The following is a 111280-nucleotide window of genomic DNA, read 5'->3' as shown; positions in this document are numbered from 1 at the left end:
AGGAAGGACATGCCGGTGATCGACAGCCCGCACAGGGCGATGATCACCGTGGCGCCGGCGAAGACCACGGCGCTCCCGGCGGTGCCGACCGCGAGGCCCGCGGCGTGCGCCCGGTCCGAGGTCGTCGTGAGTTCCTGGCGGTAGCGCGAGATCACGAACAGCGAGTAGTCGATGCCCACCGCGAGCCCGATCATCATCGACAGGCCGGTGGTGGACGTGCCGAGCGTGAGGAACGAGGTGCCGATCGCGATGATCGACGTCGAGAGGCCGATCCCGATCAGGGCCGCGCCGAGGGGCATCAGCGCGGCGAGCAGTGCCGCGAAGGTGATGATCATGACGATGACCGCGACCACGATGCCGATCATCTCCGCCGGCGGCTCGGCCTCGGTCTCGTTGGCGGAGCCGGCGCTCTCGACCTTCAGGCCCGCGTCGGCGCCGGCCTTCTTGGCGGCGGCGACGGCGTCGATCGACTCGTCGGAGACGTCCTTGACGTCGCCGAAGGAGAAGTGGATCTGCGCGGTCCGGCCGTCGCTGCTGAGGTTCTCGGCCGCGGCCGCCCCCACGGTGGGGTTCGGGATCGCGGCCTTCTCCGCGGCCGTCAGCTGCGGCACCTCGCGCAGCTTCGTCACGACGGTGTTCACCGCTGCCGCGTTGCCGCCCTGGTCCAGCCGCTGCCCGTTCGTGGACTGCAGCACGACGGTGGCGGTGGGCGCCTGCGTCTTCGCGGTCTCCGGGAACTTCTCCTGCAGCACGTTCTGCGCCTCGACGGCGCGGCTGCCGGGCAGGTTGAAGTCGTCCTTGAAGGGCTTGGACAGCGACGACCCCGCGGCCCCGATCGCGAGGAAAGCGACGATCCAGAGCACGAGGACGAGCCACCATTTCCGGTAGCTGAACCGTCCGAGCTTGTAGAGGAGTGATGCCATGCTCCCAGTGTGGCCGCCGGACACGGAGCACGGTAGGCCGCGAAAGCCCTTGTGGACGACCGATGCCCGCTTCGTAGACGATGGTCGGATCGAGGCGTGGACGACCCCCTACGAAAGTCGTACGTGCGGCCCCGTCGGGCTAGCGGTGGGTGAGCCCGGCGTCGTGCGCGAGGATCGCCAGTTGCACGCGGTTGGCGACGTCGAGCTTGTCCAGCAGGCGGGAGACGTGGGTCTTCACGGTGGCCTCGCTCATGAACAGGTCGCGGCCGATCTGCGCGTTCGATCCGCCCCCGGCGATGCCGAGGAAGACCTCGTGCTCCCGCTCCGTGAGCACGGCGACGCGCTCCAGAGCGGTGCGGCGGCGGTCCTCCCGCGGATCGGCGGCGAACCGCTCGATGAGCTTGCGGGTCACGCTGGGCGACAGCATGGCCTCGCCCGACGCGACCACCCGGACGCCGTCGAGCAACTGCCGCGGCGGCGTGTCCTTGAGCATGAAGCCGGCCGCGCCGGCCTGGAGAGCCCTCATCACGTAGTCGTCGAGGTCGAACGTGGTGAGCACGATGACCTGCGGCGGTTCCGGTTCCGCGCGGACCAGCGCGGTGGCGGCCAGGCCGTCGACCGCGGGCATGCGAATGTCCATGAGCACCACGTCGGGCCGGAACTCCCGGACCAGGCCCACGGCCTCGGCGCCGTCGCCGCCCTCACCGACGATGGTGAGGTCGTCGGCGGATTCGATGATCATGCGCAGCCCGGACCGCACCAGCGGGTCGTCGTCGATGATGACGATGCGGGTCACGGGGCCTCCCTGGGGTCGTGACCATCCTGCCACGGCCCCGGGCGCGTCAGGTCCGCTCGGCGGGGACGGGCAGGTCGGCGTGCACCCGCCAGCCGCCCGCGGCGGTGGGGCCGGACGTGAGCTCGCCGCCCGCGAGCTGCACCCGTTCGGCGAGGCCGATCAGCCCGGCTCCGGAACCGGGGAGCGGCGGCGCGGGCGAGCGGGGCCGGTCGTTGATCACCTCGATCGCGAGGCGGTGCTCGCGCAGGGTCACCGCGACCCGGACGGCCGCCGGTCCGGCGTGCTTGCGCACGTTCGTCAGACTCTCCTGCACGATGCGGTACGCGGTGCGGCCCAGCGCCTCCGGCACGGCGTGCGGCGCGGCGGCGGCCTCGTCGATCCGCAGGTCGACGGTGGCGCCACCCACGCGCGACTGCTCGACGAGGCGCGAGAGGTCGGCCAGGTCCGGCTGCGGCGCGAGCGGCTCGGCGTCGGCCCCGCGCAGTACGCCGAGCACGCCCCGCAGGTCCTCGAGGGTCTCGTGCGCGGTGGAGCGGATCTCGGCCGCCGCCCGTTCGACGGTCCCCGACGCCGCGCCCGCGTTCACCTCGAGCGCCCCCGCCTGCAGTGCGATGAGCGAGACCCGGTGCGCGAGCACGTCGTGCATCTCGCGGGCGATGCGCGAGCGCTCCGCGGTGCGCGCCTGGACGGCGCGCAGCTCGCGTTCGGCCTCGGCCCGCACGGCGCGCTCGCGGAGCGACTCGATGAGGTCTCGGCGCGCCCCGACGTAGGAGCCCCACAGCGCGAAGGCCGCGGCGAGGGCGACGCTGGTGAGGGTGTCGCCGAGCCGCCACGGGACGCTCGACCACGGGTGCGGTACGGCGAGGCAGGCGGCGACGAACGCGGTCGCGATCACCAGGACCCGATCGCGCCGCCGCACCGCGAGGGTGAACAGTCCGAGGAGTGCCACGCCGGGGAATCCGACGGCCGCGGTGAGGATCCCGCCGATCACCGTGACTTCGAGCGGCCATCGACGGCGCCACCACAGGAGCACGGAACCCGCCAGGCCCACGATGAGCGCGAGGTTGCCGTAGGCGGTGGACCCGCCCTGCCACTCCACCGCCGCGGCGGCGATGGCGAGGAGCATGGACAGCAGGACGCACAAGCCGTCCCGCAGGCGCGGTGCGACCCACCACCGCTGCCACCGCGGCCCGGCCGCGCTCGAATCCATGGGTTCACGGTACTGGCGCACGGCGTCGGCGGGGAGTCGTCGAACGTCGCGACCGGAGCGCCCACGCCTACGACTTTCGTCGGAGGCCCGTCGCGGAACGCGGGGACGGACACGAGGACGGGGCGCCGCCGCGGCCGAAGCCGCGCCGACGCCCCGTCGACCGTTCTCCCGGAACTACTTCAGCTGCGCGCTGGTGAGGTCCAGGTGGCGGCGCGCGATGATCAGCTGCTGGATCTGCTGCGTGCCCTCGAAGATGTCGAGGATCTTCGAATCGCGGGCCCACTTCTCGAGCAGCGTGCGCTCCGAGTAGCCCACGGCGCCGGCCAGCTCCACGGCCTTGAGCGTGACGTCCGAGCCCACCCGGCCGGCCTTGGCCTTCGCCATGGACGCGTTCATCGAGTTGGGGAGCTTGTTGTCGGCCATCCAGCCCGACTTCAGCGTCAGCTGGTACGCGGCCTCCCAGTCGGACTCGAGGCGGATGAACTCCGCCGCGGCGTGCGGCAGGGTGTTCACGGGGGCGTCGTAGTCGATGACGATGCCCGCGTCCTCGAGCACGGTGCGCAGCTCCTCGAGCGACGCCCGCGCCACGCCGATCGCCATGGCGGCCACCAGCGGACGGGTGTTGTCGAAGGTCTGCATGACCCCGGCGAAGCCCTTCTCGACGTTCACCTCGGCGCTGCCGAGGATGTTCTCGAAGGGGATGCGGCAGTCCTCGAAGCGGATCTCCGCGGTGTCGGATGCGCGGATGCCGAGCTTGTGCTCGAGCCGGGCCACGGTGACGCCCGGGTGCTCGCGGGGAACGACGAAGGACTTGATCGCGGCGCGGCCGGCGCTCTTGTCCACGGTCGCCCACACGACGATGTGGTCGGCGCGCGAGCCCGACGTCACGAAGATCTTGGTGCCGTTGAGGACCCACTCGTCGCCGTCGCGCGTCGCGGTGGCGGTGACCGCCGCCGAGTCCGAGCCGAAGGACGGCTCGGTGATCGCCATCGACGCCCACACCTTGCCGAAGCGCTCGAGCTGCTCGTCGGTCGCGACCGCGGCGATGGCCGCGTTACCGAGTCCCTGGTACGGGAAGGCGAGCATGAGGCCCGCATCGCCCCAGCACATCTCGATCGCGTTGATGATCGACTCCATGGTGCCGCCGTTGCGGCTGCCCGCGGTCACATCGGCCGGCTTGGGCTTGGGCTTCTCCTCGCCCTCGCCGGACTTGCGGTCGCCCGACGCGGCCGACGGTGCCTGGCCCGCATCGGCCAGCCCGTCGTAGAGGGCCGCGATGGTGTCGAGCTCCTTGGGGTACTCGTGCTCGGCGAGGTCGTACTTGCGCGAGATGGGGCGGAAGATCTCGGCCGCACCCTGGTGCGACATCTCGGCCGACGCCTTGAGCTTCTTGGGAAGTTCCAGATTGATTGCCATGATGGTTCTTTCAGGTCAGAAGAGTCGGTCGACTAGAGGACGACGACGCCCTCGGCGATGCCCACGGCGCGCAGGTCGCGGTACCAGCGCTCCACCGGGTGCTCCTTGGTGAAGCCGTGGCCGCCGAGCAGCTGGACGCCGTCCAGGCCGATCCGCATGCCCTTGTCGGTGGCGAACTTCCGCGCCAGCGCGGCCTCGCGGCCGAAGGACAGCCCCTGCTCGGCGCGCGAGGCGCCGCGCCACACGAGCAGCTCCAGGCCGTCGATCTCGGTCGCCATGTCGGCCACCGCGAAGGCCACGGCCTGACGGTGCGCGATCGGCTCGCCGAAGGCCTCGCGCTCCTTGACGTAGGGGGTGACGTAGTCGAGCACGGCGCGCGAGGTGCCGAGCGCGAGCGCCGACCAGCCGAGGCGGGCGAGTCGCACCACGTCGGTGTAGTTCTGGGTGGCGGTGTCGAGGTCGACCTCGCCGAGCAGCGCGGTCGCGGGGACCTTGACGTTGTTGAGGTTCAGGCGGCCGAGCGAGGCGGCGCGCAGGCCCATGCTCGGGTCGCCCTCGACGATGACGCCCTCGGTGCCGGACTCCACGATGAACAGGGCGGGCTTGCCGTCCAGCTCGGCGCCGACCACGAACAGCTCGGCCGAACCGGCCTGCGGGACCATCGACTTCACGCCGCTGAGCACGTAGCCGCCCGCGGTGCGGGTGGCCTTGGTGGCGAGGGCGAACGGGTTGAACAGGGCGCCGGGCTCGGCGATCACCACGGAGGACTGCGGCACGGACTCGCCCGCATACTCCTTGAGGTAGGTCTGCTGCTGGCCGTCGGAGCCGAACTGCGAGAGCGTCACGGCGACGCCGCTCGGGGCGAGGATCGGGAGCGCGAGGCCCATGTCGCCGTGGGCGAGCGACGCGGCCACGAGGGCGTTGGTCACCGCACCGCGGTCGCTGCCCGCGCCGTCGAGCTCCTCGGGCACGTTGATCATGGTGATGCCGAGCTCGGTGGCGCGCTCGAGCAGCGAGGCGGGGGCCTCGGTTGCGGCGTCCGCCTCGGCGGCCGCCGGGCGGACGATCTCCGCGGCGAAGTCCTTCACCGTGTCGACGATCATCTGCTGCTCGTCGTCCGGGGTGAGGTCGTAGTTCGACTTCGTGCTCGCGTTCAGCCGCTTCGGCTTACCCGTGCCGGCGACCACCTTGAAGGTGCGGTTCGCGGCGCCGAGCGCCTTGAAGCCGGTGCGGGTGCCCTCGTAGGCGACGCGGTTCACGAGGCCCTGCAGGCCGCGGTTCTGCACGAAGGGCGTCTGCACCACGGCCATCAGCGCGCGGATCAGCTGGCCCGTGGGGTTCCGCCGGATCGGGTTCTTCCCGATGGCGCTGGTGTCCCGGGGATCGGTTGACGTGCTCATCTCCACCATCTCGTCGTCGTGGCGGCGCAGGTCGCGGGCTGTTCCCGGGCGTCCGCACCACCAACTTACTCATCAGTCAGATGAGACCTTACTCCTCGGTAAGATCGGTGCCAAGAGATGGGACGAAAGACGCGTCGGCGTGTCACGGAGTGAGACGTCGCAGCACCTGCGGATGCAGCGCCGGGTTCGCCGCGACCGCCGAGCCGGCGTGCGGGCCGGGCGTCCCGTCGGTGCCGGTGAACAGGCCGCCCGCCTCCCGCACCACGATCTCGACGGCGGCGAGGTCCCACAGCGAGACCTCCGGCTCCACCGCGATGTCCACCGCGCCCTCGGCGACCAGGCAGTAGCTCCAGAAGTCGCCGTAGCCGCGCAGGCGCCAGGCGTCGGCGGCCAGTGCCAGGAACCGCTCGCGCGATCCGGCGTCGGGGAAGTAGGACAGGTCGGAGAAGGAGATGGACGAGTCGGCGATCTCCTGCACGCCCGACACCGCGATCCGGCGGGGCTCGGCACCGTCGAACTGGGTGAACGCGCCGGCCCCGGCGGAGGCGAACCACCGGCGCCGCAGCGCCGGCGCGGAGACCACGCCGACCACTGGCACGCCGTCCTCGAGCAGCGCGATCAGCGTGGACCAGACGGGGACCGCGCGCACGTAGTTCTTGGTGCCGTCGATCGGGTCGAGCACCCACTGCCGGCCCGCGAAGACGGCCTCGCCCCCGAACTCCTCGCCGAGCACCGCGTCGCCGGGGCGCTCGGCCGCGAGCCGCTCGCGGATGAGGGTCTCGGTGGCGAGGTCAGCGTCGGAGACGGGCGTGAGGTCGGGCTTCGCGTCGACCTTGAGGTCCAGGGCGCCGAACCGCGCCATGGTCAGCTCGTCGGCGGCGTCCGCGAGGGCGAGGGCCAGGGCGAGATCGGGATTCACGGGGTTCGACGGTGCGCTCGACATGCGAGAACGGTAGCGGAGGCCGAGTACGGGCGCCGCGCGCTCCCCGTCGGTAATCTGGACATATGGAATGGATCTGGGTGCTCATGCTCGCCGCGATGCTGGGTGCGCTCGTCGTCATGTGGCAGCGCTCCAAGCGGGGCACGCTCGGCACCGCGCCCGCGGGCCCCGGCATGGAGGACGGGATGCTCACGCTCAGCGGCGTGAGCCCGCGTCCCGTCGAGCCCGACCAGAAGGGGCATGCGTTCGTCACCGTCTCGGGCACCGTCGAGGGCCCGACCACTCCGCCGACGCACGTCTACCGGCGGCTCGTGATCGACTTCGCGGAGCGCTGGCCGGAGGTCGGTGACCGGCTGCCGGTGTACTACAAGGTCGGCAAGGTGGACAGCTCCTGGCAGCTCGGATCGCTGCAGCCGCCCGCGATCTGATCGCCCGGGCCTAGGTCGTCAGGAGGCGCCACAGCCCGATGGTGCCGACCACGACGATGATGGTGCGCAGCGCGGTGGGCGAGAGGCCCCGGCCGAAGCGCGCGCCCAGCGCGCCGCCGACCAGCGATCCGACCGCGATGACGCCCGCCACCGGCCAGTCGATCCGGTCGAACGCCACGGCCAGGTAGAACGCGGCGGCGACCACGTTCACCAGCAGCGAGAGCAGGTTCTTCGCCGCGTTGAGGCGCTGCAGGTCGTCGTGCACCAGGACGCCCATCGCAGCGACCAGCAGGATGCCCTGCGCGGCGGTGAAGTAGCCGCCGTACACCCCGATCGCGAACGTCGCGGCGACGAGCGCGGCCATCCGGCCGGTCGATGCGGGCGCGGCGTCGTCCGCCGGGGCGGTCCACCGCTGGATGCGCGGCTGCAGGACCACCAACGCGAGCGCCAGGACCAGCAGCACCGGGACGATGGTCTCGAAGACGGTCTCCGGGAGGTGCAGCAGGAGGAACGCGCCCACCAGCGCCCCGGCCACGGAGGCCGGCATCTGCCAGCGCAGCCGGTCGAACTGCCCGGAGAGCTCGCGGCGATACCCCCACGTGCCGGAGATCCCGCCCGCGACGAGGCCGATGGCGTTGCTGATCGTCGCGGTCACCGGTGGGACGCCGAACGCGACCAGCGTGGGGAAGGTGATGAGCGTGCCGCTACCGACGAGGGAGTTGATGAATCCCGCTCCGACGCCGGCCGCGAGGACGATCAGCAGCTCCCATCCGGCCATGACGCGACCATAGTGCGCCGCCGGCCTCGCCCGCCGCGACGGGCCAGTATCCTGGGTGACTGTGCATCCTGACGTAGCCGCAGACATCGAGAGCCTCGAGACCACCCTGCAGACGGTGGAGAAGGTGATCGACCTCGACGAGCTGCGCCGGCGCGTCGACGAGCTGGAACACAAGGCGTCCGACCCCGAGCTGTGGAACGACCAGGCCAACGCCCAGCAGGTGACCAGCGAGCTGTCCCACGCCCAGGCGGAGCTCCGCCGCGTGACCGACCTGCGCCAGCGGCTCGACGACCTGCCCGTGCTCTACGAGCTGGCCGACGCCGAAGAGGGCGACGACAAGGCGGCCGCGCTCGAGGACGCCGACGGCGACCGCGCCCAGCTGCGCACCGAGATCGAGGCCATGGAGGTCAAGACCATGCTCTCGGGCGAGTACGACGCCCGCGACGCGCTGGTCAACATCCGCGCCGGCGCCGGCGGCGTCGACGCCGCGGACTGGGCCGAGATGCTCATGCGCATGTACGTCCGCTGGGCCGAGAAGCACGGCTACGGCGTGGAGGTCTACGACACCAGCTACGCCGAGGAGGCGGGCCTGAAGTCGGCCACCTTCGCGGTGAAGACCGACTACGCCTACGGCACCCTCTCCGTCGAGATGGGCACCCATCGCCTCGTGCGGATCAGCCCGTTCGACAACCAGGGCCGCCGCCAGACCTCCTTCGCCGAGGTCGAGGTGCTGCCCGTGGTGGAGACGACCGACCACATCGACGTCGACGAGAACGAGGTGCGCGTGGACGTGTACCGGTCGTCGGGCCCGGGCGGCCAGTCGGTGAACACGACGGACTCGGCGGTGCGGCTCACGCACATCCCGACGGGCATCGTCGTCACCTGCCAGAACGAGAAGAGCCAGCTGCAGAACAAGGTCTCGGCCATGAAGGTCCTGCAGGCCAAGCTGCTCGAGCGCAAGCGGCAGGAGGAGCGTGCGCAGATGGACGCCCTCAAGACCAACGAGGGCGCGTCGTGGGGCAACCAGATGCGCTCCTACGTGCTGCACCCGTATCAGATGGTCAAGGACCTGCGGACCGAGTACGAGGTGAACAACCCGTCGGCGGTGCTGGACGGCGACCTGGACGGCTTCATCGAGGCCGGCATCCGCTGGCGGATGCGTGGCGATGACGACTAGCACGCTGCTCGCGAACTCGATCCTCCCCGACGTCACGGGGTGGCGGCTCCTCATGTACGAGCGCGTGCTGCCGATCGCGCTGTGGATCATCGCCGCGGTCCTGGCGAACCGGTTCGTCAACTGGGCATCGGCGCGCGTCACCATGCGCATCGACGCCCAGTTCAAGAACAGCGACTCCCTGGTCCGCTCGGAATCCGCGAAGCACCAGCACGCGCTGATCCAGGTGATCAGCTGGGTCGCCATCGCGGCGATCTACCTGTTCGCGGCCTACCAGATCGTCAAGGCGCTCGGCGTGCCGATCAACGCCCTCGTCGCGCCGGCCACGGTCATCGGCGCGGCGCTCGGCTTCGGCGCCCAGCGCGTGGTGCAGGACCTGCTGGCGGGCTTCTTCCTCATCACCGAACGGCAGTACGGCTTCGGCGACGTCGTGAACCTCTCGCTGACCGGCGGCTCGACCGCCGAGGGCACCGTCTCCGACGTCACGCTGCGGGTGACCAAGCTCCGCAACACCGACGGCGAGGTCATCACCGTGCCGAACGGGCAGATCGTCAAGGCCACGAACCTGTCCAAGGACTGGGCGCGCGCCGTCGTCGACATCCCGCTGCCCAAGACCGTCGACATGGGCAAGGTCAACACGCTGCTGCACCGCGTCGGCGAGCGGGCCTACCACGATCCGAAGATGTCGACCCTGCTGCTCGACGAGCCGACCCTCATGGGCATCGAGTCCATCGACCTGGACCAGGTGAACCTGCGCATGGTCGCCCGCACGCTGCCCGGCAAGCAGTTCGAGGTCGGCCGCAACCTGCGCGAGCGGATCGTCCGCAGCCTCGCGACCGCGGGCATCGACGTCGCTCCGGTCACCGACACCGTCGAGGACGAGGAGGAGGTGAAGCCGCAGTGACGGACGACCCGAAGCGGCCGCAGGGCGAGCCCGACGCCGAGGCCACCACCGAGCTCCCCGCCCAGCCGGCGCCCGCGCCCGCTCCCGCAGCGTCCGAGCCCACCCAGCGAATCCCGACCGCCTGGGAGCGCATCCCGAAGACGATCCCGCACACCCGGGCGCGGACCAGCACCGTGGTGCTGCTGCTCCTGTTCCTGGGCCTGATGTGGTGGTACCTCGACCTCTACGCGCAGTTCGTGCCCGAGGAGCAGCGCCGCACGGGGCAGACCCCCGTCGCGACCACGACCGTGCCCGTCCAGGAGCAGCCCACCTACGACGCGCCGATCACGACCACGCCGAGCCGGGCACCGTCGAGCGCGGTCCCGTCCAGCGGTGCCGCGGGGGTGTCGGGCGCACCGTCGTCGACGGTGCCGGGCCGCACCGGCGAGCCCGGGGCCTCGACCACGGGCGCGACGTCGCCGGCCACCACCTCGCCGGGCGGGATCGTGCTGCCGGGAGGGGTGACGCTGCCGGGGATTCCCGGCGCGACGACGGAGCCTCCCGTCACGGGCGGCGCACCGACGACGGCGGGTCCGCCGAGCTAGTCCGCGGCGTCAGTAGACTGGGCGCTCGTGATCACGCTCCAGAACGTCACGATGATGTACAAGGCGTCGGCCCGGCCGGCGCTCCACGACCTGTCGCTCGAGATCGGCAAGGGCGAGTTCGCCTTCCTGATCGGGCCCTCGGGTTCCGGGAAGTCGACGTTCTTCCGGCTCCTGCTCAAGGAGGACAAGCCGACGAGCGGCGACGTCTACGTGGGCGACTACCACGTCAACAAGCTGTCGGGGCGGCGCGTGCCGCAGTTGCGGCAGTCGCTGGGCTGCGTCTTCCAGGACTTCCGCCTGCTCCAGCAGAAGACGGTGGCCGAGAACGTGGCCTTCGCGCTCGAGGTCATCGGCAAGCCGCGCAACGTCATCGACCGGACGGTCCCGCAGGTGCTCGACTACGTCGGGCTCGGCGGCAAGGCGAACCGCATGCCGAGCGAACTGTCCGGCGGTGAGAAGCAACGCGTCGCCATCGCCCGCGCCATCGCCAACCGGCCCCTGCTGCTGCTCGCGGACGAGCCCACCGGCAACCTCGACCCCGACACCTCCGCCGAGATCGTGGACGTGCTCGACCGGATCAACCGGGCCGGGACCACCGTGGTCATGGCCACGCACGACCGCCACATCGTCGACTCGATGCGCCGCCGCGTCATCGAGTTCCGCATGGGCGAGATGGTGCGCGACGACGCCACCGGCGTGTACGGGTTGGGCCGCTGACGGCGCCCGCCGCACCCGCCGACGACGACGAACCGAAGGACTGAATTCCCAGTGCGAGCCAGTTTCATCACCAGCGAGGTCCTCACCGGCCTGCGCCGGAACGTGAGCATGACGATCGCCATGATCCTGACCACCGCGATCTCGCTCGGCCTGTTCGGCGGCGGCCTGCTCGTGGTGCGCATGGCCGACAAGAGCCAGGACATCTTCCTGCAGCGCGTCGAGATCCAGGTGTTCGTCGACGACAAGGTCGCGGCCGACGATCCGGACTGCCAGAAGGCCGTGTGCCAGGCGATCGAGTCGAAGATCAAGGCGCAGCCGGGCGTCGACTCGATCGACTACATCTCGCAGGACAAGGCCCTCGAGACCGCCAAGACCAAGACCTTCGCCGGCCAGCCCGAGCTGGCCGAGCTGGTGCGGCCCGGTGTGCTGCCCGCCTCCTTCAAGGTGCGCGTGGGCGACGAGAACAAGTTCGCCGCCGTCATCGATGCAGTGAAGGGCCAGCCCGGCGTGGCAGGGGTGCAGGACCAGCGCGAGCTGGTCGAGCGGGTGTTCTCCGTGCTCAACGGCGCGCGGAACGCGGCCTTCTTCGTCGCGCTGATCCAGGCCGTCGCCGCGGTGCTGCTGATCGCGAACATGGTGCAGGTGGCCGCGTACACGCGGCGCACCGAGGTCTCGATCATGCGCCTGGTGGGCGCCTCCCGCTGGTACACCCAGCTGCCCTTCCTGCTGGAGGCGGTGATCGGCGCCGTCATCGGTGCGGTCCTCGCGATCGCCGGCCTGTTCGCGGGTAAGGCCCTGTTCTTCGATCGGGCCCTGCGCGAGATGTACGGCGTGAACATCCTGGCGCGGATCACCAACACGGATGTGCTGCTGGTCTCCCCGTGGCTGATCCTCGTGGGCGCGGGCTTCGCCGCGGTCACCGCCTACGTGACCCTGCGCTTCTACGTGCGGGAGTAGCGCCGCCGATAAGTCGCTTTCCGCGCACCGTCGCATCCCCGTACGATGGAGTGGTTGTCCAGCGTGACCGGCACTCGGTCACGGCGTACGGAAGGGATGGGGACGATGGCGAAGGAGAAGGGGCGCTCGGTGATCGCGACCAACCGCAAGGCGCGCCACAACTACGCCATCCTCGACACCTTCGAGGCGGGCGTGGTGCTGGTGGGTACCGAGGTGAAGGCGCTCCGCGAGGGCAAGGCCTCCCTCGTCGACGCCTACGCGACGATCGACGACGGCGAGGTCTGGCTGCGTGGCCTGCACATCCCCGAGTACGGCAACGGCTCGTGGACCAATCACACGCCGCGCCGCACCCGCAAGCTGCTCATGCACCGCCGCGAGATCGACTCGCTGACCGGCAAGATCCGCGAGGGCAATCAGACGCTGGTGCCGCTGTCGATGTACTTCAGCGAGGGCCGCGTGAAGGTCGAGCTGGCGCTCGCCAAGGGCAAGCAGGACTACGACAAGCGGCAGGACATCGCCCGCCGCACCGCCGAGCGCGAGCTGGTCCGGGAGCTGGGCCGGCGCGTCAAGGGCATGCGCGGCTGACTTCTTTCCGACGGTGCCCGGCGTGGCGCGTTGAGTTCCGGTCTTGGCGGGCGTTCACTTGAGATACAAGTTACTGATGTGACTCGTGGGACTCAAGTGAGGAGCGGATCCATGAGTGTCGAGAACCGGGCCAAGGTCGTTTCGCTGGCGCATCGCGTCGGAGCGGTGCTGCTCACCGTGCTGATGAACATGAACGCCTCCGCCGCCGGCGTGCGTCCGCACACCGTCGGATAATCGCTGGACAGCCGCCGATGCCGGTGCGGTAGTATGGAACTTCCACTCCGTGAGGGGTGGGCTTCCGCAGAGCGGACGATGAGGGGCCGATCGGTTTCGACTTCGTTTGTTGACGCGGGGGAAGCGTGCCGGTGCAGGCTGGAGACCACCGTAAGCGTCGCAGCAACCCTATAAGCGCCGATTCCAATCAGCGCGACTTCGCTCTCGCTGCCTAAGCAGCCAGGCGAGTCTGTCAGTCCGGGTTCGCCCTCGGCCCGGGTACTGGCATCAGCTAGAGGGATTCACCCCGCGGTGCGGTCGCGGTATCGCGGGGGACATCAAACAGCGACTGGGATCGTCATCCCGGCTCGTCCGTGAGACCGGGAGATCCGAGTAGAGGCACAGCGGACTGCGCACGGAGAAGCCCCGTAGAAATGACGGAGGACCCGGGTTCAATTCCCGGCGGCTCCACAGCGAAGCGCCCCCGGCCATCGGCCGGGGGCGCTTTCGTGTCCGGTGCTACTTCTTCTTCACCTCGCACGCGATGCCGTCGCCGTCGCGATCGAGGTGGCTGCCGTAGCCGGGATCGCCCTTGAGGATCGGGGCCTTGCCGGCCTGGCGCACCTCGGTGCAGTTCTTGTAGTACGGATCGGCGTGCGATGCGGCGGCCGGGGCGGCGAGCGCCGCGATCGAGAACGCGGCGACGGCGATGCGGGTGACGGTCGGGGACATGGGGGGCTCCTGCAGACCGGGGGAAGCGACGACCGCAGGACGGTCCCTCTCCTGCGGTTCTTACGGTGTACGCCTTTGCGGCGGCAAGCAGATTGCCGGATATGGGTAATTAGCCGGGAAAGTGACCGCATCGCACGATTCTCGAGTGGCCGATCCGAGTGAGTGTCGGTGAAACAAGTTCTAGAAACGTCTCTCAGTACGACGAGGGTTGGGCTATCGTCCGTGGGCATGAACCTGCGTTCCGTATGGCGACGGGCGGTCGTCGCGGCGGCCGGCGCCGCGCTCCTGGTGGCGGCACCGTCGACCGCGGCTCCGCTGCCCGAGAACTTCAACTTCTTCGGCGGCATACCGTCGGAACTGACGAACGCGAACGGCTCGCTGCCGGGGACGAACGACTACTCCTGCAGGCCCACGGCTCGCCACCCCAACCCAGTCGTGCTGGTGCACGGCACCGGCGGCGGCTCGCAGACGAACTGGGGTGCCTACGCGCCGCTGCTCAAGAACAACGGCTACTGCGTCTTCTCGTTCACCTACGGCGCGCTGCCCGGCGCGCCGTGGCCGGTGAATCAGATCGGCGGGACCCGGCCGCTCGCGACCAGCGCGCAGCAACTCAAGTCGATGGTGGAACGCGTTCTCGCAGCGACCGGCGCGAAGAAGGTCGATCTCATCGGCCACTCGCAGGGCACGCTCATGCCGTCGTACTTCGTGAAGTACCTGGGCGGCGCCGGCAAGGTGGGCAAGTACGTCTCGCTCGCGCCGCTCTGGCGCGGCACGGGCGGCGATCTCGGGCGCGCGGCCTCCGTCTTCGTGCGCGGCCTGAACATCCGCGATCCGTACTTTCCGGTCTTCGAGTCGATCGGCGACATGCTGCCGGGATCGCGCTTCCTCGACAAGATCTGGGCCGACGGTACGCCCTATGCGCGCGGCGTCGAGTACACGAACATCTCCACCCGCTTCGACGAGCTGGTGCTGCCGTACACGAGCGGCCAGCTCGACGGCCCACCCGGAACCAAGGTCACCAACATCGTCGTGCAGGACACCTGCGGCCAGGACTTCTCCGACCATCTGGCCATCGCGGGTTCCCGGCGCGCGGCGTACTTCGCGCTCAACGCCCTCGACCCGCAGCATCCGCGGCCGGTGCCCTGTTACGTGGTGCCGCCGTTCACGGGGTCCTGACCCGCTAGCCTCCGCTGGCGGCCCGGCCCGCCGGGTACAGGGTGTTCGCCGCCTGGATCGAGCCGGCGGCCTCGTCGGCGCGCACGCCCTCGCACCGTCCGGCGACCGCAGCCTGGACCTGGGCGATGACGCGCGGGTCCACGGGCTCGACGGTGTGGTCGAATCCGCCGTTCCCGGTGGCCGACGGGACGGGCGTCATCCGGCACTGCGGTCCGGTGATGCGGCCGTCGGCCCACTCCTTCGCGCTCCGGATCGAGAAGTACTGCGTGGGTCCGACGGCCCCGACGCCGCTGTTCAGGGTGGCGAGGAAGTCCGAACCGGGGCACACCTCGCGGGCGGTGCCGGACTGCGAGCAGGCGGCGGGGCTGCCGTACTGCGCGGTGCCGATCGCGGCGTAGTGGGTCACCTTCGGGGCTCCGCCCAGCGCCTTGAGGTAGTAGCGGGCGCTGAGGCCACCGACGCTGTGCCCGACGAGGGAGACGGGGCCGCCGCCGGCCTTCGCCCGGTCGACGGCCGCGCCGATCGCGGCGGCGTCGGAGCGCAGGTCGAGGCCCCGCAGGTTCAGCACCTCGACCCGCGACCCGGACCGCTCAAGGGCGGTCTTCATCGGCTGGTAGGGCAGCGCGCCGATGTACTGGCCGGGAACGATGACGACGGTGCCCTGTGCGGGCGCGGCGGTAGCGGGTGCCGCGAGGGCGCCGGTCGCGGCGACGGCCGCCGCCAGGGCGATGAGGGAGCGTCCTGCAATCATGCAGGGGAGCCTAACCTAAACAACCAGGGTTGAGAAGGATCGTGTCGCGGCTCACTCCGAGCGGTACGCCTCCCCGTGGGGCTCGTCGCAGTGGTCCTCGGCGCCGTCGTGATCGACCTGCAGCGTCGCGTGCTCGATGCCGTACTCGTCGTGCAGCATGCCGCTGATCTTCGAGCGGACGGCGTGGCAGTCCGCGGCCGCGTCGACGAGGACGTGCGCCGACAGCGCGGGCTGCCCCGAGGTGATCTCCCAGATGTGCAGGTCGTGCACCTCGGTGACCGACGGCACCGCGGCGACGTCGCGCCCCACCTCGGCGGGGTCGAGGCCCTCGGGCGCGGCCTCGAGGAAGATCCGCCCCGACGCCTTGACCAGCCCCCAGCCGGCCTTGAGCATCAGCGCGGCCACGACCAGCGCGGCGATCGCATCCGCCCGGCCCCACCCCGTGGCCCAGATGACCGCGCCCGCGATGGCGGTGGCGATGAAGGCGTAGAGGTCGTTGAGGATGTGCTGGTAGGCGCCCTCGACGTTGAGGCTGGTGCGGTTGGCCCGCCGGATGCACCACGTGGCGGCGAGGTTCACGACGCAGCCGGCGAGCGCGGTGAAGAAGACCAGCCGGCCGTCGACGTCGGGTGGCGTGATCAGCCGCGAGATCCCCTCGTAGACGAAGAACGCCGCGAGGAGCAGGAGGGTGATCCCGTTGGCCTGCGCCGACAGGATCTCCACCCGCTTGAGGCCCCACGTGTAGCCGCCCTTCGCCGGCTTCGCGGCGAGCTTGATCGCGACCAGAGCGAGCACGATCGCCGCGGCGTCGGTGAGCATGTGCGCGGCGTCGGTGATCAGCGCGAGGGAGCTCGCGATGATGCCGATCGTCACCTCGATCGCCATGAAGCCGACGATGAGTGCCAGCGCCAGGCTCAGCCAGCGCTTGTCGGCGTCGGCCGACACCCCGTGATCGTGTCCCGCGTGTCCGCTCATCTCAGCTCCGCCCCCTCGTCCGATGAGATCACCGGATGACCATACATTGCGGTATGCGCATGTATCAACGGCGGAGCGGTGCGCTCAGTCCAGGACGGCGAGCGCGTCGATCTCCACGAGCATCACCTCGTGCGGGAGGTCGACGAAGACCGTCGTGCGGCAGGGGAGCGCGGCGCCCTCGGGTACGTTCTCCGCGATGAACGCGCCGTAGACCTCGTTCATCGGGCCGAAGTCGTCGCGGGTGGTGAGGTAGACGCGGAACATCAGCACGTCGGCCACGGACGCGCCGCCGGCCTCGAGGATCGCCTTGACGTTCTCCAGGGTGCGCCGGGTCTGCTCCTTGACGTCGCCGGCGGCGATGTACTGGTTCGTCGCGGGGTCCATCGGGCCCTGGCCGGAGACCTGCAGCAGGTTGCCGCGGCGCACGCCCTGCGAGAAGAAGTGGGCGGGAGCGGGCGCGTCGGTGGTGGAGACGGCGGTCGCGGTCATGGTGGTGATTCCTTTGCTCTCGTGGGTGTTTCGGTGTTCCCCGGGGTGTCCGGGAGGCTCAGCGCGGGCGGTACCCGCAGTCGCGGGAGATCGCCGCGCACGTGGCGCGCAGCGGCTCCAGCAGGTCCAGCAGCTCGTCGAAGGGCAGGACCACGTCGGGCACCGACACGGACACGGCAGCGACGATCGTGCCGCTCGCATCGCGGACCGGAGCGCCGATGCAGTTGATCGTGGGCTCGTTCTCCTCGCGGTCCGCCGCCCAGTCCTGCGCGCGGACGCGCTCGATCTCGGCCAGGTAGTCCTCGGGGGTCACAATCGTGTTCGGCGTGCGCCGGGTGAAGTCCATCCCGGCGACGAACCGTCGCAGTTCGTCGTCGGGCAGCGTCGACAGCATGAGCTTGCCGACGGCGCTGGAGTTGAGATTGACCTCCATGCCCACCCGCGAATACATGCGGATGAGGTCGCGCGACTCCAGCTTGTCGATGTAGACGACGGCGTCGCCCTCGCGGGCCGCGAGGTGCGTGGTCCGGCCGTACTCGCGGTTGAACGCGACCAGGTGGGGCGCGGCGATCTCACGGATCCCGCGCTGCTCCGAGGCGCGTGCCGCCAGGTCGAAGACGCGCGATCCGAGGTGGTAGCGGTGCGCCTCGTCGTGGTACGCGAAGCGCGCGTCGACGAGGGGCCGCAGCAGGCGCAGCACGGTGGTCTTGTGCACGCCGAGCTCGTCGGCCAGCTCGTCGAGCGAGGCGGGGGCCTCGCCCAGCAGGCGGAGGATCTCCAGCGCGCGGGTCAGGCTCTGGCTCATGGGGTCCCGCTCTCGCGTGGCGGTGGGAACGCCGCGCCGCCCACCCGGATTCCCGCCGGGCCCACGTAGGCGGCGGACCACGTGTCGTCGTCGCAGCTCAGAAGGGCCGTCATGGCCTCGGGCGGCAGGGTGGCGAAGTCGGCGCGCACCGTCAGCGTCGCCGCGGCGCCGGCGTGCCCGCGCCGCAGGCATGTGCGCATGTCCTCGTCGTGCGCGAGCCCGTGCAGGAAGCCCGCAGCGAACGAGTCGCCCGCGCCCACGGGCTCGACGACGTCGACGGACAGCGCGGGGACGGTGATCTGCGCGCCCTCCCGGTCGACGGCGATGGCCCGCACCGCCCCGTCCTTGACGACGACGGTGCGCGGTTCGGGAAGCAGGGCCCGGACCGCGGCGGGGGAGCCGGTGCCGAGCACGCGCTCGGCCTCGTCGGAGCCGACCAGGACGACGTCCGCGCTGCGGGCGAGCTCGACGACCAGCGACGGGTCGCCGTCGGGCCAGAGCTGTTCGCGCCAGTTGACGTCGAAGGTGACGGTGCCGCGCACGCCGGTGCGGTCGCGCAGCAGGGTCCGGGTGAGGGCCGCGCACGACGGGGAGAGGGCCGGTGTGATGCCGCTGGTGTGCACGATGCGGGCGCTCCTAAGGGCCGCGGCGACCGCGGCGCGGGTGAGGAAGTCGGGGCCCATCGCCGCGGCCGCGCTGCCCGCGCGGCGGTACGTGCTGGCGGTGGCGGGCTCGCCGTCCGCGTCGACGCCCTCGGTCTTGGCGTACCGGCCGGTGAAGGCGGCACCGTCGACCTCGATGCCGCCGGTGAGCACGCCGTGGGCCCGGAGGTGCTCGACGATCCGCCGGCCCTCGGCGTCCCCGCCGACCCGTCCGAGGAAGGCGGTGGGCGTGCCCAGGACCGCAGTGCCCGCGGCGACGTTGGCCTCGGCGCCGCCGGCGTGCATGGCGGGAGCGGGCGCGTCCAGGTCCGCCGCGGCGACCAGCGCCAGCGGTTCCCCGAGGCACGCGATCCAAGCTTCCGTCACCGTCTCGCACCGTTCTTCCGTCTCGTGGTTGTGCAGGTCCTCGTCGCAATGCTAGCGTCTGTGACACGCATCACGCAACGGTGATTGCAATATACGCAACGTAGCAGATTGGGAAGCATGATGGCCAACGGGAACGGCGCGCGGCCGACGGTGCTGAGTGTGCTCGACAAGGCGGTGCCCGCGTGGGCGAACGGCATGACGACGGCCGACTTCCTCGCCCGCGCGCCGCGTCTGGCCGGGCTCTCCACGCCGGTGCTCGTACTCGACCGCGCCGCGATGAACGACAACGTCGCCGAGTTCGCGCGCTGGACCGCCGCGCACGGCTTCGACCTCGAGCCGCACGGCAAGACCACGATGGCGCCCGCGCTCTGGCAGGACCAGCTCGACGCGGGCTCCACGGCGATCACCGTCGCGAACCTGCCCCAGCTGCAGGCCGCCGTCGCCACCGGCTTCCGGAACCTGCACGTGGCGAACGCGATCGCCGACCCGGCCGGCATCCGCTGGCTCGGCGAGGCGCTCGACGCCGACCCGGACCTCGAGGTCACCCTCTGGGCCGACGGACTCGGCACCGTCGACGTGCTCGACCGCGGTCTCGCCGCGGCGACGCGGCAGCCCACCGTCCTCGTCGAGATGGGCGGCCCCGGCGGCCGCACCGGGGCGCGCACCGTCGACGAGGCCGTCGCGATCGGCGAGCGCATCGCCGCGTCCCCGCGGCTGCGCCTCGGCGGCGTCACCGGCTACGAGGGCGCCTTCGCGCACGACACGTCGGCCGCGGCGCTCGGCACCGTCGACGAGTACCTGCGCACGCTGAAGGACCTGCACTCCCGCCTGCGCCCGCTGTACCCGGCGGGCCGCATCGTCGTCTCCGCCGGTGGCAGCGCCTATTTCGACCGCGTCGCCGCGATCCTGGGCGACATCGACGACGCCCGGATCGTGGTCCGCTCGGGGGCGTACATCATCCACGACGACGGCTTCTACCGCGGCATCACGCCGTCCGGCCGCGAGGCCGACGCGCCGCGGCTGCGGTCCGCGATGCACGTCTGGGCGCGCGTCATCTCCCGGCCCGAGCCCGGCCTCGCCCTGCTCGACGTGGGCCGTCGCGACGTCTCCTTCGACGAGGGCCTGCCCGAGCCGCAGGTCGCCGCGCCCGCGCTCGGCGAGCCCGCGCGACCGCTCGAGGCGGAGGTCTCCGCGGTCAACGATCAGCACGCGTTCCTCCGCCTGCCCGCGGGTGACCCGCTCGCGGTCGGCGACGTCGTGCGCCTGGGCCTGAGCCACCCGTGCACCGTCTTCGACAAATGGCGCGTGATCCCCGTGGTCGCCGACGACGGCGAGAACCCGCAGGTCGTCGACATGATCTCCACCTACTTCTAGAGGCGCGCCATGCACGACACACTCATCCGCGCCGCGTCCGTCGTCGATGGCACCGAGGCGCCGCGCTACACCGCGGACGTCGCGATCACCGACGGCGTCATCGCGGAAATCGGCACCGACCTCGGGGCGGCGCACCGCGTGATCGACGCCGACGGCCTGGTCCTGAGCCCCGGCTTCATCGACATGCACGCCCACTCCGACCTGCAGGTGCTCCTCAACCCCGGGCACCCGTCGCGGATCACGCAGGGCGTCACGTGCGAGGTGATCGGCCAGGACGGCCTGAGCTACGCGCCCGTCTCCGACGAGACGCTCGCCGTCGTCCGGCGCCAGATCGCCGGGTGGAACACCGATCCGGCGGACTTCGACTTCTCCTGGCGCACCGTCGGCGAGTACCTCGACCGGCTCGATGCGGCCGGCACCGCGACCAACCTCGCCTACCTCGTGCCGCACGGCCTCCTCCGGGCCCTCACGATCGGCTTCGGCGACGGTGTCGCGTCCCCGGCCGAGGTGGCCCGGATGCAGGAGATCCTGGCGCAGGGCATGCGCGAGGGCGCCGTGGGCCTGTCGACGGGACTGACCTACACGCCCGCCATGTACGCCGACGACGCCGAGCTGGCGGCGCTCATGCGCACGACCGGCGAGCTGGGCGGCTACTTCTCGCCGCATCACCGCAGCTACGGCGCGGGCGCGATGGAGGCCTACGCCGAGATGATCGACCTGTCGCGGCGCACCGGCTGCCCGCTGCACCTCGCGCACGCCACCCTCAACTTCGGGCCGAACAAGGGCCGGGCACCCGAGCTCCTCGCCCTGCTCGACGATGCCGTCGCCGCGGGGGCCGACGTCTCCCTCGACACCTACCCCTACCTGCCGGGCGCCACGACGCTCGCCGCGATCCTCCCGAGCTGGACCGCGGCCGGCGGCGCCGACGCCACTCTCGCGCGCCTGCGCGACCCGCAGGACCTCGCCCGCATCCGGGAGCACCTGGAGCACACCGGATCCGACGGCTGTCACGGCGTGATCGCCGAGTGGCACACCATCGAGATCAGCGGCGTCGGCACCGACGCGCTCGCCGGCTACGTCGGCCGCACCATCGAGCGGATCGCCGCCGACGAGCGCCGCGACCCGTTCGACGTGTGCATCGGGCTCCTGCTCGACGACCGCCTCGCCACCGGCATCCTGCAGCACGTCGGGCACGAGGAGAACGTGCGCGCCATCATGCGCCACCCCGCGCACACCGGCGGCAGCGACGGCCTGCTCGTCGGCGGCAAGCCGCACCCGCGCGCCTGGGGCACCTTCGCCCGCTACCTCGGCCACTACAGCCGGGACCTGGGGCTGATGAGCCTCGAGGAGTGCGTCGGCCACCTCACGGGGCGGGCCGCCCGTCGCCTCCGCCTGGTCCGACGGGGCCTGGTCCGTGAGGGCCATGCCGCCGACCTGGCGCTCTTCGACCCCGACGCGGTGATCGACCGCGCCACCTACGACGCCCCGCGCACGCCCGCGGCGGGGTTCACGCACGTCTTCGTCCGCGGCGTCGCCGCCCTGGACGAGGGGGAGACCACCGGCGCGCTCGCGGGCGGCGCGCTGCGCCTCACGGAAGAAGGAGTCCTGTGACCGCCACCGACCCATCCGGCCTGCTCGACGCGCTGGCCGCCGACCGGGCGCTCACCGTGGTGCGCGCCCCCGAACTCCCCGACGCCGCGGCCCTGTGCCGCGCGCTCGCGGAGGGCGGGATCCGCACCGTGGAGCTGACGTTCACCACGCCCGGCGTGCTCGGCCACCTCGAACGCGCCGCCGGCGTCGAGGGCACGAACCTCGGCGTGGGGACGGTGCGCTCCGCCGCGCAGGCGCGCGACGCCGTGAACGCCGGCGCCCGGTTCCTCGTGACGCCCGACGTCAACGAGGAGGTCGCGGAGGCGGCCCGCGACCTCGGCGTCCCCGTCTTCCTCGGCGCGCTGACCCCGACCGAGGTGGCCCGCGCGGCCGCGCTCGGGTCGGTGGCCGTGAAGATCTTCCCCGCCCGTGCCTTCGGGCCGGCGTACCTCAAGGACCTGCACGGTCCGTTCCCCGGCCTGCCGCTCCTCCCGTCCGGCGGGGTCAGTGAGGCCAATGCCCGCGAGTTCCTGGGTGCCGGCGCGATCGCCGTCTGCGCCGGCACGTCCGTCGTGCCCCCCGACACCGTCGCCGCCGGCGACTGGGCCGACATCACCCTCCGCGCCGCGCGTTTCGTCGCCGCGCTCTGATCCCCTTCCAGAACGGGAGTACCACTCATGTCCTCGGCCATCGACTGGCTGCAGCACGACACCGGGGGTCTGCTGACCCTCGCCGCGGTATCGATCGCGGTCCTGCTGCTCCTCATCATCAAGGTCAAGCTCGAGCCCTTCATCGCGCTGATCATCGTCTCGGTGGGCCTCGCGCTGGTCGCGGGCGTCTCCGTCGAGAAGCTGGTCGGATCGCCGCAGAAGGGTGCGGCGCAATCGATCCTGGAGACCGGCTTCGGCGGCATCCTCGGGCACATCGCCCCGATCATCGGCCTCGGCACGGTGCTCGGCGCCATCCTGGAACGCTCCGGCGGCGCCGACGTGCTCACCAGCTGGCTGCTCAAGCTGTTCGGGCCCAAGGGCGCGCCGCTCGCGATGGGCGTCACCGGCCTCATCCTGGGCATCCCGGTCTTCTTCGACATCGGCATCTTCATCCTGGCGCCGCTGGTCTACGTGTGCGCCAAGCGCGGCGGCAAGTCGCTCGTCATGTACGCGATGCCGATGCTCGCCGGCCTGTCGATGACGCACGCCTTCCTGCCCCCGCATCCCGGCCCCGTCGCCGCGGCCGGGCTGCTGCACACCTCGCTCGGCTGGATCATCATCATGGGCCTCGTCTGCGGTATCCCGGCCTGGTTCGCCTCGGGCGTCGTGTGGGGCACGTGGATCGGCAAGCGCGTCATCGTCGACGTGCCGGAGGAGTTCGTCCCGGAGGAGGCGCACGCGAGCAAGGACAAGCCGCCGCTCTCGCTCATCGCTTTCATCATCGCCGTGCCGATGCTGCTGATCCTCGGCGGCACCTTCGGCTCGGTGTGGCTCGAGAAGGGCACGAAGCCCTTCTCGATCCTGGTCTTCCTCGGCACGCCCGCCATCGCGCTGACCATCGCCGTGGTGCTCGCCTTCTACCTGCTGGGCATCCGGCGTGGCATCAACGCCACCCAGCTGGCGGAGATGACGGGCGCGGCGCTCAAGCCGATCGGCATGATCCTGCTGGTGGTCGGCGCGGGCGCCCTGTTCGGCGCGGTCCTGCGGGCCACGGGCGTCGGCACGGCGCTCACCGATTCGATGTCGGATCTCGGCCTGCCGCTCATCGTGACCGCCTACCTGGTCAGCTGTGCGCTGCGCATCGCGCAGGGCTCGGCGACGGTGGCGATCACGGCGACCGCCGGCATCATCGGCGAGACGGTGGCCGCGGGCAACTACTCGCAGGCGCAGATCGCGCTCATCGTCATCGCGATCTCGGCCGGCTCGATCATCCTCAGCCACGTCAACGACGGCGGCTTCTGGATCGTCGCGAAGTACTTCAACATGACGGTCAAGCAGACCCTCATGACCTGGTCGGTCCTCGAGACCATCCTGTCGGTGGTGGGCTTCGCGATGGTGCTCCTCGTCTGGGCGATCGTCTGACGGCCGCGGCGTCGCGACGGTCCGCCGTCGCGACGCCGTTGCTCGGCGTCATCCTCACCGCCGGGTCGTCGTGGCCCGGTCCGTGCGCTGGATTACCGCGCGCGGAACGCGTCCCGGCGATACGTTGGACGACAGCGGCCGCGTGATCCGCGGCCCGTATCCGGACTGACGAGGTGGACTGAAGATGGCGCATGCGCGTGCCGGCCAACCGGCCCTTCCCGAGGATCTGATCGACGTCGAAGCCGTTCGTGCTGCGTACTATTCGGTCGCACCGGACCCCGGCGATCCGGACCAGCGGGTGGCGTTCGGCACCTCGGGGCATCGCGGCACCTCCCTGAACGGCAGCTTCAACGAGAACCACATCGCGGCCACGACGCAGGCCATCGTCGAGTACCGCGCGGCGGAGGGCGTCCGCGGCCCGCTGTACCTCGCGAAGGACACGCACCTGCTGTCCGGCCCCGCGTGGGAGACGGCCGTGGAGGTGCTCGCGGCGAACGGCGTGGACACCCTCATCGACCACGACGACCGGTACACGCCGACGCCCGCGCTGAGCCACGCGATCCTCACCTTCAACCGCAAGCACGGCGGCGGCGTCGAGGCCGACGGCATCGTCGTCACCCCGTCGCACAACCCGCCCGCGGACGGCGGCTTCAAGTACAACCCGCCCACCGGCGGCCCCGCCGACACCGACGCGACGTCGGCGATCGCCGCCCGCGCCAACGAGATCCTCGAGGGCGGCCTCCGCGACGTGCGCCGGATCCCGCTCGCACAGGCCCTGGCGTCGGACGCGGTGCAGCGCTTCGACTTCCTCGATTCGTACGTCGGCGACCTGCCCTCGGTGCTGCACCTGGACAAGATCCGCGACGCGGGCGTCCGCATCGGCGCCGACCCGCTCGGCGGCGCGGCCGTCGGCTACTGGGGCGCGATCGGCGACCGGTACAACCTCGATCTCACCGTCGTCAACCCGACGGTCGACCCGCAGTTCGCGTTCATGACGCTCGACACCGACGGCAAGATCCGCATGGACTGCAGCTCGCCGAACGCCATGGCCTCGCTGATCGCGAACAAGGACCAGTACGACATCGCGACCGGCAACGACGCCGACTCCGACCGGCACGGCATCGTCACCCCCGACGGCGGGCTGATGAACCCGAACCACTATCTCGCCGTCGCCATCGACTACCTCTTCGCCTCGCGCGGCGGCTGGCGCGACGACGCCGCGGTCGGCAAGACGCTCGTCAGCTCATCCATGATCGACCGCGTGGTAGCGGAACAGCGCCGCAAGCTCCTCGAGGTCCCCGTCGGCTTCAAATGGTTCGTGCCCGGCCTGCTCGACGGGAGCGTCGGCTTCGGCGGCGAGGAGTCCGCCGGCGCCTCGTTCCTGCGGCACGACGGTTCCGTGTGGACCACCGACAAGGACGGCATCATCCTGGCGCTGCTCGCGTCGGAGATCCTGGCCGTCACCGGCAAGAGCCCGTCGCAGCACTTCGCGGTACTGGGGGAGCAGTACGGCGTGCCCGCCTACGCGCGCACGGACGCGCCCGCCGGCCGCGAGCAGAAGGCCGTGCTGGCGAAGCTCTCGCCCGAGCAGGTCACCGCGGACGAGCTCGCGGGGGAGCCGATCACCGCCAGGCTCACCCGCGCGCCCGGCAACGGTGCGCCCATCGGAGGCCTCAAGGTGACCACCGAGAGCGCGTGGTTCGCGGCGCGGCCGTCGGGCACGGAGGACGTGTACAAGATCTACGCCGAGTCCTTCCGCGGAGCGGAGCACCTCGCGCAGGTGCAGGCCGAGGCGAAGGCCCTCGTCGACGGTGTTCTCGGGGCCTGAACCCGCCTGACCTGCGCACTCACGGGCGGCCGCTATTGTGGTCGGCGTGAGCAAGGGTAAGAACGCGAAGTACGTTCCCGCGAAGCAGTCCAACACCATGACCTACGTGCTGGGCGGCATCGCCGTCCTCGTGGTCATCGTGGTCGTCATCGGCGGCGTCCTGCTGCTGAGTAAGAAGGAGGGGACGCCCGCCGACAAGGCGCAGGCCGCCATCGACAAGGCGACCCCGGCCTTCGTGCTCGGCAAGGCCGACGCTCCCACGAAGCTGACCTTCTTCGAGGACCCGTACTGCCCCGCCTGCGGCAACATGGAGCGCCAGTACGGCGAGCAGATCACCAAGGCCATCGACGATGGCAAGCTGCAGGTGAAGTTCTTCATGCTCTCGTTCCTGAACCGCAACAGCCCGTCGGGCGACTACTCCGACCGCGCCGCGGGCGGCCTGCTGGCGATCGCCAAGTCCTCGCTGCCCGACGACCAGAAGCAGAAGGCATGGATGGGCGCGCACACCGCGATGTACGCCAACCAGCCCGAGGAGGGCAAGGGCGACAAGACCAACGCTGAGATCGCGACGGTCCTCGCCGACGGTTCCAAGGCCAAGGGCGTCGAGCTGCCCGCCGACGTCGTCGCCGCCATCCGCGACGGCAAGTACACCGTCGAGTCCGCGCAGAACGCCGGCACCGGCAGCCAGGTGATGCAGGACATCGGCAGCACCGGGACGCCGACCGTCGTGCACAACGGCGAGAAGATCACCGTGCAGGGCGACTGGCTGACCCCGCTCCTCAAGTAAAACCGGCACTGACCAGCCGATTTGGTGCACGAGAGCTGCCTCCTGTAATGTTCTCCGGGCGGGAAACCGCAGGTGAACAACGCAATACGGGGCTATGGCGCAGCTGGTAGCGCACCACACTGGCAGTGTGGGGGTCAGGGGTTCGAGTCCCCTTAGCTCCACCGAAGAAGACCCCTCCGACGTAGGTCGGAGGGGTTTTCTCGTGTCCGGGGTTCGACGGTCCGCCGCCCACTCGCGCCGAGGGGTTGGTGGGACGCCTCGACGGTGGACCCTCGCGACGCGCGGATCGGTGGCAGGATCGAATCATGACCGACGACGCAGTCCACACCCGGATCGACGCCCTCATCGCGGAGGAGCACGCGCTGCGGGACAAGCTCGGCGCGGGCGAGATCAGCGAGAGCGACGAGCACGCGCGGCTCCAGGTGCTCGAGACCCAGCTCGACCAGGCGTGGGACCTGCTGCGCCAGCGCCGCGCGCGGCGCGAGTTCGGCGAGAACCCGGACGGTGCGGCGCCCCGGTCGACGAACACCGTGGAGAACTACCGCAACTGACGGCCCGTCAGGGGACCGGCGTCAGCATCCGGTGCCGGTCGCGCAGCGCGACGGCGACCGGATCGTCGCGGCGCCGCGGGTTCGGCCCGTCGCCCGGGCGCGAATCCAGGTCGCGCACGGTCGGCACGATGCCGCAGCGCGGGCACAGGCCGGACTCCTCCAGGTCGGTCCCGCAGGTGGCGTGCGCGAAGATTCGCGCCGGGAAGTCGGCGTCGAGGTGGCGGCGGCCCCAGCGGATGAGGCCGAAGAGTGTGGGCCACAACTCCTCGCCGGCGGGCGTGAGCTCGTATTCGACGGTCCGCCCCACCTTGCGGCGGGTCACCACCCCGGCGGCGACCAGGGTGTCGAGGCGCTCGGTGAGCACGCCGCGCGAGACGTCGAGGTGCTCCAGCAGGTCGCTGAAGTGGCGCACGCCGTAGAAGAGGTCACGCAGGATGAGCATCGTCCACCGCTCGCCGATCACTTCGAGGGCGCGTGCCAGGTGGCAGGGCTGCGCCTCGTATCCCGTCCCGAGTGCCATGGCCCCAGCATAGCGCGATCGAGTCTTGTGAACAGACTCGTCCTGCGGCATGATGAGTCTCATGACCAGACTGGAATCGGGGTACGAGCGGGTCCTCGCGACCGTCGCGGCGAGCACGCTGCTGGCGATGCTCGCCTACGCCGGGCCGCTCGGCAACGCCGTGACGCTCAACTCCGCACTGCGCGCAGGCCCGGCCGCGGCCACGTGGATCCTGGCCTCGATGAGCGTCGGGCTCGCCGCGGCGCTGGTCACCGCGGGGGTGGTCGCCGACCGCATCGGCCACCGGCGGGTCTTCCTCGCCGGTGCCGCCGTCTTCGTCGCCGCGAACCTCGCGTGTGCGGCCGTCGCCTCGGCGCCGCTGTTCGTGGCCGCCCGGATCCTCGCGGGCGTCGGCGCCGCCGGCATGATCGCCACCGGCCTGGGCCTCCTGGCCGCAGTGAGCGAGCACGACGGTCATCGCGCCCGCACCGCGGTGTGGTGGAGCTCGTCGATGGGTGCGGGCATCGCGCTCGGGCCGATCCTCACCGGTGTCCTCGACCTCGCCGGCGCGTGGCGCCTGTTCTACGTGGTACTCGCGGCGGGAGGCGCGGCGCTGTGGCTCGCCGCGCGCCGCATCCCCGCGCGGCCCGCGCACAATCCCGACCGACCGCTCGACGCACTCGGCTTCGTCTTGCTCACGGCGGCTCTCACGGCCGCGGTCGCGGCGCTGGTCGAGGCCCGCGCCGGCGCCGGCGCGGCGGCAGCCGCCCTCGGGGTGGGCGCCGTCGTGCTCGCCGCGGCACTCGTCGCGAGCCAGCGGTACGGCCGTGCGCGACTCGTCGACCCGGGGCTGTTCCGGCGGCCGCGGTTCCTCGCTGCGACCCTCGCGGCCTTCGGCACCGGTATCGGCGTCATCTCCGCGATGTCCGTCGCCGCCACCTTCGTCGTCCGCGGTCTCGGCCTCAGTACGCTGCAGGCCGGCGCCCTGCTCGCCCTGTGGGCCGGGACGAGCGCGGTGGCGGCGCTGGGCTTCTCGCGCCTCGCCGGGGTGCTGTCCGGCCGCACGCATCTCGTCGGAGGGCTGGCGGGAGTCGCGCTGGGCCTGTTCCTCACCGCGGGTCTGTCCGACGGTGCCTCCCCGCTCCGCCTCGTCCCGGGTCTCCTGGTCGCGGGTATCGCCTCCGGTCTGCTCAACACCGGACTGGCGCGCGAGGCGATCGCGAGCGTCCCCGCGGCCGATGCCGCGATGGGCAGCGGCGTGAACAACACGGCCCGCTACGTCGGCTCCGCGCTGGGCATCACGATCGCCGGCGTCCTCGCCGCGGGCACCGGCGCCGTCGCCGGCTGGAACCACATCGCGCTCGCCGCCGCTGCTGTCTCGCTGGCCTGCGCGCTGGGTGTCGCCGCGCTCACGCTCCGGACAGGTGCTCCCGCAGCCGGTCGAGGAACGCCGACTGCGCCTTCACCAGCTTCTCCGCGGCCTCCTCGGCGCTGAACCAGCCGGCACGGTCGATCTCCGGGAAGCTCTGCATCCGGCCCGAACCGCGCGGCCACTCCAGCTCGAATTCGTTGGAGTGGATCGTCGTCGCGTCGAAATCGCCCTCGCGGGCGTACGCGGTCACCGTCTTGCCTCCGGACTGCCGGACGGAGCCCAAGGGCACCGTCGGGCCGGGCGGGGCGGGCGAGCCCAGCTCCTCGGCGAACTCGCGCTCCGCCGCGGCGAGGGGCTCCTCGTCGGTGTACAGGCCCTTGGGGATCGACCAGGCGTGCGCGTCCTTGCGGCTCCAGAACGGGCCGCCCATGTGCCCGAGCAGCACCTCGACGGTGCCGTCGGTGCGGCGGAACAGCAGGAGTCCGGCACTGGTCGTGGTCACCTTCCCAGTGTGCACGTCACACAACTGGTCCAACCAGTTGACCTGATTGGATCCGGGTGCCATGCTGCTCGCCATGGACGTCACCCCCATCGCCAGGACCGCGGTCTCGGACGAGGTGCTCGCGCGCATCGTCGACGAGATCCTGTCCGGACGCCTCGCCCCGGGCGACCCGCTGCCCGCGGAGCGCGAACTCGCCGAGCGCTTCGGCGTGAACCGGCACGCGGTCCGCGAAGCCCTCAAGGGGGTGCGGCAGGCGGGACTCGTGCACATCGCTCAGGGCGGCAAGACGCGCGTCCTCGATTGGCGGGAGAGCGCCGGGCTCGACGTGCTCAGCGCCGTCGCCGCCGCGGGCGTCGTGCCCCCGCTGCGCGTCCTGCGCGACGTCACCGAGATGCGCCGCACCATCGCCGCCGACGCCGCGCGGCTGTGTGCCGAGCGCGCGACCGCGGAGGAGAAGGACGCGATCGTCGCGCTCGCGCAGGGCTATCCCGACGGCGGGTACACCGCCGACGCCGCCTTCTGGACCGCCGTGATCGACGGCTCAGGAAACCTCGCCTACCGGCTCGCGCTCAACACTCTTCTCGCCGGCATGCGGGGCGTGGGGGAGCGGACCTTCGGCGCCCTCGGGCTCGACGGTGAGCTACTGGATCGGCAGGCGCACCTCGACCTCGCCCGGCACATCGCCGATGGTGCCGGCGACGCCGCGCACCGCGCCGCCTCCGACCTCCTGGCCGGGATCGTCGCCGCCCTCGACGCCGCCTCGGCGGCCTCCTAGAAAGCACCGATGCCACCGTGTTCGACCTCATCCGCGCCGCCATCCCGGTGTTCGTCCTGTGCCTCGCGCTCGAGTACCTCTCGTTCCGGTTCCGGCCGGACGACGACGAGCTCGGCTACGACCTGCGCGATGCGCGCACGAGCCTCACGATGGGCATCGGCAACGTCGTCATCAACCTGGGCTGGAAGCTGGTGGTGCTGGCCGCGCTGGCCGGCGCGTACCTGCTCGCGCCGGTGCACCTCCCGGCCACGAACCCGCTCACCTGGGTGCTGCTGTTCGTCGCCGACGACCTCGCCTACTACTGGTACCACCGCACCCACCACACCGTCCGCGTGTTGTGGGCGAGCCACGTGGTGCACCACTCGAGCCGGTTCTACAACCTCTCGACGGCGCTGCGCCAGACGTGGACGCCCTTCACCGCGCTGCCCTACTGGATCCCGCTGGCGCTCATCGGCATCCCGCCGTGGATGATCCTCCTGCAGCAGTCGGTGAGCCTGCTCTACCAGTTCTTCATCCACACCGAGCGCGTCGGGAAGCTGTGGCGGCCGGTCGAATTCGTGATGAACACCCCGTCGCACCACCGCGTGCACCACGGCTCGAACGCGGCGTACCTCGACCGCAACTACGGCGGCATCCTCATCCTCTGGGACCGCCTGTTCGGCACGTTCGAGCCGGAGGGGGAGCGGGTGCGGTTCGGGCTGACGAAGAACATCGACACGCACAACCCGCTCAAGGTTGCGACGCACGAGTACGCGGCGATCGCGCGGGACGTGCGCGGCGCGCGCTCGTGGCGCGACCGGTGGGGTTACGTGGTGAAGGGGCCGGGCTGGTCGCCGGCGGTACCGGCCGCGGCCGACTGACGACGGGAGAGCACCGCGTTCGCGATCCCCGCACCCAGCACGACGAGGGCTGCGACCAGCGGCGCGCACTGCGCCGCCGCGGTGCCGACGTTCTCCGCGAGCGCCCCGTTCACTGCCGACGCCAGCGACTGGCCCAGGATCAGGCTGCTGCCGAGGATCGTCATGACGGTGGCGGAGCGGCCCACCGGGCTGCGCTCGGCGCCCAGGCTGAACTCGGTCACCAGCGTCGGGCCGACGCCGATGCCCGCGATGGCGAGGCCGGCCACGAGCAGCGGCAGCGACGGCGCGGCGGCGATGAGGACGGCACCGAAGACCAGCACCGTCGCGAAGCTCACCCAGCGTGCGGCGATGCTGAACCGCTCGGGGAGCAGCGCCGAGCCGAGGGCGAGCGCGGCGGAGCCGACGCCCATGACGCCGTAGAACAGGCCCGCGGACTCGGCGTTGCCCGCGTCGCGCATGAAGGCGGTGAGGCCGGTGAGGGTGGACCCGAAGAACAGGCCCATGCCGAAGACGCCGGCGATCACGGTGAACAGCAGGGGATTCGCGAGCTCGCGCGCCGGAGCCTGGATGACCGCGCCGTCGGCGTGCTGCTCTGCGGCCCGCCCGCTGGGGTGCAGGGCGAACGCCGAGACGAAGAGCACGGTCAGCACCGCGGCTCCGATCATCGGGGCTGCGGGCGACATCGTGGTCGCGAGCAGGCCGACGATGACGGGGCCGAAGACGAAGATCACCTCGTCCGCGGCGGACTCGTACGCCATCACGGACAGCAGCGTCCGCACCCGGCGCCCCTCCGGGAGCTTCGTGGTGATCATCGTGACCAGGCGGCTGCGCGACATCGGCCCGACCTGTGGGGCGCTCGCCCCGACCAGTGCCGCCGATGCGAGCACCGCCCAGCCGGGCAGGGGGCTGAAGACGACCCACGTCATGAGCAGCAGCGCAAGGCTGTTCGCGATCCCCGCGGCGAGCACCGTCCGGCGCTGGCCGAACCGGTCGGCCGCCGCCCCGACGAGCGGACCGACGGCGGCGGAGCCGATGCCGACCATCGCCGAGCTCAGCCCGCCGAAGGCGAGCGAGTCCCGGCCCGCGACCACCAGCGTCAGCACGCCGACCACCATCATGGCGAACGGGAGACGTGCGACGAAGGCCACGGGGAAGTAGCTGCGGCCCGCGACCGACATCAGCGTCGGTGCGGGGGAGTGGATCTCCGTGGAGGGCGTCTCGTGGGACATGGTGGCGGTCACCGTCGTGGGGCCTTTCCGCGGCGCGCGTGGCCGCATCGTGTCGACGTGCCGCCTTGGGTGCCCGGAGGGCCGTGCCAGGTAGATACACGGAGCTGTCGCCGCGACGTCGTTCGCGGCCGAATCATCCTATCAATTCTCGGCCCGGAATGCTCACGCGTGAGAACCGGACACCTTGTCGAAACTAATAAAACCCCAGGTAAAGAGGGGTTTTGTCCGATTGGTCACACCGGGTAAGTAAGGCTAGTCTCACTCGACTATGACGAGCCTTACCTTGCATCTCGCGGCGGCCGCTCCGGCCGCCCCTCCGCTGTGGCGCATCCTCACCCAGGTGGGGTACTTCGGTGCGCTGGCGCTCGCCGGCGGCCTGTTCCTCGCCGTCGCCTTCCTGCTCCCGGCCGCGGCGCGGGGCGGCGCGGCCGACCGCGCCCTGCGGGGTCTGGCCCCGTACGTCGCGGCGTTCACCGCGGTCGCCGCCTATGCGCAGTACGCGGGGCGCATCGCGCGGAGCAAGCTGGGCGTCTCCTTCGCGGAGTCGCTCTCGCCGGCGAACTTCGGCGCGTACCTCGACCTGCCGAGGGAGAAGGGGGCGTGGATCTCCGCGGCGGCGATGGCGACGGTGCAGCTCGGCCTGTTCGCGCTCGCCGTCGTGCTCCTGGTGGTCGTGTGGCGGCTCCGCGGCCGGGTCGCGGCGCCCGTCGCGGGCGCGGGCTTCGCGGTCGTGATGCTCGCCGCGTCGGCGCCCAGCCTCACCACGGCGGTGGTGGGCATGGACGCCGCGGCCAATCGCGTGCTCAAGCTGGCGCACATCCTGGCCTGCGTCGTCTGGCTCGGCGGGCTGTTCGTGCTCGCGGCGGCGGGCCTGCGGGCGCGGCGCTCCGGCGCCGACGGCGCGGGAGCCTTCGAGCGGATGTGGGTGCGGTTCAGCGCGTGGGCGATGGGCGCGGTCATCGCGGTCGGCGTCAGCGGACTCTGGCTGACGTGGGTGCACGTCGGATCGTTCGCGCAGTTCGTCACCACGCCCTACGGCCGGTACCTGCTGATCAAGCTGGTCCTGGTCGCGGGCATGGTCGCCGCGGGCGTCTACAACGTGCGCGTCCTCATCCCCGCGATCCGGCGGGCGCGCCTCGCCGGCGACGAGGACACCGTCGTCCGGCTGGTCCTGCACCACTTCCCGAAGGTCGTCGCGGCCGAGGCCGTCGCCGGCATCGGAGTCCTGCTCGTCGTGCCCTTCCTGTCGGGCTCCGCGCGCAAGCAGGCCGACGGTGCCGCCGCCGGGCCCTTCGATTGGGAGACCTTCGGTATCGGCGCGCTCCTCGTGGTGCTGCTCATCGCTGCGTGCACCGCTGCGGTCCGGCTCGGCGCCGACCGCCCCGCCGCCGCGGCGGGTGCCCCCGCGGCGTAGGTCCTAGTCCGACGGGACCCGGACCACTTCGAGCGGCACCGTGCTGGTGTGGTGGAAGCCCATGGCGTCGTAGAGCTTCTGTGCCGGGTTGTCGTCCGACGTGTGCAGGAACGGGACGTCGCCGCGCTCGCGGATGCCGTGGCCGACGGCGCGGATCAGTCGCGAGGCGAGACCCCGCCCGCGCGCCTCGGGCGCGGTGCACACCGCGCTGATCTCGGTCCACCCCTGCGGGTGCATGCGCTCGCCGGCCATCGCGATGAGGGCCCCGTCGGCGTCGCGGATGCCGAGGTACGTGCCCAGCTCGATCGTGCGCGGCAGGAACGGCCCGGGCTTGGTCCGCTCGACGAGGGCCGTCATCTCGGGCACGTCGGCGGCGGTGAGGCGCACGGCCTCCGGTTCGGGTGCGGTCTCCACTCCGCTGCCGTCGTACTGCACCAGGCCGATCGTCTCGACCACCGTCCACCCCGGCGGCAGCGGCGCCGCACGGTCGCGCAGGAGCGCCGTCCGGTCCGCGCCGGTCAGGCGGGCGACGTCGGCGTAGTCCTCGTCGGTGAGCGCGCGCGGGTGCCCGTAGAACACGGAGACGTCGGGGTGGTACCGCTGGATCCGGCCCGCGGACAGCCGGAACCGCGCGTGCGGGCCGGAGAGTGCGGCGTTGACGGGGTCGGCGAGGACGGAGCGGTCGGTCACGAGCCGATCATCGCAGACGGGCGCGGGTCAGAGCGCGGCGGCGGTCTCCGCGAGGCGCGGCAGTACCACGTCGCGCCAGCCCGGGCCCATGCGCTCGAAGGCGGCGGCCATGCGCTTGTCGTCCAGGTCGAATCCGCTGTGCTCCAAGAAGACGCGGGTGCCGCGCCCCTCGGCGCGCAGCGTCCAGGTCAGCGTCCACTCGGTGGTGAAGGTGTAGACGAAGCGCTCCGGGGCGACCGACTCGAGGACGCGGCACGGCTGGGCGCCGAAACCCGGCATGTCCAGGGTGAACTCGTGGCCCACTTCGGCCCCGATGTCGCCCTCCGCCCACCACCGGCGCACCAGCTCCGGCTCGGTCAGGGCGCGCCATACGGCGGCCGGTGTGGCGGCGACGAACTGATCCAGCGCGATGACAGCCATTCACAACTCCTCTGCGACGTCGGCGAGCGCGGAGAGCCGTGCGCGCCAGAACTTCTCGAACGGGTGCAACCACTCGCCGAGGTCCGCCAGCGGCTCGGCGGTGAGCCGGTAGATCCGGCGGCGGCCGTCGGGGGAGTCGGCGACGAGCCCCGCGTCGCGGAGCACCTTGAGGTGCTCCGCCACTGCTGGGCGGCTCAGCGCGAACCGCTCGCTGAGCTCGCCCGCCGCGAGCGGCCCCTCGGCGAGGATCCGGAGCAGTTCGCGGCGAACGGGATTGGCGAGCGCGAGGAAGATGCGATCGGTGCTCTCCGTCCCGGTGGTCACGCCGTCGAGGATATGTCGGAGATCTCCGACGTGTCAACTTTGTCCGACGCTTCCCGGTCGTGGGCGAGCGGCACCGTGTCGATCCGCTCCCGCCGGAGGCGGTCGCGCCCCCAGGCGCCCAGGGGTGCGAGCGCCGCGTTGAGCGCCAGGCCGGACGCGGTCAACGAGTACTCGACCTTCGGCGGCACCTGCGCGTACACCTCGCGGGTCACCAGCCCGTCCTCCTCCATCTCCCGTAGGTGCTGCGTGAGCATCTTCTCGCTCACGCCCGGCAGCCCCCGGCGCAGCTCCGCGAACCGCCGCACGCCGTGCGCCTCCAGCTCCCACAGGATGAGGCCCTTCCACTTCCCGCTCACCACGTCCAGCGCGGCATCGATGCCGCAGATGTACGGGCCCGATCGCGTCGATCTCGCCATGACCACCTCACTCACCAGAAGGTAAGTACCCCAGTAATTAGTGGGTACTTACGGAACCGACCGTTGCTATCGATGATCGAGGCATGACACCGCAGAACGCAAGAGCACACGAACCGCAGACCGTCTCGATCCTCGGACTGGGAGCCATGGGCACCGCGCTCGCCGCCGCCCTGCTGGACCGCGGCCACGCCGTCACGGCGTGGAACCGTAGCCCCGGCCGGGGCGAGGGGCTGGTCGAGCGCGGCGCGCACCGCGCCGGCACCGTCGCCGAGGCGCTCGACCGCAGCGAGGTGATCGTCACCTGCCTGCTCCGCTACGCCTCGATCCGCGCGACCCTCGACCCCGTCGCGGAGCAGCTCCGCGGCCGCACTGTGATCGACCTGACCACCACTACGCCCGACGAGGCGCGTGAGCTCGGAGCCTGGGCCGCGGAGCACGGCATCGACTACCTCAACGGGGCGATCCTCGCGACGCCGCCGATGATCGGCGGCCCGGGCGCTCAGCTCTTCGTCAGCGGGGCCTCCGAGGTCCACGAGCGCACCCGTCCGGTCCTCGAGACGTGGGCGGAGATCGTCTACGACGGTGCGGACCCGGGCGCCGCGTCTCTCGTCGACCTGGCCATGCTCGCGGCGATGTACCAGATGTTCGCGGGCCTGTTCCACGGCGCGGCGATGGCCGCGTCGGCGGGCATGCCGGCGGCCGACTTCGCCGCCCGCGCGGTCCCGTTCGTCGCGGCGATGGTCCCGGCCTTCGCCCGCGACGCGGAGATCGTCGACGGCGGTGACTACACCGTGCCGGGCCAGCAGAGCCTGCACTTCTCGGACCTGTCGGACATCATCCGCGCCAGCGACGAGGCCGGCGCGAACTCGTCGACGATCCGCGCCGTGCAGGCGCTCATCGCGGAACAGGTCGGCCTCGGCTTCGGTGACGAGGGCACCGCCCGGATCTTCGAGAGCCTGAGGCGACCCGAACCGGTCCGCGATGGGGCCGCGGAGGCCGTCGCGTGAGCGGGGGCGACAGCACCGCCACCGTCACGGTCCTCGGCCTCGGCGCCATGGGGCACGCGATCGCCGCGGCCTTCGTCGACGCGGGGCACCGCGTCACCGTGTGGAACCGGACGCCGGGGAAGGCGGATCGCCTCGTCGCGCGGGGTGCGCGGGAGACGGCCACCGCCGCGGAGGCCGTCCGGGCTTCCGACCTGGTCGTGGTCTGCCTTCTCGACCAGACGGCCTCGCGCGCCGTGCTCGGCCCGCTCGCCGCGGACCTGCGCGGACGGGTGCTCGCGGACCTGAGCTCCGACGTCCCGCAGCGCGCCCGGGAGGCCGCCGCGTGGGCGAAGGAGGAGGGCCTCGTCTACCTCGACGCCACCATCGTCGTCAACGTGCCGATGGTGGGCGCCGACGATGCGCTGGTCCTCTACGCCGGCCCGCGGTCCGCGTTCGAGCGGCACGAGAGCACACTGCGGGCCCTCGGCGGCGCCACCACGTACCTCGGCGAGGACCACGCCTTCGCGGCCGCGTACGACGTCGCCGTGCTCGACTACTTCTGGACGAGCATGGCGGGAATCGTGCACGCGTTCGCGCTGGCGCGGGCGGAGGGGATCGCCGCCGCGGACCTCGCGCCCCACCTGCTCGGCAACGGCGGACTGCTGGCCTCGATCATCCCCGCCATGGCGGCGGACGTCGACGCCGGTGTGTACCCGGGCGAGGAGGAGAATCTGGTGATGGACGCCGCCGGGGTCGAGCACGTGCTGCACGCCGCCGACCACTACGGCCTCGACGTCTCGGTGCTGCGGGCCGTCGACGCGGTGGCGCAGCGCGCGATCGGCCTGGGCCACGGCGCCGCGGGCTGGACCGCGACGGTCGAGGCGGTCCGCCGCCCCGCCTAGGCGTCAGTCGAAGGTCACTCCCTCGAAGTCCTCCGGCGTGTACTCGCGGGCCTCGACGAGCACCATCCAGTTGCCCGAGTTGTCGCGCATCAGCGCCTCGACGCCGTACGGGCGCTCCTCGGGCGGCTGAATGAACTCGACGCCCTTGGCGGACAGCGCCTCGTACGTCGCGCGGCAGTCCTCGACCGCGAGGCCCAGGCCGGGCAGGCCGCCGTCGGCCTGGGCACGCTGCATCGCGGCGATGAGGTCGTCCGAGAGCGGCCTCGACGGGGTGGTCAAGTGGACCTGCAGCTCCGGCTGCGCGGGGTGACGGACGGTGACCCACCGGAAGTCGGGGCCCATGGTGATGTCGTCCTTGGGCTCGAATCCGAGGATCTCCGTGTAGAAGCGGAGGGATTCGTCGAGGTCCTGCACCCAGACCGATACGAGCGAGATGTTCTTGATGATCATGCGACGAGCCTAGGAGGACCCGGCCGCCGGCGGCTTCTCCTCGCTTGCGGACTCGGCGGCCGGGGCGTGCCGCTCCGCCAGGCCCGCCATGAAGACGTAGCAACTCGGGATCCGTGGGGCGCCGTCGGACCAGCGCGCGCGGAACTCGGTCGGCGATTCGCCCACCAGCTCGCGGAACCGGCTGCTGAACGATCCGAGGCTCGCGAAGCCGACCGCGGTGCAGATCTCGGTGACCGTCAGGTTCGTGGCGCGAAGCAGGTCCTGTGCCCGCTCGATGCGCCGTCGCGACAGATGCTCGGCGGGCGACACCCCGTAGGTCGCGACGAACAACCGCTGGAAGTGGTACTTGCTGATCCCCGAGATCGCGGCCAGTGCGGCGAGGTCCAGGGGCTCGGAGTAGTTGCGGTCGGCGTGATCCCGCGCGCGCCGCAGGTGGGGCAGCAGATCGTCGGACGCACGCGCGGTCACTCGGGGTCACCTCCGCCCTCGCTCAATGAGTGGATTCACCTCGGATCCTCTCATCGCGCCCCCTACGATGGGCGGCTATGGACCTCAAGGGCATCGTCACCACACCGCTGCGCGTCGCGTTCTCGACCGCCGACGCCGCGATGTCGGCGATCGAGGGCGGCGTCGCCGTCACCCGATTCGCCGTGCAGAACGTCGACACGGAGGTGAGCAACGCACTCCACGTGGAGGCGGGCATGTCCTCCGCCACGCCGATGCAACTGCTGCAGCGCCTCGCCTCCCTGCTCGAACCCGACCGCCCCGTCGGGATCATCCTCTCGCGCGGCGGACCGCTCGACCGCGTGCTCAAGCCCGGCGGCGTCGTCGACCGGCTCACCGAGCCCGGCGGCATGCTCGAGAAGCTCACCGCTCCCGGGGGCCTCCTGGACCAGGCCACCAAGGAGGACAGCCCCGTCACCCGCCTGACCACCGAGGGCGGCCCCCTGGACCGGCTCACCCGGCCCGGCGGCGTCGTCGACCAGATCACGGAGTCCGAGGGCGTGCTCGAGCGCCTCACCTCGGAGGGCGGCGTCATCGACAAGCTCACCGCGCCCGACGGCGTGCTCGAGAAGCTCATGTCCAAGGACGGTGTGCTGGACAAGCTGACCGAGAAGGGCGGCGTGCTGGACAAGCTGGCCGCCAAGGACGGCGTCCTCGACAAGCTCACCGGCCAGGACGGACTCATCGACAAGCTCACCGAGCCCAACGGGGTCATCGACCGCGCCATCGCCGACGGCGGCATCGTCGACCAGCTCCTCGGCCAGGAGGGCGCCATCGAGCGCGCCATCGCCCCGGGCGGCACGCTGGACGCCGTCTCCCAACTCCCTGACGTGGTGGCCGAGCTCAATGAGGCCGTCGCGCTGATGACCGCCGCAGTCAACCCGATGAGCGACCTGGTCAACCGGCTGCCCAAGCGCATCCTCAAGGGCCGCGAGGGCCGGGAGCCCCGTCGCGGCTCCTCGTCGTACGACGGTGCCCCGTCGGCCCCGTCGGCCCCGTCGGCCCCGTCGGGCCCGACCGCTGCGCCGCCGCGCCCGAGTGCGCCCGCGTCGCGTCCCGCGGAACCGGAAGCGGACGATTCCGCCGCCCCGCCCCAGTAACGCCGAGGCGAACCCGAGGCCACCCCGAGACGAACGCGGGGGATCGCGGCGGGCGCGCTCGTGAATCTCCGCGTAACCCTTGCCCAACTCCGGCGCGCGGCCCTTCCGTGTCGTGGTGGCGCCGACCTACTTTCGGCGCATGAAGATCACAGTGCTGGGTACGGGGTACCTGGGAGCCACGCACGCGGCGTGCATGGCGGAGCTGGGCCACGAGGTGCTCGGCGTCGACGTCAACCTCAGCAAGATCGCCGCGCTGTCGGAGGGCAAGGTGCCCTTCCACGAGCCGGGGCTCCCCGCGGTGCTCAAGCGGAACATCGAGGCCGGCCGGCTGCGCTTCACGGACTCCTACGAGGAGGCCGGCGCGTTCGGTGACGTGCACTTCATCGCGGTGGGCACGCCGCAGCGCAAGGGCGAGTTCGCGGCCGACATGACCTACGTGAACTCCGTGATCGACTCGCTCGTCCCCCACCTGCGGCGCGACGCGGTGATCCTGGGCAAGTCGACGGTCCCCGTCGGCACCACGGACCTGCTGCGCGCCCGCGCGGCCGAGCTGGTGCCGGCCGGGGTGAACGTCGAGTTCGCCTGGAACCCCGAGTTCCTGCGCGAGGGCCACGCCGTCAAGGACACGCTCGAGCCCGACCGCCTCGTGCTGGGTGTCGAGCCCGGCGGCCGCGCCGAGGAGGTCGCCCGCGAGGTCTACGCGGGGATCCTCGCCCGCGACACCCCGTTCTTCGTCACTGACACCGCCACCGCGGAGCTGGTGAAGATCTCCGCGAACGCCTTCCTGGCGACCAAGATCTCGTTCATCAACGCCGTCGCCGAGGTCTGCGAGGCGGCGGGCGCCGACGTGGTGGCCCTCGCCGACGCGATCGGGGTCGACTCCCGCATCGGCCGCAAGTTCCTCGGCGCGGGCATCGGCTTCGGCGGCGGCTGCCTGCCCAAGGACATCCGCGCGTTCATGGCCCGCTCGGGCGAGCTCGGCGCCGGCCACATGCACGGCCTGCTCCGCGAGGTCGACGCGATCAACATGAGCCGCCGCACCCGGATGGTCGACCTGGCTCGGGAGGCCTGCGGCGGCACCCTTCTCGGCGCCAAGGTGGCCGTGCTCGGCGCGGCCTTCAAGCCGGACTCGGACGACGTGCGCGACTCGCCGGCGCTCAACATCGCCGGCCAGATCCAGCTGCAGGGCGCGGCGGTCTCGGTGTACGACCCCGAGGCCATGGACAATTCGCGCCGCGTGTTCCCGACGCTCGACTACGCCACCACGGCGCTCGAGGCCTGCGAGGGCGCCGACGTGGTGCTGGTGCTCACGGAGTGGACGCAGTTCCGCGAGTTGGACCCGGCCGTGGTCGGCGCGGTCGTGCGCAACCCCGTGCTGCTCGACGGCCGCAACTGCATGCCGTCCGCGGACTGGGTCGCCGCCGGCTGGGAGTACCGCGCCTGACGGTGCCGCTGGACAGGTCGAGTGCACACTCGTACACTCGATCTTCGTGAGTGTTGTCGAGGAGCGCCGTCGCGCCGAGGTGCGTGCTCTCGCTGAGCTGGGCTGTAGCGAAGTCGCGGGCGCCGCGGGCGGCGTGCATGGTGTGCACCGGGCGATCTCCGACCGGGTCTTCCGCTACGTCCGCCTGGGCGTCGGTCCCGCGGTCGCGCCGGTGCGCGCGCTGCACGACGGCATCACCGACGGGGTCTACGCGACGATCAGCGCCGTCGCGCGGACCGTCGGGCGGGTCGCGTCCGTCGGCGCGGACTGGCCGGGGGACCGGCCACCGTCGGAGACGGTGCGCGGGGCGGCGCTCATCGGAGCCGTGCTCGGCCTCATCGGCGACGACCTCGAGGCCCAGGGATCACCGCTCGCAGCGGACCCGGTGACCGTTCGGGCCGACGGTGCCGTCGTCCACCTGGCCGACGATCCGGTCCCGCCCGGCCGGCTGGACCCGGCCGAGGTCTTCGACGGCGCCACGGGCCGCGTCGTGGTGCTCCTGCACGGGCTCACCGAGACCGAACACGCCTGGGGCGTCGGCGGACTGGAGGCCGACGACTACGGGGTGCGGCTCGCGGTCGACATCGGTGCCACCCCGGTGTACGTGCGGTACAACAGCGGGCGGCACATCAGCGACAACGGCCGTGACCTGGCGGAGCTGCTGGAGCGGCTCGTCGCCGCGTGGCCGGTCCCCGTCACCGACATCGTGCTCATCGGTCACTCCATGGGCGGCCTCGTCGCCCGCAGCGCGGCGCACCTCGCCGACGAGGCCGTGATGGCCTGGCCGGCCGCTGTGTCGGCCACCGTCAGCCTCGGGACGCCGCACCTCGGTGCCCCGCTCGAGCAGGCCGCGCACTACGGCAGCGCCGCGCTGACCGCGATCCCGGAGACGGCGCCGTTCGGGCGGCTACTGCGCCGACGCAGCGCGGGGATCCGCGACCTGCGCGGCGGGTCGATCGTGGACGAGGACTGGCGCGACCGCGATGCCGACGCGCTCGGCGCGGCCGCCGCGGCGGAGATCCCGCTCCTGGACGGCGCGGAGCACTTCTTCGTCGCCGCCACGTTCACCCGCGACGCCCGGCACCCGGTGGGGCGCCTCCTGGGCGACGGACTCGTGCTCGCGCCGAGTGCGGGCGGTCGTGGGAAGGCCCGGCGGATCGGATTCACCGACGACGCCGGAATGCACCTGGGTGGGGCGCACCACTTCACCCTGCTGCAGTCCGACGTCGTGTACGAGCGGATCCTGAGCTGGCTGGATCAGCCGCGCGAGCGCGCGGGCGTCACGGGCGCGTAGTCCGAGGCGTCGCCCCGGAGCGCCACGCCCTCGCGGCCGTCCACGCCGACCGGCAGGTCGCCGGCGAGCGTCACGCGGCGCAGCAGGCGCGTGTGGTCGCCGTAGTCGTTGATGCCGAAGTGCTGCGTGGAGCGGTTGTCCCAGATCGCCACGTCGCCCGGCTGCCACGCCCAGCGGACGGTGTTGTCGGGGTTCTCGATCCGCCGCTGCAGCAGCGCGAGGATCGGCGCCGAGTCCTGCGTGCTCAGGCCCGCGAAGGACTTCACGAAATGCCCCAGCAGGAGGGACCGCCGGCCGGTCTCCGGGTGCACGCGCACCACGGGGTGCTCCGCCTCGAAGATGGTGCGGATGAACTCCTTGTGGTACTCGGCGCGCTGGTAGGTGGCGTTGTGGCCCGCGTAGTCGTAGTCGTTCGTGTGGATCGCGCGCAGGTTCTCCGCGAGTGCCTTGAGCGGCGCCGGCAGCCGGTCGTAGGCGCGCGTCGTGGATGCCCACGTCGTGTTCCCGCCGTGCGGCGGCAGCTCGACGGGCCGCAGGATCGACGCCTTCGGTACGCGGTCGACGAAGGAGACGTCGGTGTGCCAGCTGTTGGCAGCGCCCTCGATGGGCAGCAGGTCCGAGTCGGAGCGGACCGTCGGGTGGGGGGTGGTCGGCACCCCCAGGCGCGCGGCGAAGGCGTGCTGGCCGGCGTCGTCGAGGTGGTCCTGGCCGCGGAAGAAGATCACCTCGTGCTCGGCCAGCAGGTCGAGGATCGTCTCCGCGGTCGCGTCGTCGATGTCGCCGCCCAGCCGGACCCCGTGCACGATCGCCCCGATGTGTTCGCCCAGTTTGGTCACGGTGATCTCGGGCGAGACGGTGGTGGGATCGAGCGTTGCGGTCATGGCTGCCTCCGGGGTCCGTTGCGTGCGTCGTAGTGCATCCAGCACACCCGATCCGGCCCGACGGGGCCAGGGTTGCGTTCAGCGCGGGCGCAATCCGCTCAGTCCGCCTCCTCCTCGGCCTCCTGCTGCAGCCGGTCGATGTCGTCCGACGGGACGCCGATGGCCTCCGGTGTGTACGTGACCGCGTGCAGCGCACCGGAGTACGGGAAGACGCCGCGGCGCTCGCGCAGCTCCCACGCGACCGGCCCGCGGGCGTCCAGGCCCACGGAGATCCCGGTCCACGGCGCCATGCCGATGAGCTGGACGCGGTCCGGGAGGACGGCGGCCTCGGCGCCGTCGACGCCGATCGCCAGGTCCCACCGCAGGTTCGGGCGCACCGTCGCCGTGAGGGAGACGGTGTGCCGGCCGGGCGGCACAGGACCGGTGCGGGCCTCCGCGTAGCGGCCGTAGGCGTTGTAGCCGAGCACCACCGCGCCGTCCTCGACGTAGACGAGGTAGCCGCCCAGGGCGTCGCCGTGTGCGACGAGGACGCCCTCGGCGCCGTCGGCGAGATCGACGTCGATGTCGACGCGGAAGTCCCGGTACTGCACGAGCTTCGCCGAGCGGTACCGCTCGAGCACGGGTGTGCCGGGCAGCAGGCGCACGGGATCGGCGAGGCGCCGTTCCGCCGGATTGCGGGTGGACCCGTCGATCACGAGGGGGAAGACCGTGTTCCGCCAGGCCTCGTGCTCCCACTCGGCGGCCAGTTCGGCGACGAGGTCGGGGTGGTGCTCGGCGAGGTCGGCGGTCTCGGCCGGATCGGCCCGGTTGTCGAAGAGCTGCCAGCGCGGGGCGAGCGGGTCGTCGCCCCGGCCGTGCAGGCTGAGCAGCTTCCAGCCGTCCCGGTAGTAGCCGCGGTGGCCGCGGAACTCCGAGTACTGGCGCGTGCGGGCGGACGGGGCGGCGGCGTCGGACCACGCGGCGCGCTGGGAGAGCCCGTCGCGTTCCTGCGCGGGGAGACCGTGCCGATGGGACGGCGTCGCCACTCCGGCCAGATCCAGCAGCGTCGGCGCCACGTCGGTGACGAAGGAGAACTGCTCGCGCACGCCGCGCGCCTCCGGCAGGCCCGCGGGCCAGGACAGGACGAAGGGCACGCGCACGCCGCCCGCGAAGGTCTGGCCCTTGTAGAAGCGGAAGGGCGTGTTGGACACCTGCCCCCAGCCGCGCGGGTAGTGGACGCCGAGCCGCGCGGTGCCGATGAGCTCCTCCGGGTGGTCGACATCGCCCTCCCAGCCGTCGGGGCCGATGCCGTCGGCGAACTTCACGAACTCGGCGAAGTAGCTGCGGGTGCCCTCCGGGCCGCCCTCGGCGGTGCCCCCGTTGTCCGAGGTGAAGACGACGATCGTGTTGTCCAGCTCGCCCAGCTGCTCGACGGTGTCGAGCAGCCGGCCCAGGCTGTCGTCGACGGTGCGGACCATGGCCGCGTACACCTGCATGTACCGCGCGAACCGTCGCTGCCGGCCGGGATCGAGCTCGTCCCACGGCGGCACGTCGTAGCCGGGCTCGCTGTTGCGGCGCGCCGGCCGGACGTCGGGGCCGAACAGTCCGAGCTCCTGCTGCCGGGCGAACCGCTGCTCGCGCACGACGTCCCAGCCGCGGGCGTAGTCGAGTTCCCCGCGGGGCAGGTCCTCGTCCTTGACCTGCAGCGGGCCGTGCATCGCGATGTGCGCGAAGTACAGGAAGAAGGGCTTCTCCGCGTCGTGCGCCCGGAGGTCCTTGATCCACGAGACCGCGGTGTCGGTGAGCGCATCGGTGACGTAGAAGTCCTCCGGGTACTCGGTCACCGGGTCGACGGTGTTGTCGCGCACCAGCTGGTTCGGGTGGAAGAAGGAGTTCAGGCCCTCCAGGGAGCCGTAGTAGTGGTCGAAGCCCCGCTGCAGCGGCCAGGAGGAGCGGTCGGCGTCCGGGCCGAGCCGCGAGTCCTTCGCGAGGTGCCACTTGCCGACGGCGTGAGTCGCGTATCCGGATTCGCGGAGGATCTCCGGCAGGGTGAGCACGTCGTCGGCGAGACTCAGGCGCAGGTTCGGGAAGCCGGGGTCGGAGTTGGCGACCGAGCCGTAACCCGCGCGGTGCGGGTTGAGCCCGGTGAGCAGGGCGGCGCGGGCCGGCGAGCACACGGGGGTGGTGTGGTGGTTGGTGGAGACGATGCCGCGGGCGGCGAGCGCGTCCAGGTGCGGAGTGGGGATCTCCGAGCCGTACGGCCCGATGTCCGAGAAGCCCATGTCGTCGACGAGGACCACGATGATGTTCGGCGCACCGGGCCGGGCCCGTACCTCCGCCGGCCAGGCCGGCTCCGATTCGGCCTCGGAGCGGCCGATCCGTCCGGTGAATCCGTCGTACCCGCGCGCGTGATCGGGAATCGTCATACGGTGGCGGCCACCGCCGAATCCTGCTCCACACCGAGGGCGTCGAGCAGCGAACCGCGTAGTTCCGCGAACCCGGGCTCGCCCGGCCGGCGCCCGGCACCGTCGTCGAGGGTGAGGTCCACGGAGAGGATGCCGTGGTCCAGCACGAGGATCCGGTCGGCGAGCGCGATGGCCTCGTCGACGTCGTGCGTGATGAGCAGGACCCCGGGGCGGTGCCGTGCGACGAGGCGCCGGAGCAGGTCGTGCATCTTGAGCTTGGTCAGCGCGTCGAGCGCGCCGAAGGGCTCGTCGGCCAGGAGCACCGCCGGCTCGCGGACCAGGCTGCGGGCGAGCGCGACCCGTTGCTGCTGTCCTCCGGAGAGCTCACGCGGCCAGGCCTTCTCGCGCCCGTCCAGCTCGACCTCGCGGAGGAGCTCGCGGCCCACGGCCTCGGCGTCGGCGCCGCCCAGGCCGAGGATGACGTTGTCGAGAACGCGCGACCAGGGGAGCAGCCGGGAATCCTGGAAGACCACGGCGCGTCGCGGATCGACCTCGAGCACACCGGAGCCGGGGACGCCGTCGTCGAGCCCGGCGATCGCGCGCAACAGCGTCGACTTGCCGGAGCCGGACCGGCCGAGCAGCGCGACGAACTCGCCGCGGCGGATCGTGAGGTCGATGCCGCGGAGGACGGCGCGGCCGTCGAAGCCGCGCACCAGGTTCCGGGCCTCGATCACCGCGCCGCCGCTCTCGTCGGTCGCGGTCGATGTGCTCAGTGGGCCAGTGTGCTCTGCCATGACAGGGCCTTTCGTGCGGAGAAGCGGACGAGGAGGTCGGTGCTGAAGCCGAGGAGCGCGTACACGGCGAGGCCCACGACGATGACGTCGGTCAGGCCGTAGAGCCGCGCCTTGTACATCAGGTAGCCGATGCCGTCGGAGGCGCCGACCTGCTCGACGACGACCAGGGCGAGCCAGGCCACCGTCGCACCGAGCCGCAGGCCGGTGAAGAAGCCGGGCAGCGCGCCGGGGATCGCGATGTGGCGCACGAACTTCGCGCGGCTCAGGCCGACGGTCTCCGCGAGCTCCACGTACTTGCGGTCGATGCCGCGCAGGCCCGCGTGGGTGTTGAGGTACACCGGCGTCGCGACCGCCAGGGTGATGAGGACGATCTTCATCTCCTCGCCGATCCCGAACCAGACGATGAACAACGGCAGCAGCGCGAGCGCGGGGATCGCGCGGTAGATGGTGACGGTCCCGTCGATGAGGGCCTCGCCGGGGCGGGTGAGTCCGGAGAGGAGTGCCAGCACGACCGCGAGGGTCACGCCCAGGACGCCGCCGACGATCGCGCGCTGCGCGGAGGCCCAGACGTTGGACCACAGCGATCCGTCGAGCGCGAGGTTCCACGCGGTGTTCGCGACCGTCCACGGCGCGGACAGGACGGTGTCCGGGATGACGCCGGTCGCGGAGCCCCCCGCCCACAGGGCGACGACCAGCGCGGGGCCGGCGAGGATCCACGCGCCGATCGGGCGGGAATCGACCAGCGCTCGGCGCGTGGACGTGCGGGGCAGCAGCTCGTGGTCGGGATCGAGTGCCCCGGGTCGCTGCTCGGGGGCGGAGTCGTGGGCGAGGCCGCTACCGAGGCGGCCGGTCGGGGGAGAGGTCACGGGAGGGCCCTTACGTTGCGGGGTGGGTGTCGAACCGGAAGTCGACCGAACCGTCGGCGGAGACGCGGCCGCCGGGGATCTCGCCGAAGTCGGCGAGGACGTCGATGGTGCTCTGCTGGCGCGCGACGAGGGCGCGGTCGAGCGGCACGGAGCGCCAGCCGCCCTGGCCGTCGTAGGCGATGCGGCCGACGGCGGCGGGGATCTTCAGCGCGCCCGCGTAGTAGGTCCGGATCCAGCGGTCCTTGTCGGCGTCCACCCACGCGCGGGCGCGGTCGACCGCGGCCGAGAGCCGCTTGAGGGCGGCGGCCCGGGCGGGATCCGCGAGCGCCGCCTGCGGCGAGTAGAGGAACATCAGGCCGGACTGCGCCGCCTGGTTGAGATCGTCCGGCAGCACCTGCGCGTCCGGGTGGGCGAGCCGGTACTTCGTGCTGATCGGCTCCATCAGCGGGGCGATGTCGATCTGGCCGGCGCCCAGGGCCTCGCCCACCTCGGTGAGCTGGAGCGGGACCAGCTGGACGTCGTGCTTCGACAGGCCCGCCGAGCGCAGCAGGCGCAGGACCATGGCCTGGTGGGCGGTGCCCTCCGCGTAGCCGATCTTCCGTCCGCGCAGGTCGGCAGCGGTGCGCAGGGGGACGCCGGGGCGCGCGACGGTCGAGACGCCGCCGCGGTCGAGCTGCCAGGCCTTGATGATCGGACTGGGGAAGCGCGCGATCCGGGCGTGGATCGGGGGCACGTCGGCCACGATCGCGACCTGCGTCGCGTCGGCGCGGAAGGACTCGAGGATCGCGGGGCCGCCGGCGAAGTCCGCGAACTTCACGCCGAACCCCAGCTTCGCCGCTTCCCCGGACGCGGTGAGCATCGTCTTGAGGATGGACTGCTGGTCGGCCACGGTGATGACGGTGCCGGCCGGGACCTGGTCGGCGATCGGCGCGGACGGGTCGTACGCGGGCCCCGTCGACGACGAGCACGCGGCGACGCCGAGCACCGCGACGAGGGCGGTGGCGAGCGCTGCGGCGCGGCGGGGGAGGCGAAAAGGCATGGGGGCCATTGAAGGGGAGTGGGGTCGTCGTCGGAACCGTTGGACGCAGGCTGAGCGCAAGGCGGCACCGATAGAATGGTGGGCGTCATGGGCAAGGTCGTGCTGTTCTACGTGTTCGCCCCGCTGGCCGATCCGGAGGCGATCCGGCTGTGGCAGCGGGCGCTGTGTGAGGCGAACGGTCTCCGCGGCCGGATCATCGTCTCCCGCCACGGGATCAACGTCACCGTCGGCGGCGAGATCCGCGCGGTCAAGCGGTACGTCCGCGCCGTGCGCGAGTACCCCGCCTTCAAGGGCGCGGACGTGAAGTGGTCCGACGGTTCCGCCGACGACTTCCCGAGACTCTCGGTCAAGGTGCGGGACGAGATCGTCACCTTCGGCGTCCCCGACGAGGTGGAGGTCGACGCGGACGGCGTCCGCGGCGGGGGAGTGCACCTGACGCCCGACGAGGTGCACGCGCTGGTCGCGGAGAAGCCCGACGCCGTCTTCTTCGACGGCCGCAACGCCATCGAAGCCGAGATCGGCCGGTTCGCCGGCGCCGTGGTGACCCCGGCGACGACGACCCGTGATTTCGTGACGCTGCTCGACGCGGGGGAGTACGACCACCTCAAGGACCGCCCGGTGATCACCTACTGCACCGGCGGCGTGCGCTGCGAGGTCCTGAGCGCCGTGATGCGCAACCGCGGCTTCGGCGAGGTCTACCAGCTCGACGGCGGCATCGCCCGCTACGGCGAGCGGTTCGGCGACCGCGGGCTCTGGGAGGGCTCGATGTACGTCTTCGACCGGCGGATGCGCATCGACTTCTCCGAGGCGGCGAAGCGGATCGGCCGCTGCACGGCGTGCGGCGCGCCGACCTCGAACGTCGCGAACCTCGCTCCGCCGCAGGACCGGGAGCTGGCGGTGCTGTGCGAGGACTGCGCGTCGTGAGCTCCCGCGCAGTGCCGGTCGTCGTGGTCGCCGGCTACCTGGGTGCGGGTAAATCAACGCTGCTCAACCACCTGCTGTCCGGAGCCGGCGACGCCCGCATCGGCGTCGTGGTCAACGATTTCGGCGCGGTCAACATCGATGCGATGCTCGTCTCGGGCGCGTCCGGGAGCGGCGCCGTGCGCACCGTGTCGCTGAGTAACGGGTGTGTGTGCTGCACCGTCGACGACGACGAGCTCGAGGACGTCCTCGGGGCCCTCGCGGCCCGCGATCTCGACCTCGTGGTGGTCGAGGCGTCGGGGCTCGCCGAGCCCGCGGCGATGGTGCGGCGCGTGGTGCTCGCCCGGGACCCGCGGATCGAGTACGGCGGGCTCGTCTACGTCGCGGACGCCGCGCACCTCGCCGGCACGATGGAGCGGCATCCCTCCCTACGCCACCACCTCGCCCTCGCCGACCTGGTGGTGCTCAACAAGATCGACCTCGCCGGCGACCCCGGCGCTGCGCGGGCGTTGGTGCGCGAGCACGCACCGTCGGCGCCGGTGGTCGGGACCGTCGACGCGGTGGTCCCGGTGGAACTGCTCATCGACGCGGAGGTACTGGCGCGCCGTGCCGCGCAGCGGCGGGACTCCCCACGCCAGCTCACCCTGGACGAGGCGCTGCGCGAGCACGACCACGATCACGCGCACGGCCACGCGACCGGGGAGGCGCACGGGCACCTGCACGACGAGTACGTCGCCGTCACCGTCGAGACCGGGCGCCTGGACGCCCGGGCGACCGCCGACCTGCTCGCCGATCCGCCGCGCGGCGTCTTCCGGACGAAGGGCTTCGTCACCGCCGCGGATGGCACTCGGCTCGAGGTGCACGCCGTCGGGCGACACGTCCGGACGGCGCCGGAGCGGGGCGGACGCGGTGGGGCGGCCTCGGTGCTGGTCTTCCTCGGTATCGGGCTCGACGAGGAGGCGGTCAACACCCGGGTTCAGGCTTGTCTGGCGGCCCCGGACGCCCCGGCCGACCCGCAGGCGGTGCTCTCCCTGCTGCGGTACTCCGCTGCGGCGCAGTCTGATTCGGCGATTCTCGAGGACTGAGCCTCTGCGGCTCTTGGTAACGATCCGGTAACGATCACCGACGGGATTTTCCTAAAGTCTCAATTGATGGTTGACTGTTTCTCGTGTGACTGATGTGACGAAAGTTGCACAAGAGACTTGGAAGGAGAGCGGCGCCACTTCCCCGGCGCCCAGCTGCCCATGAAGAAGACCCGTGTCCTCGCAGGCTCGCTTGCGACCGCGGCCGTCGCGCTGTTCGGCGCGCCCGGCCTCGCGTCCGCCGACCCCGCCCCCGCCGCCCCGGCCCAGCCGCTGTCCGGCAAGACCGTGTTCCTCGACGCCGGCTCCTCCGTCGCGTCGGCCGTCGACCAGGCCCGCAAGGTCGCCGATGGCCGTGGCGGCCAGGTGCCGTGCGTCAATCCGGTGGCCATCGCCTCCAACGGCACCGCCGATCATTCCGTGAACTTCGCCGTGGCCAAGATGGTCGAGGCTGCGCTCAAGACCCAGGGCGCCAAGGTCATCCTGTCTCGCGCGGACGACGCCGGCTTCGGCGGTTGCGTCGACCAGCGCGCCGCGGCCGCCAACAAGTCCGGCGCCGACCTCGCCGTGAGCATCAACAGCGCGGTCCAGGACGCGGCCCAGCGCGGCTTCCTTCTCGAGACGGCCGCTCCGGGCGTCACCGACTCCAAGGTCACGGCGCAGCAGGCGGTCAGCGACCCCGCGACCACCGTGATCCGGGACGCCACCCGCGCCGGCGGCTTCGTGCCGGCGCAGTACCTCGGCGGCCAGGACGGCGTCGCGAAGACCACCAACGCCCTCGCTTCGCTGGTGAACATCCCGCTCGTCTACGCGAACCTCGGCAACCTGGCCAACGCGGACGACGCGGCGCTGCTCACCTCGCGCGAGGGGCAGACCCAGTACGCCTCCGTGCTCGCCAACGGCGTGATCCAGCAATTGACCGGCAAGGTCAAGCCGGGCGGCGTCGTCGAGCAGCCCGTCGTGGCCCAGCCCGTCGCGCCGCAGGTCGATCCCGCGGTGCCCGTGACCCCCGCCGCCCCGGCCGCCCCCGCGGCGACGGCTCCGGCCGCCGCCGCCCCGGCCGCGACGGCTCCGGCCGCCACCGCTCCTGCGGCGACGGCGCCGACGGCTCCGGCCCAGACCCCGATCGTCCCGGCCGTGCCGGGCGCTCCCGCCGCCGCGGCTCCCGTCACCCCGAGCACCGGTACGGGTACCTCCCCGATCGTCTCGGGCGTGCCGATGCTGCAGGGCGGCGCGACCCCGTCTGCCGCCACGGCGCCGCAGGCGACCGCTCCCGCGGCGACCGCTCCGCAGGGCACCTCGGTGACCATCCCCGGTCTGGGGCAGGTGGCGCTGCCGCAGCTGCCGACGGTGACGATCCCCGGCCAGGCGCAGCCGCTGGGCGTGAACTCGCTCTTCGAGATGGGGCCCAAGGCCGCCGAGTTCCTCACCAGCTCGCAGGGAACGCAGCTCGTCAACACGCTGATCTCCAGCCCGCAGGCCTTCAACTCCCTGCAGTCCGCGCAGGGGCCGGCCGCCGCCCAGGAGATCCTCAAGGCGATCCTGAGCGCCGGCGCGATCCTGCCGAAGTAGGGATCACACCGCACCGACTTCCGCCGGGGACGTCACGCCCCGGCGGGAAGCGGTAGCGCGGCCCGATCTGGCAAGCTGGCTGATATGGCACTCCGCAATATCGTCCGGCTCGTCCACATGGCCCCGCCGATCAAGGACCTGAAGGGGAAGAAGGTCCTCGTCACCGGCGCCGCCAGCGGGATCGGCCGCGCTACCGCGAATCTCCTCGCGGCGCACGACGCCGAGCTGGTGTTGACCGACATCAACGCCGAGCAGCTCGACGCCGTCACTCGCCACGTCACCGCCCTGGGCGCGAAGGTCATCGCGTCCAGGGCGTTCGACGTCTCCGACTACGACGCCGTGCGTGCTTTCGCCGACGAGGTCCACGCGGCCGCGGGCCCGCTGGACGTGGTGATGAACGTCGCGGGCATCGCCGTCTGGGGCACCGTCGAGAATCTCACCCACGAGCAGTGGCGCCGGACCGTCGACGTGAACCTGATGGGGCCGATCCACGTGATCGAGACCTTCCTCCCGCCGATGATCGCCGCGGGCCGGGGCGGCCAGCTGGTCAACGTCTCGTCCACCGCCGGTCTCATCGCGCTGCCGTGGCACGCGGCGTACTCGGCTGCGAAGTTCGGCCTCGTCGGCGTCTCCGAGGTGCTCCGGTACGACCTGCGCCGGCACGGCATCGGCGTTTCCGTCGTCGTGCCCGGCGCCGTCGAGACGGGCCTGGTGAAGACCGTCGAGATCAACGGGGTGGACCGCTCGAACCCGAAGGTGAACAAGGGGATCGACGCTTTCCCGAAGGTCACGGCCGAGAAGGCGGCTCAGGCGATCATCGACGGCGTTCTGCACAACAGGTTCATCGTGTACACCTCGTTCGACACGCGCTTCGGCTACTTCTGGAAGCGGAAGTTCGCGCTGCCCTACGAGATCGCCATGCGCGTGGCGAACGACCGGTTCGCGTACCTGGCGAAGATCTCAGAGCGCGGCCAGTAGGCGCACGTGCTCCGCCCACACGGCTTCGAGCTCGTCCTGCGAGACGCCCGAGGCCAATTGGTGGAGCACCCATCCCGGGCTGAGCGTCGCCATCAGTGCCGCGGCCCACACCTCGGTGTTCGCCGTGCGGCCCGCGTCGACGAGCATCGACCGCACCGTCATCGCGGACACGCGCCACGGCGGCTCGTCGTACGGGTCGCGGGCGGCCTGCTCGGCACCGCGCAGGAGGTCGCCGTGGCGCGCGATGAGCTGCATCCGCGCCTTTCCGTACTCGGTGAGGCGGTGCACGGGGTCGCCGCCCGGGCCGAGCGGGGGCGGTCCGAACATGAACCGCTGCTGCAGCTCGGTCTCGTCATGATCGAGGAGGGCCTGCAGCAGCCCGGCACGCGAGCCGAAGCGCCGGAAGACGGTGCCCTTGCCCACGCCGGCCGCCTGCGCCACCGCGTCCATGCTCACCGCGTCGACGCCGTGCTCGGCGAAGAGCCGCTGCGCCGCGTCGATGAGCAGCTCGCGATTGCGGGCCGCGTCACGGCGCGGCTCGGTCTGCGGCTGCGCGAGGGGGAGGAGTGGTCCGGTCATCGGATGGAGCCTACCGTGCGGATTTTCGACTCACCATGATCCCGGGGAAGAAATCCGGACCGAAGTCCGTTAACTTTGGCGGATGCGGCCCGGTCGGTCGCCCGGAGAACGTCAGGAGAACTGAGGAACATGTCGGACATCACCGTGCTCGCCGTCGTCGGATCGCTGCGCAGCAGCTCGCTCAACCGGGAGCTGGCCGAGGTGGCCGTCGCGAACGCGCCCGCGGGGGTGCGCGTCGAGATCGCCGAGGGTATTGCGGACGTGCCCTTCTACAACGAGGACATCGACGGCGAGGCCGCACCGGCCACCGCCGCGGCGCTCCGCGACCGGATCGCGGCCGCGGACGCCCTTCTGCTGCTCGCCCCGCCCAACAACGGCACCGTCAGCGCCGTATTGAAGAACGTCATCGACTGGGGCTCGCGCCCCTACGGCTCCAGTGCGTTGTCGGGTAAGCGGGTGGCCCTCGCGGGCGTGGGCCACCGTCTGGACACAACTCTTGCCGACGCCGAGCGCGCCGTCACCATCGCCGGCGGCGAGGTCCCCGAGGGGCTCGTCGAGGAGTTCCCCATCTCCGGCCTCGACGGCAAGTCGGTGCGCGAGCACGACGCCGTCGCGCAGCGCGCGGGCGACCTCCTCGAGCGGCTCGTCGCCCCCGTCCGCTAGGGGCGCCGCGCCCACCCGTGGGGGCGCCGCAGGCGGGTCTCCGACGGTGCCGGGCGTGTCGGATCGGCGTGTCGTCGATCCTCGGCGTGTCCTGGGGATTCACGATGAAAAACGCTCGAAAGACCGTCTTGCGAGCTGGTAATTTCACGAATGTTGTTCGCAAGTGGTTGTGTCGCTTCCTCGGGGCCACCACTAGGTGTAGTGTTCAGTCCACTGCGAGAGCGGACGCGCCGAAACGCCGTCCGGGAGGCATGAGGACGTCGCTGAGGGGTCCGCGGGCCGACCGAGTTCACGCAGGTAAACGTGGCGAGAAAACTTGTCAGTCCGTAGGTCGATAATCGGGTTCCGAGCAGTCTCCGGGACCGTCCAGCGAAGGGGAGCCATCCATGAGCCAGGTCGAGATCACCGTCTACACCAAGCCCGCCTGCGTGCAGTGCAACGCCACGTACAAGGCGCTCGACAAGGCCGGCCTCGAGTACCGCGTGGTGGACATCACCGAGGACCCGGAGGCCCGGGACTACGTCATGGCGCTCGGCTACCTGCAGGCCCCCGTCGTCGTCGCCGGCGATGCGCACTGGTCGGGCTTCCGCCCGGACCGGGTGAAGGCGCTCGCCGCGGTCGCCGCCACGGCGTAGCGATGGCGTCGCCGCTCGTCGTCTACTTCTCGTCGGTGTCGGAGAACACGCACCGATTCGTCGAGAAGCTGGGCATGCGTGCACTGCGCATCCCGGTGACGCGGGCGACCGAACCGCTCACCGTCGATGAGCCCTTCGTCCTGATCACCCCCACGTACGGCGGGGGAAAGCAGGCGACCGCGGTCTCGGGCGGGGGATACGTCCCCAAGCAGGTGATCCGGTTCCTCAACGACCAGCACAACCGCTCCCTGATCCGCGGCGTGATCGCGGCGGGGAACACCAACTTCGGCGAAGAGTTCTGCTTCGCGGGGGACGTGATCTCCCGCAAGTGCCGGGTCCCGTACCTCTACCGCTTCGAGCTCATGGGCACCACCGAGGACGTGGATCGCGTCCACGCCGGGCTCACCGAATTCTTCGCCGGAACCGTCTCCACCCTCGACAAGGAAAGCGCGCGCTCATGACCGCAACTCAGGAAGACCTCGTACCCTCCGCGAGCCAGTCCGGCGTCCACGGCGGCCCCGGCCACAGCGAGCTGGACTTCCACGCCCTGAACGCGATGCTGAACCTGTACGACAAGGACGGGCGGATCCAGTTCGACAAGGACCGGGAGGCCGCGCGGCAGTACTTCCTGCAGCACGTCAACCAGAACACGGTCTTCTTCCACAACCTGGACGAGAAGCTCGACTACCTCGTCGAGGAGAACTACTACGAGCCCGAGGTGCTGGACAAGTACAGCCGCGAGTTCGTCAAGGGCCTGTTCGACGCGGCCTACGCCAAGAAGTTCCGGTTCCCCACCTTCCTGGGCGCGTTCAAGTACTACACCAGCTACACGCTGAAGACGTTCGACGGCAAGCGCTACCTGGAGCGCTTCGAGGACCGTGTCTGCATGGTCGCGCTCACGCTGGCCGACGGTGACGAGAAGCTGGCCGTGAATCTGGTGGACGAGATCATCGCCGGGCGCTTCCAGCCGGCCACCCCCACCTTCCTCAACTCGGGCAAGAAGCAGCGCGGCGAGCCCGTCTCGTGCTTCCTGCTCCGCATCGAGGACAACATGGAGTCGATCGGCCGCTCGATCAACTCCGCGCTGCAGCTGTCCAAGCGCGGTGGCGGAGTCGCGCTGCTGCTCAGCAATATCCGCGAGCACGGCGCGCCCATCAAGAAGATCGAGAATCAGAGCTCGGGCGTCATCCCGATCATGAAGCTGCTCGAGGACTCGTTCAGCTACGCCAACCAGCTGGGCGCCCGGCAGGGTGCGGGCGCCGTGTATCTGCACGCGCACCACCCGGACATCTACCGCTTCCTCGACACCAAGCGCGAGAACGCCGACGAGAAGATCCGTATCAAGACCCTGTCGCTCGGCGTGGTGATCCCCGACATCACCTTCGAGCTCGCCAAGAACAACGACGACATGTACCTGTTCTCCCCGTACGACGTGGAGCGGGTCTACGGCGTGCCCTTCGCGGACGTCAACGTCTCGGACAAGTACCACGAGATGGTCGACGACTCGCGGATCCGCAAGACCAAGATCAACGCCCGCGAGTTCTTCCAGACCCTCGCCGAGTTGCAGTTCGAGTCGGGCTACCCGTACATCATGTACGAGGACACCGTGAACCGGGCGAACCCGATCGCCGGCAAGATCACGCACTCGAACCTGTGCAGCGAGATCCTGCAGGTCTCCACCCCGTCGACCTACAACGACGACCTGTCCTACGCCGAGATCGGCAAGGACATCTCCTGCAACCTGGGCTCGCTGAACATCGCGAAGACGATGGACAGCCCCGACTTCGGCGCCACCATCGAGACCGCGATCCGTGGCCTCACCGCGGTCTCGGACCAGACCGACATCAGCTCCGTGCCGTCGATCGAGAAGGGCAACAACCTCTCCCACGCGATCGGCCTCGGGCAGATGAACCTGCACGGTTACCTGGCGCGCGAGCGGGTCTTCTACGGCTCCGACGAGGGCGTCGACTTCACGAACATCTACTTCTACACGGTCCTGTTCCACGCGATCCGCGCGTCGAACAACATCGCGCGGGAGCGCGGGCAGTCCTTCGGCGGCTTCGAGAACAGCAAGTACGCCTCGGGTGAGTTCTTCGACAAGTACACCGAGCAGGAGTGGAAGCCGGCCACCGACAAGGTCGCCGGGCTCTTCGCCGACGCCGAGATCCACGTCCCCACGCAGGACGACTGGCGCGCGCTCAAGGCCGACGTGCAGAAGCACGGGCTGTACAACCAGAACCTGCAGGCGGTGCCGCCCACCGGCTCGATCAGCTACATCAACCACTCCACGAGCTCGATCCACCCCGTCGCGGCGAAGGTCGAGATCCGTAAGGAGGGCAAGATCGGCCGCGTGTACTACCCGGCGCCGTACATGGACAACGACAACCTGGAGTACTACCAGGACGCGTACGAGATCGGCTACGAGAAGATCATCGACACGTACGCCGCCGCCACCCAGCACGTGGACCAGGGCCTGTCGCTGACGCTGTTCTTCAAGGACACCGCCACCACCCGCGACGTGAACCGCGCGCAGATCTACGCGTGGCGCAAGGGCATCAAGACGCTGTACTACATCCGACTGCGCCAGATGGCGCTCGAGGGCACCGAGGTCGAGGGCTGCGTCAGCTGCATGCTGTGAGGGTGCGGTAGGTGAGTCGCCGGCCAGGGGAAACATCCCCTGGCCGGCGTTTCTTGTTCCGGGGGCGATCGAAACACGCGAATCCGGCCTTGCGACGCGGTGGACGGCATAGTTTGGATGCGTCCACATATCTTCGTCCGCAAGGCGGTTGGACCATGAGCTTTCTCGATCGGGTCATGAACAAGGCCCAGGCGACCATCCCGATGGAACGGCAAGTCCAGGGCCTGCACCTCTTCCAGAAGGCCAAGACGCTGGCTCTGGGCGACCGGCAGCCGGCCTTCGTCGAGGAGGAGATCCCCGACGTCGACGCGGTGAGCCTGACCGAGATCGACATGAGCAACCCGTTCATGTGGCGGCAGGGCCAGTGGCGCCCCTACTTCGAGCGACTGCGCAACGAGGCGCCGGTTCACTTCCGGGCGTCGAGCGAATTCGGGCCGTACTGGTCGGTCACGCGGTACGACGACATCGTCGCGGTGGACCGCGACTTCGAGACCTACTCGGCCGAGCCGCAGATCGTCATCGGCGTACCGCCGGACGGCCTGGACATCGAGATGTTCATCGCGATGGACCCGCCACGCCACGACGAGCAGCGCGGAGCGGTTCAGGGAGTCGTGGCACCGCAGAACCTCGAGGAGATGCAGGGACTGATCCGGTCGCGCGTCCAGGAAGTCCTCGACGATCTGCCGGTCAACGAACCGTTCGACTGGGTGGACAGGGTCAGCATCGAGCTGACGTCCCGCATGCTCGCCACCCTGCTCGACTTCCCCTATGAGGATCGGCGCAAGCTCGTGCACTGGACCGAGCTGGCAGGTGCCAGCGCGGCGGCCACCGGCGGCGACGTCGACATGGACGAGATGTACAAGGGCGCCGCCGAGATGGCGAAGAGCTTCAGCGCCCTGTGGCACGACAAGGCGGCGCGCCTCAAGGCGGGCGAGAAGCCGGGATACGACCTGATCACCCTGATGCAGATGTCAGAGGACACCAAGGACCTGATCAACAGGCCGATGGAGTTCCTCGGCAATCTGATCCTGCTCGTCGTGGGCGGCAATGACACCACCCGCAACTCGATGTCGGGCGGTGTGTACGCACTGAACCTGTTCCCGGACCAGTTCGATCGTCTCAAGGCAGACCACAGCCTGATCCCGAAGTTCGTCCACGAGAACATCCGCTGGCAGACGCCGCTGGCCTACATGCGGCGCATCGCCAAGAAGGACACCGTCCTGGGCGGTCAGTTCATCCGCAAGGGCGACAAGGTCGTCATGTGGTACGCCTCGGCGAACCGGGACGAGCGCACCTTCGAGAATCCGGACGACTTCATCATCGACCGGCACAACGCCCGCCACCATCTCTCGTTCGGCATCGGCGTGCACCGTTGCATGGGCAGTCGCGTGGCCGAACTGCAGCTGCGGATCCTCTGGGAGGAGTTGCTCGCGCGGTTCGAGGACATCGAGGTGCTGGAGGAGCCGGAATACCTCCAGTCGAACTTCGTCCGGGGTTACACGAAGATGATGGTCACGGTGACGCCGATCGGGCAGAAGCCTCGCCCCCGCGACCAACGGCGGCTGCAGCCCGCCGCGGTACGGGCTCCCGCTCGGCAACCGATTCGTCGGTCCCGCGAAGCGACCACCACCACCGAAACGGAGGTCGACGTTCAGGTGGCGGGCCGGCGCGAGGTGGCGGACGGGGTCGTCGAGCTCACCCTCAGCGACCCGACGGGCGCACCGCTTCCGTCGTGGACTGCCGGCGCCCACATCGACCTCCTCCTGGAACCGTCGCTGACGCGGCAGTATTCGCTGTGCGGCAGCGCCTCCGACGAGTCGACGTGGAAGATCGGCGTCCTCCGCGACCCGGACGGCCGAGGTGGCTCGGCGTACGTCCACGAGAAGCTGACGGAGGGGACGACCGTCCGCGTGCGTGGTCCGCGCAATCATTTCCCGTTGGTCGCCTCCGCGAACTACCGCTTCGTCGCCGGCGGCATCGGGATCACTCCGATCCTCCCGATGATCGAGGCCGCGCGGGCACGCGGGGCGAACTGGAGCCTGCTCTACTGCGGACGTTCCCGCGAGTCGATGGCGTTCCTGGACCGATTCGAGGACACCGAGCGGGTCACGATCTGGCCGAGCAGCGAGAACGGAAGGATCGACCTGGCGGCGACGCTCGGAACGCCCACGCCCGACACGGTGGTCTACTGTTGCGGCCCCGGCGCTTTCCTCGATGCCGTGGAGGAGGCGTGCGCGCCGTGGCCCGACGGCAGCCTGCACATCGAGCGCTTCGCGGCCAAGGAGGTCGCGGCGTCCGAGGACGCGCTCGACTCGTTCGAGGTCGTGTGCTCGCGCTCGGGCGTGAGCGTGACCGTTCCGGAGGGCACCACGATCTTCGACGCGGTCGAGAAGGCCGGCGTCGATGTCCTCGGGTCCTGCATGGAAGGCATCTGCGGCACCTGTGAGGCCGACGTGCTCGAGGGCACGCCCGAGCACCGTGACTCGATCCTGTCCAAGGCGGAGAAGGAACGGGGCGAGACGATCATGCTCTGCGTCTCGCGCTCCCTGTCGAAGAAGCTGGTGCTGGACGTATGAACGACACTGCTCGGAACCATCCCGCCGCCGACTATCCGCGGGACTGCTGGTACGTCGTCGCCACCGCTGCCGAGGTCGGATACGGATTCACTGCGCGGCGCGTCCTCGACACATCGGTCGTGCTCTTCCGTCTCTCCGACGGTGCGATCGCCGCGCTGGAGGATCGCTGCGCGCATCGGCCCTACCCCCTGTCGGCGGGACGCCGAGAGGACGACTTCGTCGTGTGCGGCTACCACGGCTGTACCTACGACGCGACGGGACGCTGGGTGAGCGTGCCGTCCCAGGACCACCCGCCCTCGTCCGCGCGGGTGCGAGCCTTCCCGGTCGTCGAGCGCGGACCCTTCGTCTGGATCTGGGCGGGGACGCCCGGCGGCGAACGATTGCGGCCACCGCCGGCGACACCGTGGTTGCACGGTGACGGCTGGACGAGCGTCGGGGAGCGGCGCGAGGTGGCCGCCAACCTGCAACTGCTGCACGAGCACTACCTCGACCTCTCCAACGTCGTCGCGATGCACCCGGAGATGATGCCGCCCGGCATCGAGGCGCTGCCGCCGCTGGAGGACGTCGAGGTCTCCGAGGTGTCGGTCTCCTACAGGCGAGAACTGCCCGAGGCGCCGCTGGCTCCGTGGGAAGCCGCGGTCACGGGGCTGGACGAGGCCACCGCGTCCACGCCGTTCGGCCGGACGGAGACGGGCACGTTCGTGACGCCGGGCCTGCACAAGCAGACCTACACCATCATCGGCGCGACCGGTCCGGAGCTGGAGCTCGTGCGGACGCACGGTTTCACGCCCCAGTCCTCCGGAGTCACCCATGTCTTCCTGCAGATCTCGTGGCGGGGCGCCGCGGTCTCACCCGACATCGGCGAGCAGTTGATCGGGGTCTTCCACGCGATGGCCGACCGAGACGTCGCCGTCCTCGAGACCATGCAGCGGTGCCTCGACGAAGACCCGAGCCCGCGGCGTTACGTCAACGTCAAGGCGGACCGGGCCGCGGTGCGCGCGCGCCGGATCCTGACGACGATGGTGGAAGACGAGCGGGGGATCTAGCTCAGTGGCCGCCGGAGGCGTGGCGGCCCCGACGCATCTCGTCGACGCCGTCGTCCGTGCAGAAGCCGGAGGCGCTCGCCTTGAGGCAGAGCAGCCCCAGGAGGCGCAGATGATCGTCCACGACGGCGAGGCGGCGGATGCCGCGCGCGACCATCTCAGTGCGGAGCAGATCGGCCGGCGCGTCCGGTGCGACGGTGCGGCCGTCGAGCGCGGCCACGCTGAGGGCGGGATCATCGTCCTCGACACCGAGCGGGGCGAGGTCGTCACGGTCGAGCGTGCCGATGAGCCGGCCGTCGCGGACCAGGAGGAGCAGGTGGAGCTTGGGGCTCGCGGCGAACGCGGCGCGCGCCGCACGCACCGTGGTGTCGGCGGGGTGCACGGTCGGGCGACGCAGCATCACGCCGCCCACGGTGCCCGCCGTCGTCGTCACGTCGCGACCGGCTCGATGCGGGCCGGGACGTACTTGTGCCACGGAGTACCGGCGAACCGGTCGCGGTGCTTGGCGCTGGTCAGCTCGTTCGGCGCGATGCCCGGCCGGGCGAGACCGTCCTCGCCCGGGTAGTCGAGCCCGAGTCCGTTGGGCAAGGAGACGTGGCCGGCGCGCATCATGTCGCTGATCTCGATCGACGACTCCAACGACCCGGCCTCCGTGGTGATCCGCACCCGCGACGCGGGCTCGAGGCCGAGGCGTTCCGCGTCCTCGGCGCTGATCCGCAGCGCGCCGCCCGCGTCCCGGCGGCGCCACGCGGGGTCGCGAATGATGGTGTTCGCGGTGAAGGCCCGCCGCTCGCCCGCCATGAGGACGAACGGGAACTCCGGCGTCGTCCACGACGAGGGCGCATCGCGCAGGGCGTCGATCTCGGGGAGCAACTCCGGGATCGCCACCGTGAAACGGTTGTCCTTGCGCAGCACGTAGTCCCAGGCGTTCTCCCACTCGTCGACGGAGAAGGTGACGCCGGAGCGCTCGCGGAGGATCGCATCGAAGAGCTGTTGGCCCGGCCGCATGCCGGTGCCGATGAACCCGGCCCGCGCCACCGCGTCGGGGTGGGAGAGCGCGCACAGATGGGCTGCGCCCCACAGGATCGCGGCGCCGCGCGCCCCCTCGGGCAGCGTCGGCCCGAGCGTCTCGTACAGCACGTACCCGATGAGTCTCAGCAGCGAGGGGTCGGCCGCGGCGGCGGAGAACAGGGCGAGCGCGAAGGCGTCGTCGCCGGCGGTCAGGGCGGTCCGGAGTCGCGCGAGGAGCGCCTCGTCGACCGCGCCCAGCTCGCGCAGCAGGCGGGCGTAGATCTCGGGCTCGGGCAGCGTGCCGGGGCGTGGCTCGAGCAGCGGTGCGCGGAGCTGGAAGGCGTTGTGCGGGAACTCCATCGTGAAGAAGGTGCACTCCCACTTCTCGTACTGGCTGGACGCGGGGAGCACGTAGTCCGCCTCGCGGGCCGTCTCCGTCATGGCGACGTCGACCACGACGGTCAGTTCGCAGGCGCGCATCGCGTCGATGAACCGACGGGACTCCGGCAGCGAGTGGGCGGGGTTCGAGCTGTCGATCCACAGGGCCCGCAGGCGTTCCGGGTGATCGGTGAGGATCTCGTCGGCGATCGAGTTGCACGGGATGAGGCCCGCGATCACCCGCGCGCCCGTGACGGGCGTCTGACGCTCGGTCTTGGGCTGCTGCTCCGCGGCGAGGCCCGCGCTGAGCATCGGCGCCATCCGGGTGAGCAGGGCGTGGGCGGCACCGTCGACGATGCGATCGGGGAGTGGCGTGGCGGCCGCGGCGGGGACCGCCCGGGCGATGCCGCCGGCGCCGAGCGCGACCGCGTCCGCGATCGTCCTGCGGGCCTTCTTCTTCAGGGGGCTCGACGGTGCGCGGCCCGCGCGCCGGGGGTCTCCGCCCGGGGCGCCCACGGGGGAGGAGAACCACGAGTGCAGGTACATGGTGCCCGGGCGCCCGAAGTTGCCGGTCAGGATCCATAGGAGCTTGTTGAGGTAGGAGACCAGGGTGCTGTTCGGTGCCTGCTGCACGCCGAGGTCCTCGTACGTCGTCGCGCTGGCGGCGGTCGCGAAGCGCCTCGTCGCCGCGCGGAGGAGATCCTCGTCGACGCCACAGGTCGCGGCGTACGCGCTGATCGGGACCCGGCGGAGGGCGTCGAGGACCTCCTCCGTGCCGTCGGTGTGCTCGGCGACGAAGTCGTGGTCGAGGAGGTCCTCCTCGACGAGGACGCCGAGCATCGCCGCGAGGCACCACGCGTCGGTGCCGGGGAGGACCTGCAGGTGGAAGTCGGCCATCGCCGCCGTCTCGCTCCTGCGCGGGTCGAGCACGATCATCGAGCGCCCGGGGTCCTTGGCGATCTCCTTGAGCACAGGCCGGGCGCGGGGGAACGAGTGCGTCTGCCACGGGTTCTTGCCGAGGAACATCACCACTTCGGCGTGCTCGAAGTCGCCCTTCGTGTGGGTGCCGTACAGCTGCGCGTCGACCCACGCCTCGCCGGTCTTCTCCTGAGCGAGTGCGTTGGAGTAGTAGCGGGTGCCGAGCGCGGCGCGCAGCGACTGTCCGTAGGCCGCGGGCAGGTGGTTGCCCTGGCCCGCGCCCGAGTAGTAGAGGATCCGCTCGCCGCCGTGCTTCTCCTTGACGGCCGTGAGGCGTGCGGCGATCTCCCGGATCGCGGTGTCCCAGTCGATCTCCTCGTAGGTCCCGTCGGGCCGCCGGCGCAGCGGCGAGGTCAGCCGGTCGCGACCGTTCTGATAGAGGTCGAGGCGAAGGGGCTTCTCGCACGTGTAACCGTGCGAGGTCGCGTGCTCCTTGTCGCCGCGGATCTTCGCGAGACGGCCGTCCTCCACCTGGATCTCCAGGCCGCAGTTGCACTCGCAGAGGATGCACGCGGACTTCTGCCAGTCGGTGCTGGTCGATGCGCCGTTCATGGGCCTAGTATGGACTAGGCCATAATTCATAGCAAGAGGTGAGGGAGGATCGGGAACGTGGCACCACGGCGGGACACCCGACGGCGCATGTTGCTCAGCGCCGTCGATCTGATGCGGGAGCGGGGCGCGGCGGGTGTGACGATCGACGCCGTCCTCGAGCGGAGCGGCGCGCCGCGCGGATCCGTCTACTACCACTTCCCCGGAGGCCGGGCCGAACTCGTCGCCGACGCCCTGGATCTGGCGGGGGACTCCATCACCGCACTCATCGAGGGAGCGTCGGGCGACGGCGCGATCCAAGCGCTGCACCGGTTCTCCGCCTTCTGGGCGAGCGTTCTGCGCGACTCGGACTTCGCCGCCGGGTGCCCCGTCGTCTCCGTCGCCGTGGGGGGCTCGTCCGAGGAGGATCACCTCCGGCCGGCGGTCGCGGAGACGATGGGGCGTTGGCGCGACGTTCTCACCGCCGCGATGGCCGTCGACGGGATCGAGTCGCGCGCGGCCGCGAGCCTCGCGACGATGGCGATCGCCTCGATCGAGGGGGCGATCATCCTGTGCCGGGTGCAGCGGTCCGTCGAACCCCTCGACGACGTGATCGGGTACCTGGAGGGGCTGGTGACCGCAGCGGCGGCCGGTTCTCGCGCCGGCGAGTAGGGCTCCTCGGGACGGCTCTTGGAAGCTCGCTGAAGGTCGGCGGACAAAGGTCTGGCACTCGGGCATGGAGAGTGCTAAAACTGGAAGTGCACAGTTGATGAGTCGCCCGTCAGGGTGGCGGGCGGCCTGGAGTTCACGGGAGGTGTTTGCTGTGCTGAGGTTCGATCCATTCTCCGAGTTGGATGCTGTGACCCAGGGCCTGGTCGCTGCGGGCCGGGAGGCCGGGTCGCCGCGGTCGCCGCGGTTCATGCCGATGGATCTCTATCAGGTGGACGACCATTACGTCCTCACCGCCGATCTGCCGGGCGCGGACCCGGGTTCGATCGACGTCGACGTGGAGAACGGTGTTCTCACCCTCACCGGCCGGCGCACGGCGATGTCCGATTCCGGCGTCCGATGGCTGACCAGCGAGCGCTTCTCCGGCGTCTACCGCAGGCAGCTCACCCTCGGTGAGAGCATCGACACTGCGGGGATCGCCGCGCGCTACGACAACGGCGTTCTCACAGTGACGATTCCGATCGCCGAGCGTGCCAAACCGCGCCGGATCGTCGTGGAGCAGGGCTCCGACGAACCGCAGTGCGAGCAACTCGCCGTCGCGTCGGGTACGGCCGACGGCGACGCGCGCACCGACGCAACAGGATAGTCCCGGTGCGGCGGCGGGACGATCGGCTCCGCCGCCGCCCTCGACCAGGATCGGAGAGCGGGCATGCCCCACGCCAGTGATCACCGCTTGCACCCCTCGCAGGCCGACGTTCCCCACGCCGACCCCGCGGATCTCGCCGAGCAGGCGCGCACCGTCGACCTCGACACCCTGATCGAGGACTATCCCTGGGTGCGCCGCGACGAGGTACTGACCATCGACGGACGACGCTTCTTCATCTAGCAGGACCTGCGGCGGACCACGTTGCGAGGGTCGGGGGCCCCTTGACGGGCTGGTCGGAGCCCCCGACCCGACTCTCCTTCTCGCCTCTCGTTCCGACCGGCCCCCAGGAGTCCATGAGGATGACGACGTCATGAGAACTCTGCATCGGCTCTCCGCGACGATCGAGGCCGAGCATCCGCTCCCCACCGAGGACGGCGCCCGCGTCGTCGGCACCGTGGAGGTGGTCACCGAGTGCACGCCGTCCGGGCGGGCGCACATGCGTTGCCGGGTGGCGGGCGACGACGCCTGGCACCCGGTCGCGGGCGGGTGTGCCGATCTGGCCGACCCGGCGGACCTGCCGTTCCACCATTCGGTGACGCTCTCTCGGCTGCTGACCCGTCGGCCCCATCCCGGCGGAGGCGATCTCGACGCGGCGGCGTTCTACTTCTGCGACGACCTCGACGCGCCACCGCCCGCGGCGGCATGAATCCTCCAGCGGCCGTGCGGGAGTCACCGGTTGATGGCCGCCTCGGCGGAGGATCGGATTCCGGCCAGCGTCTGCTCCATGCCTTCGAGCATCAGGGCGGTGAACGCCTCCTGGCCGCCGAGGTGGCGTTCCGTGAGGTCGAGCGAGAACTGCGAGATCCCGTCCGGCGCGTCCCGGCGCTGCGTGAGGACGGTGCCGGCGCCGTCGGCTGCGAGCGTGAACGACCAGACCGTGTAATTCTCCTCGATGCGGAAGGCGATCGCCCGGCCGGGCTCGTGGCGCACGACCTCGCCGTGCGTGACCCATTCCAGGTCGCCCAGGTGGTTGAGATTGGTGAACCGCGTACCGAGGCGGATGCCGTCCTCGGGCGCGCGTAGTCGCACGGACGTCACCTGGGGGCTCCATTCAGGCATGCGGCGCACGTCGCCGACCGCCTCCCAGACCGCGGTGGGCGGAGCGGCGATGGTGACGCTGCGCTCGAGGAGCGGCGTGGACGCGTTGTCGGGCATGGTCCTCCGATCATGTGCGACCGATCGGTCGTAAACATGGCTCGACGGTACGCCCCCGGGCGGCGCCCCGTCCAGGCCGGTCCGCGTGGCTACAGTGAAGGTATGACGAAACCGGCGGCCGGCGACGGCCGGCGCGCGCGTGGCGACGCCACCCGGCGGCTGGTCGCGCGGACCGCGGCCGACGTCGCGACGGTCGACGGGCTGGACGGCATCACCGTCGGAGGCCTCGCCTCGTCGACGGGGGTGAGCAAGAGTGGCATCCTCACCGTCTTCCCCACGCGCGAGGCGATCCAGGTCGCAGCGGTCGCGGAGGCGCGGCGCGTGTACGTCGATGTGGTGATCCGGCCGGCACTGGCGGCCTCGCCCGGCGCGGACCGTCTGCGCGCGCTCCTCGACGCCTGGGTCGGCTACCTCCGTGCCGGCACGTTCCCCGGCGGCTGCTTCGTGACCACCAGCTCCACCGAGTACGGGCACCGAATGGGACCGGTCGCCGACGCAGTGCGGGAACTCAAGCGGGAGTGGCTCGATCTGCTCGAAAGGGAGCTGGCCGCGGCGGGGTCGCCGGACCCCGCGACGGACTGCTTCCGCGTCGACGCCTACCTCGCCGCGGCGAACACGCGTCGCGAACTCTTCGGCGACGACGCGGAGCTCGACCGGGCGCGCGACCTGGCGGCCGCGATCGTCGATGCCGCAGGGGGTTCTCACATCGGCGCGTAGCCGTCCTTGTCGTTGAAGCAGAAGTCGCACGTGTCGCCGTCCTCGCTGCCGAAGTCGGCGAACGCGGCGACCGGTTCGATCGCCGCGCGGGCGCTCGTGGGATCCAACAGAGGCTCTCGGCCCGCACTCAGTGGCTCGAGCGTCGCGAGGCTCGCGTCGAAAGGACAGAAGCCTTCTGCCGGCGTGGCCTCTGCCACCGCCGCTCCGTCGACGAACAGTGTGAACAGATCATGTTCGGGGAAGCCGTGATTGACCCGCAGGACCCACCAGGCACCTTCGTGCCACGCGGCGTACGGGAAGTACCGGAAGCCCGTTCGTCGCCAGGCGGGGTGCGCGGCGCGCACGGCGTCGATGTGCATCAGCGTCCGGTCTCCTCGAGGGCCATGGGGCTCATTCTCGCTCAACCGGGTCGCAACCCCCACCATGCCGGTGAACCCCCGGGTGTCCGGCCGAGTGCCGCTCGTCGACGGCGCTCGGACGGGGCCGGACTACGGCGTGGTCGCGGGGTAGATCAGGCAGGTGGTGGTGCCGTGCGCCACGAGCCGTCCGCGCTCGTCCTCGACCCTGCCTTCCGCCGTCGCGACCTGACGGCCGGCGTGGATCACTCGGCCGGTCGCGGTGAGGCGGACGCCGTCGGTCGGCACGGTGCGGACGTAGTTGACCTTCAATTCGAGGGTGCCGTAGCCGATCCCGGGGCCGAGGGTCGTGTGTACGGCGCAGCCCATCACGGAGTCCAGCAGGGTGGCGCAGATCCCGCCGTGCACGCTGCCGAGGGGGTTCGCGAAATCGGTCCGGGTATCGAGACTGAAGGTGACCTCTCCCTCGTTCACCTCGTCGATGCGCATGCCGAGCAGGCCGCCGATGCCGTGCTCCGCTGCGGGCAATCGTGCTGCGGCCCGGAGCAGTTCGAGTCCGCTGGGAACCTCGGTGGTCGGCGACATGCGAGCTCCTTCGATCGTTCGGAACGGAATCCGTCCCCTGCGAGTATACCGATCGGTATAGTGGCGGATCCGGCGGGTGGTGCGCAAGACTCGCCGGGGCGGACGACCAGTGAGGCGGGCAGATGAGTTCGAGGGACGACCTGATTCGCACCACCATCGAGCTGATGCGTGAGCGCGGTGTCGCCGGTACCGGTATCGCCGACATCCTCGAGGGCAGCGGCCGTTCGCGGCGGACCGTGTACCTCAACTTCCCCGGTGGAAAGTCCGAACTCGTGGACGCCGCGACGCGGACGGCGGGCGGGTACATCACCGGCCTGATCGAGGCGGCGATAGCGAAGTCGACCGGCCGCACCGACATGGTCGAACGAGTCGGTGCGACGTGGCGTCGTGTCTTGGTCTCGTCGGGATTCAGGTCGGGCTGCCCCATCGTCGCCGCAACCTTGGGGAGGCCGGACTCCGGGGCGGCGGCCGATGCGGCCGGGGAGGTGTTCGAGACCTGGATCGCTCTGCTGGCGAACCGATTCGAAGAGGACGGCAGAGGGGCGACGGCCGCGCGCCGGGCGGCGACCACCATCATCGCCGCGATCGAGGGGGCGGTGATCGTGAGTAGCGCGACGCGATCCACGCAGCCGCTCGACGACGTCGAGGCGTCGCTGCTCGCGATGTACGGCGACCGCTAGGCGGAATCAGGGCGCATCGGTGAACGTGATGCGCACGCTGATCGGATCGGAGGCGAGCGCCCGGAACGCGGACGCGGTGACTCCCGCGAGCGCGGCGCTGGGTGCGAACGTCCGCATGCGGGCATGCGTGTCGTCCTCCGGGCGGAAGGCGCCGATGCCCGTGCGCCAGGTCCCGCCCTGCAGGATCCTGACCTCGGGTTCGGCGGTCATGTTGACCGCCCAGCCGGACCGGCGGCCGTGCTGGCTCACGATCCAGGCGCCCTCGTCGTCGAAGGTCGCCGCGACCGGCACTGCGCGGGGCTCGCCGCTCTTCCGTCCGGTGGTTTCCAAGGTGGTCGCGAGCGAGGTGCGCACGCCGAGGCGCTGCAGCCCGCCCACGATCGGATTGGCGATGTATCGCCCGATCAGCCTCTCGCGCTGAAACTTCCGCGCCGCACGTCGCTGCGCAGCCGGATCTGGATGTCGTGACACGGCGGTCCTCTCGATCGGCGCCCACCTACTAGGTAGACCATACGGTCTACTTCGCCGGATCGCTACTGCAGGCGGAATCTCAGCGTCGCGATCACGTCGTCGAGGGCCTCGGTGAGCACCCGCACCCGGTCGGCGGGGCCGGGAGCGGCGAGTGCGCGGTGCCTGTCCACGTCGGACAGCGGCAGAGCCCGGGCGAGGTAGTAGCTGCGCTCCGCGGGGTTCTCGGGGAGCTTGAGCTTCGGCCACGCGCGCGGCCTGCCGCCCTCGCTGCGGGCGAGTCGCGCCGCGAGCCTTTCGATCTCGCCGCGCCTGCTCAACAGTGGGATGAGGTCGACGGCGGGCTGCACCTCGTCCGGCCAGTTCTCCGCCTCCGCGAGGGGATAGGGATCGTCGGGCAGCCACCGCTCGATCCGGACCCGGTCCGTGCCCCGGCAGATCAGCGTGAACTCCCCGCCCGGGCGGCGTACGTACCGGTCGATGAGTGCCACGGTGCCGACGTCGGTGCGCACGTCGCCGCCGCCCACCTCGCTCCCGCGCTCGATGAGGACCACGCCGAACCGGCCGTCGGTCGCGAGGCACTGCTCCACCATCTGCCGGTACCGCGGCTCGAAGACGCGGAGCGGCAGTTCCTCGCCGGGGAGGAGCACGGCACCGAGCGGGAACATCGGCAGTTCGGTCACCGCTACAGCATGCACCGTGCGCGGTATCGTCACCGGCATGACAGGCCCGAACGACTGGCTGGCGGCGCTGGAGCGGGACGGCGGCGCCGTCGCCGCGACCCCGCCGGAGCGCCTGGACCTCGCCGTCCCGACCTGCCCGGGCTGGACGGTGCGCGACCTCATCGTGCACCTCGGAGGCGTGCATCGCTGGGCCGCGACGTTCCTCGCCGAGGGGCCCGCATCGACGAACCGGTTCGCCCCGATCGAGGACGACGCACCCGCCGGGGCGGCCGTGACCGGGTGGTACCGCGACCGCCTCGACGGGCTTCTGGCCGAACTGCACCGGCACGCCGCGGACGAGCCCGCCAGGGCGTTCACGGGCCGCGTCACCGCCGGGTTCTGGATGCGCCGCCAGGCGCACGAGACCGCCGTGCACCGCTGGGACGCCGAGAACTCCTGGAACGCAGCGCTCCCCGTCGAATCCGTCCTCGCGGGAGACGGGATCGAGGAGTGGGCCCAGGTGTTCGCCGGGCGGTTCCTCGCCCGCGGCCCCGGCCTGCCGGACGGGCTCGTCGGGCGGACCGTCCACCTGCACGGCACCGACCGCGACGACGCGGAATGGACCCTGACCCTCGCGCGGGAGTCGCTCGCCCTCGAGCGCGGGCACGCGAAGGGCGACGTCGCGCTGCGCGGCGCCACGTCGGACCTGTACCTCGCGCTCTGGCGCCGCGTGCCCCTCGGCGACCTCACGACGTTCGGCGACGGCACGGTCGCAACGGCATTGCTGGACGCCGTGCAGGTCACGTAACCTGGGCGCATGACGAATCATGGAAGGGGCGCCACGCCTCACACCGTCTGATGGCCGAGCTGCGGGTGAAGTCCCGCTCCGAACTGCGCCGCGCACGGCGGCGTCAGGGCCACTCCTGTTGGGACCACCTCATCGTCGCCCCGCTCTGGGCGCAGCACGGCGCGAACCTCGGAACCCTGCTGCGCACCTGCGACGCCGTCGGCGCGTGCATGGCGGTGCCGTCGCACGACTGGGTGAAGAACGCACTGCGCAAGGGCAATACGCTGCCCGGCCCCAGTTGCATCCACCGCGTCGGCAACCCGCAGAACTGGCTCCTCGCACAGCGCGAACGCGGCTCGCACATCATCGGCGTGGAGCTGGCCGAGGGCGCGACGCGCTTGGGCGACCTGCCGCCGGCCCGGGGGCGTACCGTCGTCGTGCTCGGGCACGAGTTCTCCGGTATTCCCAGCGATACCCTGCACCTGCTCGACGAGGCGGTCGAGATCCCGATGATCGGGCGGGGCGCGAGCCTCAACGTCGCGGTCGCGGGGTCGCTCGTGCTGTATCGCCTCGCGGGTCTGGCCTGAGTTCGTAGTGTCAGGGGTATGACAGCTCAGCTCTGGCTCGACTCCATCGCCGCCGACGGTGCCCGCATCGCCGCCATCGACCCCGCACACCTCGCGCTCCCCGTCCCCAGCTGCCCCGGGTGGACGGTGCGCGAGGGCGTCGTCCACACGGCCGGCGCTCACCGCTGGGCCACGGCCTTCCTGCAGGCGGGACCGGATTCGAAGGAGCGCTTCATCCCCGACGTCTCCGACGCGCCGGACGGCGACGCCGTCCTCGGGTGGTACGCGGGCGTCAACGCCGCCCTGGTCGACGAGCTGCGCCGGCACGAGCCCGACGAGCCCGCGCGCGCCTTCATCGGTCGGACCGTCGCCGCGTTCTGGATGCGGCGGATGACGCAGGAGGTCTCCATCCACCGGTGGGATCTGCAGAACTCCCTGCCCGACGGTGCGGAGCCCCTCTCGGCGTGGACCGCCGCCGACGGCATCACCGAACTGACGCAGATGCAGATCCCGCTCATCGTCGGCAAGAAGGGGCTGCCCGAGGCGCTCGTGGGAAAGGTGATCGCGATCGAGGCGACCGACACGGGGGACAGGTGGACGCTGCGGCTGCGCGCCGACGGGATCGACGTCCTCGACGAGCCGGTTCCGGCGGAGGTGACGCTGCGCGGCACCGCCTCGGACCTGGACCTGGTGCTGTGGCGCCGGGCCGAGCCCGGCACCGTCGACCTGGAGGGCGAACGGGCCGTGCTGGACGGGTTGCTCGACGTTGTGATCATCTGAGCTGCGCTGTGCGGTGGATAGTGCCCGCTCAGCGGCGAAATTCCACCGCAGGGCGCGGCTAGGAGCCGGGGCGCTCCAGGTACCGCTTCATATCGGCGAGGTCGGCCTCCACCGCCTTGCGCACCGAGCCCGCGAGGGGCTTGGTGAGGACGGCGAGGATGCGGCTGACCGTCGTGGTCGGTTCGCCGCCGAAGGTCATCGTGACGCGGGTTCCGGCACCGTCGTCCTCGAAGCGGAACTCGGTGCGATACCGGACCCCGGGACCGTCGGCCTCGACGGTGTAGCCCGACGGGGCGTCGAACGCGGTGATCTCCATCTCCTCGGTGGCGGCGCGGCCGTACATGCGGCGCGTCTCGCGCCAGCGGGTGCCGAGGCCCGTGCGGACGTCGGAGACGAAGTCGACGCTCTCGATGCCGGACATGCGTGCCGGGGCGTTCTCGATGTCGGCGAACGCCGCGAACACCGCGGTGCGCGGCGCGGCGACGGTGACCGTGGTGGTGATCCGCATGCGCGGAGGCTATCCGGCGGCCCCGACACGCGACACGCCGAACTGGCGCGATGCACTAGGTCTTGCGATTCCCGGACTTGTCGGCCCCAAGGGGTAGTGTCATCAGCGTAGAAATCCAGCTCCGCGAAAACCGAGGTGTCATGTCTGAAACCGCCGCTCACAGCCCCGCCGACGGAGCTCCGCTCAAGCTGGTCAGCCGGGTGTCGGCGATCAACTGGAACCGGGTGCCGGACGAGAAGGACGCCGAGGTCTGGGACCGGCTGACGGGTAACTTCTGGCTGCCCGAGAAGGTGCCGGTCAGCAACGACATCCCGTCGTGGGGCACGCTCACCGACCACGAGAAGCAGCTCACCATGCGGGTCTTCACGGGTCTCACGCTGCTCGACACGATCCAGGGCACCGTCGGCGCGGTCTCGCTGATCCCGGACGCGATCACTCCGCACGAGGAGGCGGTGTACACCAACATCGCGTTCATGGAGTCGGTGCACGCGAAGAGCTACAGCTCCATCTTCTCCACGCTGTGCAGCACCCGCGAGATCGACGACGCCTTCCGCTGGTCGGAGGAGAACGAGCACCTGCAGCGCAAGGCGTCCATCGTCATGGACTACTACCGCGGCGACGACCCCCTCAAGCGCAAGGTCGCCTCGACGCTGCTCGAGTCGTTCCTGTTCTACAGCGGCTTCTACCTGCCGATGTACTGGTCGTCGCGCGCCAAGCTCACCAACACGGCCGACATGATCCGCCTGATCATCCGCGACGAGGCCGTGCACGGCTACTACATCGGCTACAAGTTCCAGCGCGGCCTGGAGACGCAGACGCCGGAGCGTCGCGAGGAGATCAAGGACTACACGTTCGACCTGCTCATGGAGCTGTACTCGAACGAGGAGGACTACACCGAGTCGCTGTACGACGAGGTCGGTCTCACCGAGGACGTCAAGAAGTTCCTGCGGTACAACGCCAACAAGGCGCTGATGAACCTGGGCTACGAGGCCCTGTTCCCCAAGGACGCCACCGACGTGAACCCCGCGATCCTCTCCGCCCTGTCGCCCAACGCCGACGAGAACCACGACTTCTTCTCCGGTTCCGGTTCGTCGTACGTGATCGGCAAGGCCGTCAACACCGAAGACGAGGACTGGGACTTCTGATCCCGGACGGCGTCGACGAGACCCGCCCACGTGCGAGCCTGTGGTGGCTCGTCGGGGCGGGTCTTCTCGTTCTCGCGTTCATCTTCGTTCCGAGGGCGGTCTACGGCACCGACGCCGATGTGCGGGCCGTCCGCGAGTTCCCTCCGTGGCTCCTCGGTGGCCGCGCGGAGCTCTCGGCGGGGCTGCAGTCGCTGGTCGACGACTGGTTCGGATTCCATCTGATCAAAGCGGTGTGCGCCGGACTTCTCGTGGCGCTCGCGATCTCCGTCGGGCACCGCGCGCTCGCGCTGATACCGACGGTGCTGCTCATCGCCAACGTACAAGGTGTGGTGGCGCCCCTGTCGTCGGCGTTCTCGCTGCTCGACCCGGTTCGACTGCGCGACGGGGAGCCGGGGCGAGCGCTCGCTCAGATGCGCACCGAGCTGCGAGCGACGCCGTCCGGGCCGGTCCAGTCGCTGGTCGACGACTTCGCGCGGTACCACGTGGCGGTCGTGGTCATGGCCGGCGTGCTGACCGCGGTGCTGGTGGTCTTCGCGGTCCGCGCGTGGCGGCAGGACCGTCGCCGGTGGGCGGCGGCGACGCTCGCGGCGGCCGTCGTCGCCGGGGTGGTCACTGCCGCGAACATCACGAACACTCTCGATCCCGTTCGTGGGCTGCTCGACTTCGTCGGCGGCTCCTAGCGGTTCCGGCGGGGGCATCCTGGGGATTCGTGCGCCGGAACCGCAGGGAACTGGGACAGTAGCGGGAGGAACGGGGGAGCGATGCTGGAGATCAGGCCGAACTGCGAGTGCTGCGGACGCGACCTCGCGCCGGACGCGCGCGACGTGCTCATCTGCACCTTCGAATGCACGTGGTGCGCGGACTGCAACGCCGACAAGCTGCACGGCACGTGCCCCAACTGCGGCGGCGAGCTCGTCCGCCGCCCCATCCGCCCCGCGGCGCTGCTCGAAGCCCATCCCGCCTCGACGGTCCGCGTCGTCAGCGACTCCTGCAGGGCGTGACCCACGGCGATTGAACACCGTTTCCGTCGGCGAAAGCCCAGGTCGCGATGAACAGAAACGGTGTTCAATCGGCGAGGGGGAGGTCGTCGCGGTCGGCCCACTCGACGAGGGTGTCGAGGGAGAAGGCCTCGTCGTCGATCTGCGCGTGCAGGTCGCCGAGGTCGGCGAAGCGCGCCGGGAGGGTGCGGATCGTGAAGTCGTCCGGGTGCACGTCCGGCACCTCGTCCCACGTGATCGGGGCCGATGCGGTGGCGATCGGGGTGCCGCGCAGCGAGTACGCGCACGCGATGGTGTGATCGCGGGCGTTCTGGTTGTAGTCGAGGAACACCGCCGAGGGGTCGCGGTCCTTCCGCCACCACACCGTCGTCACGTCCGACGGTGCCCGGCGCTCGACCTCCCGAGCGAAGGCGAGGGCGCACCGTCGGACCTCCGAGAACGTCCACCGGGGCTCGATCCGCACGTACACGTGCAGGCCGGAACCACCCGAGGTCTTGGGGAACCCGCGGATGCCGAGCTCGTCCAGGACCTCGCGCACGACGCCCGCCACCCGTTGCACGCGGGACCACGAGCAGTCGGGCATCGGGTCGAGGTCGATGCGCCACTCGTCGGGGTGCTCCAGGTCGCCGGCCCGGCAGTTCCACGGGTGGAACTCGACCGTCGACATCTGCGCCGCCCAGATCACCGAGCCGAGCTCGGTCACGACCACCTCGTCGGCGGTGCGGCCGAACCGCGGGAAGTAGATCTCCACCGTCTCGAGCCAGTCGGGCGCGCCGGCGGGGATCCGCTTCTGGTGCACCTTCGCCCCGTCGACGCCCTTCGGGTAGCGGTGCAGCATCGTCGGGCGGTCGCGCAGTGCCCGGACGATGCCGGGCCCCACGGACTCGTAGTACCGCACGACGTCGAGCTTCGTCGCGCCGATCTGCGGGAAGTAGACGCGCTCCGGGCTGGAGACGCGCACGACCCGGTCGCCGACGGTCAGCTCGACCGGTTCGCCGTTCGCGGAGGAGGCCACGGCGCTGAGATTACGCGTGGGGAGGGGCTACGCGCCGAGGATGCGGCCCAGCGGACGCTTGCGCTTGCCCGAGGGGCGGCCCTTCACCACGCCGGCGACGACGTCCTCGGCGAACTTCTCCACCGTCTCCTGCGAGTCGGTCTTGTTCGTGCCGATGAAGCCGTTGGGGCCGCGCTTGATCCAGCCCGTGACGTACACGCCGGGGAGCGGCGCACCGTCGTCCCCGAGGACCCGGCCGGCCTCGTTCGGCAGCACCGCGCGGCGGTCGTCGAAGGGCAGGCCCGGCACCGGCACGCCGCGGTAGCCGACGGACGTGAACACCATGCCGACGGGCAGGTCGATCGCCTCGCCGGTGACGGTGTGCTTCGCGTGCAGAACCAGGCCGTCGTCGGTCGCCTCGATCGACTCGGGCGTGGTCAGGAAGCGCAGCCTGATGCGGCGCGGCGCGTCCGACTGGGTCTCCAGCGACTCGAGGAGCTGCAGCTTGTGCCCGATCAGCTCGGAATCGCTGCCCGCGACGATGGTCTCGGCGACGTCGGGGTCCGGGTGCACGATGACGGTGCGCTCGTCGGCGAGACCGAGGGCCTCGGGCAGGGTGAAGGCGGCGTGCTCGGGGCCGCGGCGGGCCACGATCACCACCTCTTCCACCTTCGACTCGCGCAGCGCGGCGAGCGCGGCGGGGGAGATGGTGGTGCCCTCGAGCTCCTCGGGCTCGGCCGTGAGGATGCGGGCCGCGTCCAGCGCGACGTTGCCGTTGCCGATGACGACGATGCGGTCGTGCGTGAGGTCGACGGCGTCGCCCTTGTGCTCGGGGTGGCCGTTGTACCAGGCGACGAAGTCGGTGGCGCTCCGGACGCCTGCCAGGTCCTCGCCGGTGATGCCGAGCTTCTTGTCGGTGCTGGCGCCGACGGCGACGACGATCGCGTCGTGGCGCTTCCGCAGCTCCTCGAGGCTGATGTCGCGCCCGATCTCGGTGTTCAGGTGGATCCGGAAGTTCGGGTCGGCGGCGACCTTGTCGAACAGCCCCGAGACCTTGCGGGTGCGGGTGTGGTCGGGGGCGACGCCGAAGCGGGCCAGGCCGTACGGCGTGGACAGCTTCTCGTAGACGTCGACGGTGACGCCCGGGTAGCGGAGCAGCTCGTCGGCCGCGTACATCGCCGCGGGGCCGCTGCCGATCACGCCGACGCTGATGACGGTGCCCGACGGGATCGGAAGGACCTTCGGCGGCACGGTGTGCGCCATCGGCGGCCGGCTGCGCTCCTGCGGATTCGGGCCGCCGAGCGAGGAGTTGGCCGGGTCGGCGGCCGCGAGCGAGCGATTGAGCTCGATGTAGACCTTGTGCTCCTCGGGCAGGCGGTGCGCCGGGCCGATGGCGTCGACGGGGCACGCCGTCACGCAGGCGCCGCAGTCGACGCAGGTGGTGGGATCCACGTACAGCATCTCGGCCGTGGCGAAGCCCGGCTCGTCGGGCGTCGGATGGATGCAGTTCACCGGGCAGGCGAAGGTGCACGACGCGTCGCTGCAGCAGGACTGGGTGATGACGTGGGGCATTGAGGGAACTCCTCCGGGGTGTTCGCATCCGGGCCGGGATACGGGTCCGGCTCGGCGGGTGACCGCCGAGCCGGATATTCGGGGTGGTTCGAGACTACTGCGCGGCGTACGACGGCTCGCTGCGGAATCGCGAGGTCCGGCCGTGAATTCCCAGGGCGCGCCACAGCAGGCGGGAGACCGGGTTCATCAGGTTCGTGCGCTCCGCGAGCAGGCGGACGTCACCGAAGATCTCCTGACGCATGGCCTTCGACTCCGGCGAGCGCCAGAAGATGTCCTTCTTCACCGAGCGCGGGATGTCGAACGTGTCCCAGAACTGCTTCGGCGGGACCATGATCGCGCCGAGCAGGATGCGCATCACCAGCGGCATCGCCAGCGACAGGAGGAAGCGGGGGACCGGGCCGCGGGTGGGCACCTTGTGCTCGAGCAGCTGGTGCGCGAACGAGATGTGGCGAGCCTCCTCGGCCACGTGGATCTGCATCACCGACGTCATCGCGGGGTGCTGCGTATCGGCCGAGCGCAGGAACTGCTTCTGCAGGTGGTCGATCGGCTCCTCGCCGGCCAGCACGCCCATGTAGAAGATGTTCGGGAAGGTGGTGGCCGCCAGCGGGATGATCGGCGACAGGCGGCGGAACCACCACGCGCCGCCGGGGACGTCCATGCCGACACGGTTGACGAACTCCTGGAACATCAGCGTGTGCTGGCACTCCTCCTTCGCCTCGTGCGTGGCGTAGCGGAACTCGGGGGAGTTGTTCGGCTGCACGGCGGTGTACTGCATGATGCCGCGGATCAGGATCGACTCGAACTGCAGGCCGACCTTGGCGACGTTCGCCTGGCGCCACATGCCGATCTCGATCTGCTTCGCCAGCGGCTGCTCCTGGTACCAGGGGTGGCGGCCGATCGGGTCGAAGCGCGGGTTGCACACCCAGCGCGGGTCGTCGGGGACGATCGCCAGCTCGGGGGAGTCCCAGTCGATGTCGACGTAGGGATCGAAGTTCCGCCGGACCGAGGCCTCGGAGAGGTCGTTCAGCGTCTGCTCGTACTCGGCCTGACCGGGGAACGAGCGGCCGCGCATGCGGGCCATGTGGGTCACCCGGGGCATGTTCAGCAGGGCCATGATGGATCCTTTCCTGGCTCCCTCGACCGGCTCGTACCTGGTGTTTCTTCCGTGACCCTGTGGGAAATCCCACAGGCGTCTGTGCTGGTAGAAGCCGTGTATGAGATTGAATCGCCTTCAGGCTATCACTTGAAACAAGCATGAATGAAGGGTCTCCGGCCACCAATCCGTGAACAGGTGTACACCGAGCTCTGGGCCAGCGGTTTTACCCGACGCATGTGAGAGGCGTCACGGAGGAACGTTCGCGTTCCTGGCCTGTTCGGAGGTGTGGCAATCGCCGGCAGACACCTGCGCCCCGCCGGGATCCGACGGGGCGCAGGTCTGGGACGGGGGCAGGCCTAGGAGGAGGCCTTGATCGTGTTGTTCACGTCGTGCAGCACGATGCCGGCTGCGACGGGGCCGCCCGCGGAGAACCACGCGGAGTCCTCGACCAGGAGTTGTCGCTTGGCGACGACCGCGCGGAGCTGCTTCCAGGGCTTCGTCGTCATCACGGCCATGCCGTGTTCGCGGCCCTTGTCGCCCTCGTAGCCCACGTAGATGAGGTCGGCGTCGGCGGCCGAGACGTCGTCGCCCGACATCTCCACGGCCTCGGGCTTGCGCTGCGGCTCGGGCCGCACGACCTTGAGGTCCGCGAGGACCTGCGCCGCGAGCGGCGCGGTGCCCAGGGCGAGGTTCTTGCCGTCCGCGGTGAAGCGGACCAGGGAGACGGTGTTGTGCACCGCGTCGATCTTCACGGACTTCTCCGCCGCGTCGCGCTGGTAACGGTCCAGCACGGCCCGCGCCTCGGTGGGCATCCGCACGGCGTCGGCCAGGGCGAGGAAGCTGCGGCGCCAGTCCGCCGACGGTGCCGGGACGGTCACCGTCCGGCCCGCGCGACGGTTCGCCTCGGCGGACTGCTCGGTGCCTACCGCGATGTCGGCCCGCGCACCGTCGGCCAGCTTCGGGACCTTCGCGAGGGTCGCGCCGAGGTAGGACGGGGCGTCGCCGCCGACGGCCTTGACCCGGTTCTGCAGCCCGAGGGCGCAGAGCCCGTCGAGGAGGGTCGGGTCGGCGACCACGATCGCCGCCGGGGCGGGGCCGCCGGTCACGGGGGCCGCGCAGGCCTCGTCGGCCTTGCGGTCGAGGCCGATGATGTTGGCCGACGCCAGCCGCGTGGTCGTCGTGGAGATCGAGGCGAAGGGCTGCTGGATCGGCTCCGAGCCGCCGCACGCGGTGAGCACCGAGCCGGCGACGACGGCGAGCGCGATCGCGGCGCCCGCCCTGGTTGTTCCGACCCTGTTCACGGCAGCTGTCCTCACCTGTAGTTCCGACAGTGCGCCACGGTAGCAGCAGCGGCCTTTCCGGCCGGTTCCGCGACGCGAGTACGACGCAGAGTAGGACCGCGGGGACAAGCCCGGGGGCGAGGGGCTACGCTTACCCCACAAGGGTGGCGTCCGCCGTGAGCGAACACCGCCCGAAAGACCTGATTGAAGAGGCCGTACGCCGGTACCGACAGCCGCGGTATCGAAAGGCCCAGGGCAGGAGGATTTGTGACCGCGCAAGCGCATCGTCCGGCAGTCGAGGTGACCGCCGCACGTCCGTATCCGCAGCGGACCGGGCCCAAGGGCTCGTTCATCTACAAGCTGGTCACGACGACCGATCACAAGACGCTGGGCATCATGTACATCGTCACGTGCTTCGCGTTCTTCCTCATCGGTGGCCTGATGGCGCTCCTGATGCGCGCCGAGCTGGCCAACCCGGGCCTGCAGTTCCTCTCCACCGAGCAGTTCAACCAGCTGTTCACCATGCACGGCACCGTGATGCTGCTGCTGTACGCGACGCCGATCGTCATCGGCTTCGCCAACTTCGTGCTGCCGCTGCAGATCGGCGCGCCCGACGTCGCCTTCCCGCGCCTGAACGCCTTCGGCTACTGGCTGTTCGTCTTCGGCGCCATCATGGTGATCGCCGGCTTCATCACGCCCGGCGGCGCGGCCGACTTCGGCTGGACCGCGTACACCCCGCTGACCGACGCCCTCCACTCGCCCGGCCCCGGCGCCGACCTGTGGATCATGGGCCTCGCGGTCGGTGGTCTCGGCACCATCCTCGGCGCCGTCAACATGGTCACCACCGTGATCTGCATGCGCGCCCCCGGCATGACGATGTTCCGCATGCCGATCTTCACCTGGAACATCCTGGTGACCTCGCTGCTGATCCTGCTGGCCTTCCCGCTGCTGACCGCCGCGCTCATGGGCCTCGAGGTCGACCGCCAGTTCGGCGCCCACATCTACGACCCCGCCAACGGCGGCGTCATCCTGTGGCAGCACCTGTTCTGGTTCTTCGGCCACCCCGAGGTCTACATCATCGCGCTGCCCTTCTTCGGCATCGTCTCCGAGATCTTCCCCGTGTTCAGCCGCAAGCCGATCTTCGGCTACAGCGGCCTGGTCCTGGCCACGCTGGCCATCGCGGCTCTGTCGGTCGCGGTGTGGGCGCACCACATGTACGCCACCGGCGCGGTGCTGCTGCCCTTCTTCAGCTTCATGACCTTCCTCATCGCGGTGCCGACCGGTGTGAAGTTCTTCAACTGGATCCTCACCATGTGGAGAGGGCAGATAACGTTCGAATCGCCGATGCTGTTCTCGATCGGCTTCATCGTGACCTTCCTCTTCGGTGGCCTGACCGGCGTGCTCCTCGCGTCGCCGCCGCTCGACTTCGCGGTGTCCGACACGTACTTCGTCGTGGCGCACTTCCACTACGTGCTCTTCGGCACCATCGTGTTCGCGACCTACGCCGGCATCTACTTCTGGTTCCCGAAGATGACGGGCCGCATGCTCGACGAGGGCCTGGGCCGCTGGCACTTCTGGCTCACCTTCATCGGCTTCCACATGACCTTCCTGGTGCAGCACTGGGTCGGCGCCGAGGGCATGCCGCGCCGCTACGCGGACTACCTCGACACGGACGGCTTCACGACGCTGAACCAGATCTCGACGGTCGGCGCGTTCATCCTGGGCGCCTCGACGCTGCCCTTCGTGTGGAACGTCTTCAAGAGCTACCGCTACGGCGAGGTCGTCACGGTCGACGACCCGTGGGGCTTCGGCAACAGCCTCGAGTGGGCCACCAGCTGCCCGCCGCCGCGGCACAACTTCACCGAGCTGCCGCGCATCCGCTCCGAGCGCCCCGCGTTCGAGCTGCACTACCCGCACATGGTCGAGCGCATGCGCACCGAGGCCCACTCGGGCCCCGGCAAGGGCCACTAGCGCAGGCCCCTGCTCCACACCGAACGGCGTCTCCCTCCGCGGGAGGCGCCGTTCGGCGTTCCACCAGGCGGCGACTACGATTTCCCCGTGCACGAAGCGACTTCGGATCCCACGATCCTCATCACCGTGACCGGCGGCGACAAGCCCGGCGTCAGCTCGGTCCTGTTCGGGGTGCTGGCCCGCAACGAGGTCAGCGTCCTCGACGTCGAGCAGACCGTCATCCGCGGCCGGCTCACCCTCGGGGTGCTCGCCGCGGTGCACGGCGACCCCGAGCACGTGCAGGAGCTCGTCGAGCAGGCCATGGCCACCGTCGGTATGGACGTCGCGGTGGAGATCACCGCCGAGCAGCCGCCCCGTCCGCCCGTGCCCACGCACGCCGTCGTGCTGCTCGGCGCGCCCGTCAGCGCTCGCGCGCTCTCCGCCCTCGCGACCGCCCTCGCCGGGCGTGACGTCAACATCGAGTCGATCGCCGGTGTCGCCGACTACCCCGTCACGGCGCTCGAGCTCATGGTGACGGTGCCCGGCGGTGCCGACGAGGTCGCCTTCCGCGCCGAGCTCGCGGCCGTCGCCAAGGAACAGGGCGTCGACATCGCGACCTCCCGCGCGGGCATCGCACGGCGCTCCAAGCGGCTCATCTGCTTCGACGTGGACTCCACCCTGGTGCAGGGCGAGGTCATCGAGATGCTCGCCGCGCGCGCCGGCAAGGAGGCCGAGGTCGCGGCGGTCACCGAGGCCGCGATGCGCGGCGAGCTCGACTTCGAGCAGTCGCTGCACGCCCGCGTGGAGAACCTCGCCGGCCTGCCCGCGTCCGTCATCGACGACGTCGCCGCCGGGCTGCAGCTGACCCCGGGCGCGCGCACCACCATCCGCACGCTCAAGCGCCTCGGCTACCGCTGCGGCGTGGTCTCCGGCGGCTTCACCGCCGTCATCGAGCCACTCGCGCAGGACTTGGAGCTCGACTTCGTCCGCGCCAACACCCTCGAGGTGGTCGACGGAGTGCTCACGGGCCGCGTGATCGGGGAGGTCGTCGACCGGCCCGGCAAGGCCCGCGCGCTGCAGGAGTTCGCCGACACCTTCGGCGTGCCGGTCGAGGAGACCGTCGCCGTCGGCGACGGCGCGAACGACATCGACATGCTCTCCGCCGCCGGCCTGGGGGTCGCGTTCAACGCGAAGCCAGCGCTCCGCGAGGTCGCCGACGCGGCGCTCTCGTACCCGTACCTCGACGCCGTCCTCTTCGTGCTCGGCGTGACCCGCGACGAGATCGAGGCCGCCGACGCCGTCGACGGCAGCGTGCGCCGCGTGCCCATCGACGGCTGAGCAGGCCGACGGCCGGTCGGCTCAGACCTGCTGGAAGGCGAGCACCGTCGGGCCGGAGACCGTGATCTCCGCCCGCGACGGGTACACCGTGCGGCCCGCCGGTTCGCCCGTCGGCAGGGTGGTGTCGACGATGAGCTCCCAGTCGTGCGTGCACGATTCGGGTCCGCCCAGCACCACGGTCGCCTCGCCGCCCGCGTGCCAGATGATGAGCGCGTCCTTCTCCGCGACGGCGGCGTCGCGCCCGGGCGCGCGGACGTCGGAACCGTCGACCCACGCCTGCAGCGTGCGCTCCTCCGGCGACTGCCAGTCCTCTCCCGGCATCTCGGTGCCGTCGGCGCCGAACCAGGCGAGGTCGGGCTCGCCGTCGCGCGTCGCGCGACCGTCGAAGAACTCGTGCTGGCGCAGCACCGGCGCCGCCCGCCGCACGGCCGCCACCCGCGCCACGAAGGCCGTCAGGTCGGCGTCGGCGGCGTCCCAGTCCACCGCGAAGGCGTCGGCCGCGGGGGTGCCCTCGGGTACGCAATAGGCGTTGTTGTTGCCGTACTGGGTGTGGCCGAGCTCGTCACCGCCGAGCAGCATCGGCGTGCCGGTGGAGAGCAGCAGCGTGGCCAGGAGTGCCCGGACGTGCGCCGCGCGTGCCGCGAGGATCGCGGGATCGGTGGTGCCGCCTTCGAAGCCGTGATTCACGGAGTGGTTGTTGTCGGTGCCGTCGCGGTTGTTCTCGCCGTTGGCCTCGTTGTGCTTGCGCTCGTAGCTCACCAGGTCACGGGCGGTGAAACCGTCGTGGGCGGTGATGAAGTTGATCGACGAGAAGGGCGTGCGGCCCTGCGCCCCGAACAGGTCCTGGCTGCCCGAGACGCGTGACGCGAGCGCCCCGACGGTCGCGCCGCCGGCGAAGAAGTCGCGGACGGTGTCGCGGTAGCGGTCGTTCCACTCGGCCCACACGGGCGGGAAGCCGCCCACCCGGTAGCCCTCGCCCGTGGCGTCCCAGGGCTCGGCGATGAGCTTGCGGGTCGACAGGATCGGGTCCGCCGCGATCGCCGTCAGCAGGGGTGCGCGGTGGTCGAACGGGATCACCGGCCCCTGCGGCCCCGTCCCGGTGCGGCCGCGGCCGAGGACGCTCGCGAGGTCGAACCGGAAGCCGTCGACGCCGAACGCGCCCGCGAAGTGCCGCAGGCTGTCGAGAACCATCCGCACGGCCGCGGGGGAGGCGCAGTCGACGGTGTTGCCGCAGCCCGTGTAGTCGAGATCCTCACCGTTCTCGAGTAGGTAGTAGCCGGGCGCGTCGAGTCCGCGCCAGGACAGCGACGGCCCCGCCACGGACTCCTCGGCGGTGTGGTTGTAGACCACGTCCATGAGCACCTCGAGGCCCGCGGAGTGCAGCGCGGACACCATCTCCGCGAACTCCTCGACCTCCTGGCCGTCTCGCGCCGCGTACCGCGGGTCCGGTGCGTAGTAGGCCCCCGTCGAGTAGCCCCAGTGGTTGCGCATCCCGCGGTCGCGCACGCCCGGCTCGGTGAGACAGGCCTGCACGGGCAGCAACTCCACCGCGGTGACGCCGATGCGCCGCAGGTGCTCGATCACCGCCGGCTGCGCGAGCCCCAGGTAGGTGCCGCGCAGGTCCTCCGGGACCCCCGGGTGCCGCGCGGTGTACGAGCCGACGTGCACCTCGCAGATCACCGTCCGGTCCCAGGGGACGCCCGGCCCGGGCTCCGGCGCCGGCGGCGCCCCCGTGACCACGGACAGCGGGATGTCGGGCAGCGAATCCGTCTCCGACGGTCCGCCGTCCTCCCCGTACGGCAGGAGGGCCGCGCCGTCGCCGAGGGCACCGTCGAGCCGGCGGGCGTAGGGGTCGACGAGGGCCTTGTGCTCGTTGAACCGCAGTCCGTTCTCGGGTTCCCAGGGGCCCGCGGCGCGCAGGCAGTACCGGGTGCCCTCGCCGATCCCGGCGACGAAGCCGTGGTGCACGCCGGCGGTCTGCGCGGGCAGTCGGAGGCGCTGTTCGGTGCGCGCCCCCGCATCGTCGGTCTCGATCAGGCACACCCAGACGTCGGTGGCGCGCGGAGCGTGCACGGCGAAGTTCACGCCGCCGGGCTGCGGAGCGGCGCCGAGGGGGTGCGCGGCGCCGGGGGTGGGGGAGCGGTGGTCTGTGGACACGGGGACCATCCTGCCAACCGCGGCCGGTCCCGTGCGGCAGGATGGTGATGTGTCCGATCCCGTCGCCGCCTCCAGCGCGCCCGCCCCCGACTCCGCCGCCGAACCCGACCAGGACCTGGTGATCGACTTCCGCGGCGTGAGCCTGCGGCGCGACAGCCGAACCCTGGTGGGCCCCATCGATTGGCGCGTCGAGTTGGACGAGCGGTGGATCGTCATCGGCCCCAACGGCGCCGGCAAGACCTCACTCATGCGGCTCGCCTCCGCGCAGGACTTCCCCAGCGCGGGCACCGCCCACATCCTGGGCGAGGTGCTCGGTAAGACCGTCGTGCAGGACCTCACCGCGCGGATCGGCGTGTGCTCGGCGGCCCTCGCGTCGCGCGTCCCGGACGACGAGCTGGTGACCGACCTCGTGGTCTCCGCGGGCTACGCCGTGCTCGGCCGGTGGCGCGAGCGCTACGACGAGGTCGACATCGGCCGCGCCGTCGACGTGCTCGAGTCCATGGGGGCCGAGCACCTCGCGAACCGCCGCTTCGGCACGCTGTCCGAGGGGGAGCGCAAGCGCGTGCTGATCGCCCGCGCCCTCATGACCGACCCCGAGCTCATGCTGCTCGACGAGCCCGCCGCGGGCCTCGACCTCGGCGGCCGCGAGGAGCTCGTCGCCCGGCTCGACACCCTGGCGCAGGATCCCGACGCGCCGGCCACCGTGCTGGTGACGCACCACGTCGAGGAGGTGCCGCCGGGCTTCACCCACGCGCTGATGCTCAAGGAGGGCGGCGTCGTGGCGCAGGGCCTCATCGGCGACGTGCTCACCGCCGAGGTGCTCTCGGAGACCTTCAGCCAGCGCATCCTGCTCGACGAGGTGGACGGCCGGTTCTTCGCCCGCCGCGCCTCGCGCCCCGGACGCCGGAGGCTGCAGGCATGAGCGGGCAGGGCGCCGAGCATCGGCGCGACCTCGCGGACGTCCCCATCCGGCCCGCGGCCACCGTCCTGCTGCTGCGGACGGCACCGTCGGGGCTGGAGGTCTTCGTGCAGACCCGCGCGAGCGGGATGGAGTTCGCGCCCGACGTGACGGTCTTCCCGGGCGGCGGTATCGAGCCGTCGGACGGCGACGACCTGCGGGTGACCGCGGCGCGGGAGACGCACGAGGAGTGCGGCGTGCGCGTGCACCCGGACGACCTGGTGCCGTTGTCGCGCTGGGTGACCCCGCCCGGGCGGCCCCGCCGGTACGACACGATGTTCTACCTGGCCGCGCTGCCCGCGGGGCAGGAGGCGACGTGCGTGACCACCGAGGCCGTGTCGGCGGGCTGGCACGCGCCGCAGGCCGTGATCGACGCCTGGCTCGCGGGGCGCAACAAGCTCATGGCGCCCACCTATTCGCAGCTGTTCCAGTTGCTGCCCTTCGACACCGTCGAGGACGTGCTGGGCTGGGCCGCGGAGGCCGCGGACCTCGCGCCCGTCGCCATCGTCGACGGCATGACCCGCGAGGAGCGACGGTTCCCGGGGTGGGCCGAGTACGCCGAGGGCTCGACGATCTACTGACGCGACGCTAGGCCGCTCGCGCGAATTTACGTGGACGTCCAACTAAATTTTCGGGCACCCGGTAGCCTCTGGGGTCATGACTGAATTCGTGACCCTCGAGACCTCCGACGAGCACCCCGGCATCGGCACGATCCGCCTGAACCGCCCGCCGATGAACGCCATCAACTCGCAGGTCCAGGACGAGCTCATCGCCCTCGCCGCCGAGGTGAACAAGCGCGACGACATCAAGGCCGTCGTCGTCTACGGCGGCCCGAAGGTCTTCGCGGCCGGCGCCGACATCAAGGAGATGCAGGCGATGGGCTACACGGACATGAGCGAGGCCATCAAGCTGCTCCAGGGCGGCCTCTCGGCGATCGCGTCGATCACCAAGCCGACCGTCGCCGCCATCACCGGCTACGCCCTCGGCGGCGGCCTCGAGGTGGCCCTCGGCGCCGACCGTCGCATCGTCGGCGACAACGCCAAGGTCGGCGTCCCCGAGATCCTGCTCGGCGTGATCCCCGGCGGCGGCGGCACGCAGCGCCTCGCCCGCCTGGTGGGCCCGGCCAAGGCGAAGGACATGGTCTTCACGGGCCGCTTCGTCGGCGCCGAGGAGGCCCTGCAGATCGGCCTCGTCGACGAGGTCGTCGCCCCCGACGACGTCTACAACGCCGCCCTGACGTGGGCGAAGCAGTTCTCGGGCGCCGCCTCGCAGGCGCTGCGCGCCGCCAAGCAGGCCATCGACCAGGGCCTCGACACCGACCTGAACACCGGTCTCGCCATCGAGCGGCACCTCTTCGCCGGCCTCTTCGCGACCGAGGACCGCACCATCGGCATGACCTCGTTCATCGAGAACGGGCCGGGCAAGGCGAAGTTCGTCGGCAAGTAACCCGGGGGAGTCGGCGCCGACCCGCGGCGGCAGAACGTGTTCTCATCACGCGGGTTGGCGGTGATCTGACCGGGCGGTAACCTGACGGGAACAATCTTCTCGAAAGGCCTTCATGACCGACCAGCAGCCGGCCCCCAACCCGCACGCCACGGCGGACGAGGTTGAGGCCGCATTCTCCGATACGAAGCTCGCCCAGGTGCTCTACCACGACTGGGAAGCCGAGACGTACGACGAGAAGTGGCACATCAGCTTCGACGAGCGGTGCATCGACTACGCCCGCGACCGTTTCGAGGCCGCCACCGGCGGGGAGAACGAGAAGCCCTACGGCCGCGCCCTGGAGCTGGGCTGCGGCACCGGCTTCTTCCTGCTCAACCTCATGTCGGCGGGGGTCGCGGAGACCGGCTCGGTCACCGACCTCTCGCCCGGCATGGTGAAGGTCGCGCTGCGCAACGGCGAGGCCCTCGGCCACACCGTCGACGGCCGCGTCGCCGACGCGGAGACCATCCCGTACGACGACAACACCTTCGACCTGGTCGTCGGCCATGCCGTGCTGCATCACATCCCCGACGTGGAGCAGTCGCTGCGCGAGGTGCTCCGCGTGCTCAAGCCGGGCGGCCGGTTCGTGTTCGCGGGCGAGCCCACCACCATCGGCGACTTCTACGCCCGTTGGCTCGGCCGGATCACCTGGGGCATCACGACCAAGGCGACCAAGCTGCCGTTCCTCGCGGACTGGCGTCGCCCGCAGGCAGAGCTCGACGAGTCCTCGCGCGCCGCGGCGCTCGAGGCCGTGGTCGACATCCACACCTTCGACCCGGACGCGATGGAGGCCATGGCGGCCCGCGCCGGCGCCGTCGAGGTGGAGGCCACCACCGACGAGTTCACCGCCGCCTTCCTCGGCTGGCCCGTGCGCACCTTCGAGGCGGCCGTGCCCCCGGAGAAGCTGGGCTTCGGCTGGGCCGGTTTCGCCTTCGGCGGATGGAAGAAGCTCTCCGCGCTCGACGAGGCCGTGATGCGCCGCGTCGTGCCGCGCAAGTTCTTCTACAACCTGGCCATCACGGGCATCAAGCCCGAGTAGTCCGGGCTCGCCGGGTTGGACGGGGCCGATCTCGCCTATCTCCGCACGGCCGACGGCACCGCAGCCGTCGCCGCGGCGGATCGGCTCGCGCTGACCGACGGCACCCTCCTGGCCGATGTCGGGACGGTGCGCGGCATCGCCGGCGTGCATGCCGCCGCCGTGATCGAGCAGGTGCGGGCCCGTCGCCGCGCGGCCGCCAAGCTCGGCGACGTCGACGGCTGGCTGCTCACCGATGAGGCGGTGCAGCAGGCCACCCCGGCGGCGGTCGCGGAGCACCGCGCCCGCCGTCTCGCGTGGCTCTCCGTGCACGACGTGACGTGCTCCATCGGCGCGGAACTGCGCGCACTGGTGCAGGTCTGCCCGCGGGTCGTCGGCAGCGACCTGGACCCGCTGCGCGCCCGGATGGCGGCGCACAACGTGCCGCGCGCGCTGGTCTACGTGGCCGACGCGCTGACGCCCACCACCACCGCCGACGTCGTCATCGCCGACCCGGCGCGCCGGGCGGGCGGGCGGCGGATCGTCGACCCCGAGCAGATGTCGCCCGCGCTCTCGGCCCTGCGCGCCGCGTACGCCGGGCGGTCGCTGGCTGTGAAGACCGCGCCGGGCATCGACTACGACGGTCTGCGGCGGCGCGGCGACTTCGACGGGGAGGTCGAGATCGTCTCGCTCGACGGCGGCGTCCGCGAGGCCTGCCTGTGGTCCGGTCCCGTCGCGGTCCCCGGGCTCACCCGCGCGACGGTGCTGCGCGCCTCCGGCGCGGGCGGCTACGAGGTCTTCTCCACCGATCCGCACGACGTGGATCCGGAGCCCGCGGGGAAGTACCTCATCGAGCCCGACGGTGCCGTCATCCGCGCCGGCCTCGTGCGGCACTACGCCGGGCGGCACGGGCTGTGGCAGCTCGACCCGCACATCGCCTACCTGTCCGGCGACGCCGTGCCCGCGGGGCAGCGCGGCTTCGAGATCCTCGAGCAGCTGAAGTTCTCCGAGAAGGCGCTGCGCGCGGAGCTGCGGGCGCGCGACGTCGGCGCCGTGGAGATCCTCACCCGCGGTGCCGGCGTCGACCCCGACGTCCTGCGCAAGCGGCTCAAGCTCCAGGGCTCGCAGCCGATGACCGTCGTGATCACCCGCATCGGCCGCGAGGTCGTGGCGTACCTGACCCGCCCGACCCGCTGACCGTCGTCCGAAACCCCCTGATTTCCGGGCCGGGCCGACGTATTCGCGTCGTGACGGAGTACGACGCCGGTTTCGGAAGCGGCCGGGCGTGAAACGATGGAGCGCATGCAGGAAGCACGGCGGTCCGATGTCGAGATGTTCCACGTCATGGACGTGCTGGCTGCGGCGGCGCGGCGCCGGGAGACCCACGGCGACGTGATCTCGCTGGCCGCGGGCCAGCCCAGTGCGGGGGCGCCGAAGCCGGTGCTCGCCGCCGCGCACGCGGCGCTGGACGCGGGGCCGCTCGGCTACACCGAGTCGATGGGCATCGCGCCGCTGCGCGAGACGATCGCCGCGCACTACGGCCGGGCCTACGGACTGGACGTCCCGTCGGAGGCCGTGGCCGTGACCACCGGCTCGTCGGGCGCGTTCACGCTGATCTTCCTCGCCGCTTTCGACGCGGGAGACACCGTGGTCATGGCGCGGCCCGGCTACCCCGCGTACCGGAATACGCTGAAGGCGTTGGGCTGCGAGGTCGTGGAGCTCGACTGCGGCGCCGACACCCGCTTCCAGCCGACGGTCGCGATGCTGGAGGCGCTCGACACCCCGCCGAAGGGGCTCATCGTCGCGAGCCCGGCGAACCCGACCGGGACGATCCTGGCACCGTCGGAGCTCGCGGCCCTGGCGCGCTGGTGCGAGGCGCACGGCACGCTGCTCATCTCCGACGAGATCTATCACGGCGTGAGCTACGGCCGGCCCACGTCGTGCGCGTGGGAGACCTCGCGCGAGCAGGTGGTGATGGGCTCGGTGTCGAAGTACTTCGCCATGACCGGCTGGCGGCTCGGCTGGATGTTGCTGCCCGAGTACCTGCGACGCCCCGTCGAGCGGCTCACCGCGAACATGACGATCTGCCCGCCGGCCATCAGCCAGTACGCGGCGGTCGCCGCCTTCTCCGACGGGGCGCGGGTGGAGCTGGACGCGCACGTCGCCGGGTACGCGCGCAACCGCGAAGTGGTTCTCGCGGGCCTGCGGGAACTGGGCGTCACCGAGGTCGCGCCGCCCGACGGGGCCTTCTACGCCTATGCCGACATCGGCCACCTCACCGACGACTCGCTCGCCTGGTGCGCGCGCGTCCTCGACGAGACGGGCGTCGCGATCACCCCGGGCCTGGACTTCGACACCGTGCGCGGCCGGCGGACCATCCGGCTCAGCTTCGCCGGCGCGACCGCCGAGATCGAGGAGGCGTTGCACCGCCTGCAGCCCGTGTTCCGACACTGAGTGTCATATCCGGTGATCCATGTCACACTGTGGGGGTGGAGACCTCCCCGCACCGCCCGGTGATCGCGGCCTCGTGGCTGCGCTCGGACCGCGCGGGCCTGCGCCCCGACGCGCACCCGGACCCCGAGATCGGCGCCATCGAGGCCGCGGACACGCTGCTCGACGCCGCGCGTCCGGTCCTCGCCCGGGCCGCCACCGCGCTCAGCGGATCCAACACGGCGCTGCTCCTCGTGGATCACCGCTCCCGCCTGGTCTCCCGCGTGACGGCCGACCTGACGCTGGAACGCCGCCTCGAGGGCCTGGGCGCCATCGCCGGCGCGGCGTTCGGTGAGGGGGAGATGGGCACTACGGCGCTCGGCACGCCGCTCGAGGTGCGCGGCGACGTGGCGATCAACGGCGCCGAGCACTACCTCGAGCAGTTCCGCACGCTGAGCTGCTTCGGACGCCCGATCATCCACCCCGCGACGCGACGGCTCGCCGGCGTCATCTGCATGGCGGAGATCGCGGACCGGATCAACCCGCTCTCGATCCCGCTGGTCCGCGGCCTCGTCGACGACATCTCGGGACGGTTGCTCGACCGCTCCCACGCCTCGCACCGCGCGGTCATCGCCGCCTATCAGCGCGCGGCGCGACGCCGGGACGTCGCCGTCGCCGCGATCGGCGACGACCTCCAGCTCACCAACGCCGCCGCCGCGCAGCTGCTCGCCCCCGGCGACTTCGGCACGCTCCGCCTGTTGCTCGCCGACGGCGCGCCGCGCACGGCCGTGCTCACGCTCGTCTCGGGCGTCGTCGCCGACGTCGCGGTCAGCAGGCCCGACGGCGCGCCGCACGCCGCGGTCTTCCGGCTCCGTCCGCGCCCCGACGGACCGTCCGCGCCGGTCATCGCCCCGCGGCCCGCGACGGCGCCGACCGTCGCCGTGAGCGGTGAGCCCGGCACCGGCCGGAGCACCCGCGCCATGACCTGCGTCGCCGAGGACGCGCACACCGTCCTCGACGTCGCGGGCGCGATCCTCGCGGGCCGCGAGCCCGACATTCCCGCGCTGCTCCGCGCGTGCCGCGAGGCGGGCCGGGGCCTCGTCGTCGACGGGGCGGACCTCCTCGACGAGCGCTCCGCGCTGCTGCTGCACGCCGCCGTCGCCGCGCCGGCGGGCCCCGGGGTGTCCGTCGTGGTCGTGACCGGACCGGCGGAGTCGCTGTCGCCCGCGGTCGGCGCGCTGGTCGCGTGCTGCCGGCGACGGATCGTGCTCCCGCCGCTGCGGGAGCGGGCCACGGAGATCGCCTCGCTCGGGCACGGCATCGTCGCTGCGGTGGACCCGCGCCTGGAGCTCGGCGCCGACGCCGCAGACGCCCTGCTCTCGCAGGAGTGGCCGGGCAACCTCGCCGAGCTGTCGATGGTGCTCACCGAGGCGGCGGGCGCCGTCCTCGCGCGGGGCGGGCGCACCGTCACCGCCGCGGACCTGCCGGCCGAGTACCGCGGCTCGACCCGCGCCGCCCGGCTGCGGGGGATGGAGCAGGCGGAGCGCCAGGCGATCCTCGCGGCCCTCGCGGCCGCCGACGGCAACAAGAGTCGCGCGGCCACTGCGCTCGGCATCAGCCGCACCACCCTGTACGCCCGCATCCGGGCGCTCGGCATCCGGGGCTGACGGGTCGTTCCCACAGGTCGGCCGGGGTTCGCGGCCGGCCACGTGCGGTGACCGTCCACCCGGAGTGTCCAGTTTCCGAACACGGCCGGTCGCTCGCTCCGTGCGAGAACTGAAGGTGACGCCACGTGGCGTGCATCACACCCTCGGTTCGCAAGGAGAATCCGATGACCACCATCGCCGTGCCCGATCTGCTTCCCGCCGTCGCCGATTTCGTCTCCCGGGATCGGAGGATGCTCATCGGCGGGCAGTGGGTCGACGCCCTGTCCGGCCGCACCTTCGACACCCACGACCCGGCGACCGGGCAGGTGATCACCCGGGTCGCGCACGGCGAGGCCCCCGACGTCGATCGCGCCGTCGCCGCCGCCCGCGCCGCGTACGAGGGCCCGTGGTCGCGGATGAAGCCGAACGAGCGGGAGCGCCTGATCTGGAAGGTCGGCGACATCCTCTCCGAGCGCGCGGAGATCTTCGGACAGCTCGAGGCCCTCGACAACGGCAAGTCGGTCGCCATCGCCACCGGCGTCGACGTGGGCTGGTCGGCCGACGTCTGGCGCTACAACGCGGGCCTGGTCACCAAGATCCGCGGCGCGGCGGTCACCCCGTCGATGCCCTTCGCCCCCGGCGGCGAGTTCCACGCCTATACGCGGCGCGAGTCGCTCGGCGTGTGCGGGCAGATCGTGCCGTGGAACTTCCCCATCCTGATGGCCACGTGGAAGCTGGCGCCCGCCCTCGCCGCCGGGAACACCGTGGTGCTCAAGCCCGCCGAGCAGACGCCGCTCACGGCGCTCCTGCTGGGCGAGGTCTTCGAGGAGGCGGGCTTCCCGCCGGGCGTGGTGAACATCGTCCCCGGCTTCGGCGATGCCGGCGCCGCGCTGTCGGGCCACCCCGACGTCGACAAGGTGGCCTTCACCGGTTCGACCGAGGTGGGCAAGAAGATCGTCTCCGCCGCCACCGGCAACCTCAAGAAGGTCTCGCTGGAGCTGGGCGGCAAGAGCCCCAACATCGTCTTCGCGGACGCCGATCTGGAGGCCGCCGTCGCCGGCTCGGTCGCCGCGTGGACCTTCAACCACGGCCAGTGCTGCGTCGCCGGCACCCGGATGTTCGTGCAGCGGTCCATCTTCGACGAGTTCACGCAGGCCGTCGCCGATGCCGCGGCCGCCGCCAAGATCGGCCCCGGGCTGGATCCGACCACCGAGCTCGGCCCGCTCGTCTCGCAGGAGCAGTTCGACCGCGTCAACGGCTACATCCAGCAGGGGCTGGCCGACGGTGCCCGGGCGCTGACGGGCGGCAAGCGCTGGGGCGACGAGGGCTACTTCATCGAACCCACGGTCTTCGTGGACGTCGAGCCCGGCTTCTCCATCGTCGAGGAGGAGATCTTCGGCCCCGTCGTCGCCGCACTGCCCTTCGACGACGAGGACGACGTGGTCCGTGCCGCCAACGACTCGATCTACGGCCTCGCCGCGGGCATCTGGACCAAGGACGTCTCCAAGGCGCACCGCACCGCCGCCGCCGTCAAGGCCGGTTCCGTGTGGGTCAACCAGTACAACGGCTTCGACACCGCGCTGCCCTTCGGCGGCTTCAAGCAGTCCGGCTGGGGCCGCGAGCTCGGCGACTCCGCGATCGACCTCTACACCCAGACCAAGTCCGTCAACATCGCGCTCTGACGCGGAAGGGAACCATCATGAAGACCAAAGCCGCCGTGCTGCTCGAGGCCGGGAAGCCCTTCGAGATCATGGAACTCGAGCTCGACGGTCCCGGCCCCGGCGAGGTGCTCATCAAGTACACCGCCGCCGGCCTGTGCCACTCCGACCTGCATCTGACCGACGGCGATCTCCCGCCGCGCTATCCCATCGTCGGCGGCCACGAGGGTTCCGGGATCATCGAGGAGGTCGGCCCCGGCGTCACCAAGGTCAAGCCCGGGGACCACGTGGTGTGCAGCTTCATCCCGAACTGCGGCACCTGCCGGTACTGCTCCACGGGCCGCCAGAACCTCTGCGACCTCGGCGCCACCATTCTCGAGGGATCCATGCCCGACGGGACCTTCCGGTTCCGCGGCGGCGGGCAGGATTTCGGCGCCATGTGCATGCTCGGCACCTTCGCCGAGCGCGCGACGATCAGCCAGCACTCGGTGGTCAAGATCGACGACTGGCTCCCGCTGGAGACGGCCGTCCTTGTGGGCTGCGGCGTCCCGTCGGGCTGGGGGACCGCGGTGTCGGCCGGCGGCCTGCGCCCCGGCGACACCGCGGTGATCTACGGCATCGGCGGCCTCGGCATCAACGCCGTGCAGGGCGCCGTGTCGGCGGGCTGCAAGTACGTCGTGGTCGTCGACCCGGTGGCGCTCAAGCGGGACACTGCGCTGAAGTTCGGTGCGACGCACGCCTTCGCGACAGCCGAGGAGGCGCAGGAGAAGGTCACCGAGCTGACCTGGGGCCAGGGCGCGGACGCCGCCCTGATCCTCGTGGGCACCGTCGACGAGAAGGTGGTCCAGGACGCCACGGCGGCGATCGGCAAGGGCGGCAAGGTCGTGATCACGGGCCTCGCCGATCCGGAGAAGCTCACCGTGCACGTCTCCGGCACCGATCTCACGCTGAATCAGAAGACGATCATGGGCACGCTGTTCGGATCGATGAACCCGCAGTACGACATCGTCCGGCTGCTGCGCCTCTACGACGCGGGGGAGCTCAAGCTCGACGAGCTGATCACGACCCGGTACTCGCTCGAGGACGTGAACCAGGGCTACGCGGACCTGCGGGAGGGCAAGAACATCCGCGGCGTGATCATCCACGACTGATCGGAACGCGGGCGACGGCCCCGGGCGGATGCCCGGGGCCGTCGTGGTGTGCGCGGGGAGTTCGATCAGGCCAGCGCGCGCCGGAACGCGGCGATGGCGAGGTCGAAACCGGCCTGCGCGCCGTGGGTCTCGCGCAGCGCGTTGAGCATCATGAAGTCGTGGATGACGCCGCCGACGCGCACGGCGGTCACCTCGTTGCCGGCCTCGCGGAGCTTGGCGGCGTAGGCCTCGCCGGCGTCGCGCAGCACGTCGGCCTCCGCGGTGATGACGGTGGCGGGCGGCAGGTCCCGTAGCTGCTCGACGGTGGCCTTCAGCGGCGAGGCGAAGATCTCGGCGCGCTGCGCCTCGTCGGTCGTGTACTGGTCCCAGAACCACTGCATGGCGTCGCGGCGCAGGAAGTAGCCCTCGGCGAACTCGTGGTACGAGCCGGTCTCGAAGTCTGCATCCACCACGGGGTACAGCAGGACCTGAGCGGCCAGCGTCACGTCGCCGCGGGCCTTGGCCTGGAGGGCGAGCACGGCCGCCATGTCGCCGCCGACGGAGTCGCCGGAGACGGCGATGCGGGTGCCGTCGAGGTTCTTCTCGGCGCCGGAGTTCACGACCCACTGCGCGACGGCGTAGTTCTGTTCGATCGCGATCGGGTAGCGCGCCTCGGGGGAGAGGTCGTACTCGGGGAAGACGACGGCCGCGCCGGTGCCGACGGCGAACTCGCGGACCAGGCGGTCGTGCGTGTGGGCGTTGCCGAACACCCAGCCCGCGCCGTGGACGTAGAGGATGACGGGCAGGACGCCGGTGGCGCCCTTCGGGCGGACGATGCGGGTGCGGACCTCGCCGGTGGGGCCGCCGGGCACGGTGATCCACTCCTCGTCGACCTCGGGGAACGTGACGCCCTCGCCGGACTGCACCTCGTCGACGGTCTTGCGGCCCTCGACGGGGCCGAGGTCGAACAGGTAGGGCGGGGTGGCGGTGGCGTCGGAGAAGGCCTGGGCGGCGGGCTCGAGGACGGTCTTGCTCATGATCTGCTCCTTGTCGACTTCGCGGAGAACGTTCGTTCTCGCGCTGAGTGCTAGAGTAGGGGAACGATCGTTCTCTCGTCAAGGGGTTGTAGAAGATGGATGCGGATCAGCAGCGCGCCGCCGTGCTGGAGGCGGCGGAGAAGCTGTTCTACGGCAAGGGGATCCAAGCCGTCGGCATGGACGAGATCCGCACCGCGGCCGCCGTCTCCCTCAAGGCGATCTACAAGCTCTTCCCCTCGAAGGATGCGCTCGTCGCCGAGGTATTGGCTATTCGCGACCGCCGCTGGACCGACGGGCTGCAGAAGTACGTCGACCGGGCCGGCGGGCCGGAGGAGAGGGTCCTCGCAGTCTTCGACTGGCTCGATGAGATGTTCGCCGAGAACGACTTCCGCGGCTGTTCGTTCATCAACAGCTACGGCGAGCTCGGCGCCACGTCACCGACGGTCGCGGAGGCCGCGCAGCACAACAAGTCCTGCTATCAGGACGAGCTGACGTCGCTCGTCGCCGAGGCCGGGCTGCCGGAGCGCGTCGCGATCCAGATCGGCCTCCTCACCGAGGGGGCGCTCACCACCGCCGCCATCCTCGGTCCCGACGGCGTCGTCGACGGCGCCCGACAGGCCGCGCGCGTGCTCATGAACGCCCAGCGCTGAGCGGGACCGCCGTCCGAGTTCCCGCCTACGCCGGCGCGGTGAGGACCAGCGGACCGTCCTCCGTGATCGCGACCGTGTGCTCGCTGTGTGCCGCACGGGAACCGTCGGCGGACCGCAGCGTCCAGCCGTCGGGGTCGAAGGTGATCTGGTCGGTCGTCGCGCAGAACCACGGCTCCAGCGCGAGGGTCGTCCCGGTGCGCAGCAGCATGCCCTTGCGGGCCTTGCCGGTGTTCGGCACGTGCGGGTCCTCGTGCATCGTCCGGCCCAGGCCGTGCCCGCCGAACTGGGTGTTCACCGGGTAGCCGTACCGCTTGGCCGTCTCGCCGATCACGGAGGACACGGTGCCGAGCTTGTTCCCGGGCCGCATCTCGTCGATCGCCGCGTCGAGCGCGACGCGGGTGCACTCGATGAGACGCGTGTCCTCCTCGCGCGCGGTGCCGACGCTGACGCTGCGCGCGGCGTCGGCCACCCAGCCGTCGATCGACACCGCGATGTCCACGGTGAGCAGGTCGCCGTCCGCGAAGACGTAGTCGTGCGGGAGGCCGTGCAGGCAGGCGTCGTTGACCGACAGGCAGGTCACGTTGCGGAACGGGCCGCTGCCGAAGGACGGCGCGTAGTCCCAGTAGCAGGAGACGGCGCCGCGGTCCTCGATCATCGTCCGTGCGCGGTACTCGAGCTCCATGAGGTTCATCCCGGGCTCGGCCATCGTGGTGAGCTCCTCGAGGAGCTCGGCGATGAAGATGCCGGTCGTGCGCATCTTCGCGATCTCGGCGGGGGTCTTGAGCTCCATCATGGTATTAAAATACCACGCACTAGCCGGTGGGGCTGAACCGCTCCGCGTCGAGGTACTCCGCCGCCAGGGCGTCCAGGGGCTCGCCCAGCACGGCCGCCAGCGCGACGACGGTGCCGAACGCGGGCGTCGCCATCCGGCCGGTCTCGATCTTGCGCAGCGTCTCCGGGGAGATCCCGGCCGCGCGGGCCACCTCGTCGGGCCGGCGACCGCCCCGGGCCGTGCGCAGCCGCGCCCCCAGACGCCGCCCCGCGGCGATCTGTTCGGGGGTGAGGGGCTGCCGGACCATGCGCCCAGCTTAGCCGGTCAGATCGCCACCATCCGGGTCGCGGCCGACGCGCTGCGCCGGCCCCGGATCGCGATGAGCTCGCGGGCGTGCGCATCGAGCGCCACGTCGCCGGGCAGGCGCGGCGTCCACGGCCGCACCGCCGTGGCGTCGCCGTCGGCGTCGAGCGCCGCCAGCACGTGCAGGGCGTGCGCCGCGGGCTGCGGAGTGTGCTCGTGCGGCCAGCACGTCGCGAGGTGGACGGAGACGTGCATCGTCTGCCGGCCCGTGTGCAGCAGGCGCGCCGAGACCTCGATGACCTGCCCGATCTGCACCGGGCGGTAGAAGCGCACGCCGCCGACGTAGACGGTCACCGCCTCGCCGCCGCTCCAGCCCGCCGCACACAGGTAGGCCGCGTCGTCCATCCAGCCCATCACCCGCCCGCCGTGCGCCTTGCCGCCCCAGTTGATGTCCGTGGGGGCGGCGAGGAAGCGGGTGGTGCGCCGCTCCGCCTCGGTGGGGAGGGAGTAATCGGCGCCGCCCATCGCCGCAGCGATCCGCTGCCGGACCTCGGTGCGGGCCTCGGCCTCCTCGGCGGCGCGGACGTCCTCGGCGAGAACCGGCTGCCACTGTCGCACCGGCGTCGGCTTCCCGGCCTCGTCGACCGCGACGAAGACGAGCAGGCAGGTGCTGGCGACGGTGAACGTCCCCACCCGCGGATCGGCGGAGGCGACCTCGCACTGGATGTGCATGCTGCTGCGGCCCGTATAGACCAGCGTGGCCCGCACCTCGACCACGTCGCCCGACGCGATGTCGCGGCCGAAGCCGATGTTGCCGACGTACGCGGTCACGGAGTAGCCGCCCGACCAGGAGGCGGCGCACGCGTAGGCGGCCTTGTCGATCCACTCCAGGACGCGGCCGCCGCGGACGCCGCCGCCGAGGGTCGCGACGTCGGTGGGGGCGGCAAGGAACCGCAGGGTGATCCGGCGATCGGTGATGGGCATCGGGATGGGCTCCTTCGCAGGGCGGTGAACGGATCGCACCATCGTGGAGAGGCCCACGAACGCACTGCGCACCGGGGGAGCGCGATGAGGTGTCGGTGACGGGCGGGTAACCCCGCGGGTCATCCGGGCGTAACACCGCACGGCCCCGCGGGCCGGACGGCGCCGTCAGTTCTTCGCGACGCTGTCGCCTGTGCGGCGACCGGAGGTGAAGGCGAAGACGGTCCCGTCGTTCCCGACGGTCACCAGCTCACCGTCGGGCCCGATCGAGACGCCCGAGGCGGACTTCACCGAGTCCGGAAGGTCGAAGGTGCGCAGCGTGGTGCCGGTGTCGGTGCGGAACTCGATGAGCTGCGACTGCACGGCCGCCCAGGACCGGACCACCGCGTAGCCGACGCCGCCCCGGATCTGCGTGACCGGCGAGACCATCGCGACATCGGTCCGCTTGAAGGCCTCGCGCACGCTGGAGCCCTCGTCCTTGAGCGCGACGAACGAGGCGCGGTGCAGCCCCGGCGCGGCCGGGATGATCGTCCCGTCGGGCGAGACCGACGGCGGCAGCGTGCTCTGGTACCCGAGGTCGTGCGTCCACTTGGTGGCGCCGGTCTTCGCGTCGAGCGCGGCCAGCTTCTCGCCCCGCAGGTTCACGTACAGGGTCGAGCGGTCCGACGAGAGGGCGGGCGAGCCGATGGCACCGTCGGGCAGGTCCGCGCGCTCCCAGGCGTACCGCAGGTCGTGCCGGTCGCCGCCGTTCTTGTCGTAGTCGACGGCCATCACCTTCGACGGTCCGCCCTTCGCCCCAACGACCACGAAGGCGCGCTCGGCCTGCGTGTCGACGGCGGGCGGCCCCGAGACCGGACAGCCGGGGCCGTTGGTCGCGCAGTCCTCGAGGCCCGCGCCGTTCGCGTTCGCGGACACCTGGGGGAACAGCCCGATCGCGGCGCCGGCGGCGTCCCCGTCGTGCGTGTCGACGAGGACCATCTGACCGAGGTGCGTCACGGCGAGCACGGTGTTGTCGCCGGCCAGCTTGATCCACAGCGGCGCGCCCGCGGTGGGGTAGCGCCAGCGCACCTGGTTGTCCGCGTTGAAGCTGTAGAGCCAGCCGGGGATGCCGAGGTAGGTGTAGTCGAACTGGTCCACGACGGGGGCCTGCAGGTCGGCGCCAGCCGCGTCGCGGCGGCAGTAGGTCTTGCGGCCCACGGTGAGTTCGAGGTTGAACGTGCTGCAGCCGGTCTCGGTGCGCGCGGTCACGGAGACGATGCCGCGGTTGGAGATCGCGGGCTGCACCGTGTTCGGGCCGACGAGGTCGCGGGTCCAGGCCGGCACCAGCGAGGAGGCGGCGTCCTTCTCCGCGTAGGAGTTGTTGCGGGAGTCGCCGTACATGCCGGGCCAGGCGGCGGAGTCGTCCGCGTACACCCAGGTGTCGTCGGGCGTGCAGGAGACCAGCACCGCGGCGGCGGCCACCGTCGCGCCCAGTGTGAGCGCGCGCCTACCCAACCGCATGTGTCTCCCTCGACTCTGTGACTGCCACGATCGCCCCACAGACTAGCGCGGCGACCGTACCGGACCGGCGCGGCGCACCCGCCGGATAGGCTCCCCTCCATGACGAGCATGTGGAACGCCCCGTACCGATCACGGTGGCGGCACGCGCGGCAGGCCGATCAGCAGGCGCGATTCCTCACGCCCGCGTCGCTGCGCTGGGTCCTCAAGAACAAGGCCTACACCCCGTGGTACCTGGTGCGGTACGCCCGCCTCCTGAAATTCAGACTGGCGAACCCGCACATCGTGCTCAAGGGCATGGTCTTCCTCGGCAAGAACGTCGAGATCCACGCGACGCCCGGCCTCGGCCGAATGGAGATCGGCCGCTGGGTGCACATCGGCGACTCGAACAAGATCCGCTGCCACGAGGGCTCGCTGCGCATCGGCGACAAGTCCGTCTTCGGACGCGACAACGTGGTCAACTGCTACCTCGACATCGAGTTCGGGCCCGCCTCGCTCGTCGCCGACTGGTGCTACATCTGCGACTTCGACCACAAGATGGACGACATCCACATTCCGATCAAGGACCAGGGCATCGTCAAGGGGCCCGTCCGGATCGGCGGCGACACCTGGGTCGGCACCAAGGTCACCGTCACCCGCAACACCCTCATCGGGCACGGCTCCGTGCTCGGCGCCCACGCCGTCGTGCGCGGCGAGATCCCGCCGTACTCGATCGCCGTCGGCTCGCCCGCGAAGGTCGTCAAGAACCGCAAGGACATGTGGGACGCGAACGTCGCCGAGCGCGCTGAGCTCGAGCGCGCCCTCGCCGACATCGAGCGCAAGAAGGCCGAGGCCCGCGGGCTGCCCGCGGAATGATTCACGGCGCTGCGCCCAGCGACGATCTAAACTCGTCGGTGGGCCGTGCAACCCTGCAGTGACGTCGCGAGGCGAGGGGGAGATCATGACGATGCCGGTGATGAGCGATCACTTGTACAGCTTTGACGAGTGGTGTGAGCTTCCCGAGGACGAGCGACTGAAGATCGAGGTCGTCGAGGGGGTTCGCACCGTGTCACCCAGGGGATACGCCTTTCATCAGCGCGCGCTGCACCGGCTGCTGGCCCGGCTGGAAGAGGATTTGCCACGCCGATTGGCGCCGCTCGCCGAGGTCGACGTCGTACTGACCAGGGAGCCGCTGACCGTGCGAATCCCGGACATCGTGGTCGCCGATTCCGCTGTGGTCGATGCGAATCCCGCGCGCCTGACGGGGCAGGACGTCCGGCTGGCCGTCGAAGTGCTGTCCGCCGGTACTCGGCGTGTCGACCGGGTGATGAAATTCGCCGAGTACGCCGAAGCGGGAATTCAGCACTACTGGATCGTCGATCTCGATCCGCCGACCTCGCTCCGGGCGTTCACCCTGGTGGACGGGGCGTACGAAGCCGACGGGGAGTTCTCAGGCGTCCAGGTGCTGCAGGTTGCAGGGCATCCGGTCAGGCTGGATCTGACCGCGCTGACCGAGCGCTAGTTGCGCCGGACGGGCGTATCTACAGCACGTAGAACGGGCGGGCGTAATGGAACTCGCCCCGCACGTCGGGCGTGTACGCGCCGAGCGTGCGCACCATGAACGAGTCGCCCGACCACTCCGCGACGTCGGGCACGATGCCCACCTCGGAGCCGGGGACGAAGCCGAAGCGCGGGTAGTAGTCCTTGTGCCCGAGCAGTGCTACGAGCCGCTCGCCGAGGGCGTCGGCCGCGCCGAGCGCCGCCAGGATCAGCGCCGATCCGGTGCCCTGGGCCTGCACCTCGGAGCGAACGCCCAGCGGGCCCGCCGCGAGCACCGCCGTCTCACCCACCGCGGCACGGGTGAGACACACGTGGCCGATTACGCCGCCGTCGTCGTCCTCGGCGACGAACGACAGCTCGTCGATCCAGGCGCCGCTCAGCCGCAGCGCCTCGACGAGGACGACCTCCAGCGGCTCGGTGCGCCCGGGCGGCGGCATGGGGGCGAACGCGCTCCGATGCACCTCCGCGACCGCGGTGTGGTCGTCGGGCGTCTCGTTCCGGATCAGCACGCGCGGCGCTTCCCGTGGTCGGTGGGAAGGAGGCCTAACGGTCGCGCTGTCATGAATCGACCGTGCCACAGGATTCGTGATATTGCACAATCCCCAGGTCAGTCCGCCGCTACAGCGGGTTGGTGGGGTCGCGCTCGGGGAGCGGCCGCTCGTCGATCACCCGCCGGCCGAGCGGGGTGCGCGGACGTCGCTTCGCGGCGAGGTAGACCTGCGCCGTCTCGTGGGCGACGGCCTCCCAGGTGAGCTCCTCGACCTCGGCGCGCGCGGCGGCGGCCCCGGCGTACGACGACGCGGGGTCGTCGAGCAGGGTGCGGATCGCGGCGGTGAGGCCGGGCACGTCGGCGGGCTCGACGGACAGCCCCGTCTCGCCGGTGCGAATGAAGTCGGCGAGGCCACCGGCGGTGGTCGCGATCACGGGGATGCCGGTCGCGGCGCCCTCGAGCGCGACGATGCCGAAGGGCTCGTACCGCGACGGGATCACCAGGGCGTCCGCCGAATGCAGCTGCGCGACGAGCTCCTCGTGGTCCAGCGCGCCCGTGAACTCGACGGCCCGCAGGACCCGCTGCTCCCGCGCGACCTCGCGCAGCCACGCGGCCTGCGTCCCGTCGCCCGCCACCGTCAGTGTCGTCCCGGGATGCGTGCGGCGCACGCGGGCCAGCGCGGCGATGAGGTCCTGCACGCCCTTCTCGTACTCCAGCCGGCCGACGTACAGCAGGCGGGGCGCGCCCCGTCGGGCCGCGGCGCGGGACCGGTCCCGGTAGGGCCAGGCCGTGGCGTCGATGCCGTTCGCGATGGTGTGCAGCTGCGCGAGCCCCGGCCCGAACAGGCGGTTGACCTCGTCGGACATGGACCGCGAGCAGGTGATCACCGCGTCGGCCTCGTTGGCGAGCCACCACTCGGTCGAGTGCACCTGCCGGTTGACCGGCCCGGAGACCCAGCCGCTGTGCCGGCCCGCCTCCGTGGCGTGGATCGTCGCGACGAGGGGCGTGTCGAAGGCCTCCGCGAGCCCGACGGCCGCGTGGGCCGCCAGCCAGTCGTGGGCGTGAACCACGTCGGGCACCCAGGGCCGGCCGACGGCGCCGGCGCCGTGCAGCGCGTCCTCGCCGGCGGTGGGGTTGTACCCGGCCAGCCGCAGGCCCGCGCGCAACATCGAGTGCCCCATCGACAGCACCCACGGCATCATGTCCGTGCCGAAGTCGAGGGCCAGCGGATCCTCGGCCGCCATGATGACGCGGATCCCGTCGACGACGGCGTCGGACGTCGGGTGGCTGCGCGGGTCGGTGCCGGTCGGCTGGCGCGAGACGACGACCACGTCGTGGCCCTGGTCGCGCAGCTGCAGCGCGAGGTGGTGGACGTGCCGGCCGAGGCCGCCGACCACGACGGGCGGGTACTCCCAGGAGACGAGCAGGACGCGCATGTCAGAACCCTCCCAGGGGTGCGGGGAGACGGCGGGCGTCGAGGCCGGGGAACGGGTCGTCGGCGAGCCGCCAGGTGCGGGCCAGTGCGACGGCGCGGGACTCGTCTCCCCGTTCGGCGGCCTCGGCGATCTCCCGCAGGGCGTGCGCGTGCTTGTAGGCGCGGTCGCGGGCGTACGCGGCGGCGGTGTCCTTGGAGACCATGAACGGCCAGTCGGACTGCAGGCACAGCAGCGCCTCCTGCAGCACCTGGTCACTCACCACGTCCCGCGTCCGCCCGGCCCGCTTGTCCAGGACCCGCAGTACCGTCGTGGTGATCTCCTCGTTGAGCTCGACGAACTCGCGCACGAGCGGGCCGTCCCAGACGTGCCAATCCTTGCCCGAGCCCCACGAGCTGGCCGGGATCTCCCGGGCCTCGCCCACGTACCCGGCCTCCGCGGCGGAGCGCAGGGTGCCGACGCGGACGCCGGCCTCGGGCAGGGCGCGCAGGACGCGCTCGAGCCAGATCGGGCCCTCGTACCACCAGTGCCCGAAGAGCTCGGTGTCGAAGGCCGCCACGACGAGGGCGTCGCGTCCGATCCGCGCGCTCTCGGACCGCACCCGGGCGACGACGGTGTCCACGAAGTCGGCGACGTGCTTGTCGATCGCGGCGTCGGCCCGTGCGGGGTCGTAGGGCGCCTTGTCCGCCTCGGCCACGTTCTTGCCGGTCACTCGGCTGGGCTTGAGGCCGGTGGCGTGGTCGTGCGCGTAGAAGTCTCGGTAGGCGGCGTGGCCGGGGTAACCGGACTTGGGCGACCACACCCGATAGCTGACGGGCAGGTCCCGGCCGAACGCGAGGACGGAGGACTCGCCGACGGGGCGGGCCAGCGCCGTGTCGCCGCCGAGGGTCGGGCCGTCGACCATGAAGTGCGTGACGCCGGCGGCCTCGTACCCGGACTCCATGCCGGGCTTGTAGGCGCATTCGGGCGCCCAGATCCCGGTCCGTGCGGGCGCGCCCAGCCGGGCCGTGCCGTAGGCCAGGCCCTCACGCAGCGAGAGCTCGCGGAGGCGGGGATGGAGTAGGGGCTGGAAGGGGTGCGCGAGCGGCCCGCCGAGCAGTTCGACGGTGCCGGCGTCCGCGAGCCGCCGCAGGACGGGGGTGCCGCCGTGCCGCCACCGCGTCTCGAACAGGTCGAGCGCGTGCGCGGCGTTGCGGTGCTCGCGCGCACCGAGCTCGGCCGCGGCGGGGCGACCGGAGAGCGCGGCCTCGTGAGCGCGGAGCTGCCAGTTGCCGAGGTAGTGGTGCATGGCCTCGAGGCAGTACGGGTCGTCGAGCTGCGCCGCGAGGACGGGGGTCACGCCGAGCGTGAGCTGGTCGGTGCGGCCCTCCGCCGCGAGCCGGTCGAGCATCTCCGCCATCGGCAGGTAGGAGGCCGCCCAGGACTGGTACAGCCATTCCTCGCCGACGGGCCACGCGCCGTGGTGGGCGAGCCACGGCAGGTGGGAGTGCAGGACGAAGGCGATCATCCCGGGCTCGCGCCCGGCGGTCACGGCTTCCTCGCGTAGAAGAACAGGTCGAGGCTGTCCGGGGCGTCGGCGCGGAGGTCGAAGTCCTGCGCGGCGACGGCGGCGACGTCGTTCGACAGCTCCTCGGGCCAGGGCTCGCCGGCGAGCGACCGCTCGATCTGCGCGTCGATGAAGCTGCCGCCGTGGCGGCGGTCCAGCTCGGCCAGGCGCGCGCCGTGGAAGACGCCGAGCTTCTCCGTGACCGTCAGGCCCGAGTCCTCGAGGAGCTCGACCAGCTCGGCCGAGTTGAGCTCGCGGGTGTGGAAGGGGTTGAGCGGGGTGTCGCGGCCGGGGGAGAAGGTGACGCGGTTCGGGGTGGAGATCGCGAGCTCGCCGCCGGGGCGCAGGATGCGGGCCACCTCGCGGAGGAACTGCGGCTGGTCCCACAGGTGCTCGATCACCTGGAAGTTCACGACGGCGTCGACGGAGGCGTCCTCCAGAGGCAGCTCGGCGAGATTGCCGTGCAGCATGGTCACCGACGGGTACGCGGCGCGCACGTGCGCGACGGCCGATTCGTCGTAGTCGAGCGCGGTCACGGTCGCGCCGCCGTCGGCCAGCATCGCGGCGCCGTAGCCCTCGCCGCTGCCGGCCTCGAAGACCGACTTCCCGGCGTAGCGGTCGACGATCGCGAGGTAGGCGATCTCGTGCCGGCGGAACCAGTAGTTCTCCTCGGGGATACCGGGAACGGTTCGCTCGCCGGTCAGGGGCAGCGGGTCACACATTCTGTCGAGCCTAGTCGTCGTCGGGGCGTGGGCCATCCCACATGGACAGTTACCCTTCGGTAACTTACTCTGGCGTTAAACAGTGTGGTGAGGCGGTGCTACGTTCTACTCGCAGAACCTGCGGCGGGGGACGATTTTCCGTACCTCGCGGCAGTGTGAGAATGTGCCCTACGAGTATCCCGATCATCGATGGAGGTCGACGAAGACCAATGACGAACGTAGTCGTACTGATCAAGCAGGCTCCCGATCCCGGGTCCGAGCGCAAGCTGTCCGATGACTTCACGGTCGACAGGTCGATCGACCCGTGGCTCGAGGAGATCAACGAGCGCGCCGTCGAGGCCGCGCTCCAGATCAAGGAGGCCCACGGCGGCGAGGTCACCGTTCTGACCGTCGGCCCCGCGAGCGCCACCGACGCGATCCGCAAGGCGCTCTCCATGGGTGCCGACAAGGCCGTCCACGTCCAGGACGACGCCATGCACGGCTCGGACGCGATCCAGACCTCCTGGGTCATCGCCCGCGCGCTGGGCACCATCGAGGGCGTCGAGCTCGTCATCGCCGGTAACGAGGCCACCGACGGTCGCGTCGGCGCCGTCCCGGCCATCCTGGCCGAGTACCTGGGCCTGCCGCAGCTGACGCACATGCGCACGCTCACCGTCGACGGCGACTCGCTCAAGGGCGAGCGCGAGACCGACGAGGGCATCTTCGAGCTCGAGGCCTCGCTCCCCGCCATCGTCTCGGTCAACGAGAAGATCAACGAGCCCCGCTTCCCCTCCTTCAAGGGCATCATGGCCGCGAAGAAGAAGGAGATCAACGTGCTCTCCCTCGCGGAGATCGGCGTGGAGCTCGACGAGGTCGGCGGCGCGAACGCCGGCACCACCGTCACGGCTGTCACCCCGAAGCCGCCCAAGGAGGCGGGCGAGAAGGTCGTGGACGAGGGCGACGGCGGCACCAAGGTGGCGCAGTTCCTCATCGGCCAGAAGATCATCTAAGACCCCTCGAACCCCCTCATAAGGAGAGAAGCCGTTATGGCAGACGTACTCGTCCTCGTCGAGCAGGTCGACGGGAAGCTGAAGAAGGTCACGGCTGAGCTGCTGACCGCCGCCAAGGCGCTGGGTGAGCCCGCCGCCGTCGTCGTGGGCGCCCCCGGCACCACCGACGCCGTCGCCGAGCAGCTCAAGGCCGCCGGCGCCGCCAAGATCTACCGCGCGGAGTCGGCCGACGCCGACGCCCACCTGGTGACCCCGAAGGTCGGCGTGCTCGCCGAGCTCGCCGAGAGCCAGGGCGCCGCCGCGATCCTCACCGCCGCCACGTTCGAGGGCAAGGAGGTGGCCGGCCGCGTCGCCGCGCGCCTCGGCTCCGGCCTGATCGCCGACGCGATCGCCTTCGGCCCCGGTGGCACCGCCACCCACTCGATCTTCGGTGGCGCGTTCACCGTCGAGGCCACCGCCGGTGGCGACACCCCCGTCGCGTCGCTGCGCCCCGGTGCCGTCGAGGCCGACGGTGTCGCCGGCGCCGGTGAGATCGTCGACGTGGCCGTCCCGGCCGCGGCCGAGAACGACGTGAAGGTCGTCTCGAAGCAGCCGATCCAGGGCGGCAACCGCCCGGAGCTCACCGAGGCGACCATCGTCGTCTCCGGTGGCCGTGGCGTGGGCTCGGCCGAGAAGTTCTCGGTCGTCGAGGAGCTCGCCGACTCGCTCGGTGCCGCCGTCGGCGCCTCGCGTGCCGCCGTCGACTCGGGTTACTACCCGGGCCAGTTCCAGGTCGGCCAGACCGGCAAGACCGTGTCGCCGCAGCTGTACATCGCCCTGGGCATCTCGGGCGCCATCCAGCACCGCGCCGGCATGCAGACCTCGAAGACCATCGTGGCCGTCAACAAGGACGAAGAGGCCCCGATCTTCGAGATCGCCGACTACGGCATCGTGGGCGACCTGTTCGACGTCGCCCCGCAGCTCACCGAGGCCGTCAAGGCCCACAAGGGCTGAGCGCACCACCCTCACGAGCGAGCCCCGTCCGGATCCTTCCGGGCGGGGCTCGCTCGTGTTCGCTACGGTGGGGAGAGGACTGCGATTCCGCCCGTCGTTCAGCCCGACGGGCGTGAACAGCCCTGAACGACAACCACATACGCGGAGGAGAACAGCCATGTCCGAGAACGCGAACTTCACCACGACCGACTCCGGCGCTCCCGCGGGCAGCGACGAGCACTCGTTGACCGTCGGCGCCGCGGGCCCCATCGTCCTGCACGACCACTACCTGATCGAGCAGATGGCGCAGTTCAACCGCGAGCGGATCGCCGAACGGCAGCCGCATGCGAAGGGCAGCGGTGCGTTCGGCACGTTCGAGACGACCGCCGACGTCTCGGCGTTCACGTGCGCGGAGGTCTTCGCGCCGGGCGCGAAGACGGAGATGATGGCGCGGTTCTCGACGGTCGCGGGGGAGCGGGGGAGCCCGGACACGTGGCGTGACCCGCGGGGTTTCGCGCTGAAGTTCTACACCCCGGCGGGCGTGTACGACTTGGTCGGCAACAACACCCCGGTCTTCTTCATCAAGGACCCGATGAAGTTCCAGCACTTCATCCGCTCGCAGAAGCGCCGCGCCGACAACAACCTCCGCGACCACGACATGCAGTGGGACTTCTGGACCCTGTCGCCGGAGTCCGCGCACCAGGTCACCTGGTTGATGGGCGATCGCGGCATCCCGAAGTCGTGGCGCCACATGAACGGCTACGGCTCGCACACGTACCTGTGGGTCAACGCGGAGGGGGAGAAGCACTGGGTCAAGTACCACTTCCTGTCCGACCAGGGCGTCGAGACCCTCACGCAGGACGAGGCCGACCGGCTGGCCGGCGCCGACGGCGACTTCCACGTCCGGGACCTGTTCGACGCCATCGCCCGCGGGGAGCACCCGAGCTGGACTCTCACGGTGCAGCTGATGCCGTTCGACGACGCGGCCGACTACCGGTTCAACCCGTTCGACCTGACGAAGGTGTGGCCGCATTCCGACTACCCGCTGCGGGAGGTCGGTCGGATGACGCTGCACACCAACCCGACCGACAACCACAGCCAGATCGAGCAGGCCGCGTTCGAGCCCAGCAACGTCGTCCCCGGCATCGGGTTCAGCCCGGACCGGATGCTGCTCGGGCGCGTCTTCGCGTACGCCGACGCCCACCGCGCGCGGCTCGGCGCGAACTACAAGCAGATCCCCGTGAACCGGCCGCGTACCGAGGTGCGGAGCTACTCCAAGGACGGCGCCATGCGGATCGATCCCGTCCGCGATCCGGTGTACGCGCCGAACTCCAAGGGCGGCCCCGCCGCCGACTACCCCGGGCAGCCCGAGCCGCAGTGGGCGGCCGACGGGGAGTTGGTGCGGGCGGCGTACGTCGCGCACCGCGAGGACGACGACTGGGGCCAGGCCGGCACGCTGGTCCGCGACGTGATGGACGACGCGCAGCGCGAGCGACTGGTGTCGAACGTCTCCGGCCACCTGCTCGACGGCGTGACGGAACCGGTGCTCCTCCGCGCCTTCGACTACTGGAAGAACATCGACGCCGGAATCGGGGAGCGGATCGAGCGGGCGGTCCGCGAGGCGCAGGGCTGACCTCACCGACGGGGCGGGGGGCGGGCGCGCCCGCGTCTAGGATCGTCCCCGTGAACAGTGTGTTGATCGTCGACGACCAGCGGCTGATCCGCGACGGCCTGACGATGCTGCTCACCTCCGCCCCCGACTTCACCGTCGCGGGCGAGGCGACGAACGGCGACGAGGCCGCCCGCGCCTATCGCGAGCTCGCGCCCGACGTCGTGCTCATGGACCTGCGGATGCCGGGCGCGGACGGCGTGCACGGGATCGAGCGGATCATGGCCGCGGACCCGGCGGCCCGTATCGTCGTGCTCACCACCTTCGACGACGACGAGCACATGTACCCCGCCCTCGCCGCGGGCGCCGTCGGTTTCCTGGTCAAGGACATCGCCCCGGAGGCGCTGCTCGACGGCCTGCGGCGGGCGCTCGGCGGGGAGGTGCCGATGTCGCCCGGCCCCGCGCGCCGCGTGCTCGACGAGGCGCTGCGCGCGCGGTCCGCCGGCTCGGCGCCGGCGGCCGAGGAGCCCGCGGTGCCGCTCACCGACCGCGAGCGCGACGTGCTCGCCCTGGTCGCCGAGGGGCTGGCCAACGCGGCGATCGCGGCCCGGCTGCACGTCGCGGAGTCGACTGTGAAGGCACACATCGCGAACCTGCGGCAGAAGACGGGCGCCGGGTCGCGGGTCGAGCTGGCGCGCTTCGCGCCCCGGTAGCGGCTCCGCCCCGTTAGGACGCGCGGACCGGCACCGACAGCGCGACCACCCAGTGATCGCCGTCGGGGCCCGCCGTGATGGCCCCGCCGGCGAGGTCCGCGCGCTCGGCCATCCCGGTGAGGCCGTAGCCGTGCCCCCGGTGCGCCTGCGCGGGCAGCGGGCTCGACACCCGCGCCTCCCAGGCGTCGTCGGAGCGCCCGACGTCGACGGTGACCGTCGCGCCGCGCGGCGCGTGCTTCATGACGTTGGTCAGTGCCTCCTGCACGACCCGGACCAGCGTCAGCGCATCGATCGCGGCCGGAGGCCCCGCGCCCAGGTCGATGCGCGAGCGGACGTCGAAGCCCGCGTCGGCCGTGCGCTCCACCGCCCGCCGCACCTCGGTCTCGGTGTCGTCGATCGTCCGGCCCTGCACCGGGTCCCGCTCCCGCATCGCGGCGAGGAGACGCCGGATGTCGCCGAGCGAATCCGTGGCGGTCTCGTGGATGTCCGAGAGCACCTCGTCGAGGCCGGGGTCGATGCCCGCGTAGACGGTGCGGGCGACGCCCACCCGGAGCGAGATCGCCGACATGTGGTGCGCCATGAGGTCGTGC

The 111280-nt window shown here is 71.2% G+C and carries 116 protein-coding genes, 1 tRNA gene and 1 other RNA gene (2 of these 118 only partly in view); 67 read left to right on the top strand and 51 right to left on the bottom strand.

The window, feature by feature from the left end; translation table 11 throughout:
• From BLW32_RS21130 to hisN, 6 genes are all read right to left on the bottom strand, one after another.
• Nucleotides 1-923: the 5' portion of an MMPL family transporter gene (locus BLW32_RS21130; protein ID WP_068739652.1), read on the bottom strand. 124 nt of this gene lie to the left of the window's left edge; 923 of the gene's 1047 nt are visible here — the first part of the coding sequence; its start codon is at nt 921-923; its stop codon lies off the left edge, out of view.
• Between the two features lie 139 nt (nt 924-1062).
• Nucleotides 1063-1719: a response regulator gene (locus tag BLW32_RS21125; RefSeq protein ID WP_068521991.1), complete on the bottom strand. Its 657-nt coding sequence runs from the start codon at nt 1717-1719 to the stop codon at nt 1063-1065.
• 46 nt (nt 1720-1765) lie between these two features.
• Nucleotides 1766-2929, bottom strand: coding sequence for a sensor histidine kinase (locus BLW32_RS21120; RefSeq protein ID WP_068739650.1), 1164 nt, complete (start codon nt 2927-2929; stop codon nt 1766-1768).
• A 174-nt stretch (nt 2930-3103) separates the two neighbouring features.
• Nucleotides 3104-4345 (bottom strand): acyl-CoA dehydrogenase family protein, encoded by a 1242-nt coding sequence (locus tag BLW32_RS21115; RefSeq protein ID WP_068739648.1) that lies wholly within the window; start codon nt 4343-4345, stop codon nt 3104-3106.
• A gap of 32 nt (nt 4346-4377) precedes the next feature.
• Entirely contained in the window at nt 4378-5754 is a 1377-nt protein-coding gene (locus BLW32_RS21110; protein ID WP_068521982.1) for an acyl-CoA dehydrogenase family protein, read from the bottom strand.
• A gap of 133 nt (nt 5755-5887) precedes the next feature.
• Nucleotides 5888-6688 (bottom strand): histidinol-phosphatase, encoded by an 801-nt coding sequence (hisN, locus tag BLW32_RS21105; protein WP_068739646.1) that lies wholly within the window; start codon nt 6686-6688, stop codon nt 5888-5890.
• 62 nt (nt 6689-6750) lie between these two features.
• On the opposite strand from hisN, the gene BLW32_RS21100 reads away from it, so the two are divergent.
• Nucleotides 6751-7113 carry a hypothetical protein gene (locus BLW32_RS21100; protein ID WP_068521977.1) on the top strand — a complete coding sequence of 121 codons (363 nt, stop codon included), beginning with the start codon at nt 6751-6753 and terminating at the stop codon, nt 7111-7113.
• A 10-nt stretch (nt 7114-7123) separates the two neighbouring features.
• Here the strand turns inward: BLW32_RS21100 and BLW32_RS21095 are convergent, their stop codons facing one another.
• Nucleotides 7124-7891: a sulfite exporter TauE/SafE family protein gene (locus BLW32_RS21095; protein ID WP_068739644.1), complete on the bottom strand. Its 768-nt coding sequence runs from the start codon at nt 7889-7891 to the stop codon at nt 7124-7126.
• Nucleotides 7892-7952: 61 nt separating this feature from the next.
• Here BLW32_RS21095 and prfB point away from each other — a divergent pair, with 61 nt between their 5' ends.
• From prfB to ssrA, 8 genes are all read left to right on the top strand, one after another.
• On the top strand, nt 7953-9068 hold the full coding sequence (gene prfB / locus BLW32_RS21090) for a peptide chain release factor 2 (RefSeq protein ID WP_068521971.1): 1116 nt from the start codon (nt 7953-7955) through the stop codon (nt 9066-9068).
• On the top strand, nt 9058-9969 hold the full coding sequence (locus BLW32_RS21085; protein WP_068523234.1) for a mechanosensitive ion channel family protein: 912 nt from the start codon (nt 9058-9060) through the stop codon (nt 9967-9969). Before prfB ends, BLW32_RS21085 begins: the two co-directional genes overlap by 11 nt.
• The gene (locus BLW32_RS21080) at nt 9966-10553 is read left to right on the top strand and encodes an Rv3103c transmembrane domain-containing protein (RefSeq protein WP_068739642.1); all 588 of its coding nucleotides are present in this window, start codon (nt 9966-9968) and stop codon (nt 10551-10553) included. The genes BLW32_RS21085 and BLW32_RS21080 overlap by 4 nt, the downstream gene beginning before the upstream one ends.
• A gap of 27 nt (nt 10554-10580) precedes the next feature.
• The gene (ftsE, locus tag BLW32_RS21075; RefSeq protein WP_068521966.1) at nt 10581-11270 is read left to right on the top strand and encodes a cell division ATP-binding protein FtsE; all 690 of its coding nucleotides are present in this window, start codon (nt 10581-10583) and stop codon (nt 11268-11270) included.
• 51 nt (nt 11271-11321) lie between these two features.
• The gene (ftsX, locus tag BLW32_RS21070) at nt 11322-12227 is read left to right on the top strand and encodes a permease-like cell division protein FtsX (RefSeq protein WP_068521960.1); all 906 of its coding nucleotides are present in this window, start codon (nt 11322-11324) and stop codon (nt 12225-12227) included.
• Nucleotides 12228-12332: 105 nt separating this feature from the next.
• Entirely contained in the window at nt 12333-12812 is a 480-nt protein-coding gene (gene smpB, locus BLW32_RS21065) for an SsrA-binding protein SmpB (RefSeq protein WP_068521958.1), read from the top strand.
• 111 nt (nt 12813-12923) lie between these two features.
• Complete coding sequence (locus BLW32_RS28380; RefSeq protein WP_255304249.1) at nt 12924-13046, top strand: hypothetical protein; 123 nt, start codon at nt 12924-12926, stop codon at nt 13044-13046.
• Between the two features lie 82 nt (nt 13047-13128).
• Nucleotides 13129-13499: a transfer-messenger RNA gene (gene ssrA, locus BLW32_RS21060) on the top strand.
• A gap of 45 nt (nt 13500-13544) precedes the next feature.
• Here the strand turns inward: ssrA and BLW32_RS21055 are convergent.
• On the bottom strand, nt 13545-13757 hold the full coding sequence (locus BLW32_RS21055) for an excalibur calcium-binding domain-containing protein (RefSeq protein WP_068521955.1): 213 nt from the start codon (nt 13755-13757) through the stop codon (nt 13545-13547).
• Nucleotides 13758-13985: 228 nt separating this feature from the next.
• Between BLW32_RS21055 and BLW32_RS21050 the strand changes: the two genes are divergently transcribed.
• A complete protein-coding gene (locus tag BLW32_RS21050; RefSeq protein ID WP_068626398.1) occupies nt 13986-14933 on the top strand; it encodes an esterase/lipase family protein in 948 nt (315 codons plus the stop codon).
• Nucleotides 14934-14937: 4 nt separating this feature from the next.
• Here BLW32_RS21050 and BLW32_RS21045 read toward each other — a convergent pair whose 3' ends face one another.
• The 5 genes from BLW32_RS21045 to BLW32_RS21025 all read right to left on the bottom strand — a co-directional run bounded on the left by BLW32_RS21045 (nt 14938) and on the right by BLW32_RS21025 (nt 18981).
• Nucleotides 14938-15684, bottom strand: a complete 747-nt coding sequence (locus BLW32_RS21045) for an esterase/lipase family protein (protein ID WP_068521950.1) — start codon at nt 15682-15684, stop codon at nt 14938-14940.
• A gap of 51 nt (nt 15685-15735) precedes the next feature.
• Nucleotides 15736-16659 carry a cation diffusion facilitator family transporter gene (locus BLW32_RS21040; protein ID WP_068521948.1) on the bottom strand — a complete coding sequence of 308 codons (924 nt, stop codon included), beginning with the start codon at nt 16657-16659 and terminating at the stop codon, nt 15736-15738.
• An 84-nt stretch (nt 16660-16743) separates the two neighbouring features.
• Nucleotides 16744-17148: a RidA family protein gene (locus tag BLW32_RS21035; protein WP_068521941.1), complete on the bottom strand. Its 405-nt coding sequence runs from the start codon at nt 17146-17148 to the stop codon at nt 16744-16746.
• Between the two features lie 58 nt (nt 17149-17206).
• Nucleotides 17207-17953, bottom strand: a complete 747-nt coding sequence (locus BLW32_RS21030; protein WP_068739640.1) for an IclR family transcriptional regulator — start codon at nt 17951-17953, stop codon at nt 17207-17209.
• Nucleotides 17950-18981 carry a sugar kinase gene (locus tag BLW32_RS21025; protein WP_068739638.1) on the bottom strand — a complete coding sequence of 344 codons (1032 nt, stop codon included), beginning with the start codon at nt 18979-18981 and terminating at the stop codon, nt 17950-17952. The genes BLW32_RS21030 and BLW32_RS21025 overlap by 4 nt, the downstream gene beginning before the upstream one ends.
• Nucleotides 18982-19098: 117 nt before the next feature.
• Here BLW32_RS21025 and BLW32_RS21020 point away from each other — a divergent pair, with 117 nt between their 5' ends.
• The 8 genes from BLW32_RS21020 (at nt 19099) to BLW32_RS20985 (ending at nt 27183) form a co-directional block, all read left to right on the top strand.
• A complete protein-coding gene (locus tag BLW32_RS21020) occupies nt 19099-20355 on the top strand; it encodes a type III PLP-dependent enzyme domain-containing protein (RefSeq protein WP_068739636.1) in 1257 nt (418 codons plus the stop codon).
• A 9-nt stretch (nt 20356-20364) separates the two neighbouring features.
• Nucleotides 20365-21966: an N-acyl-D-amino-acid deacylase family protein gene (locus tag BLW32_RS21015; RefSeq protein ID WP_068739634.1), complete on the top strand. Its 1602-nt coding sequence runs from the start codon at nt 20365-20367 to the stop codon at nt 21964-21966.
• Entirely contained in the window at nt 21963-22595 is a 633-nt protein-coding gene (locus tag BLW32_RS21010) for a bifunctional 4-hydroxy-2-oxoglutarate aldolase/2-dehydro-3-deoxy-phosphogluconate aldolase (protein ID WP_231857286.1), read from the top strand. Before BLW32_RS21015 ends, BLW32_RS21010 begins: the two co-directional genes overlap by 4 nt.
• Nucleotides 22596-22622: 27 nt before the next feature.
• Nucleotides 22623-24017: a GntP family permease gene (locus BLW32_RS21005; protein WP_068521927.1), complete on the top strand. Its 1395-nt coding sequence runs from the start codon at nt 22623-22625 to the stop codon at nt 24015-24017.
• A 184-nt stretch (nt 24018-24201) separates the two neighbouring features.
• A complete protein-coding gene (pgm, locus tag BLW32_RS21000; protein ID WP_068739633.1) occupies nt 24202-25845 on the top strand; it encodes a phosphoglucomutase (alpha-D-glucose-1,6-bisphosphate-dependent) in 1644 nt (547 codons plus the stop codon).
• Nucleotides 25846-25891: 46 nt separating this feature from the next.
• Nucleotides 25892-26632 (top strand): DsbA family protein, encoded by a 741-nt coding sequence (locus BLW32_RS20995; protein ID WP_139286278.1) that lies wholly within the window; start codon nt 25892-25894, stop codon nt 26630-26632.
• A gap of 88 nt (nt 26633-26720) precedes the next feature.
• Nucleotides 26721-26793 (top strand) — tRNA-Ala (locus tag BLW32_RS20990).
• A 144-nt stretch (nt 26794-26937) separates the two neighbouring features.
• Nucleotides 26938-27183 carry a DUF2630 family protein gene (locus BLW32_RS20985; RefSeq protein WP_068739631.1) on the top strand — a complete coding sequence of 82 codons (246 nt, stop codon included), beginning with the start codon at nt 26938-26940 and terminating at the stop codon, nt 27181-27183.
• Between the two features lie 7 nt (nt 27184-27190).
• Here the strand turns inward: BLW32_RS20985 and BLW32_RS20980 are convergent, their stop codons facing one another.
• A complete protein-coding gene (locus BLW32_RS20980) occupies nt 27191-27703 on the bottom strand; it encodes a winged helix-turn-helix transcriptional regulator (RefSeq protein ID WP_068739629.1) in 513 nt (170 codons plus the stop codon).
• 61 nt (nt 27704-27764) lie between these two features.
• Here BLW32_RS20980 and BLW32_RS20975 point away from each other — a divergent pair, with 61 nt between their 5' ends.
• The gene (locus tag BLW32_RS20975) at nt 27765-29177 is read left to right on the top strand and encodes an MFS transporter (protein WP_074850741.1); all 1413 of its coding nucleotides are present in this window, start codon (nt 27765-27767) and stop codon (nt 29175-29177) included.
• Here BLW32_RS20975 and BLW32_RS20970 read toward each other — a convergent pair.
• On the bottom strand, nt 29092-29556 hold the full coding sequence (locus BLW32_RS20970) for an NUDIX hydrolase (RefSeq protein WP_068739626.1): 465 nt from the start codon (nt 29554-29556) through the stop codon (nt 29092-29094). The two genes, BLW32_RS20975 and BLW32_RS20970, sit on opposite strands and share 86 nt — an antisense overlap.
• A 73-nt stretch (nt 29557-29629) precedes the next feature.
• Here BLW32_RS20970 and BLW32_RS20965 point away from each other — a divergent pair, with 73 nt between their 5' ends.
• Nucleotides 29630-30331: a FadR/GntR family transcriptional regulator gene (locus BLW32_RS20965; protein ID WP_068523232.1), complete on the top strand. Its 702-nt coding sequence runs from the start codon at nt 29630-29632 to the stop codon at nt 30329-30331.
• Nucleotides 30332-30348: 17 nt separating this feature from the next.
• Nucleotides 30349-31191: a sterol desaturase family protein gene (locus tag BLW32_RS20960; RefSeq protein ID WP_068521904.1), complete on the top strand. Its 843-nt coding sequence runs from the start codon at nt 30349-30351 to the stop codon at nt 31189-31191.
• Here the strand turns inward: BLW32_RS20960 and BLW32_RS20955 are convergent.
• A complete protein-coding gene (locus BLW32_RS20955; protein WP_231857285.1) occupies nt 31137-32432 on the bottom strand; it encodes an MFS transporter in 1296 nt (431 codons plus the stop codon). The two genes, BLW32_RS20960 and BLW32_RS20955, sit on opposite strands and share 55 nt — an antisense overlap.
• Nucleotides 32433-32688: 256 nt before the next feature.
• On the opposite strand from BLW32_RS20955, the gene BLW32_RS20950 reads away from it, so the two are divergent.
• On the top strand, nt 32689-33834 hold the full coding sequence (locus BLW32_RS20950; protein WP_068739624.1) for a CopD family protein: 1146 nt from the start codon (nt 32689-32691) through the stop codon (nt 33832-33834).
• A 3-nt stretch (nt 33835-33837) separates the two neighbouring features.
• On the opposite strand, the gene BLW32_RS20945 is transcribed toward BLW32_RS20950, so the two are convergent.
• The 4 genes from BLW32_RS20945 to BLW32_RS20930 are packed head-to-tail and all read right to left on the bottom strand — an operon-like array spanning nt 33838 to nt 35684.
• Nucleotides 33838-34524, bottom strand: coding sequence for a GNAT family N-acetyltransferase (locus tag BLW32_RS20945; RefSeq protein WP_068521900.1), 687 nt, complete (start codon nt 34522-34524; stop codon nt 33838-33840).
• 27 nt (nt 34525-34551) lie between these two features.
• Nucleotides 34552-34944: an SRPBCC family protein gene (locus tag BLW32_RS20940; protein WP_068521898.1), complete on the bottom strand. Its 393-nt coding sequence runs from the start codon at nt 34942-34944 to the stop codon at nt 34552-34554.
• On the bottom strand, nt 34945-35268 hold the full coding sequence (locus BLW32_RS20935) for an ArsR/SmtB family transcription factor (protein ID WP_068521896.1): 324 nt from the start codon (nt 35266-35268) through the stop codon (nt 34945-34947).
• On the bottom strand, nt 35265-35684 hold the full coding sequence (locus BLW32_RS20930; protein WP_068739622.1) for a winged helix-turn-helix transcriptional regulator: 420 nt from the start codon (nt 35682-35684) through the stop codon (nt 35265-35267). The genes BLW32_RS20935 and BLW32_RS20930 overlap by 4 nt, the downstream gene beginning before the upstream one ends.
• Before the next feature lie 83 nt (nt 35685-35767).
• On the opposite strand from BLW32_RS20930, the gene BLW32_RS20925 reads away from it, so the two are divergent.
• Entirely contained in the window at nt 35768-36691 is a 924-nt protein-coding gene (locus BLW32_RS20925; RefSeq protein WP_074850739.1) for an NAD(P)-dependent oxidoreductase, read from the top strand.
• On the top strand, nt 36688-37572 hold the full coding sequence (locus BLW32_RS20920) for an NAD(P)-dependent oxidoreductase (RefSeq protein ID WP_068739618.1): 885 nt from the start codon (nt 36688-36690) through the stop codon (nt 37570-37572). The genes BLW32_RS20925 and BLW32_RS20920 overlap by 4 nt, the downstream gene beginning before the upstream one ends.
• Nucleotides 37573-37575: 3 nt before the next feature.
• Here BLW32_RS20920 and BLW32_RS20915 read toward each other — a convergent pair whose 3' ends face one another.
• Nucleotides 37576-38019, bottom strand: a complete 444-nt coding sequence (locus BLW32_RS20915) for a VOC family protein (protein WP_068523230.1) — start codon at nt 38017-38019, stop codon at nt 37576-37578.
• A gap of 12 nt (nt 38020-38031) precedes the next feature.
• Entirely contained in the window at nt 38032-38490 is a 459-nt protein-coding gene (locus BLW32_RS20910) for a helix-turn-helix domain-containing protein (protein ID WP_068521886.1), read from the bottom strand.
• 77 nt (nt 38491-38567) lie between these two features.
• Here BLW32_RS20910 and BLW32_RS20905 point away from each other — a divergent pair, with 77 nt between their 5' ends.
• From BLW32_RS20905 to BLW32_RS20895, 3 genes are all read left to right on the top strand, one after another.
• Complete coding sequence (locus BLW32_RS20905) at nt 38568-39626, top strand: hypothetical protein (RefSeq protein WP_068739617.1); 1059 nt, start codon at nt 38568-38570, stop codon at nt 39624-39626.
• 139 nt (nt 39627-39765) lie between these two features.
• A complete protein-coding gene (locus tag BLW32_RS20900; RefSeq protein WP_068739615.1) occupies nt 39766-41070 on the top strand; it encodes a UDP-glucose dehydrogenase family protein in 1305 nt (434 codons plus the stop codon).
• Between the two features lie 46 nt (nt 41071-41116).
• Entirely contained in the window at nt 41117-42403 is a 1287-nt protein-coding gene (locus BLW32_RS20895) for an esterase/lipase family protein (protein ID WP_068739613.1), read from the top strand.
• Here the strand turns inward: BLW32_RS20895 and BLW32_RS20890 are convergent.
• The 5 genes from BLW32_RS20890 to BLW32_RS20870 all read right to left on the bottom strand — a co-directional run bounded on the left by BLW32_RS20890 (nt 42367) and on the right by BLW32_RS20870 (nt 48367).
• Nucleotides 42367-43284: a TauD/TfdA dioxygenase family protein gene (locus BLW32_RS20890; RefSeq protein ID WP_068739612.1), complete on the bottom strand. Its 918-nt coding sequence runs from the start codon at nt 43282-43284 to the stop codon at nt 42367-42369. The two genes, BLW32_RS20895 and BLW32_RS20890, sit on opposite strands and share 37 nt — an antisense overlap.
• Nucleotides 43285-43382: 98 nt before the next feature.
• Nucleotides 43383-45689, bottom strand: coding sequence for an arylsulfatase (locus BLW32_RS20885; protein ID WP_068739610.1), 2307 nt, complete (start codon nt 45687-45689; stop codon nt 43383-43385).
• Nucleotides 45686-46462, bottom strand: a complete 777-nt coding sequence (locus BLW32_RS20880) for an ABC transporter ATP-binding protein (RefSeq protein WP_068521866.1) — start codon at nt 46460-46462, stop codon at nt 45686-45688. The genes BLW32_RS20885 and BLW32_RS20880 overlap by 4 nt, the downstream gene beginning before the upstream one ends.
• Nucleotides 46438-47328: an ABC transporter permease gene (locus BLW32_RS20875; protein ID WP_068739608.1), complete on the bottom strand. Its 891-nt coding sequence runs from the start codon at nt 47326-47328 to the stop codon at nt 46438-46440. The genes BLW32_RS20880 and BLW32_RS20875 overlap by 25 nt, the downstream gene beginning before the upstream one ends.
• 10 nt (nt 47329-47338) lie before the next feature.
• Nucleotides 47339-48367, bottom strand: a complete 1029-nt coding sequence (locus tag BLW32_RS20870; RefSeq protein ID WP_068739606.1) for an ABC transporter substrate-binding protein — start codon at nt 48365-48367, stop codon at nt 47339-47341.
• 87 nt (nt 48368-48454) lie between these two features.
• Between BLW32_RS20870 and trhO the strand changes: the two genes are divergently transcribed.
• The 4 genes from trhO (at nt 48455) to BLW32_RS20850 (ending at nt 52920) form a co-directional block, all read left to right on the top strand.
• On the top strand, nt 48455-49291 hold the full coding sequence (gene trhO / locus BLW32_RS20865) for an oxygen-dependent tRNA uridine(34) hydroxylase TrhO (RefSeq protein ID WP_068523229.1): 837 nt from the start codon (nt 48455-48457) through the stop codon (nt 49289-49291).
• On the top strand, nt 49288-50373 hold the full coding sequence (locus tag BLW32_RS20860; RefSeq protein WP_068739604.1) for a CobW family GTP-binding protein: 1086 nt from the start codon (nt 49288-49290) through the stop codon (nt 50371-50373). Before trhO ends, BLW32_RS20860 begins: the two co-directional genes overlap by 4 nt.
• Nucleotides 50374-50532: 159 nt before the next feature.
• Nucleotides 50533-51942 (top strand): N-acetylmuramoyl-L-alanine amidase family protein, encoded by a 1410-nt coding sequence (locus BLW32_RS20855; protein WP_068626925.1) that lies wholly within the window; start codon nt 50533-50535, stop codon nt 51940-51942.
• 84 nt (nt 51943-52026) lie between these two features.
• A complete protein-coding gene (locus tag BLW32_RS20850; RefSeq protein ID WP_068521854.1) occupies nt 52027-52920 on the top strand; it encodes an SDR family oxidoreductase in 894 nt (297 codons plus the stop codon).
• Here BLW32_RS20850 and BLW32_RS20845 read toward each other — a convergent pair.
• The gene (locus tag BLW32_RS20845; RefSeq protein WP_068521852.1) at nt 52903-53499 is read right to left on the bottom strand and encodes a TetR/AcrR family transcriptional regulator; all 597 of its coding nucleotides are present in this window, start codon (nt 53497-53499) and stop codon (nt 52903-52905) included. The two genes, BLW32_RS20850 and BLW32_RS20845, sit on opposite strands and share 18 nt — an antisense overlap.
• A gap of 129 nt (nt 53500-53628) precedes the next feature.
• Here BLW32_RS20845 and BLW32_RS20840 point away from each other — a divergent pair, with 129 nt between their 5' ends.
• The 6 genes from BLW32_RS20840 (at nt 53629) to BLW32_RS20815 (ending at nt 61057) form a co-directional block, all read left to right on the top strand.
• Entirely contained in the window at nt 53629-54162 is a 534-nt protein-coding gene (locus tag BLW32_RS20840) for an NAD(P)H-dependent oxidoreductase (RefSeq protein WP_068626923.1), read from the top strand.
• 386 nt (nt 54163-54548) lie between these two features.
• A complete protein-coding gene (gene nrdH, locus BLW32_RS20835; protein WP_068521849.1) occupies nt 54549-54797 on the top strand; it encodes a glutaredoxin-like protein NrdH in 249 nt (82 codons plus the stop codon).
• Nucleotides 54798-54799: 2 nt separating this feature from the next.
• Nucleotides 54800-55258, top strand: a complete 459-nt coding sequence (gene nrdI, locus BLW32_RS20830) for a class Ib ribonucleoside-diphosphate reductase assembly flavoprotein NrdI (RefSeq protein WP_068521847.1) — start codon at nt 54800-54802, stop codon at nt 55256-55258.
• Nucleotides 55255-57435, top strand: coding sequence for a class 1b ribonucleoside-diphosphate reductase subunit alpha (gene nrdE / locus BLW32_RS20825; RefSeq protein WP_068521845.1), 2181 nt, complete (start codon nt 55255-55257; stop codon nt 57433-57435). Before nrdI ends, nrdE begins: the two co-directional genes overlap by 4 nt.
• Before the next feature lie 155 nt (nt 57436-57590).
• Nucleotides 57591-60011: a cytochrome P450/oxidoreductase gene (locus BLW32_RS20820; protein WP_068739602.1), complete on the top strand. Its 2421-nt coding sequence runs from the start codon at nt 57591-57593 to the stop codon at nt 60009-60011.
• A complete protein-coding gene (locus BLW32_RS20815; protein WP_068739601.1) occupies nt 60008-61057 on the top strand; it encodes an aromatic ring-hydroxylating oxygenase subunit alpha in 1050 nt (349 codons plus the stop codon). Before BLW32_RS20820 ends, BLW32_RS20815 begins: the two co-directional genes overlap by 4 nt.
• Nucleotide 61058: 1 nt before the next feature.
• Here the strand turns inward: BLW32_RS20815 and BLW32_RS20810 are convergent, their stop codons facing one another.
• Together BLW32_RS20810 and BLW32_RS20805 are read right to left on the bottom strand one after the other, a co-directional pair.
• Complete coding sequence (locus BLW32_RS20810) at nt 61059-61487, bottom strand: CBS domain-containing protein (protein WP_068739599.1); 429 nt, start codon at nt 61485-61487, stop codon at nt 61059-61061.
• Entirely contained in the window at nt 61484-63973 is a 2490-nt protein-coding gene (locus tag BLW32_RS20805) for a molybdopterin-dependent oxidoreductase (protein ID WP_068739596.1), read from the bottom strand. Before BLW32_RS20805 ends, BLW32_RS20810 begins: the two co-directional genes overlap by 4 nt.
• A 57-nt stretch (nt 63974-64030) precedes the next feature.
• On the opposite strand from BLW32_RS20805, the gene BLW32_RS20800 reads away from it, so the two are divergent.
• From BLW32_RS20800 to BLW32_RS20790, 4 genes are all read left to right on the top strand, one after another.
• Nucleotides 64031-64621 (top strand): TetR/AcrR family transcriptional regulator, encoded by a 591-nt coding sequence (locus BLW32_RS20800; RefSeq protein ID WP_231857284.1) that lies wholly within the window; start codon nt 64031-64033, stop codon nt 64619-64621.
• 151 nt (nt 64622-64772) lie between these two features.
• Nucleotides 64773-65264, top strand: coding sequence for an Hsp20/alpha crystallin family protein (locus tag BLW32_RS20795; protein ID WP_068521743.1), 492 nt, complete (start codon nt 64773-64775; stop codon nt 65262-65264).
• A 63-nt stretch (nt 65265-65327) separates the two neighbouring features.
• Nucleotides 65328-65504 (top strand): hypothetical protein, encoded by a 177-nt coding sequence (locus BLW32_RS27800; RefSeq protein ID WP_156486366.1) that lies wholly within the window; start codon nt 65328-65330, stop codon nt 65502-65504.
• A gap of 130 nt (nt 65505-65634) precedes the next feature.
• Entirely contained in the window at nt 65635-65970 is a 336-nt protein-coding gene (locus BLW32_RS20790) for a hypothetical protein (RefSeq protein ID WP_068521741.1), read from the top strand.
• A gap of 23 nt (nt 65971-65993) precedes the next feature.
• Here BLW32_RS20790 and BLW32_RS20785 read toward each other — a convergent pair whose 3' ends face one another.
• Nucleotides 65994-66479, bottom strand: a complete 486-nt coding sequence (locus BLW32_RS20785; protein ID WP_068521739.1) for an SRPBCC family protein — start codon at nt 66477-66479, stop codon at nt 65994-65996.
• A gap of 102 nt (nt 66480-66581) precedes the next feature.
• Between BLW32_RS20785 and BLW32_RS20780 the strand changes: the two genes are divergently transcribed.
• A complete protein-coding gene (locus BLW32_RS20780; protein ID WP_068521737.1) occupies nt 66582-67196 on the top strand; it encodes a TetR/AcrR family transcriptional regulator in 615 nt (204 codons plus the stop codon).
• On the opposite strand, the gene BLW32_RS20775 is transcribed toward BLW32_RS20780, so the two are convergent.
• Nucleotides 67181-67555 carry a hypothetical protein gene (locus tag BLW32_RS20775; protein ID WP_068739592.1) on the bottom strand — a complete coding sequence of 125 codons (375 nt, stop codon included), beginning with the start codon at nt 67553-67555 and terminating at the stop codon, nt 67181-67183. The genes BLW32_RS20780 and BLW32_RS20775 overlap by 16 nt on opposite strands.
• Before the next feature lie 129 nt (nt 67556-67684).
• On the bottom strand, nt 67685-68137 hold the full coding sequence (locus BLW32_RS20770; RefSeq protein ID WP_068521731.1) for a PaaI family thioesterase: 453 nt from the start codon (nt 68135-68137) through the stop codon (nt 67685-67687).
• Between the two features lie 122 nt (nt 68138-68259).
• Here BLW32_RS20770 and BLW32_RS20765 point away from each other — a divergent pair, with 122 nt between their 5' ends.
• Complete coding sequence (locus BLW32_RS20765; protein WP_068739590.1) at nt 68260-68817, top strand: TetR/AcrR family transcriptional regulator; 558 nt, start codon at nt 68260-68262, stop codon at nt 68815-68817.
• Nucleotides 68818-68823: 6 nt separating this feature from the next.
• On the opposite strand, the gene BLW32_RS20760 is transcribed toward BLW32_RS20765, so the two are convergent.
• A complete protein-coding gene (locus tag BLW32_RS20760) occupies nt 68824-69195 on the bottom strand; it encodes a nitroreductase family deazaflavin-dependent oxidoreductase (RefSeq protein ID WP_225535748.1) in 372 nt (123 codons plus the stop codon).
• A gap of 155 nt (nt 69196-69350) precedes the next feature.
• Nucleotides 69351-69953, bottom strand: a complete 603-nt coding sequence (locus BLW32_RS20755) for an LON peptidase substrate-binding domain-containing protein (RefSeq protein WP_082791192.1) — start codon at nt 69951-69953, stop codon at nt 69351-69353.
• Between the two features lie 52 nt (nt 69954-70005).
• On the opposite strand from BLW32_RS20755, the gene BLW32_RS20750 reads away from it, so the two are divergent.
• From BLW32_RS20750 to BLW32_RS20740, 3 genes are read left to right on the top strand one after another with little or no spacing between them, the layout of a single operon-like run.
• A complete protein-coding gene (locus tag BLW32_RS20750) occupies nt 70006-70755 on the top strand; it encodes a maleylpyruvate isomerase family mycothiol-dependent enzyme (protein WP_068626920.1) in 750 nt (249 codons plus the stop codon).
• A 50-nt stretch (nt 70756-70805) separates the two neighbouring features.
• On the top strand, nt 70806-71321 hold the full coding sequence (locus BLW32_RS20745) for a TrmH family RNA methyltransferase (protein ID WP_068739586.1): 516 nt from the start codon (nt 70806-70808) through the stop codon (nt 71319-71321).
• An 18-nt stretch (nt 71322-71339) separates the two neighbouring features.
• Complete coding sequence (locus BLW32_RS20740) at nt 71340-72080, top strand: maleylpyruvate isomerase family mycothiol-dependent enzyme (protein WP_068739584.1); 741 nt, start codon at nt 71340-71342, stop codon at nt 72078-72080.
• A 58-nt stretch (nt 72081-72138) separates the two neighbouring features.
• Here the strand turns inward: BLW32_RS20740 and BLW32_RS20735 are convergent, their stop codons facing one another.
• Nucleotides 72139-72588 (bottom strand): SRPBCC family protein, encoded by a 450-nt coding sequence (locus BLW32_RS20735; RefSeq protein WP_068739582.1) that lies wholly within the window; start codon nt 72586-72588, stop codon nt 72139-72141.
• 140 nt (nt 72589-72728) lie between these two features.
• On the opposite strand from BLW32_RS20735, the gene nrdF reads away from it, so the two are divergent.
• The 3 genes from nrdF (at nt 72729) to BLW32_RS20720 (ending at nt 74734) form a co-directional block, all read left to right on the top strand.
• Nucleotides 72729-73733 (top strand): class 1b ribonucleoside-diphosphate reductase subunit beta, encoded by a 1005-nt coding sequence (gene nrdF / locus BLW32_RS20730; RefSeq protein ID WP_068521715.1) that lies wholly within the window; start codon nt 72729-72731, stop codon nt 73731-73733.
• 119 nt (nt 73734-73852) lie between these two features.
• A complete protein-coding gene (locus BLW32_RS20725; protein ID WP_068739580.1) occupies nt 73853-74413 on the top strand; it encodes a hypothetical protein in 561 nt (186 codons plus the stop codon).
• A gap of 81 nt (nt 74414-74494) precedes the next feature.
• Entirely contained in the window at nt 74495-74734 is a 240-nt protein-coding gene (locus BLW32_RS20720) for a DUF1272 domain-containing protein (RefSeq protein ID WP_068739578.1), read from the top strand.
• Nucleotides 74735-74798: 64 nt separating this feature from the next.
• Here BLW32_RS20720 and ligD read toward each other — a convergent pair whose 3' ends face one another.
• The 4 genes from ligD to BLW32_RS20700 form a co-directional block, all read right to left on the bottom strand.
• Nucleotides 74799-75746 carry a non-homologous end-joining DNA ligase gene (gene ligD, locus BLW32_RS20715; RefSeq protein ID WP_068739576.1) on the bottom strand — a complete coding sequence of 316 codons (948 nt, stop codon included), beginning with the start codon at nt 75744-75746 and terminating at the stop codon, nt 74799-74801.
• Nucleotides 75747-75773: 27 nt separating this feature from the next.
• Nucleotides 75774-77297, bottom strand: a complete 1524-nt coding sequence (locus BLW32_RS20710; protein WP_068739574.1) for an FAD-dependent oxidoreductase — start codon at nt 77295-77297, stop codon at nt 75774-75776.
• Nucleotides 77298-77391: 94 nt separating this feature from the next.
• Nucleotides 77392-78396 (bottom strand): AurF N-oxygenase family protein, encoded by a 1005-nt coding sequence (locus BLW32_RS20705; protein ID WP_068523218.1) that lies wholly within the window; start codon nt 78394-78396, stop codon nt 77392-77394.
• Nucleotides 78397-78749: 353 nt separating this feature from the next.
• Nucleotides 78750-79694, bottom strand: a complete 945-nt coding sequence (locus tag BLW32_RS20700; RefSeq protein WP_068739572.1) for a TroA family protein — start codon at nt 79692-79694, stop codon at nt 78750-78752.
• A gap of 246 nt (nt 79695-79940) precedes the next feature.
• Between BLW32_RS20700 and ctaD the strand changes: the two genes are divergently transcribed.
• Together ctaD and serB are read left to right on the top strand one after the other, a co-directional pair.
• Nucleotides 79941-81644: an aa3-type cytochrome oxidase subunit I gene (gene ctaD, locus BLW32_RS20695; protein ID WP_068521706.1), complete on the top strand. Its 1704-nt coding sequence runs from the start codon at nt 79941-79943 to the stop codon at nt 81642-81644.
• Nucleotides 81645-81731: 87 nt separating this feature from the next.
• Nucleotides 81732-82961 carry a phosphoserine phosphatase SerB gene (gene serB / locus BLW32_RS20690; RefSeq protein WP_068521704.1) on the top strand — a complete coding sequence of 410 codons (1230 nt, stop codon included), beginning with the start codon at nt 81732-81734 and terminating at the stop codon, nt 82959-82961.
• A gap of 21 nt (nt 82962-82982) precedes the next feature.
• Here the strand turns inward: serB and glgX are convergent, their stop codons facing one another.
• Nucleotides 82983-85127, bottom strand: a complete 2145-nt coding sequence (gene glgX, locus BLW32_RS20685) for a glycogen debranching protein GlgX (RefSeq protein ID WP_068739570.1) — start codon at nt 85125-85127, stop codon at nt 82983-82985.
• A 40-nt stretch (nt 85128-85167) separates the two neighbouring features.
• Here glgX and BLW32_RS20680 point away from each other — a divergent pair, with 40 nt between their 5' ends.
• The 9 genes from BLW32_RS20680 to BLW32_RS20640 all read left to right on the top strand — a co-directional run bounded on the left by BLW32_RS20680 (nt 85168) and on the right by BLW32_RS20640 (nt 95458).
• A complete protein-coding gene (locus BLW32_RS20680; RefSeq protein WP_068521702.1) occupies nt 85168-86040 on the top strand; it encodes an ABC transporter ATP-binding protein in 873 nt (290 codons plus the stop codon).
• Entirely contained in the window at nt 86037-86657 is a 621-nt protein-coding gene (locus tag BLW32_RS20675; RefSeq protein WP_068739568.1) for an NUDIX hydrolase, read from the top strand. Before BLW32_RS20680 ends, BLW32_RS20675 begins: the two co-directional genes overlap by 4 nt.
• Before the next feature lie 76 nt (nt 86658-86733).
• Nucleotides 86734-87522: an enoyl-CoA hydratase/isomerase family protein gene (locus tag BLW32_RS20670; RefSeq protein ID WP_068739566.1), complete on the top strand. Its 789-nt coding sequence runs from the start codon at nt 86734-86736 to the stop codon at nt 87520-87522.
• A gap of 112 nt (nt 87523-87634) precedes the next feature.
• Complete coding sequence (locus BLW32_RS20665; protein WP_068521696.1) at nt 87635-88597, top strand: class I SAM-dependent methyltransferase; 963 nt, start codon at nt 87635-87637, stop codon at nt 88595-88597.
• A 15-nt stretch (nt 88598-88612) separates the two neighbouring features.
• A complete protein-coding gene (locus BLW32_RS20660; protein ID WP_068521694.1) occupies nt 88613-89770 on the top strand; it encodes a class I SAM-dependent methyltransferase in 1158 nt (385 codons plus the stop codon).
• A 96-nt stretch (nt 89771-89866) separates the two neighbouring features.
• The gene (locus BLW32_RS20655; RefSeq protein WP_068739564.1) at nt 89867-91027 is read left to right on the top strand and encodes a pyridoxal phosphate-dependent aminotransferase; all 1161 of its coding nucleotides are present in this window, start codon (nt 89867-89869) and stop codon (nt 91025-91027) included.
• Between the two features lie 35 nt (nt 91028-91062).
• Entirely contained in the window at nt 91063-92670 is a 1608-nt protein-coding gene (locus tag BLW32_RS20650) for a helix-turn-helix domain-containing protein (protein ID WP_068739562.1), read from the top strand.
• A gap of 164 nt (nt 92671-92834) precedes the next feature.
• Nucleotides 92835-94331: an aldehyde dehydrogenase family protein gene (locus tag BLW32_RS20645; protein ID WP_068739733.1), complete on the top strand. Its 1497-nt coding sequence runs from the start codon at nt 92835-92837 to the stop codon at nt 94329-94331.
• 17 nt (nt 94332-94348) lie between these two features.
• Complete coding sequence (locus BLW32_RS20640) at nt 94349-95458, top strand: NDMA-dependent alcohol dehydrogenase (protein ID WP_068739560.1); 1110 nt, start codon at nt 94349-94351, stop codon at nt 95456-95458.
• Between the two features lie 65 nt (nt 95459-95523).
• Here the strand turns inward: BLW32_RS20640 and BLW32_RS20635 are convergent, their stop codons facing one another.
• On the bottom strand, nt 95524-96474 hold the full coding sequence (locus tag BLW32_RS20635; protein ID WP_068739558.1) for an alpha/beta hydrolase: 951 nt from the start codon (nt 96472-96474) through the stop codon (nt 95524-95526).
• A gap of 95 nt (nt 96475-96569) precedes the next feature.
• Here BLW32_RS20635 and BLW32_RS20630 point away from each other — a divergent pair, with 95 nt between their 5' ends.
• Nucleotides 96570-97124 (top strand): TetR/AcrR family transcriptional regulator, encoded by a 555-nt coding sequence (locus tag BLW32_RS20630; protein WP_068739556.1) that lies wholly within the window; start codon nt 96570-96572, stop codon nt 97122-97124.
• Nucleotides 97125-97149: 25 nt separating this feature from the next.
• Here BLW32_RS20630 and map read toward each other — a convergent pair whose 3' ends face one another.
• From map to BLW32_RS20610, 4 genes are all read right to left on the bottom strand, one after another.
• Nucleotides 97150-97917, bottom strand: a complete 768-nt coding sequence (map, locus tag BLW32_RS20625; RefSeq protein WP_068521680.1) for a type I methionyl aminopeptidase — start codon at nt 97915-97917, stop codon at nt 97150-97152.
• A gap of 19 nt (nt 97918-97936) precedes the next feature.
• Entirely contained in the window at nt 97937-98203 is a 267-nt protein-coding gene (locus BLW32_RS20620) for a helix-turn-helix domain-containing protein (protein ID WP_068739554.1), read from the bottom strand.
• A 17-nt stretch (nt 98204-98220) separates the two neighbouring features.
• Nucleotides 98221-99183: an acyl-CoA thioesterase gene (locus tag BLW32_RS20615; RefSeq protein ID WP_068523217.1), complete on the bottom strand. Its 963-nt coding sequence runs from the start codon at nt 99181-99183 to the stop codon at nt 98221-98223.
• Nucleotides 99184-99348: 165 nt separating this feature from the next.
• On the bottom strand, nt 99349-100680 hold the full coding sequence (locus BLW32_RS20610; protein ID WP_068739553.1) for a PQQ-binding-like beta-propeller repeat protein: 1332 nt from the start codon (nt 100678-100680) through the stop codon (nt 99349-99351).
• Nucleotides 100681-100779: 99 nt separating this feature from the next.
• Here BLW32_RS20610 and BLW32_RS20605 point away from each other — a divergent pair, with 99 nt between their 5' ends.
• Together BLW32_RS20605 and BLW32_RS20600 are read left to right on the top strand one after the other, a co-directional pair.
• On the top strand, nt 100780-101532 hold the full coding sequence (locus BLW32_RS20605) for an acyltransferase (RefSeq protein WP_068739551.1): 753 nt from the start codon (nt 100780-100782) through the stop codon (nt 101530-101532).
• Between the two features lie 85 nt (nt 101533-101617).
• Entirely contained in the window at nt 101618-102178 is a 561-nt protein-coding gene (locus BLW32_RS20600) for a Uma2 family endonuclease (RefSeq protein ID WP_068739731.1), read from the top strand.
• A 19-nt stretch (nt 102179-102197) separates the two neighbouring features.
• Here BLW32_RS20600 and BLW32_RS20595 read toward each other — a convergent pair whose 3' ends face one another.
• From BLW32_RS20595 to BLW32_RS20580, 4 genes are all read right to left on the bottom strand, one after another.
• On the bottom strand, nt 102198-102725 hold the full coding sequence (locus BLW32_RS20595) for a GNAT family N-acetyltransferase (RefSeq protein WP_068739549.1): 528 nt from the start codon (nt 102723-102725) through the stop codon (nt 102198-102200).
• A gap of 109 nt (nt 102726-102834) precedes the next feature.
• Nucleotides 102835-104142: a glycosyltransferase family 4 protein gene (locus BLW32_RS20590; protein ID WP_068739547.1), complete on the bottom strand. Its 1308-nt coding sequence runs from the start codon at nt 104140-104142 to the stop codon at nt 102835-102837.
• Nucleotide 104143: 1 nt separating this feature from the next.
• Entirely contained in the window at nt 104144-105646 is a 1503-nt protein-coding gene (locus tag BLW32_RS20585) for a 1,4-alpha-glucan branching protein domain-containing protein (RefSeq protein ID WP_068739729.1), read from the bottom strand.
• A 20-nt stretch (nt 105647-105666) separates the two neighbouring features.
• Nucleotides 105667-106407, bottom strand: a complete 741-nt coding sequence (locus BLW32_RS20580) for a class I SAM-dependent methyltransferase (RefSeq protein ID WP_139286276.1) — start codon at nt 106405-106407, stop codon at nt 105667-105669.
• A 209-nt stretch (nt 106408-106616) separates the two neighbouring features.
• On the opposite strand from BLW32_RS20580, the gene BLW32_RS20575 reads away from it, so the two are divergent.
• The 4 genes from BLW32_RS20575 (at nt 106617) to BLW32_RS20560 (ending at nt 110690) form a co-directional block, all read left to right on the top strand.
• Entirely contained in the window at nt 106617-107396 is a 780-nt protein-coding gene (locus tag BLW32_RS20575; RefSeq protein WP_068521666.1) for an electron transfer flavoprotein subunit beta/FixA family protein, read from the top strand.
• A gap of 36 nt (nt 107397-107432) precedes the next feature.
• On the top strand, nt 107433-108389 hold the full coding sequence (locus tag BLW32_RS20570) for an electron transfer flavoprotein subunit alpha/FixB family protein (RefSeq protein ID WP_068521664.1): 957 nt from the start codon (nt 107433-107435) through the stop codon (nt 108387-108389).
• A gap of 157 nt (nt 108390-108546) precedes the next feature.
• Nucleotides 108547-110001, top strand: a complete 1455-nt coding sequence (locus BLW32_RS20565) for a catalase (RefSeq protein WP_068739543.1) — start codon at nt 108547-108549, stop codon at nt 109999-110001.
• Between the two features lie 50 nt (nt 110002-110051).
• Nucleotides 110052-110690, top strand: coding sequence for a response regulator (locus BLW32_RS20560; RefSeq protein WP_074850737.1), 639 nt, complete (start codon nt 110052-110054; stop codon nt 110688-110690).
• 13 nt (nt 110691-110703) lie between these two features.
• Here BLW32_RS20560 and BLW32_RS20555 read toward each other — a convergent pair whose 3' ends face one another.
• Nucleotides 110704-111280: the 3' portion of a sensor histidine kinase gene (locus tag BLW32_RS20555; protein WP_068739541.1), read on the bottom strand. 539 nt of this gene lie beyond the right edge of the window; 577 of the gene's 1116 nt are visible here — the last part of the coding sequence; its start codon lies beyond the right edge, outside the window — the gene reads right to left on this strand; its stop codon occupies nt 110704-110706.

The sequence above is a fragment of the Tsukamurella tyrosinosolvens genome, assembly GCF_900104775.1.
In the GTDB taxonomy this organism is placed as follows: Bacteria; Actinomycetota; Actinomycetes; order Mycobacteriales; family Mycobacteriaceae; genus Tsukamurella; species Tsukamurella tyrosinosolvens.
Note: the sequence above shows the minus strand (reverse complement) of the source record. Positions and strands in the feature narration are given on the sequence as shown.

Excerpts from the sequence above, each read along its gene's own strand:
- BLW32_RS20620 (WP_068739554.1), bottom strand. The coding sequence starts at position 98,203 with ATGGTCCGGCAGCCCCTCACCCCCGAACAGATCGCCGCGGGGCGGCGT.
- BLW32_RS20975 (WP_074850741.1), top strand. The coding sequence starts at position 27,765 with ATGACCAGACTGGAATCGGGGTACGAGCGGGTCCTCGCGACCGTCGCG.
- BLW32_RS20630 (WP_068739556.1), top strand. The coding sequence starts at position 96,570 with ATGGATGCGGATCAGCAGCGCGCCGCCGTGCTGGAGGCGGCGGAGAAG.
- BLW32_RS20930 (WP_068739622.1), bottom strand. The coding sequence starts at position 35,684 with ATGGCGAGATCGACGCGATCGGGCCCGTACATCTGCGGCATCGATGCC.
- BLW32_RS20590 (WP_068739547.1), bottom strand. The coding sequence starts at position 104,142 with ATGCGCGTCCTGCTCGTCTCCTGGGAGTACCCGCCCGTCGTGGTCGGC.
- BLW32_RS28380 (WP_255304249.1), top strand. The coding sequence starts at position 12,924 with ATGAGTGTCGAGAACCGGGCCAAGGTCGTTTCGCTGGCGCATCGCGTC.
- BLW32_RS20735 (WP_068739582.1), bottom strand. The coding sequence starts at position 72,588 with ATGCGGATCACCACCACGGTCACCGTCGCCGCGCCGCGCACCGCGGTG.
- BLW32_RS20605 (WP_068739551.1), top strand. The coding sequence starts at position 100,780 with ATGACGAGCATGTGGAACGCCCCGTACCGATCACGGTGGCGGCACGCG.
- BLW32_RS20765 (WP_068739590.1), top strand. The coding sequence starts at position 68,260 with ATGAGTTCGAGGGACGACCTGATTCGCACCACCATCGAGCTGATGCGT.
- BLW32_RS21035 (WP_068521941.1), bottom strand. The coding sequence starts at position 17,148 with ATGACCGCGACCGCCGTCTCCACCACCGACGCGCCCGCTCCCGCCCAC.
- BLW32_RS20670 (WP_068739566.1), top strand. The coding sequence starts at position 86,734 with ATGACTGAATTCGTGACCCTCGAGACCTCCGACGAGCACCCCGGCATC.
- BLW32_RS21015 (WP_068739634.1), top strand. The coding sequence starts at position 20,365 with ATGCACGACACACTCATCCGCGCCGCGTCCGTCGTCGATGGCACCGAG.
- BLW32_RS20585 (WP_068739729.1), bottom strand. The coding sequence starts at position 105,646 with ATGATCGCCTTCGTCCTGCACTCCCACCTGCCGTGGCTCGCCCACCAC.
- BLW32_RS21020 (WP_068739636.1), top strand. The coding sequence starts at position 19,099 with ATGATGGCCAACGGGAACGGCGCGCGGCCGACGGTGCTGAGTGTGCTC.
- BLW32_RS20785 (WP_068521739.1), bottom strand. The coding sequence starts at position 66,479 with ATGCCCGACAACGCGTCCACGCCGCTCCTCGAGCGCAGCGTCACCATC.
- BLW32_RS20885 (WP_068739610.1), bottom strand. The coding sequence starts at position 45,689 with ATGACGATTCCCGATCACGCGCGCGGGTACGACGGATTCACCGGACGG.
- BLW32_RS20755 (WP_082791192.1), bottom strand. The coding sequence starts at position 69,953 with ATGTTCCCGCTCGGTGCCGTGCTCCTCCCCGGCGAGGAACTGCCGCTC.
- BLW32_RS21115 (WP_068739648.1), bottom strand. The coding sequence starts at position 4,345 with ATGGCAATCAATCTGGAACTTCCCAAGAAGCTCAAGGCGTCGGCCGAG.
- nrdE (WP_068521845.1), top strand. The coding sequence starts at position 55,255 with ATGACCGCAACTCAGGAAGACCTCGTACCCTCCGCGAGCCAGTCCGGC.
- BLW32_RS20720 (WP_068739578.1), top strand. The coding sequence starts at position 74,495 with ATGCTGGAGATCAGGCCGAACTGCGAGTGCTGCGGACGCGACCTCGCG.
- BLW32_RS20840 (WP_068626923.1), top strand. The coding sequence starts at position 53,629 with ATGTCGGACATCACCGTGCTCGCCGTCGTCGGATCGCTGCGCAGCAGC.
- BLW32_RS20775 (WP_068739592.1), bottom strand. The coding sequence starts at position 67,555 with ATGCACATCGACGCCGTGCGCGCCGCGCACCCCGCCTGGCGACGAACG.
- BLW32_RS20940 (WP_068521898.1), bottom strand. The coding sequence starts at position 34,944 with ATGGCTGTCATCGCGCTGGATCAGTTCGTCGCCGCCACACCGGCCGCC.
- BLW32_RS20610 (WP_068739553.1), bottom strand. The coding sequence starts at position 100,680 with ATGCGGTTGGGTAGGCGCGCGCTCACACTGGGCGCGACGGTGGCCGCC.
- BLW32_RS20640 (WP_068739560.1), top strand. The coding sequence starts at position 94,349 with ATGAAGACCAAAGCCGCCGTGCTGCTCGAGGCCGGGAAGCCCTTCGAG.
- BLW32_RS21040 (WP_068521948.1), bottom strand. The coding sequence starts at position 16,659 with ATGAGCGGACACGCGGGACACGATCACGGGGTGTCGGCCGACGCCGAC.
- glgX (WP_068739570.1), bottom strand. The coding sequence starts at position 85,127 with ATGGTCCCCGTGTCCACAGACCACCGCTCCCCCACCCCCGGCGCCGCG.
- BLW32_RS20925 (WP_074850739.1), top strand. The coding sequence starts at position 35,768 with ATGACACCGCAGAACGCAAGAGCACACGAACCGCAGACCGTCTCGATC.
- BLW32_RS20780 (WP_068521737.1), top strand. The coding sequence starts at position 66,582 with ATGACGAAACCGGCGGCCGGCGACGGCCGGCGCGCGCGTGGCGACGCC.
- map (WP_068521680.1), bottom strand. The coding sequence starts at position 97,917 with ATGATGGAGCTCAAGACCCCCGCCGAGATCGCGAAGATGCGCACGACC.
- BLW32_RS20770 (WP_068521731.1), bottom strand. The coding sequence starts at position 68,137 with ATGTCGCCGACCACCGAGGTTCCCAGCGGACTCGAACTGCTCCGGGCC.
- BLW32_RS21030 (WP_068739640.1), bottom strand. The coding sequence starts at position 17,953 with ATGAGCCAGAGCCTGACCCGCGCGCTGGAGATCCTCCGCCTGCTGGGC.
- BLW32_RS21085 (WP_068523234.1), top strand. The coding sequence starts at position 9,058 with ATGACGACTAGCACGCTGCTCGCGAACTCGATCCTCCCCGACGTCACG.
- BLW32_RS20820 (WP_068739602.1), top strand. The coding sequence starts at position 57,591 with ATGAGCTTTCTCGATCGGGTCATGAACAAGGCCCAGGCGACCATCCCG.
- BLW32_RS21110 (WP_068521982.1), bottom strand. The coding sequence starts at position 5,754 with ATGGTGGAGATGAGCACGTCAACCGATCCCCGGGACACCAGCGCCATC.
- BLW32_RS20655 (WP_068739564.1), top strand. The coding sequence starts at position 89,867 with ATGGAGCGCATGCAGGAAGCACGGCGGTCCGATGTCGAGATGTTCCAC.
- BLW32_RS20710 (WP_068739574.1), bottom strand. The coding sequence starts at position 77,297 with ATGCCCCACGTCATCACCCAGTCCTGCTGCAGCGACGCGTCGTGCACC.
- BLW32_RS20570 (WP_068521664.1), top strand. The coding sequence starts at position 107,433 with ATGGCAGACGTACTCGTCCTCGTCGAGCAGGTCGACGGGAAGCTGAAG.
- BLW32_RS20675 (WP_068739568.1), top strand. The coding sequence starts at position 86,037 with ATGAGCGGGCAGGGCGCCGAGCATCGGCGCGACCTCGCGGACGTCCCC.
- BLW32_RS20850 (WP_068521854.1), top strand. The coding sequence starts at position 52,027 with ATGGCACTCCGCAATATCGTCCGGCTCGTCCACATGGCCCCGCCGATC.
- BLW32_RS20880 (WP_068521866.1), bottom strand. The coding sequence starts at position 46,462 with ATGGCAGAGCACACTGGCCCACTGAGCACATCGACCGCGACCGACGAG.
- BLW32_RS20855 (WP_068626925.1), top strand. The coding sequence starts at position 50,533 with ATGAAGAAGACCCGTGTCCTCGCAGGCTCGCTTGCGACCGCGGCCGTC.
- BLW32_RS20705 (WP_068523218.1), bottom strand. The coding sequence starts at position 78,396 with ATGCCCCGGGTGACCCACATGGCCCGCATGCGCGGCCGCTCGTTCCCC.
- BLW32_RS21120 (WP_068739650.1), bottom strand. The coding sequence starts at position 2,929 with ATGGATTCGAGCGCGGCCGGGCCGCGGTGGCAGCGGTGGTGGGTCGCA.
- BLW32_RS20750 (WP_068626920.1), top strand. The coding sequence starts at position 70,006 with ATGACAGGCCCGAACGACTGGCTGGCGGCGCTGGAGCGGGACGGCGGC.
- BLW32_RS20665 (WP_068521696.1), top strand. The coding sequence starts at position 87,635 with ATGACCGACCAGCAGCCGGCCCCCAACCCGCACGCCACGGCGGACGAG.
- BLW32_RS20985 (WP_068739631.1), top strand. The coding sequence starts at position 26,938 with ATGACCGACGACGCAGTCCACACCCGGATCGACGCCCTCATCGCGGAG.
- BLW32_RS20635 (WP_068739558.1), bottom strand. The coding sequence starts at position 96,474 with ATGAGCAAGACCGTCCTCGAGCCCGCCGCCCAGGCCTTCTCCGACGCC.
- BLW32_RS20950 (WP_068739624.1), top strand. The coding sequence starts at position 32,689 with ATGACGAGCCTTACCTTGCATCTCGCGGCGGCCGCTCCGGCCGCCCCT.
- BLW32_RS20890 (WP_068739612.1), bottom strand. The coding sequence starts at position 43,284 with ATGACCGCAACGCTCGATCCCACCACCGTCTCGCCCGAGATCACCGTG.
- BLW32_RS20815 (WP_068739601.1), top strand. The coding sequence starts at position 60,008 with ATGAACGACACTGCTCGGAACCATCCCGCCGCCGACTATCCGCGGGAC.
- BLW32_RS20845 (WP_068521852.1), bottom strand. The coding sequence starts at position 53,499 with ATGACCGGACCACTCCTCCCCCTCGCGCAGCCGCAGACCGAGCCGCGC.
- nrdF (WP_068521715.1), top strand. The coding sequence starts at position 72,729 with ATGTCTGAAACCGCCGCTCACAGCCCCGCCGACGGAGCTCCGCTCAAG.
- BLW32_RS21005 (WP_068521927.1), top strand. The coding sequence starts at position 22,623 with ATGTCCTCGGCCATCGACTGGCTGCAGCACGACACCGGGGGTCTGCTG.
- BLW32_RS20965 (WP_068523232.1), top strand. The coding sequence starts at position 29,630 with ATGGACGTCACCCCCATCGCCAGGACCGCGGTCTCGGACGAGGTGCTC.
- BLW32_RS20645 (WP_068739733.1), top strand. The coding sequence starts at position 92,835 with ATGACCACCATCGCCGTGCCCGATCTGCTTCCCGCCGTCGCCGATTTC.
- hisN (WP_068739646.1), bottom strand. The coding sequence starts at position 6,688 with ATGTCGAGCGCACCGTCGAACCCCGTGAATCCCGATCTCGCCCTGGCC.
- BLW32_RS21055 (WP_068521955.1), bottom strand. The coding sequence starts at position 13,757 with ATGTCCCCGACCGTCACCCGCATCGCCGTCGCCGCGTTCTCGATCGCG.
- nrdI (WP_068521847.1), top strand. The coding sequence starts at position 54,800 with ATGGCGTCGCCGCTCGTCGTCTACTTCTCGTCGGTGTCGGAGAACACG.
- pgm (WP_068739633.1), top strand. The coding sequence starts at position 24,202 with ATGGCGCATGCGCGTGCCGGCCAACCGGCCCTTCCCGAGGATCTGATC.
- BLW32_RS20575 (WP_068521666.1), top strand. The coding sequence starts at position 106,617 with ATGACGAACGTAGTCGTACTGATCAAGCAGGCTCCCGATCCCGGGTCC.
- BLW32_RS20805 (WP_068739596.1), bottom strand. The coding sequence starts at position 63,973 with ATGAACGGCGCATCGACCAGCACCGACTGGCAGAAGTCCGCGTGCATC.
- BLW32_RS20905 (WP_068739617.1), top strand. The coding sequence starts at position 38,568 with ATGGACCTCAAGGGCATCGTCACCACACCGCTGCGCGTCGCGTTCTCG.
- BLW32_RS20980 (WP_068739629.1), bottom strand. The coding sequence starts at position 27,703 with ATGGCACTCGGGACGGGATACGAGGCGCAGCCCTGCCACCTGGCACGC.
- BLW32_RS20565 (WP_068739543.1), top strand. The coding sequence starts at position 108,547 with ATGTCCGAGAACGCGAACTTCACCACGACCGACTCCGGCGCTCCCGCG.
- BLW32_RS20870 (WP_068739606.1), bottom strand. The coding sequence starts at position 48,367 with ATGCCTTTTCGCCTCCCCCGCCGCGCCGCAGCGCTCGCCACCGCCCTC.
- BLW32_RS21045 (WP_068521950.1), bottom strand. The coding sequence starts at position 15,684 with ATGATTGCAGGACGCTCCCTCATCGCCCTGGCGGCGGCCGTCGCCGCG.
- BLW32_RS20900 (WP_068739615.1), top strand. The coding sequence starts at position 39,766 with ATGAAGATCACAGTGCTGGGTACGGGGTACCTGGGAGCCACGCACGCG.
- BLW32_RS20580 (WP_139286276.1), bottom strand. The coding sequence starts at position 106,407 with ATGTGTGACCCGCTGCCCCTGACCGGCGAGCGAACCGTTCCCGGTATC.
- BLW32_RS27800 (WP_156486366.1), top strand. The coding sequence starts at position 65,328 with ATGCCCCACGCCAGTGATCACCGCTTGCACCCCTCGCAGGCCGACGTT.
- BLW32_RS21100 (WP_068521977.1), top strand. The coding sequence starts at position 6,751 with ATGGAATGGATCTGGGTGCTCATGCTCGCCGCGATGCTGGGTGCGCTC.
- nrdH (WP_068521849.1), top strand. The coding sequence starts at position 54,549 with ATGAGCCAGGTCGAGATCACCGTCTACACCAAGCCCGCCTGCGTGCAG.
- BLW32_RS20745 (WP_068739586.1), top strand. The coding sequence starts at position 70,806 with ATGGCCGAGCTGCGGGTGAAGTCCCGCTCCGAACTGCGCCGCGCACGG.
- BLW32_RS20615 (WP_068523217.1), bottom strand. The coding sequence starts at position 99,183 with ATGCCCATCACCGATCGCCGGATCACCCTGCGGTTCCTTGCCGCCCCC.
- BLW32_RS20600 (WP_068739731.1), top strand. The coding sequence starts at position 101,618 with ATGACGATGCCGGTGATGAGCGATCACTTGTACAGCTTTGACGAGTGG.
- BLW32_RS20790 (WP_068521741.1), top strand. The coding sequence starts at position 65,635 with ATGAGAACTCTGCATCGGCTCTCCGCGACGATCGAGGCCGAGCATCCG.
- BLW32_RS21050 (WP_068626398.1), top strand. The coding sequence starts at position 13,986 with ATGAACCTGCGTTCCGTATGGCGACGGGCGGTCGTCGCGGCGGCCGGC.
- BLW32_RS20740 (WP_068739584.1), top strand. The coding sequence starts at position 71,340 with ATGACAGCTCAGCTCTGGCTCGACTCCATCGCCGCCGACGGTGCCCGC.
- smpB (WP_068521958.1), top strand. The coding sequence starts at position 12,333 with ATGGCGAAGGAGAAGGGGCGCTCGGTGATCGCGACCAACCGCAAGGCG.
- BLW32_RS21095 (WP_068739644.1), bottom strand. The coding sequence starts at position 7,891 with ATGGCCGGATGGGAGCTGCTGATCGTCCTCGCGGCCGGCGTCGGAGCG.
- trhO (WP_068523229.1), top strand. The coding sequence starts at position 48,455 with ATGGGCAAGGTCGTGCTGTTCTACGTGTTCGCCCCGCTGGCCGATCCG.